105 protein-coding genes (2 of these 105 running past the window's edge) are annotated in these 113486 nt (G+C 65.8%); 49 read left to right on the top strand and 56 right to left on the bottom strand.

Annotated elements, in window-relative coordinates:
* The 8 genes from AC1ROK_RS08570 to AC1ROK_RS08535 form a co-directional block, all read left to right on the top strand.
* Positions 1 to 693 carry the 3' portion of an ABC transporter substrate-binding protein gene (locus AC1ROK_RS08570; protein ID WP_492845798.1) on the top strand. It extends 231 nt beyond the left edge of the window, so 693 of the gene's 924 nt are visible here — the last part of the coding sequence; the start codon falls outside the window, past its left edge; the stop codon is at positions 691 to 693.
* Between the two features lie 2 nt (positions 694 to 695).
* Complete coding sequence (locus AC1ROK_RS08565) at positions 696 to 1682, top strand: FecCD family ABC transporter permease (protein WP_492845796.1); 987 nt, start codon at positions 696 to 698, stop codon at positions 1680 to 1682.
* On the top strand, positions 1679 to 2710 hold the full coding sequence (locus AC1ROK_RS08560) for a FecCD family ABC transporter permease (RefSeq protein ID WP_492845794.1): 1032 nt from the start codon (positions 1679 to 1681) through the stop codon (positions 2708 to 2710). Before AC1ROK_RS08565 ends, AC1ROK_RS08560 begins: the two co-directional genes overlap by 4 nt.
* Positions 2707 to 3477, top strand: a complete 771-nt coding sequence (locus tag AC1ROK_RS08555) for an ABC transporter ATP-binding protein (protein ID WP_492845792.1) — start codon at positions 2707 to 2709, stop codon at positions 3475 to 3477. Before AC1ROK_RS08560 ends, AC1ROK_RS08555 begins: the two co-directional genes overlap by 4 nt.
* 231 nt (positions 3478 to 3708) lie before the next feature.
* Complete coding sequence (locus AC1ROK_RS08550) at positions 3709 to 4821, top strand: ABC transporter substrate-binding protein (protein WP_492845790.1); 1113 nt, start codon at positions 3709 to 3711, stop codon at positions 4819 to 4821.
* A gap of 8 nt (positions 4822 to 4829) precedes the next feature.
* Complete coding sequence (locus AC1ROK_RS08545; RefSeq protein WP_492845788.1) at positions 4830 to 5660, top strand: ABC transporter ATP-binding protein; 831 nt, start codon at positions 4830 to 4832, stop codon at positions 5658 to 5660.
* Complete coding sequence (locus AC1ROK_RS08540; protein ID WP_492845786.1) at positions 5653 to 6468, top strand: ABC transporter permease; 816 nt, start codon at positions 5653 to 5655, stop codon at positions 6466 to 6468. Before AC1ROK_RS08545 ends, AC1ROK_RS08540 begins: the two co-directional genes overlap by 8 nt.
* Before the next feature lie 40 nt (positions 6469 to 6508).
* Positions 6509 to 7858 (top strand): NtaA/DmoA family FMN-dependent monooxygenase, encoded by a 1350-nt coding sequence (locus AC1ROK_RS08535; protein ID WP_492845784.1) that lies wholly within the window; start codon positions 6509 to 6511, stop codon positions 7856 to 7858.
* A 23-nt stretch (positions 7859 to 7881) separates the two neighbouring features.
* On the opposite strand, the gene AC1ROK_RS08530 is transcribed toward AC1ROK_RS08535, so the two are convergent.
* Positions 7882 to 8487 carry a PadR family transcriptional regulator gene (locus tag AC1ROK_RS08530; protein ID WP_492845782.1) on the bottom strand — a complete coding sequence of 202 codons (606 nt, stop codon included), beginning with the start codon at positions 8485 to 8487 and terminating at the stop codon, positions 7882 to 7884.
* A 99-nt stretch (positions 8488 to 8586) separates the two neighbouring features.
* On the opposite strand from AC1ROK_RS08530, the gene AC1ROK_RS08525 reads away from it, so the two are divergent.
* The 5 genes from AC1ROK_RS08525 (at position 8587) to AC1ROK_RS08505 (ending at position 12637) form a co-directional block, all read left to right on the top strand.
* On the top strand, positions 8587 to 9075 hold the full coding sequence (locus AC1ROK_RS08525; protein WP_492845780.1) for a flavin reductase family protein: 489 nt from the start codon (positions 8587 to 8589) through the stop codon (positions 9073 to 9075).
* A complete protein-coding gene (locus AC1ROK_RS08520) occupies positions 9053 to 9493 on the top strand; it encodes a riboflavin kinase (RefSeq protein ID WP_492845778.1) in 441 nt (146 codons plus the stop codon). Before AC1ROK_RS08525 ends, AC1ROK_RS08520 begins: the two co-directional genes overlap by 23 nt.
* 159 nt (positions 9494 to 9652) lie before the next feature.
* The gene (locus AC1ROK_RS08515; RefSeq protein ID WP_492845776.1) at positions 9653 to 10735 is read left to right on the top strand and encodes a type III polyketide synthase; all 1083 of its coding nucleotides are present in this window, start codon (positions 9653 to 9655) and stop codon (positions 10733 to 10735) included.
* 1 nt (position 10736) lies between these two features.
* Positions 10737 to 11459: a methyltransferase gene (locus AC1ROK_RS08510; protein ID WP_492845774.1), complete on the top strand. Its 723-nt coding sequence runs from the start codon at positions 10737 to 10739 to the stop codon at positions 11457 to 11459.
* Positions 11456 to 12637 carry an NAD(P)/FAD-dependent oxidoreductase gene (locus tag AC1ROK_RS08505; RefSeq protein ID WP_492845772.1) on the top strand — a complete coding sequence of 394 codons (1182 nt, stop codon included), beginning with the start codon at positions 11456 to 11458 and terminating at the stop codon, positions 12635 to 12637. Before AC1ROK_RS08510 ends, AC1ROK_RS08505 begins: the two co-directional genes overlap by 4 nt.
* 65 nt (positions 12638 to 12702) lie before the next feature.
* Here AC1ROK_RS08505 and AC1ROK_RS08500 read toward each other — a convergent pair whose 3' ends face one another.
* The 6 genes from AC1ROK_RS08500 to AC1ROK_RS08475 form a co-directional block, all read right to left on the bottom strand.
* Complete coding sequence (locus AC1ROK_RS08500; RefSeq protein ID WP_492845770.1) at positions 12703 to 13452, bottom strand: GntR family transcriptional regulator; 750 nt, start codon at positions 13450 to 13452, stop codon at positions 12703 to 12705.
* Between the two features lie 13 nt (positions 13453 to 13465).
* Complete coding sequence (locus tag AC1ROK_RS08495; RefSeq protein ID WP_492845768.1) at positions 13466 to 14353, bottom strand: carbohydrate ABC transporter permease; 888 nt, start codon at positions 14351 to 14353, stop codon at positions 13466 to 13468.
* A gap of 7 nt (positions 14354 to 14360) precedes the next feature.
* Positions 14361 to 15305, bottom strand: a complete 945-nt coding sequence (locus AC1ROK_RS08490) for a carbohydrate ABC transporter permease (RefSeq protein ID WP_492845766.1) — start codon at positions 15303 to 15305, stop codon at positions 14361 to 14363.
* A gap of 68 nt (positions 15306 to 15373) precedes the next feature.
* Positions 15374 to 16612, bottom strand: a complete 1239-nt coding sequence (locus AC1ROK_RS08485) for an ABC transporter substrate-binding protein (RefSeq protein WP_492845764.1) — start codon at positions 16610 to 16612, stop codon at positions 15374 to 15376.
* A gap of 32 nt (positions 16613 to 16644) precedes the next feature.
* Complete coding sequence (locus AC1ROK_RS08480) at positions 16645 to 17733, bottom strand: ABC transporter ATP-binding protein (RefSeq protein WP_492845762.1); 1089 nt, start codon at positions 17731 to 17733, stop codon at positions 16645 to 16647.
* 8 nt (positions 17734 to 17741) lie between these two features.
* Positions 17742 to 18965, bottom strand: coding sequence for an enolase C-terminal domain-like protein (locus AC1ROK_RS08475; RefSeq protein ID WP_492845760.1), 1224 nt, complete (start codon positions 18963 to 18965; stop codon positions 17742 to 17744).
* 223 nt (positions 18966 to 19188) lie between these two features.
* On the opposite strand from AC1ROK_RS08475, the gene AC1ROK_RS08470 reads away from it, so the two are divergent.
* From AC1ROK_RS08470 to AC1ROK_RS08460, 3 genes are read left to right on the top strand one after another with little or no spacing between them, the layout of a single operon-like run.
* Positions 19189 to 20286, top strand: a complete 1098-nt coding sequence (locus AC1ROK_RS08470; protein ID WP_492845758.1) for a lactonase family protein — start codon at positions 19189 to 19191, stop codon at positions 20284 to 20286.
* Between the two features lie 36 nt (positions 20287 to 20322).
* On the top strand, positions 20323 to 22938 hold the full coding sequence (locus AC1ROK_RS08465) for a glycoside hydrolase family 38 N-terminal domain-containing protein (RefSeq protein WP_492845756.1): 2616 nt from the start codon (positions 20323 to 20325) through the stop codon (positions 22936 to 22938).
* A 25-nt stretch (positions 22939 to 22963) separates the two neighbouring features.
* The gene (locus AC1ROK_RS08460) at positions 22964 to 25600 is read left to right on the top strand and encodes a glycoside hydrolase family 38 N-terminal domain-containing protein (RefSeq protein ID WP_492845754.1); all 2637 of its coding nucleotides are present in this window, start codon (positions 22964 to 22966) and stop codon (positions 25598 to 25600) included.
* Between the two features lie 234 nt (positions 25601 to 25834).
* Here AC1ROK_RS08460 and AC1ROK_RS08455 read toward each other — a convergent pair whose 3' ends face one another.
* The 8 genes from AC1ROK_RS08455 to AC1ROK_RS08420 form a co-directional block, all read right to left on the bottom strand.
* On the bottom strand, positions 25835 to 26854 hold the full coding sequence (locus AC1ROK_RS08455; protein WP_492845752.1) for a hypothetical protein: 1020 nt from the start codon (positions 26852 to 26854) through the stop codon (positions 25835 to 25837).
* A gap of 268 nt (positions 26855 to 27122) precedes the next feature.
* A complete protein-coding gene (locus tag AC1ROK_RS08450) occupies positions 27123 to 27890 on the bottom strand; it encodes a glucose 1-dehydrogenase (protein ID WP_492845750.1) in 768 nt (255 codons plus the stop codon).
* Entirely contained in the window at positions 27890 to 29131 is a 1242-nt protein-coding gene (locus tag AC1ROK_RS08445) for a CaiB/BaiF CoA transferase family protein (RefSeq protein ID WP_492845748.1), read from the bottom strand. Before AC1ROK_RS08445 ends, AC1ROK_RS08450 begins: the two co-directional genes overlap by 1 nt.
* Positions 29132 to 29143: 12 nt before the next feature.
* Positions 29144 to 29932 carry an enoyl-CoA hydratase/isomerase family protein gene (locus tag AC1ROK_RS08440; RefSeq protein ID WP_492845746.1) on the bottom strand — a complete coding sequence of 263 codons (789 nt, stop codon included), beginning with the start codon at positions 29930 to 29932 and terminating at the stop codon, positions 29144 to 29146.
* A gap of 15 nt (positions 29933 to 29947) precedes the next feature.
* On the bottom strand, positions 29948 to 30829 hold the full coding sequence (locus tag AC1ROK_RS08435; protein ID WP_492845744.1) for a hypothetical protein: 882 nt from the start codon (positions 30827 to 30829) through the stop codon (positions 29948 to 29950).
* Between the two features lie 2 nt (positions 30830 to 30831).
* Complete coding sequence (locus AC1ROK_RS08430; protein ID WP_492845742.1) at positions 30832 to 31890, bottom strand: ABC transporter permease; 1059 nt, start codon at positions 31888 to 31890, stop codon at positions 30832 to 30834.
* A 75-nt stretch (positions 31891 to 31965) separates the two neighbouring features.
* Positions 31966 to 33465 (bottom strand): sugar ABC transporter ATP-binding protein, encoded by a 1500-nt coding sequence (locus AC1ROK_RS08425; RefSeq protein ID WP_492845740.1) that lies wholly within the window; start codon positions 33463 to 33465, stop codon positions 31966 to 31968.
* A gap of 64 nt (positions 33466 to 33529) precedes the next feature.
* Positions 33530 to 34510, bottom strand: coding sequence for a substrate-binding domain-containing protein (locus tag AC1ROK_RS08420; protein WP_492845738.1), 981 nt, complete (start codon positions 34508 to 34510; stop codon positions 33530 to 33532).
* Between the two features lie 152 nt (positions 34511 to 34662).
* On the opposite strand from AC1ROK_RS08420, the gene AC1ROK_RS08415 reads away from it, so the two are divergent.
* A complete protein-coding gene (locus tag AC1ROK_RS08415; RefSeq protein WP_492845736.1) occupies positions 34663 to 35436 on the top strand; it encodes an SDR family oxidoreductase in 774 nt (257 codons plus the stop codon).
* A 12-nt stretch (positions 35437 to 35448) separates the two neighbouring features.
* Positions 35449 to 36348 carry an SMP-30/gluconolactonase/LRE family protein gene (locus tag AC1ROK_RS08410; RefSeq protein WP_492845734.1) on the top strand — a complete coding sequence of 300 codons (900 nt, stop codon included), beginning with the start codon at positions 35449 to 35451 and terminating at the stop codon, positions 36346 to 36348.
* A 151-nt stretch (positions 36349 to 36499) separates the two neighbouring features.
* On the opposite strand, the gene AC1ROK_RS08405 is transcribed toward AC1ROK_RS08410, so the two are convergent.
* The 3 genes from AC1ROK_RS08405 to AC1ROK_RS08395 form a co-directional block, all read right to left on the bottom strand.
* Positions 36500 to 37588, bottom strand: a complete 1089-nt coding sequence (locus tag AC1ROK_RS08405) for a glycoside hydrolase family 88 protein (RefSeq protein ID WP_492845732.1) — start codon at positions 37586 to 37588, stop codon at positions 36500 to 36502.
* A 21-nt stretch (positions 37589 to 37609) separates the two neighbouring features.
* Entirely contained in the window at positions 37610 to 38407 is a 798-nt protein-coding gene (locus AC1ROK_RS08400; protein ID WP_492845730.1) for a FadR/GntR family transcriptional regulator, read from the bottom strand.
* A gap of 278 nt (positions 38408 to 38685) precedes the next feature.
* Positions 38686 to 39393 (bottom strand): GntR family transcriptional regulator, encoded by a 708-nt coding sequence (locus AC1ROK_RS08395; RefSeq protein ID WP_492845728.1) that lies wholly within the window; start codon positions 39391 to 39393, stop codon positions 38686 to 38688.
* Positions 39394 to 39646: 253 nt separating this feature from the next.
* Here AC1ROK_RS08395 and AC1ROK_RS08390 point away from each other — a divergent pair, with 253 nt between their 5' ends.
* From AC1ROK_RS08390 to AC1ROK_RS08370, 5 genes are all read left to right on the top strand, one after another.
* Positions 39647 to 40891, top strand: a complete 1245-nt coding sequence (locus tag AC1ROK_RS08390; RefSeq protein ID WP_492845726.1) for an ABC transporter substrate-binding protein — start codon at positions 39647 to 39649, stop codon at positions 40889 to 40891.
* Between the two features lie 69 nt (positions 40892 to 40960).
* Complete coding sequence (locus AC1ROK_RS08385) at positions 40961 to 41902, top strand: carbohydrate ABC transporter permease (RefSeq protein WP_492845724.1); 942 nt, start codon at positions 40961 to 40963, stop codon at positions 41900 to 41902.
* A 10-nt stretch (positions 41903 to 41912) separates the two neighbouring features.
* Positions 41913 to 42755: a carbohydrate ABC transporter permease gene (locus AC1ROK_RS08380; RefSeq protein WP_492845722.1), complete on the top strand. Its 843-nt coding sequence runs from the start codon at positions 41913 to 41915 to the stop codon at positions 42753 to 42755.
* A 21-nt stretch (positions 42756 to 42776) separates the two neighbouring features.
* Entirely contained in the window at positions 42777 to 43700 is a 924-nt protein-coding gene (locus AC1ROK_RS08375; protein WP_492845720.1) for a dihydrodipicolinate synthase family protein, read from the top strand.
* 50 nt (positions 43701 to 43750) lie between these two features.
* On the top strand, positions 43751 to 45070 hold the full coding sequence (locus tag AC1ROK_RS08370) for a mandelate racemase/muconate lactonizing enzyme family protein (protein ID WP_492845718.1): 1320 nt from the start codon (positions 43751 to 43753) through the stop codon (positions 45068 to 45070).
* 135 nt (positions 45071 to 45205) lie between these two features.
* On the opposite strand, the gene AC1ROK_RS08365 is transcribed toward AC1ROK_RS08370, so the two are convergent.
* The 5 genes from AC1ROK_RS08365 to AC1ROK_RS08345 form a co-directional block, all read right to left on the bottom strand.
* The gene (locus tag AC1ROK_RS08365; protein WP_492845717.1) at positions 45206 to 46291 is read right to left on the bottom strand and encodes a LacI family DNA-binding transcriptional regulator; all 1086 of its coding nucleotides are present in this window, start codon (positions 46289 to 46291) and stop codon (positions 45206 to 45208) included.
* Positions 46292 to 46305: 14 nt separating this feature from the next.
* Positions 46306 to 48054, bottom strand: a complete 1749-nt coding sequence (locus tag AC1ROK_RS08360; RefSeq protein WP_492845715.1) for a glycoside hydrolase family 36 protein — start codon at positions 48052 to 48054, stop codon at positions 46306 to 46308.
* A gap of 31 nt (positions 48055 to 48085) precedes the next feature.
* Positions 48086 to 48925 carry a carbohydrate ABC transporter permease gene (locus AC1ROK_RS08355; RefSeq protein WP_492845713.1) on the bottom strand — a complete coding sequence of 280 codons (840 nt, stop codon included), beginning with the start codon at positions 48923 to 48925 and terminating at the stop codon, positions 48086 to 48088.
* Positions 48922 to 49824, bottom strand: coding sequence for a carbohydrate ABC transporter permease (locus AC1ROK_RS08350; protein ID WP_492845711.1), 903 nt, complete (start codon positions 49822 to 49824; stop codon positions 48922 to 48924). The genes AC1ROK_RS08355 and AC1ROK_RS08350 overlap by 4 nt, the downstream gene beginning before the upstream one ends.
* 83 nt (positions 49825 to 49907) lie before the next feature.
* On the bottom strand, positions 49908 to 51215 hold the full coding sequence (locus AC1ROK_RS08345) for an ABC transporter substrate-binding protein (protein ID WP_492845710.1): 1308 nt from the start codon (positions 51213 to 51215) through the stop codon (positions 49908 to 49910).
* A 250-nt stretch (positions 51216 to 51465) separates the two neighbouring features.
* Here AC1ROK_RS08345 and AC1ROK_RS08340 point away from each other — a divergent pair, with 250 nt between their 5' ends.
* Entirely contained in the window at positions 51466 to 53094 is a 1629-nt protein-coding gene (locus AC1ROK_RS08340) for a GMC family oxidoreductase (RefSeq protein WP_492845708.1), read from the top strand.
* 246 nt (positions 53095 to 53340) lie between these two features.
* Here the strand turns inward: AC1ROK_RS08340 and AC1ROK_RS08335 are convergent, their stop codons facing one another.
* The 4 genes from AC1ROK_RS08335 to AC1ROK_RS08320 form a co-directional block, all read right to left on the bottom strand.
* Positions 53341 to 56523: an alpha-mannosidase gene (locus AC1ROK_RS08335; protein ID WP_492845706.1), complete on the bottom strand. Its 3183-nt coding sequence runs from the start codon at positions 56521 to 56523 to the stop codon at positions 53341 to 53343.
* A gap of 5 nt (positions 56524 to 56528) precedes the next feature.
* Positions 56529 to 57341 (bottom strand): carbohydrate ABC transporter permease, encoded by an 813-nt coding sequence (locus tag AC1ROK_RS08330; protein WP_492845704.1) that lies wholly within the window; start codon positions 57339 to 57341, stop codon positions 56529 to 56531.
* A complete protein-coding gene (locus tag AC1ROK_RS08325) occupies positions 57341 to 58231 on the bottom strand; it encodes a carbohydrate ABC transporter permease (RefSeq protein WP_492845702.1) in 891 nt (296 codons plus the stop codon). Before AC1ROK_RS08325 ends, AC1ROK_RS08330 begins: the two co-directional genes overlap by 1 nt.
* Positions 58232 to 58341: 110 nt before the next feature.
* The gene (locus AC1ROK_RS08320; protein ID WP_492845700.1) at positions 58342 to 59655 is read right to left on the bottom strand and encodes an extracellular solute-binding protein; all 1314 of its coding nucleotides are present in this window, start codon (positions 59653 to 59655) and stop codon (positions 58342 to 58344) included.
* A gap of 282 nt (positions 59656 to 59937) precedes the next feature.
* Between AC1ROK_RS08320 and AC1ROK_RS08315 the strand changes: the two genes are divergently transcribed.
* Complete coding sequence (locus tag AC1ROK_RS08315) at positions 59938 to 60981, top strand: LacI family transcriptional regulator (protein WP_492845698.1); 1044 nt, start codon at positions 59938 to 59940, stop codon at positions 60979 to 60981.
* Positions 60982 to 61201: 220 nt separating this feature from the next.
* On the opposite strand, the gene AC1ROK_RS08310 is transcribed toward AC1ROK_RS08315, so the two are convergent.
* The 3 genes from AC1ROK_RS08310 to AC1ROK_RS08300 form a co-directional block, all read right to left on the bottom strand.
* A complete protein-coding gene (locus AC1ROK_RS08310) occupies positions 61202 to 62005 on the bottom strand; it encodes an alpha/beta fold hydrolase (RefSeq protein WP_492845696.1) in 804 nt (267 codons plus the stop codon).
* A gap of 125 nt (positions 62006 to 62130) precedes the next feature.
* On the bottom strand, positions 62131 to 63273 hold the full coding sequence (locus AC1ROK_RS08305; protein ID WP_492845694.1) for an alpha-D-ribose 1-methylphosphonate 5-triphosphate diphosphatase: 1143 nt from the start codon (positions 63271 to 63273) through the stop codon (positions 62131 to 62133).
* Positions 63274 to 63418: 145 nt separating this feature from the next.
* Positions 63419 to 63745 (bottom strand): NIPSNAP family protein, encoded by a 327-nt coding sequence (locus AC1ROK_RS08300; RefSeq protein WP_492845692.1) that lies wholly within the window; start codon positions 63743 to 63745, stop codon positions 63419 to 63421.
* Positions 63746 to 64085: 340 nt separating this feature from the next.
* Here AC1ROK_RS08300 and AC1ROK_RS08295 point away from each other — a divergent pair, with 340 nt between their 5' ends.
* From AC1ROK_RS08295 to AC1ROK_RS08285, 3 genes are all read left to right on the top strand, one after another.
* The gene (locus AC1ROK_RS08295; protein WP_492845690.1) at positions 64086 to 64886 is read left to right on the top strand and encodes a transporter substrate-binding domain-containing protein; all 801 of its coding nucleotides are present in this window, start codon (positions 64086 to 64088) and stop codon (positions 64884 to 64886) included.
* Positions 64887 to 64959: 73 nt separating this feature from the next.
* A complete protein-coding gene (locus AC1ROK_RS08290; protein WP_492845688.1) occupies positions 64960 to 65625 on the top strand; it encodes an amino acid ABC transporter permease in 666 nt (221 codons plus the stop codon).
* A 1-nt stretch (position 65626) separates the two neighbouring features.
* Positions 65627 to 66316, top strand: a complete 690-nt coding sequence (locus AC1ROK_RS08285) for an amino acid ABC transporter permease (RefSeq protein ID WP_492845686.1) — start codon at positions 65627 to 65629, stop codon at positions 66314 to 66316.
* 169 nt (positions 66317 to 66485) lie between these two features.
* On the opposite strand, the gene AC1ROK_RS08280 is transcribed toward AC1ROK_RS08285, so the two are convergent.
* The 8 genes from AC1ROK_RS08280 to AC1ROK_RS08245 all read right to left on the bottom strand — a co-directional run bounded on the left by AC1ROK_RS08280 (position 66486) and on the right by AC1ROK_RS08245 (position 75938).
* Complete coding sequence (locus AC1ROK_RS08280) at positions 66486 to 67364, bottom strand: SMP-30/gluconolactonase/LRE family protein (protein WP_492845684.1); 879 nt, start codon at positions 67362 to 67364, stop codon at positions 66486 to 66488.
* A gap of 3 nt (positions 67365 to 67367) precedes the next feature.
* Positions 67368 to 68225: a carbohydrate ABC transporter permease gene (locus tag AC1ROK_RS08275; RefSeq protein ID WP_492845682.1), complete on the bottom strand. Its 858-nt coding sequence runs from the start codon at positions 68223 to 68225 to the stop codon at positions 67368 to 67370.
* Position 68226: 1 nt separating this feature from the next.
* On the bottom strand, positions 68227 to 69168 hold the full coding sequence (locus tag AC1ROK_RS08270; RefSeq protein WP_492845680.1) for a carbohydrate ABC transporter permease: 942 nt from the start codon (positions 69166 to 69168) through the stop codon (positions 68227 to 68229).
* 107 nt (positions 69169 to 69275) lie between these two features.
* On the bottom strand, positions 69276 to 70598 hold the full coding sequence (locus tag AC1ROK_RS08265) for an ABC transporter substrate-binding protein (protein WP_492845678.1): 1323 nt from the start codon (positions 70596 to 70598) through the stop codon (positions 69276 to 69278).
* A 287-nt stretch (positions 70599 to 70885) separates the two neighbouring features.
* On the bottom strand, positions 70886 to 71668 hold the full coding sequence (locus AC1ROK_RS08260) for a GntR family transcriptional regulator (protein ID WP_492845676.1): 783 nt from the start codon (positions 71666 to 71668) through the stop codon (positions 70886 to 70888).
* Positions 71669 to 71810: 142 nt separating this feature from the next.
* Positions 71811 to 72497 carry an E3 binding domain-containing protein gene (locus AC1ROK_RS08255; RefSeq protein ID WP_492845674.1) on the bottom strand — a complete coding sequence of 229 codons (687 nt, stop codon included), beginning with the start codon at positions 72495 to 72497 and terminating at the stop codon, positions 71811 to 71813.
* A complete protein-coding gene (locus tag AC1ROK_RS08250; protein ID WP_492845672.1) occupies positions 72497 to 73510 on the bottom strand; it encodes a C-terminal binding protein in 1014 nt (337 codons plus the stop codon). The genes AC1ROK_RS08255 and AC1ROK_RS08250 overlap by 1 nt, the downstream gene beginning before the upstream one ends.
* Before the next feature lie 31 nt (positions 73511 to 73541).
* The gene (locus AC1ROK_RS08245) at positions 73542 to 75938 is read right to left on the bottom strand and encodes a thiamine pyrophosphate-dependent enzyme (protein ID WP_492845670.1); all 2397 of its coding nucleotides are present in this window, start codon (positions 75936 to 75938) and stop codon (positions 73542 to 73544) included.
* A gap of 152 nt (positions 75939 to 76090) precedes the next feature.
* Between AC1ROK_RS08245 and AC1ROK_RS08240 the strand changes: the two genes are divergently transcribed.
* On the top strand, positions 76091 to 76849 hold the full coding sequence (locus AC1ROK_RS08240) for an HpcH/HpaI aldolase family protein (protein ID WP_492845668.1): 759 nt from the start codon (positions 76091 to 76093) through the stop codon (positions 76847 to 76849).
* A gap of 168 nt (positions 76850 to 77017) precedes the next feature.
* Here AC1ROK_RS08240 and AC1ROK_RS08235 read toward each other — a convergent pair whose 3' ends face one another.
* Positions 77018 to 78241 (bottom strand): mandelate racemase/muconate lactonizing enzyme family protein, encoded by a 1224-nt coding sequence (locus AC1ROK_RS08235; protein ID WP_492845666.1) that lies wholly within the window; start codon positions 78239 to 78241, stop codon positions 77018 to 77020.
* An 82-nt stretch (positions 78242 to 78323) separates the two neighbouring features.
* Here AC1ROK_RS08235 and AC1ROK_RS08230 point away from each other — a divergent pair, with 82 nt between their 5' ends.
* The 4 genes from AC1ROK_RS08230 (at position 78324) to AC1ROK_RS08215 (ending at position 82282) form a co-directional block, all read left to right on the top strand.
* The gene (locus tag AC1ROK_RS08230) at positions 78324 to 79121 is read left to right on the top strand and encodes an SDR family NAD(P)-dependent oxidoreductase (RefSeq protein ID WP_492845664.1); all 798 of its coding nucleotides are present in this window, start codon (positions 78324 to 78326) and stop codon (positions 79119 to 79121) included.
* Positions 79122 to 79125: 4 nt separating this feature from the next.
* The gene (locus tag AC1ROK_RS08225; protein ID WP_492845662.1) at positions 79126 to 79974 is read left to right on the top strand and encodes a transketolase; all 849 of its coding nucleotides are present in this window, start codon (positions 79126 to 79128) and stop codon (positions 79972 to 79974) included.
* Positions 79971 to 80957, top strand: coding sequence for a transketolase family protein (locus AC1ROK_RS08220; protein ID WP_492845660.1), 987 nt, complete (start codon positions 79971 to 79973; stop codon positions 80955 to 80957). Before AC1ROK_RS08225 ends, AC1ROK_RS08220 begins: the two co-directional genes overlap by 4 nt.
* A 140-nt stretch (positions 80958 to 81097) precedes the next feature.
* Entirely contained in the window at positions 81098 to 82282 is a 1185-nt protein-coding gene (locus tag AC1ROK_RS08215; RefSeq protein WP_492845658.1) for a mandelate racemase/muconate lactonizing enzyme family protein, read from the top strand.
* Positions 82283 to 82476: 194 nt separating this feature from the next.
* On the opposite strand, the gene AC1ROK_RS08210 is transcribed toward AC1ROK_RS08215, so the two are convergent.
* On the bottom strand, positions 82477 to 83511 hold the full coding sequence (locus tag AC1ROK_RS08210) for a LacI family DNA-binding transcriptional regulator (RefSeq protein ID WP_492845656.1): 1035 nt from the start codon (positions 83509 to 83511) through the stop codon (positions 82477 to 82479).
* 252 nt (positions 83512 to 83763) lie between these two features.
* Between AC1ROK_RS08210 and AC1ROK_RS08205 the strand changes: the two genes are divergently transcribed.
* The 3 genes from AC1ROK_RS08205 (at position 83764) to AC1ROK_RS08195 (ending at position 87478) form a co-directional block, all read left to right on the top strand.
* The gene (locus tag AC1ROK_RS08205; protein ID WP_492845654.1) at positions 83764 to 84825 is read left to right on the top strand and encodes an ABC transporter permease; all 1062 of its coding nucleotides are present in this window, start codon (positions 83764 to 83766) and stop codon (positions 84823 to 84825) included.
* Between the two features lie 63 nt (positions 84826 to 84888).
* On the top strand, positions 84889 to 85860 hold the full coding sequence (locus AC1ROK_RS08200; protein ID WP_492845652.1) for a sugar ABC transporter substrate-binding protein: 972 nt from the start codon (positions 84889 to 84891) through the stop codon (positions 85858 to 85860).
* 82 nt (positions 85861 to 85942) lie between these two features.
* Complete coding sequence (locus AC1ROK_RS08195) at positions 85943 to 87478, top strand: sugar ABC transporter ATP-binding protein (RefSeq protein WP_492845650.1); 1536 nt, start codon at positions 85943 to 85945, stop codon at positions 87476 to 87478.
* 198 nt (positions 87479 to 87676) lie between these two features.
* On the opposite strand, the gene AC1ROK_RS08190 is transcribed toward AC1ROK_RS08195, so the two are convergent.
* The 15 genes from AC1ROK_RS08190 to AC1ROK_RS08120 form a co-directional block, all read right to left on the bottom strand.
* Positions 87677 to 88570 carry an aldose 1-epimerase gene (locus tag AC1ROK_RS08190; RefSeq protein ID WP_492845648.1) on the bottom strand — a complete coding sequence of 298 codons (894 nt, stop codon included), beginning with the start codon at positions 88568 to 88570 and terminating at the stop codon, positions 87677 to 87679.
* Positions 88554 to 89126, bottom strand: a complete 573-nt coding sequence (locus AC1ROK_RS08185) for an SDR family NAD(P)-dependent oxidoreductase (protein WP_492845646.1) — start codon at positions 89124 to 89126, stop codon at positions 88554 to 88556. Before AC1ROK_RS08185 ends, AC1ROK_RS08190 begins: the two co-directional genes overlap by 17 nt.
* Before the next feature lie 8 nt (positions 89127 to 89134).
* A complete protein-coding gene (locus AC1ROK_RS08180) occupies positions 89135 to 89914 on the bottom strand; it encodes an SDR family NAD(P)-dependent oxidoreductase (RefSeq protein WP_492845644.1) in 780 nt (259 codons plus the stop codon).
* A gap of 241 nt (positions 89915 to 90155) precedes the next feature.
* Positions 90156 to 90872 (bottom strand): ChuX/HutX family heme-like substrate-binding protein, encoded by a 717-nt coding sequence (locus AC1ROK_RS08175; protein WP_492845642.1) that lies wholly within the window; start codon positions 90870 to 90872, stop codon positions 90156 to 90158.
* An 11-nt stretch (positions 90873 to 90883) separates the two neighbouring features.
* The gene (locus AC1ROK_RS08170) at positions 90884 to 92587 is read right to left on the bottom strand and encodes an ABC transporter ATP-binding protein/permease (RefSeq protein WP_492845640.1); all 1704 of its coding nucleotides are present in this window, start codon (positions 92585 to 92587) and stop codon (positions 90884 to 90886) included.
* A gap of 68 nt (positions 92588 to 92655) precedes the next feature.
* The gene (locus AC1ROK_RS08165) at positions 92656 to 94977 is read right to left on the bottom strand and encodes a TonB-dependent hemoglobin/transferrin/lactoferrin family receptor (RefSeq protein WP_492845638.1); all 2322 of its coding nucleotides are present in this window, start codon (positions 94975 to 94977) and stop codon (positions 92656 to 92658) included.
* Positions 94978 to 95113: 136 nt separating this feature from the next.
* A complete protein-coding gene (locus AC1ROK_RS08160; protein ID WP_492845636.1) occupies positions 95114 to 95629 on the bottom strand; it encodes an invasion associated locus B family protein in 516 nt (171 codons plus the stop codon).
* Complete coding sequence (locus AC1ROK_RS08155) at positions 95626 to 96420, bottom strand: HugZ family pyridoxamine 5'-phosphate oxidase (protein ID WP_492845634.1); 795 nt, start codon at positions 96418 to 96420, stop codon at positions 95626 to 95628. Before AC1ROK_RS08155 ends, AC1ROK_RS08160 begins: the two co-directional genes overlap by 4 nt.
* Before the next feature lie 9 nt (positions 96421 to 96429).
* Positions 96430 to 97563: an energy transducer TonB family protein gene (locus AC1ROK_RS08150; RefSeq protein ID WP_492845632.1), complete on the bottom strand. Its 1134-nt coding sequence runs from the start codon at positions 97561 to 97563 to the stop codon at positions 96430 to 96432.
* A gap of 1 nt (position 97564) precedes the next feature.
* Positions 97565 to 97999 carry an ExbD/TolR family protein gene (locus AC1ROK_RS08145; protein ID WP_492845630.1) on the bottom strand — a complete coding sequence of 145 codons (435 nt, stop codon included), beginning with the start codon at positions 97997 to 97999 and terminating at the stop codon, positions 97565 to 97567.
* Positions 97999 to 98703: a protein TolQ gene (gene tolQ / locus AC1ROK_RS08140; RefSeq protein ID WP_492846379.1), complete on the bottom strand. Its 705-nt coding sequence runs from the start codon at positions 98701 to 98703 to the stop codon at positions 97999 to 98001. Before tolQ ends, AC1ROK_RS08145 begins: the two co-directional genes overlap by 1 nt.
* An 11-nt stretch (positions 98704 to 98714) precedes the next feature.
* A complete protein-coding gene (locus AC1ROK_RS08135; protein WP_492845628.1) occupies positions 98715 to 99140 on the bottom strand; it encodes a hypothetical protein in 426 nt (141 codons plus the stop codon).
* An 8-nt stretch (positions 99141 to 99148) separates the two neighbouring features.
* Positions 99149 to 99316: a hemin uptake protein HemP gene (gene hemP / locus AC1ROK_RS08130; RefSeq protein ID WP_492845627.1), complete on the bottom strand. Its 168-nt coding sequence runs from the start codon at positions 99314 to 99316 to the stop codon at positions 99149 to 99151.
* A 196-nt stretch (positions 99317 to 99512) separates the two neighbouring features.
* Positions 99513 to 101399 (bottom strand): bifunctional sugar phosphate isomerase/epimerase/4-hydroxyphenylpyruvate dioxygenase family protein, encoded by a 1887-nt coding sequence (locus AC1ROK_RS08125; RefSeq protein WP_492845625.1) that lies wholly within the window; start codon positions 101397 to 101399, stop codon positions 99513 to 99515.
* 80 nt (positions 101400 to 101479) lie between these two features.
* The gene (locus tag AC1ROK_RS08120; RefSeq protein ID WP_492845623.1) at positions 101480 to 102157 is read right to left on the bottom strand and encodes a TetR/AcrR family transcriptional regulator; all 678 of its coding nucleotides are present in this window, start codon (positions 102155 to 102157) and stop codon (positions 101480 to 101482) included.
* A 210-nt stretch (positions 102158 to 102367) separates the two neighbouring features.
* Between AC1ROK_RS08120 and AC1ROK_RS08115 the strand changes: the two genes are divergently transcribed.
* The gene (locus AC1ROK_RS08115; RefSeq protein WP_492846377.1) at positions 102368 to 103243 is read left to right on the top strand and encodes a shikimate dehydrogenase; all 876 of its coding nucleotides are present in this window, start codon (positions 102368 to 102370) and stop codon (positions 103241 to 103243) included.
* A 13-nt stretch (positions 103244 to 103256) separates the two neighbouring features.
* Here the strand turns inward: AC1ROK_RS08115 and AC1ROK_RS08110 are convergent, their stop codons facing one another.
* Positions 103257 to 103928 carry a GntR family transcriptional regulator gene (locus tag AC1ROK_RS08110; protein ID WP_492845621.1) on the bottom strand — a complete coding sequence of 224 codons (672 nt, stop codon included), beginning with the start codon at positions 103926 to 103928 and terminating at the stop codon, positions 103257 to 103259.
* 272 nt (positions 103929 to 104200) lie between these two features.
* Between AC1ROK_RS08110 and dctP the strand changes: the two genes are divergently transcribed.
* The 12 genes in view from dctP to AC1ROK_RS08050 are tightly spaced (at most 56 nt apart) and all read left to right on the top strand, a layout consistent with a single transcriptional unit that may run on beyond the window.
* Positions 104201 to 105190 carry a TRAP transporter substrate-binding protein DctP gene (gene dctP, locus AC1ROK_RS08105; RefSeq protein ID WP_492845619.1) on the top strand — a complete coding sequence of 330 codons (990 nt, stop codon included), beginning with the start codon at positions 104201 to 104203 and terminating at the stop codon, positions 105188 to 105190.
* Positions 105191 to 105246: 56 nt separating this feature from the next.
* Complete coding sequence (locus AC1ROK_RS08100; RefSeq protein WP_492845617.1) at positions 105247 to 105762, top strand: TRAP transporter small permease; 516 nt, start codon at positions 105247 to 105249, stop codon at positions 105760 to 105762.
* Positions 105762 to 107072, top strand: coding sequence for a TRAP transporter large permease (locus tag AC1ROK_RS08095; RefSeq protein WP_492845615.1), 1311 nt, complete (start codon positions 105762 to 105764; stop codon positions 107070 to 107072). The genes AC1ROK_RS08100 and AC1ROK_RS08095 overlap by 1 nt, the downstream gene beginning before the upstream one ends.
* A complete protein-coding gene (locus tag AC1ROK_RS08090) occupies positions 107069 to 107500 on the top strand; it encodes a type II 3-dehydroquinate dehydratase (protein WP_492845613.1) in 432 nt (143 codons plus the stop codon). The genes AC1ROK_RS08095 and AC1ROK_RS08090 overlap by 4 nt, the downstream gene beginning before the upstream one ends.
* Position 107501: 1 nt before the next feature.
* Entirely contained in the window at positions 107502 to 108296 is a 795-nt protein-coding gene (pcaD, locus tag AC1ROK_RS08085; protein ID WP_492845611.1) for a 3-oxoadipate enol-lactonase, read from the top strand.
* The gene (gene pcaC / locus AC1ROK_RS08080; RefSeq protein WP_492845609.1) at positions 108289 to 108660 is read left to right on the top strand and encodes a 4-carboxymuconolactone decarboxylase; all 372 of its coding nucleotides are present in this window, start codon (positions 108289 to 108291) and stop codon (positions 108658 to 108660) included. The genes pcaD and pcaC overlap by 8 nt, the downstream gene beginning before the upstream one ends.
* On the top strand, positions 108657 to 109403 hold the full coding sequence (pcaH, locus tag AC1ROK_RS08075) for a protocatechuate 3,4-dioxygenase subunit beta (protein WP_492845607.1): 747 nt from the start codon (positions 108657 to 108659) through the stop codon (positions 109401 to 109403). Before pcaC ends, pcaH begins: the two co-directional genes overlap by 4 nt.
* The gene (pcaG, locus tag AC1ROK_RS08070; protein ID WP_492845605.1) at positions 109403 to 109984 is read left to right on the top strand and encodes a protocatechuate 3,4-dioxygenase subunit alpha; all 582 of its coding nucleotides are present in this window, start codon (positions 109403 to 109405) and stop codon (positions 109982 to 109984) included. The genes pcaH and pcaG overlap by 1 nt, the downstream gene beginning before the upstream one ends.
* Before the next feature lie 10 nt (positions 109985 to 109994).
* The gene (locus AC1ROK_RS08065) at positions 109995 to 110717 is read left to right on the top strand and encodes a 3-oxoacid CoA-transferase subunit A (protein WP_492845603.1); all 723 of its coding nucleotides are present in this window, start codon (positions 109995 to 109997) and stop codon (positions 110715 to 110717) included.
* On the top strand, positions 110714 to 111382 hold the full coding sequence (locus AC1ROK_RS08060) for a 3-oxoacid CoA-transferase subunit B (RefSeq protein ID WP_492845601.1): 669 nt from the start codon (positions 110714 to 110716) through the stop codon (positions 111380 to 111382). Before AC1ROK_RS08065 ends, AC1ROK_RS08060 begins: the two co-directional genes overlap by 4 nt.
* A gap of 1 nt (position 111383) precedes the next feature.
* Entirely contained in the window at positions 111384 to 112589 is a 1206-nt protein-coding gene (gene pcaF / locus AC1ROK_RS08055; protein ID WP_492845599.1) for a 3-oxoadipyl-CoA thiolase, read from the top strand.
* Positions 112589 to 113486, top strand: partial view of a 3-carboxy-cis,cis-muconate cycloisomerase gene (locus tag AC1ROK_RS08050; protein ID WP_492845597.1) — the 5' portion only. Its footprint extends 149 nt past the window's final position; the window shows 898 of its 1047 coding nt (coding positions 1-898); the start codon lies at positions 112589 to 112591; its stop codon lies beyond the right edge, outside the window. Before pcaF ends, AC1ROK_RS08050 begins: the two co-directional genes overlap by 1 nt.

Below are 113486 nucleotides of genomic sequence, written 5' to 3'. Positions count from 1 at the left end.
ACCGCGATCATCGGCGACGACTGGAAATCCGTCGGCACCCGCAAGTCGCCGAGCCTCGAGGTCATCGCCTCGCTGCAGCCCGACCTGATCATCGCCGATACCAGCCGGCACGAAGCGATCTATGGCGCCCTCAGCGAGATCGCCCCGACCATCGCCTTCGACAGCCTCACCGGCACCTACCAGGTGGCGCTCGAGGCGGCGAAGACCATCGCCCATGCAGTCGGCAAGGATGCCGAGATGGAGGCGCGCCTCGCCGAGCACACCACGAAGATGGAGGGCTTCAAGGCCGCCATCGGCGACGTCTCGGCCTGGTCGGCACAGTTCATCGTCGACAATGGCGAAGGCATCTTCCTCCACTCGCCGGTGAGCTATAACGGCTCGCTGCTCAGCTGGTTCGGCTTCAAGAACAATATGCCGACGCCCGACGGGCACACCTACGAGGAAGCCATCGTCAAGACCTCGCTGGAGCAACTGTCCGAGATCAACCCGCAGGTGATCATCCGCGGCAAGTATGCCGATCCCGGCCTCACCGACAGCTGGGTCGGCCAGCCGCTCTACGACAATGTCGAAGCGACGAAGACCGGCAACCTGTTCGATGTGAACGCCCACGAGTGGTCGCGCCTGCGCGGCGTCATCGCTTCGGAAGCCAGCGGCGCCAACCTCGTCGAGATCGTCAAGAACCTCAAGAAGTAAGCTTGCCAGTCGCCTTCCGCTTCGCGCTCCTTGCGGCAGCGGTGCTCATCGCGGCACTGCTGTCGTTGACCATTGGGCAGCGCAGCGATGTCGGCATTTCCAACGTGCTGCAGCTGCTGTTCGTCGATGACGGCAGCCTCGCCCGCTCGGCGGTCGTCGACCTCAGGCTGCCGCGCACCCTGATCGCCGGGCTGATCGGCATCAATCTGGGGCTGGCCGGGCTGGCGCTGCAGGCGGTGACGCGCAACCCGCTAGCCTCGGAATCGGTGCTCGGCATCAACCAGGGTGCGGCGCTCGGGGTGGCGCTGGCGCTGGTGTTCCCGGCGCTGCTGATCGGCAACCTCGACACCATGGCGATCATCGGTGCAGTGGTCGCCGGCGCCGTCACCTTCGGCATCGCCGGGGGCTTAGGTGGCCGGCTCGACTCGATGCGGCTGATCCTCGCCGGCGTCACCGTGGGCGCCTTCAGCTTCGCCTTCGTGCGCTTCACCTTCACCCTCGAGGACAACCTCTCCCGGCTCGTCCTCAGCTGGACCTCGGCCGATATCTCCGCCGCTCGTTTCGACCAGGCGCTGCCGCTGCTGTTCTGGGCCGCCGGCGGGCTCACCATCAGCACCTTCATGGCGCATAGCTTCAACATCCTGGCGCTCGGCGACGGCGCCTCGCACGGGCTGGGCGTCGATCCGCGCCGCATGCGCTTCATCGGCGCCATGCTCGCCGCCGTGTTGACTGGCGCGAGCGTCGCCGCAGCCGGGCCGGTGATGTTCGTCGGGCTGGTGATCCCGCATCTCTGCCGTCTCTGGTTCGGCTCCAACCATCGGCTGCTGGTCCCGGCGGTGGCGCTGGGCGGGGCAGGGCTGGTGTTGTTCGCCGACGTGGTGTCGAAGCTGGTGCGCTTTCCCTACGAAACCCCGCTCGGCGTCATCTGCGCGCTGATCGGCGCGCCGTATTTCCTCTATGCCACGCTGCGAGCGAGGCACATGGCATGAGCGCAGTGGTGCACGTCGCGGCAAGACCTCGCAGCACGCTTCGCGGCCTCGTCCTGATCGCCGCGCTCGCCGTGCTGGTCATTGCCGCAGCGCTCTGGAGCCTCAGCGTCGGCGCGGTACCGATCCCCACCCAGACCATCATCAACACGCTGTTCAACCTCGATGGCGAGCAGCAGACCTACATTATCATGAAGTCGCGCCTGCCGCGCATGGTGCTGGCGCTGCTGGCGGGTGGTGCGCTGGCGCTGTCCGGCGCCATCATCCAGGCGGTGATCCGCAACCCGCTGGCCAGCCCCAACATCATCGGCATCAATTCCGGCGCCGCGCTGTTCGCCCTGGCGCTGGTGCTGGTCTTCCCCGAGATCCCCCAGGTCTGGATGCCGCTCGCCGCCTGCATCGGCGGGCTCGTGGCCGCCGCCTTTGTCATGGTGGTGGCGCATTATCGCAGCCTCTCGGCCATCCATCTGGCGCTGATCGGCGTTGCCGTCGGTTTCGTTTTCGAGGCCGGGGTCGACTATCTGCTGATCGTCTCCAATGACAGCGAAAGCTCGGCCCCGATGATCTGGCTCACCGGCTCGCTCTGGGGCCGTACCTGGGCCCATGTGGCAGTCAGCTGGCTGCCGCTCGTCGCCCTGAGCGCCGTGGCGCTGCTGCTCTCCTACCGGCTCGACCTGATTGCACTCGGCGACGCGACGGCCACCGGCCTCGGCCTCAACGTGCCGCGCCAACGCCTGCTGCTGCTGCTCGTCGCGACGCTCCTTGCCAGCGTTTCCGTCGCGGTGGTCGGGGTCATGGGCTTTATCGGGTTGATGGCGCCGCATATTGCCCGGCGGCTGGTCGGCGGCTCGCACCGGCTGATGCTGCCGGTGGCGGCGCTGGTCGGCATGCTGCTGGTGGTGTTGGCTGATGGCATCGGCCGCGCCATCGCCCCGCCGATCGAGGTTTCCGCCGGCATCCTCGCCGCGCTGATCGGCGCGCCGTTCTTCATCTACATCATGCTGACCACGACTTCGGAGCAGGACTCATGAGCATCCTGGTCAAGGGCGTCACCGCAGGCTATGGCCGCGACCGCGCCATCGTCGAGAACATCGACCTGACCATCGCCACCGGCGAGGTGACCATCCTGATCGGCCCCAATGGGTGCGGCAAATCCACCTTGCTCAAGACCATCGGCCGGCTGCTGAAGCCGCGCACCGGCACCATCCACGCCGATGAACTCGATGTGCTGCGCAACCACCCCAAGCGTGTGGCGCGCACCATCGCCTATCTGCCGCAGAGCCCGGTGGTGCCGAGCGCGATCACCGTCGAGCAGCTGGTGGGCTATGGCCGCGCCCCGCATCAGTCGCTGCTCGGCCTCCGCTCGCCCCGGGATATCGAGCTGGTCGACCAGGCCATCGCCGCCACCGGGCTCGCCGAGCTGCGCTTCAAGCCGGTGGCCGAGCTTTCCGGCGGGCAACGGCAACGCGCCTTCATCGCCATGGCGCTTGCGCAGGATACGCCTTACGTCATGCTCGACGAGCCAACGACCTTCCTCGACATCAAGCACCAGGTGGAAACCCTCGACCTGGTGCGCCAGCTGCATGGGGCAGGGCGCACCAGCATCGTCGTCCTCCACGACATCGCCCAGGCCGCCCGCTACGGTGACCGGCTGGTGGTGATGCACGAGGGGCGGATCGTCGCCGAAGGCAAGCCCGCCGACGTCGTCACCCCCGAGCTGATCCGCGACGTCTACGGGCTCGACTGCGAGGTCTACGCGGATCCGGTCTCGGGCACGCCGGTGGTCACGCCGCGGTAGGGCGATCGCTGACCTCGAGAGGTGGCCTTCTCCCCTTGTGGGAGAAGGTGGCCGAAGGCCGGATGAGGGGTATCTCTCCGCGTACTGGATCGCTCCTCGCATTTCCCATCCGGCCGACCATCGACTGTCCTAGCTTATCCCCACCCAAATCAAAAAGTTTGCATAGTCAATTTTGATTAGTTACGAATGTGCGTCCGTTGGAGGTAACGGACGTGACTATGGGAGGACTCCTTGTCTTACGAAACCAATCGGGCAGGGCGCTTGAGCGCTCGCCTGCTGCTGAGCTGTGCAACCCTGGCGCTGACCATTGGCGGTCTTGCCGTCACCACCGCTCAGGCGGCCGGCGAGCTGCCGGCCAATGTGCTGATCAGCGCCGACGAGTGCGAGCGCAACAAGGCTGCCGGCACCATCACCTACATCTCGGGCTACGGCTATTCGGCCAGCGCCGGCCAGGTCGACGTGTTCCTCGCCAAGGAGCTAGGCTATTTCGATGCGCTCTGCCTTTCCGTCGACATCAATGCGGCAGGCGGCAACGGCCAGTTGCTGGTGTCCTCGGGCCAGGCGCAGTTCACTGCGCTCGGCTCGGCGTCTGACGTGATGCTGGCGGCCGCCAACAGCCGCAACCTCACCGCCGTCGCCACCTATGGCAGCACCTCGCCGTTCTCCATCTTCACCAATGAAGCGGTGAAAAGCCTGAAGGATCTCGAGGGAAAGCGCCTCGGCTACTTCATCAACATCACCCCGATCGCTGCGGCGATGCTCGATGCTGCCGGCGTCGACATGTCGAAGGTCGAGCTGATCAAGATGACCAACTACGACCCCACGGTGGTCACTCGCGGCCAGGTCGATGCCATCGTCGGCTATGCCTCGAACCAGCCGCAGACGCTGAAGGCCATGGGCCTGCCGTTCAACCAGTTCCTGCCCGCCGACTTCGGCCTCCAGGGCACCTATAACGTCATGGAAGTGAACTCGAAGTTCCTCTCCGAGCATCGCGAGGTGGTGGCCGACTTCATGCGCGCGAGCCTCAAGGCGCTCGAGTTCTGCCTCACCGAGGAGGACAAGTGCGTCGACATGATCAGTCAGCTCGCCGCTGACAACAACCAGGGCTCAGCCTTCCCAAGGGATCAGCAGGCCCGCACCTGGGGCGTTGAGTCCGAGTGGGTGCGCACCAGCCAGTATGGCGCGCCGGGCGTCCAGACCATCGCCGAGTGGGAGAGCGAGTACCAGATGGTGCAAAGCTTCGGTGGCCTGAAGAACCCGCCGCCGCTCGCCGACATGATGGATGCGGACCTCGTCGCCTCGCTCTACGCCGACGGCAAGCTGATCTGGCCGGAAAAGAAGTGATCGCGACGATGCCTGCAGTCTCTCATCTCCAGAGCACGCCGGCCGCCTACCCCGATGACATCGGGGTAGAGGTCTCCAACGTGACCAAGAGCTTCGGCGGCGACGAGTCCCGGGTGACGGTGCTCAACGGCGTGTCGCTGTCGATCAGGAAGGGCGAGTTCGTCTCGCTGATCGGGCCGAGCGGCTGCGGCAAGTCCACCCTGCTCAAGCTGGTCGCCGGGCTCTCCGAAGCCAATGGCGGCAGCGTCTCGATCAACGGCAAATCGGTGCGGGAAGCCGCCAGGGACAAGGCTATCGGCCTCGTCCCGCAGTCTCCCGCATTGCTGCCCTGGCGCACCATTCTCGACAATGTCAGCCTGCCGATCAGCATCAACCCCGGCGCCAATGCCGGGCGGAAACTGCGCGATCCCAAGGAGATCCTGCAGAGCTTCGGGCTCGGCCATGCCCTCGACCGCTACCCGGCTCAGCTTTCAGGCGGCATGCAGCAGCGCGCCGCCATCGCTCGGGCCTTCGTCTTCGATCCCGAGATCCTGCTGATGGACGAGCCGTTCTCGGCGCTCGACGAAATGAACCGCGACCAGCAGCGCATGGGCCTGCTGGATTTCTGGCAGTCCAACCGCAAGTCGGTACTGTTCGTCACCCATTCGGTCCCCGAGGCGATCATCCTGTCCGATCGCATCGTGTTGATGGCCTCGCATCCCGGCCGCATCGCCGAGATCATCGATGTCGACCTGCCGCGACCACGTAACGAGGCGCTCTACGCCACCGACGCCTTCCGCGACCTCGAAGGCTATGTCCGCTCTGCCCTGCGCAAGGTGATGGAGGCTGCCCGTGTCTGACACTGTCGCAACCGCGCCGCGGCGCAACTCATCCGGTTTCACCGTGGCCCGCATCGTTTTCGACTGGGGCCCTCCGGCGCTGACTTTCGTCATCGTTGCCGTGCTCTGGCAGCTGGTGGCGATCAACAATCCCTACGTGCTGCCGACGCTTGACGCCATCGGCAACAGCCTCGCCAGCGACCCCCAGATGTACTGGGCCAACCTCCTCGTCACCTGCCAGGAGGTGGTCATCGGCGCCGGCGCCGGTATCATCTGCGGCTTCCTCCTCGCCGTGGCAATGAGCGAGTTGCCGATCGTCGAGAAGGCGGTGATGCCGCTGATTGTGGTGATCATGGTGACGCCGGTCGTCGCCATCGCTCCGGCGCTGGTCGTCGCCTTCGGCTTCGGCATGCTGCCCAAATACATCGTCACCGGTCTGGTGGTGTTCTTCCCCATGCTGGTCAACTCGCTGGCCGGCCTCAGGGATGTCGACCAGAAGGCGCTCGACGTGTTCAAGACTTTGCATGCCAGCCGCTGGGAGATCTTCCGCGATCTCCGGCTCCCCGGCTGCATGCCCTTCGTCTTCGCCGGCCTGCGGATCGCCATGCCACTGGCGGTGGTCGGCGCAGCGGTGGCCGAATTCGTGGCCGCCGGCCAGCAGGCAGGGCTGGGTTCGCTGGTGACCATTGCCGCCGCCCAGGCCAACCTGCCCGTGACCTGGGCGAGTATCGCCCTGCTCTGCCTGCTCGGCGTGCTGCTGGTTTCGCTACTGGCCCTGCTTCGCAAACGCCTCCTGTGGTGGAGCGACGAGGACGTCATCGGGCGCTGAGGCGCCCGATCCGGACCCAACTCTGACGAAAGACATTGCTATGAAGAAGCTACGCTTTGGGCTGTTTGAAAACGCCCAGACCAACGACTCCGGCACGTCCACCTGGCGGCATCCCGACAGCGAGCGGCACAATTTCGACCGGCTCGATTACTGGGTGAAGATTGCCCGCATCTGCGAAGACGCGAAGCTCGATTTCCTGTTCCTCGCCGATGCCTGGGGCTGGGCCGACGTCAAGGGCACGCGCCCCGACATCAGCACCACCGAGGGCCTCGACCTGCCGCGGCTCGACCCCGCCATTGTCGGCGCGGCGCTGATCGGCGCCACCGAGAAGCTGGGGATCGTCATGACCGGCTCGACTTTGCTCGAGCAGCCCTATGCCTTTGCCCGCCGCATGCAGACCCTCGACCACCTGTCGAACGGTCGCATCGGCTGGAACGTCGTCACCACCGGCACCGCCGAGACCGCAGTCGCCGCCTTCGGCGTGCCGATGGTGGCGCATGACGAGCGCTACAACATGGCCGACGATTTCATGAGCCTCGTCTACAAGCTGTTCGAAGGCGCCTGGGAGCGCGATGCGCTCGAGCGCAACAAGCAGGGGCGTTACGCCGACCCGGCCAAGGTGCACCGTATCGCCCATGACGGCCCGTATTTCCGCTCGCATGGCTTCGGCAACACCGCCTACTCGCCGCAGGGCACCCCTGTGCTGTTCCAGGCCGGCTCGTCCGATCGCGGCAAGCAGTTCGGCGGCAAGCATGGCGAGTGCATCTTCCTCGGTGGCGGTTCGATCGAAAAGCTGGCCGGGCAGGTGAAAGCCATCCGCGACGAGGCCGCCGCCAATGGCCGCGACCCCAACTCGATCAAGCTGATGAGCGCCTTCTCCTGCGTCGTCGCGCCGACCGAAGCCGAGGCGCGCGCAAAGCACCAGGCCATCCTCGACGCTCAGACCCCGGATGTCGCCGTCGCCTCCTATGCCTGGTTCACCGGGCTCGACCTGTCGTCTTACGATCCCGCGACCAAGATGAGCGCGCTTCACACCGAGCTGTCGCAGACCCAGGTCGCCCGCTTCGGCGACAAGACCGTCGGCGATGTGCTGAAGGATTGGCATGCCCATGGCGTACGCACCAACCCGTTCGTCGGGACGCCCGAGCAGATCGCCGACATCATGTGCGAGATGGCCGAAGGCGCCGACCTCGACGGCTTCCTCTTCACCCCGCTGATCCAGCCGACGTCCACTCTCGATTTCGTTGAACAGGTGATGCCGGTGCTGCGCGCCCGGGGCGTGGCGGCGTCGGACTACGAAGGGGAGAGCCTGCGCGAACGGCTGGTGGGCACCGAAAGCCCGATCCTGCGCACCGACCACCCCGGCGCCAGCCACCGCCAGCTGCAGTGATGGCGGCTGCGGCGGGTCGTGACTTAGCTGTCCCGGCCTGCCGACGGCTGCGTGCCGGCGGGGATCTCGTCGGCAAATGTATAGGCACCGCCGAGGATGCGGTCGTAGAGGCCGCGCGCCCATTCCTGCTCCGCCCTCAGCCGAAGCGAGGAGAGTTCGAAGATCTCGCGCACATAGGCCGGCGTCGTGCTCGACTTGGCCACATCGCTGATATCGAAGCCGTTGCTCGCCACCTTGGCGTCGATCTCGGCGATCCTGACCTTCAGCGCCGCCACCACTTCGGCGCGGCTGAGCAGGAACATGAACGAGGTCAGCGCCATCACCGGCTTGGTATCGAAGGTCTCGACCGTCCACAGCGTCTGGCGCAACAGCCGCATCAGCTCGACCACGCCGTTGGGGGTGGTCTGGTAGATCGTCCGCTCCGGACGCTTGCCGGCAGCTTCGGTGCCGTTCTCCTGGATGTAGCCGTCCTGCTTCAGCGATTTGAGCGCGTTGTAGATCGAGCCGGGCTGGATATTGGCCCACTCGTCGACATGCCAGGTCATCAGTTCGCGGCGCAGGAAATAGCCATGCACCGGCTCGAACTGGCGCACGGCGCCCAGCACCACCAGGCGGGTAATGTTCGACATGCTGGCTCCTGAAACCGGGGGAAGGCGCTTGTCTCCCTCTAACAAATTGACTAGCTTCAGTCCAATTATTCAAACTTGACTATACGGGAGGAAATCACGGTGCAGGCAGGTGAGGCGACGCTGGCCCTGAGGAGGGCCTTCTCGATGTTCCCGACCGGTGTCGTCGCCATGTGCGGCATGGATGGCGCGGCGCCCGTCGGCATGGCGGTGAACTCGTTCAGTTCGGTGTCACTCGATCCGCCCTTGGTCTCGGTCTGCGTGGCGCGCCAGTCCGCCACCTGGCCGCGGCTCAACCGCCTGCCGCGCATCGGACTCAGTGTGTTGGGATCCAGCCAGGAGCAGCTCTCCCGTCAACTGTCGTCGCGCAACGGCGATCGTTTCCGGGGTGTCGAGTTCGAAGCCACGCCCGATGGCGCGCTGTTCGTCAGGGGCGCAGCGCTCTGGCTCGGTTGCGCCATCAGCGATCGGCTCGAAGGCGGCGACCACGAGATCATCCTGCTCGAAGTGCGCGAGACTAGCCTCTTCCCGCACATCCCGCCGCTGGTCTTCCACCAGAGCCAGTATCTTGCCCTCTCCAACGCCTCCTGAACTGGTGATCAGCGGCAGCGTCGTTCACGGCGAGAAGCGCGGTCGCGCCCTCGGCTTTCCCACCGCCAACATCGCACTGGCACCGGGCAATCCGTTCCCACCCGAAGGGGTCTATTGCTGCCTGGTGCGGTTCTCGCATCGCGACACGCTCTATGGCGCCACCGTCAGCGTCGGTACCAATCCGACATTTCCCGATATCGCCTCGATCCGCGTCGAAGCCCATATCCACGATCTCGACGAGCTGCTCTACGGCCTCGGCGCCGAGCTTCGCCTGCTGCGCCGCCTGCGCGACATGCGCCGTTTTGCCAGTGTCGAAGCGCTGATCGCCCAGATGGAAAGCGATGTGCAGCAGTCGCGGCAACTGCTGGTGGACCTCGGGTGCCTGCCCGGCTCCCGCCAGGGCAGGGATAGGGGTTGAAGACATCCAGCGGCACTCGCGCCGCAACGGGGCCCAAGGGATGGCCGCTGCCCCGCGATGGTGTCGGTTCGATGGAATAAACCACCACGGCAAGTGTTGACCCTGAGTGCCCAGGGAACAGTGCTCTCCGCTCCCTTGGGTCTCAACCGAGGAGCCATCATGTCTGCCAAGGCCTATGTGAACAAGATCGCCGTCGCGGTGCCGGATTACGATGTGCACCGTTTCTCCATCGGCTTCGCCGCCTCCCAGCTTGCCGACGACCCCAGGCGCCAGGCGCTGTTCACCCGGATGGCCGAAAGAAGCGGCATCGAGCACCGCTACTGCTGCTTCCCCTCCGCCGACGACCCCAACGGTCCGGCGGTCGACGGCGCCGGCCGGTTCACCCGCGGCAACTTTCCCTCGACTGCCACGCGGATGGACCTCTTCGCCCAGGCCGCCCCGGTACTGGCGCAGAAAGCGGTGGACCGGCTGGAGCTCGGGGCCGACGCCGCCCGGATCACCCATCTCATTGTCACCACCTGCACTGGCCTCGCCTCGCCCGGGATCGACCTCGAGATCATCGAGCGCTGTGGCCTGTCGTCCTCGGTGGAGCGAACCATCGTCGGATTCATGGGGTGCTATGCGGCGGTCAATGCCCTGAAGCTCGCCCATCACATCGTCCGTTCGGATCCGGAGGCGCGGGTGCTGGCCGTCAATGTCGAGCTCTGCACCCTGCATCTGAAGGAAACCACCGATATCGAACGGCTACTGACCTTCATCCTCTGGGGCGACGGGGCCGCTGCGGCGCTGGTCACGGCCGAGCCCACCGGCATCGCGCTCGACAGTTTCCGCGCCGTCGTTGCCCCCGACAGCCGCGAGCTGATGACCTGGACGGTGCGCAATGACGGCTTCGATATGGTCCTGTCCGGCCAGGTGCCCGCCGCCATCCATGAGACGCTGAGCACCCGCATCACGGACATTCTGGGCAATCGGGGGCTCAACAATGTCGACCTCTGGGCCGTCCACCCGGGCGGCAAGTCCGTGCTGGATGCCGTCGAGCGATCGCTGGGTCTCGACGGCGAAGCCCTGCGCCCATCGCGTGAGGTGCTGCGATTGAACGGCAATATGTCCTCGGCGACGGTGATGTTCGTGCTTGCCGATATGCTGGCCCATCGACAGGCCGACCAGGTCGGCTGCGGCATGGCCTTCGGCCCCGGGCTCACCGCGGAGACCTTCATGTTCCACACCGCCGACGCCGCCTGAAATGGCCGGGGGTCTGGCGTTGCGCCAGCTGTCGTCGGAACTGCTCGATCACCTGCCGGCGAGCGATCCGCAGGCGATCGGGTCACGCCGCGACCTGGCCCGGATCAACGCCATCATGTTCCAGGCTGCCATCATGTGCCGGCGACTGAGGCGCGTCGTACAGCCGCCGCCGCGGCGCATCCTCGAGATCGGCTGCGGCGACGGCAGCTTCATGCTTGCCGTGCTGAGGCGTATGCGGCGGCACTGGCCGGGCGGCGAGATCGTGCTGCTCGACCAGCAGGACCTGGTGTCGTCGCGTCGACTGGGCGCGTTCGCCAAGCTCGGCTGGCAGGCCGAAACGGCAACCGCCGATGCGCTCGTGTGGATGGAACAGTCCCCGAGCGCCGGGTTCGATCTCGTCACCGCCAACCTGTTCCTGCATCACTTTGCCGAGGCCGGACTGATCCGCTTGCTGGCGGCAGCATCGCGTCTCGCGCCGGTGTTCGTTGCAACCGAGCCAAGCCGGAACGCTGCCGCACTCGCCGCGACCGGGCTGCTGCGCGCCATCGGCGCCAACGCCGTGACGCTGCACGATGCGGCCGCGAGCGTCCGGGCCGGTTTTGCCGGGCAGGAGCTTTCTGGACTGTGGCCCGGCGGTCAGGCGATGGCTATGCGGGAGGGGACCGTCGGGCTGTTCACTCATGTCTTCTCCGCGCGCTCCACAGCCTCCGGTGCTGCACGATGAGATATGATGCGGTCATCATCGGAGGCGGTCCGTCCGGGGCCTCGGCCGCTATCGCCCTGGCATCCCAGGGGCGCGCCGTCGCCATTGTCGAAAAGAGTGCATTTCCGCGCAGCAAGGTGTGCGGCGAGTTCATCTCCCCGGTGAACCTGGCGCTGCTCGACCGGCTGGGCGTCGGGGACCGGGTCCGCGACCTCGCCGGTCCGGAAGTTCGCCGCCTGGCCCTGTTCGCCGCCGGACCCGGCATCGAAGCGCCGATGCCTCGTGGTCGCGGCGACGCCTTCGGCCGTGCGCTGGGCCGCGACGTGCTCGACACGCTGCTGCTCGACGCGGCCGCGTCGGCCGGAGCCACCGTGCTGCAGCCCTGGCAGGCCACTGCGACCGTTCGCGACGGCGACGACATGGCCATCAGCATCGAGCGTTCCGGTGAGCGGCGCACGCTGCTGGCGCCGGTGCTCATCGCTGCTCACGGGTCGTGGGAGCCTGGCGGGCTCCGCAGCCAGCCGAGGCGGCAGCACCTCCCCTCGGATTTCCTCGGCTTCAAGGCGCACTTTCGCGGCTCCGCGCTGCCGCCCGACCTGATGCCGCTGCTGGTCTTTCCCGGCGGCTATGGCGGCATGGTCTGGGCCGACCAGGGGCGGATGTCGCTCTCGTGCTGCATTCGCCGCGACCGGCTCGATGCCATCCGGGCGGCACAGCGTGGCTTGCCGGCAGGCGAAGCGGTGTTCCGCCACATCGCTGCGGTCTGCCCGAGTGTCGCCGACGTCCTGCGGCACGCCACGCTCGATGGGGGATGGCTGGCTGCCGGTCCGATCCGGCCCGGCATTCGCGACTGCTACGCGCACGACATCTTCAGCGTCGGCAACGTCGCCGGTGAATCCCATCCGATCATTGCCGAAGGCATCTCCATGGCGCTGCAATCGGGCTGGCTGCTGGCGTCGGAATTGGCGCGCATCGCCGAGTGGAACCGGGACGGACGCGAACTCGCCGGCCAGCGCTACGCGGCCGCCTGGCACAAGCAGTTCCCGCTGCGCATCCTCACCGCGTCGGTGCTGGCCGGCCTTGCCACCCGCCCGCTCACCGCCGGTCTGATGCACCGGTTCGTCAGCGCCTTCCCGGCGAGCCTGTTCGTCGGCGCGCGGCTCAGCGGCAAGGTTTCACCGGTCCCCGGCATCGGCTGACCCAGCAACCGGTGCAGCCCGGCGGAAGTCGCTCGACCAGCGGCATGACTCGCCAGCAGAGGGTCCTACTGCTCCACCCCAGCCGCTTCGCGCACGAAATACTCCGGATGCGCCGAGCGGATCGCGTCGAGTTCGCGCATCACCGAGACCAGATGCACCGCCATGCTTTCGTCGGCGCCCTTGGCGTCGTGCGCCTGCAGCCGCGCCAGGATTTCCTCGTGCTCGCCGACGATGAAATACATGTGCTCCTGGCTGAGCAGCGACAGCCGGCGGATGCGGTCCATGTGGAACTTGGCTTCGCGCACATCGTCCCAGATGCTCTCGAAGCCGGCTGCCTTGGCGATCAGTGCGTGGAAACGGTCGTCCGACTGCAGGAAATCCTGGTCGTCGCCAAGCCCGGCAAAGGTCTGCTGCAGGACGATTTCGCGCTTCAGGAGCGCCGCAATTTCGGGCGTCAGTCGCTCGGCGGCGAGCCGGGCGAGGGGGCGCTCGAGCGCCTCGCGGATGAAACGGGATTTGGCGATCAGGTTTTCGCTCAGCGGCGAAACGATGGTGCCGCGCTGCGGCAGGATTTCCACCAGCCCACGTCGCGCCAGCCGGGCGAAGGCTTCGCGCACCGGAGTGCGACTGACCCCGAACTCCGCGGCGAGCCGCGCTTCGGAGAGTTCCTGGAACGGCGGCAGCTGCATATCGAGGATCTGCTGCATCAGCCGGTCATAGACCTGGCTCGCCATCGAGCCGCCATCCTGGCGCGTGCCGTAGCTGGCCTCGCTCCCGAACTCCGCCGCCGCCGCTCTCCCCTTGGGGGCTTTCATTGTCGTTCCGCCGTCATTTGGTCCCCAGCTGCAATCCTGCCATGAAGTACTTCCGCAAGGCGATGAACAGCAAGACCGTGGGGATACTCGAAATCAGCGTCGCGGTAATCACCACATTGGGTCCCAGCGTCGAATAGGTGCCCTGCAGCGATTGCAGCGCCACCATGATCGAGCGCACCTCGATGCCATTGGCGAGGATCGAGGAGAACAGCAGGTCGTTCCAGATGAAGGTGAACTGCAACAGGAACAGCGCGATCAGCGGGCCCATCGCGTTGGGCACGATCATCGAGGTGAACACCCGCCACTCGCTCGCCCCTTCGATCCGCGCCGCCTCGTCGACCTCGCGAGTGATCGCCGAGAACGAGTTGCGCAGCACCAGCAGCGGGAACGGAATGCAGATCGCCACATAGACCAGCAGCATGCCGAACCAGGTGTTGACCAGCCCGACCCGCTGATAGCCGAACAGCAGCGGCACCAGGTACATCTGGAACGGGAACAGCGTGCCGGTGAAAATCAGCATGAACCAGCCGTTCGAGCCGAGCAGGTGCAGCCGCGTCATGCCATAGGCCGCCGCGGCGGCGAAGGCTACGGCCAGCGCAGCGCCGATCAGCGCATAGCTGAACGAGTTCATCGCTGCCTGGCCGAGGTTGGCGATGGTCCAGGCCTGCACCACGTTGTCGACGATCGGCGCCAGCCCGGCCGGCAGCTCCAGCACGCCCTTGGTGGCATACTCCTCGGTGGTCTTGAACACCGTGACGAACAGGTAATAGAGCGGCGTCAGGTAAGCGATGGTGAGCGCCAGGATCGGGATCACCAGCCAGCGGCCACCCTGCCTTTGCGCCCGCTTCTCCTTCTCGATCAGGCCCGAGATGAACGCCTTGTCGGTGATGTCGACTGCCATGATCTGCCTATCGGATGTTCTTGCTGACGCGCGCCTGCACCACGGCGAGCAGTGCGCTGACGGTGATCACCATGGCGCCCAGCACCACGGCCACGGCCGAACCATAGGCCCAGGCGCCGTTCGAGAAGCTCTCGTAATACATGTAGACCGCCAGTGAGAGCGTGCGCTTGCCGGGGAACGAACTCGCCATCACCCAGAGCAGGTCGAAGGTGGTGAAACCGGCTGCGACGTTGAGGATGGTGACCACCAGTACGGTCGGCAACAGCAGCGGCCAGACGATGTGGCGGAAAATCTGGAAGTTCGAAGCGCCGTCGACGCGCGCTGCCTCGACCGGATCCTTGGGAATGGCGGCCAGCCCGAGCAGCAGCAGCACCATGGTGATGCCGACGGTCTGCCAGACGAAGGTAACGATCACCGAGCCGGTGATGGTCGCAGGGTCGAACAGCCAGCCGAAATCGAACGGCGTGCCGGTGAGGCCTGAGACGGCCGAGTTGAGCACGCCGGTCGGCGCGTAGACATAGTACCAGATGGCGCCCACGGCGGTCGGCGCCAGCACGCGCGGCAGGAAGAACAGGCTCTTGAAGGTTTCCTGGAACGGGATGTTGCGCAACAGCAGCGCCAGCCCGAGGCCGACCGCGAGCGGGAAGATGACGGCGCCCACCACCCAGATCGCGGTATTGCCCAGCGCCTCCGAGAAATAGGGTACGCGGAACAGCCGCGCGTAGTTGTTGAAGCCGGCGAACTGGTCGAGCCCGGTGAACTTCTGCCACTTGGTGAAGCTGAGGATGACGTTGAAGATCACCGGCAGGAGCAGGAACAGCGCCACCATGATCACCGCCGGGGCGATGAACAGCCAGGCGGTGCGCGTCTGCTGCCAGGCAACCCGGCGCTCGCGCCGGCGCGCTTCCTTCAACACTTCCGGGGTGAGCAGGGCTGAGGCGGTGACGTGCATCGTCTGGCTCCGGGGCAAAACAAGGGTGCCGGCCGCGCCGAAGCGCGGCCGGCGGGAGGAAGCCCGCGTTACTTGCTGGCCCAGTAGTCGGCGTTGATCGTCTGCATGGTCTTCATCGACTCGGTTGCCTGCTCGGGCGTCGGGTTGAACATGAAGGCGCCCATGGCGGCGACCAGGTCACCCTGGATCTGCGACGGGACGGCTTCCCACCAGCGCACCAGGGCGCGCGGCTTGGCGGCAGCGACGAGCTCCTTGTTGGCCTCGATGGTGGCGTTGGGCGCCTTGGCCTTGAGGTTGCCGTTGTAGACCTGAACGGTCGAGCCGAGTGCATTGGCGGCATCTGCCCCCATCAGCGACTGCACGGCCTTGCCCAGGTTCGGATCAGCATCGAGCGCCGCCTTCGAGACGACGATCGGCGACGCCTCGACGATCACCGACTGCTGCACATCCGGCGACAGCGACGGCATCAGGAAGGTCTTGAAGTCCTTGCCCGGCTCCATCCCGGCCTCGGCGAACGAGCCCGAGTGCCAGTCACCGACGAGGAACATCGCTGCGGACTTGTCGACGAAGAACTTCTGGTCGTCCTGCTCACGCGGGTCGGTGAAGTAGCCCTTGGCATACATCTCGCCCCACACCTTGAAGGCGTTCTGCACGTCCGGGCTGTCGTACGCGACCGTACCGTCAGTGAGGCCGACGAACGAGTCGGGGTTGGTGCCCAGCACGAGCTGGCTGAACCAGATGAACGGCATCCAGCCGCCGGAGGCCGGCCCGTTGATCGGGGTGAAGCCTGCCGCCTTCAGCTTGTCGCAAGCATCAATGAATTCCGCCCAGGTGGTCGGCGGAGCGGCGATGCCAGCCTTTTCGAAGGCAGCGGTGTTGTAGAACATCACCCAGTTGGCGACGTTGAGCAGCACGCCGTAGGGCTTGCCATCCACCGACACCAGTTCCTTCTGGTCGGCCGAGAAATCGCCGTCGGCGATCGCCTGATCCCAATAGGGGGTGAGGTCGGCGGCGATGCCGGTGGCAACCAGATCGCTCAGCTGCTGGCCGTTCCACCAGGTGAAGAAGGCTGGGGCGTTGTTGCCGGCGATCGAGGTCTGCATGAACGCTTGGTACTTATCGGTCGGCGTGATTTCCTGCAGCTTGATCGTCGCGCCCGAGGCGGCGCTGGCGCCTTCCGCCAGCTTGGTCATGCCGGCGTTCCACGGGGTCTTGTCCGAATAGAGGGCGAGATCGGCGGCGAACGCCGTGCCCGTCGAAAGCGCCGCAGCCAAGCTCACGGCGGTGATAGTCTTCATAAACGACATGTCTCTCTCCCTTGTCGTTGTTGCCGCTGCCCTTAGCGGAGCAGCGAATTCTGGCTCTCGTTGTCGAAGACGTGGACGCGCGCGCCGTCGATGCGGAACCGGACCTCCTGGTTCGGCTCGAGCGCGCGCGGGTGCTGCATGCGTGCGACGATCTCGGTATCGCCGAGGTCGGCAAACAGCAGGCTTTCGTTGCCGAGCATCTCGGCGAAACTCACTGTGGCGCTGAAATCGGCGCCGAGCTGCGGTCGCGTGCCGTGCCCTTCCGGCACGATATCCTCCGGTCGGATGCCCAGCGTTACCGTGGTGCCCTGCGCCGGCAGGGTGAAGCGATCGGCCGGCACCGGGATGTCGATCCCCGCGGCGCGGATCGTGTTGCCTGGCCCGACCTCGGCCGCGAGCATGTTCATTGACGGGGCGCCCATGAAGCCGGCGACGAACATGTTGGCCGGGCGTTCGAACACCTCGAGCGGCGTGCCGATCTGCGCCACGCGGCCGTCATTGAGCACCACGATCTTGTCGGCCAGCGTCATCGCTTCGACCTGGTCGTGCGTGACGAACACCACGGTGGCGCCGAGCTGGCGCTGCAGCCGCTTGATCTCGATACGGGTCTGGTTGCGGAGCTTGGCGTCGAGGTTGGAGAGCGGCTCGTCGAACAGGAATACCTTGGGCTCGCGCACCATGGCGCGGCCGATGGCAACGCGCTGCCGTTGCCCGCCGGAGAGCTGGCTCGGCCGGCGGTCCATATAGGGGTCGAGCCCCAGCATCTTGGCCGCCTCGCCACGGCGCCGGGCGATCTCGTCCTTGGGCACGCCGCTGATGCGAAGCCCGAAGCCGAGATTGTCGGAAACGCTCATATGCGGATAGAGCGCGTAGGACTGGAACACCATCGAGATGCCGCGATCGCGCGACGGCAGGTCGTTGACCAGCTTGCCGTCGATCTTCAGCTCACCGTGCGAAATCGTCTCGAGCCCGGCGATCATCCGCAAGATCGTCGACTTGCCGCAGCCGGAGGGGCCGACCAGCACCACGAAAGTGCCGTCCTCGATGTCGAGGTCGACGCTCTTGATGGCGACGTACTCGCCGTAGATCTTGATGATGTCGCGGAGGGTAACGGTTGCCATGGCGCCTCTTATCGTCCGGCTGGGTCGGCGTAGCGCATCTCGGGCTGGATCGAGTACCAGTCCGGACGCTGCGGATCGCGGTCATAGGTGTAGCCGCCGACCTCGCGGTAATAGGCGGCGTATTGGGTGAGCTTGTCGCGGTCGACTTCGACGCCGAGCCCCGGCCCCTTGGGCAGCGCGATCTCGCCGTCGACATATTTGAGCTTACCGCCGACGATGATGTCGTCGAGCAGGTGATGGTAATGCGCGTCGGCGGCAAAGCTCATGTTGGGCAGCGCCGCGCCCAGATGCAGCATCGAGGCAAGCTGGATGCCGAGCTCGCCCGAGGAATGGACACTCGCGCCGAACTGGAAGGTTTCGAGCACCTGGCCGGCTTTGTAGGCCTGCCGCAAGCCGCCCCAGAACGTGGTGTCGAGCAGGATCACATCCACCGCGTCATGCTTGATGCAGCTTGCCAGCTGCTCGAAATTCACCACCACGGTGTTGGTGGCGGTGGGAATGGAAATGCGGTCGCGCAACCGCCGCATCCCCTCGAGCCCGAAACACGGGTCCTCGAAATAGTCGTTGCGGATGTGCTCGATTTCCTTCGCCACCCAGATCGACTCTTCCACCGACCACACCGAATTGGGGTCGAGCCGGAAGCGGTCGCCGGGCAGCGCCTCGGCAATCGCCGAGAACACTTCGACGTCATGCTCGGGGGCGAACACGCCGCCCTTCAGCTTGTGCGACTTGAAGCCATGCAGCTGTTTCTGCCGCTTGGCTTCGGCCACCAGCGCGTCGGCCGAGAACTCGTCGCCAAAGCCCTGCTCTTCGTTGCCGTAACGATAGAACAGATAGCTCGCGAACGGGATCGACTCGCGCAGCGCCCCGCCGATCAGGTCGCAGGCGCGGATGCCAAGCGCCTTGCCGGCCACGTCCATGCAGGCCATTTCCAGCGCCGCATGCACCTGCATGCGTGAATTGTAGAGGCTCGCCACTGGGTTCATGATCTTCCAGCGCAGCTGTTCGAGCTGCAGCGGGTCATGCCCCTTCAGGTAAGGCAGCAACCCTTTGACCGCGGCTTCGGCGCTCTCGCCACCACCGCCCAGCTCGCCCCAGCCGGAAATCCCTTCGTCCGTCACCACCTCGACGATGGTGCGCACGAACCGCCCCCAATGGGCGCCCGACGCATGCCGCAGCGGCGCCTCGAGCGGCACGGCGACGGTGGTGGCCTTGATATCGACGATCTTCATTCGGGCGGAACTCTCGGCGTTTGAACAGGCAGGGGGCGCTCAGTTGCCGATCCGGGTGCTGCTTTTGTCGCATCCCGCATCGGTGTCGTCCTCACTTGCCAAGACGTTGTAGGTCTACCATACTAGTTGTGTCAACCGCCCTCGATCCTGTTCCAAACGAACGGGCTTGGCAAGCGCCGGCAGGGCGCAACGGGCAATGACGGGGAAAAGCGGGAGGGACGTCGTGCCGATTTACGCATTCGCCGGGAGCCTGACGCGCGCGATGCCGCAATACGGCGCAGCCAATGGTCAGGGCATCACACGCCTGAGTTTCGACGACGAAACCGGCCGCCTGGGTGCGGTGGATCTGGTCGGCGGCGTTGACGACACCGCCTGGCTGGTGACCGACGCGGCGCGTGGCCGGCTCTATTCGACTTGCGAGGTCACCGGCACCCGGGAGAGCGCCATCGCCGCCTATGCGGTGGAGCCGGGCGGGCTGCGGCTGATCAACCGCCAGCCGACGCTGGGCAACGAAGCCTGTCACGCCAGCCTTTCGACCGACGGAAAATTCCTGCTCGTCGCCAACTACAATGGCGCCAACCCCGAGGGCTGGCCCGACGCGGCGCTCAGCGTCTTCCCCATTGCCGGCGACGGCTCGCTCGGCGCCGCGGTGGCGAGCGTCCGCCACACCGGCAGCGGCCCCAATGCGGCCCGCCAGACCACGGCGCATGCTCATTGCGTCGTTTCGGCTCCGGCAGGGGACATCGTCTATGTCGCCGATCTCGGCATCGACAAGCTCGTCGCCTATCGCCTCGGCGCCGATGGCAGCCTGACCCACGAGTCTGCCCGCGATTTCAGCCTGCCACCCGGCCTTGGCCCGCGTCACCTGGTGTTCTCTAGTGATGGCCGCGCCATCTTCATGGTCAGCGAACTGATCCCCACCGTGGTCAGCCTCGCCGTCGATCCCATAACCGGCGCGCTCTCCCAGCGCGACGCCTTTGCGATCCCTTCGCTCGATGGCGGCGTCGTCCAGCCATCGGGCATCCTGCTCAGCGGCGACGGCCGGCACCTGTTCGTCGGCTTGCGCGTCTGCAACGACATCCTGGCGCTCCGCGTCGACAGCGCCACCGGCAAGCTCACCCCGACTGAGCGCTGGCCGAGTGGCGGCACGACCCCGCGTGACCTGGCCTTCTCACCCTCCGGCCGGCACCTCGTGGTCGCCAACCAGGATTCCGATCGGCTGACGGTCTTCGCCGTCGATCACGCCACCGGCACCCTGTCCGAACCCCTGCAGCATTTCGATGTCGGCACGCCGATGTCGGTCAAACTCGCCGCCTTCTAGGCGGCTCCCCCTTCACCCCGTTCATCAGAGCCACCCATGATCAACGAAATCCTCTTCGTCCATCACAGCCATACCGACATCGGCTACACCCATCCGCAGCCGGTAGTGATGGAGCTGCACCGCCGTTTCATCGACGAGGCGCTCGATATCGCCGAGCGCACGGCCGATTACCCCGATGACGCAAAATTCCGCTGGACCTGCGAGGTCACCGGCGGAACCATGGATTGGTGGGTGCATGCCGGGAATGCCGACCGCGACCGTTTCCTCGCAGCGGTGAAGCGCGGGCAGATCGAAGTCGCCGGCATGGGCTGGCACATGACCCCGCTGATGGATCATTCCATGGTCCTCGATGTGCTGAAGCCGCTGAAATTCTTCCGCGATCTCGGCATCCCGGTGCGCTCGGCGATGAACACCGACGTCAACGGTCTGCCCTGGGGCGTCGTCGATGCGCTGCTCGACAATGGCATCACCGGCATCTCGATGGCCATCAACGAGCACTATGGGCACGCGCTGAAACCCTGGCCGCGCGCCTTCAACTGGCAGGCTCCCGGCGGCCGCACCATCACCGCCTATAACGGCTTCATCTACGGCGTCACTTCGGACCGCAGCCTGCAGATCCCGACCAACATGGAAGAGGCCCGGGCCCGGGTGCCACGTTGGGCCAGAAAGTGGGAGGCGACCGGCTACCCGCATCCCTTCCTGATGATGCAGATAACCAACGTCCGCTACCACGACAACGGTTCGCCGCAGGCGGCGCTGCCCGATTTCATCCGCAACTTCAACGAAGGCAACGCCTCGACCGGCGGCATCAAGCTCAGGCTTGGGATGATCAGCGAGTTCTTCGACCGCGTTCGCCAGCAGCCTGCCGACACCATGCAGACGCTGCGTGGCGACTGGACCGACTGGTGGAATTTCGGCGCCGGCTCCACGGCGCACGAGACCGCGCAGGCGATGCGCGGCCAGCGCGACCTCGATGCCGCGACCGGCCTCGATGCCTGGCACCCAACCGAGGCGCCGCGTCGCCGCGCCATGCTGCACGATGTCGCCCGCAAGGGTCTGGCGCTCTATGCCGAGCACACCTGGGGCGCCGACCGCTCGATCACCCAGCCATACTCGCCTGAAACCCGCACCCAGCAGCTCTTGAAGCTGGCGACCGTCGCCGAGGGCGCCAGCGTCGCCCGCATGCTGCGCCGCGACGGGCTCGAACGCCTCGGCATCGAGGCCGGCGGCGACGAGCCGACGCTGCTGGTCTACAACCCGCACGGCTTCGCGGTGAAGCAGTCGGTGCGGCTGCCCTACCTGCCGCCGATGACGGATGCCCCCGATCCCAAGCGCGGCTTCGGCCTCGAGGACCTGGTCCCCACCGGCCCCTCGTCGCACCGCATACAGCGCCAGGACGTGGTGACCTCCGACCTGCCCGAGCACGGCGCCTACTACACCGCCCCGATCGAGATCCCCCCGCTGAGCTATGTCACCATCCCGGCCGCCAAGGCCGCCGTGATGCCCAATGGCAAGCTTTCGGCCAAGGATGGCGTGCTGTCGAACGCTCGTCTCACCGTCAGCCTCGACGCCAAAGGCGGGCTCACCTCGCTCAGGCTCGATGGTACCGAATACGCCGGCGCCGCCAGCGAGCACCTGAAGTTCGGCGTACCGGTGCTGGAACGGGTTGCCTCCGGCATCCGTACCGACATGTTCGGCCAAGTCGATCTCGAGTCGCCGGACTGGCACCTTGCCTGGCATCGCGACTGGCAGGCCGAGCGCTTCGACGGCAAACTGGTCACGACCAGCGAGGCGGTGGAACGCGGCAATGCCCGCATCGTCCAGAGCTTCGAGCTGCCCAATGGCGACAAAGTCGACGTGCTCTACCGCCTCGTCGGTGATGAGCCGGTGCTGCATGTCGAGGCCACGGTCACCAAACAACCGATCGTCGAGCCGCACGCCATCTACCTGCCCATGCCGACGGCACTCGGCGGGGGCTGGGACGCGCATTACGAGACTGGCGGCGCCGTCGCCAAACTCGACGACGAGCAACTGCCCTATGCCAGCCGTCACTACATCACGGCGCAACGCTTCATCCGCATCGGCGACGCCAAGTCCGAAATGACGGTCGCCTGCCCGGATGCGCCGCTCTGGCAGGTGGGCGGCTACACTTTCGGCCGCTTCGGCGATCCGGATGGCCGCGTCACCCGCGAACGCCCGACGCTGGTTGCCTGGCTCACCAACAACTACTGGAGCACCAATTTCCAGGCCGACCAGGGCGGCCAGACCAAGTACCGCTTCACCTTGGTCCCGGCGCCGCGGCGCGAGCTTGGCGCCTCGGCCCAGGCGGCACTGAGCTATGCCCAGCCGCTGGCGACCCATGTCTACGCCGAACGTGGGCCGGTCCGCAGCACGGCGGCGAGTCTGTTGGCGCTCGACCTCGGCACCGCGCTGCTCACCCGGCTCGAGGCCGATGGCAATGGCGTGGCGCTCACCGTGCTCAACCCCGGCGATGTCGAGGTGAAAGCCAAGGTCGGCGCAGGCAGTTTCAAACCCGGCAAGGCCAGTCGCACGCCGCTCTCTGGCGGTGCAGGCGAAGCCCTGCCGGTGGTCGGCGGTAGCGTCGGCTTCACCATCGCGCCGCGCGCCTGGATCCGCATTGCACTGAGCTAAATCTACTCTCTGGAGGAGGAACCCCGTGAGCAAGATCGAGACGATCTACATCTGCAACCACGCCCATACCGATATCGGCTTCACCGATTATCAGGAGCTGGCATTGCGTCAGCACGGCGAGTTCGTCGGCCAGGCACTCGATCTGATCGAAGCCACCGATCGCTATCCGGCCGAGGCGCAGTACCGCTGGACCGTCGAGACCACCGGGCCGTTCCTCCGCTACCTCCGGCAGGCGAGCCGCTCCGAGGTGGCTCGCTTCCGCCATTGGCATGAGCAGGGTCGCATCGACATTGCCGGCATGCAGTATAACATGACGCCGCTGCTCAATGTCGAGCAGATGCATCGCTCGCTCTACCCGCTGCGGGCGCTGCGCGACGAGTTCGGCTTCCATGTCGAGGCCGCCATGCAGGACGACGTCAACGGCGTCAGTTGGCTCTATGCCGACCTGCTCGCCGAGCTCGGCATCGAGTTCTACACCGCCGCCATCAATCCGATCCGCGGTGCGCGGCCCAAACCGTTCCCCGGCGCCTTCCGCTGGGAAGGCCCGAGCGGCAAAAAGGTGCTGGCCTGGAACGGCTACCACTACCTGTTCGGTCGCAGCCAGGCCGGGCTCGGCAATTGGGATCTGGTCGATCGGCTGCTGCCGCGCTGGATCGACGAACTCGAGAACGACGCGAGCTACCCGTTCGATTTCCTCTATTGCGAATCCACCCACCCGGTGCGCGTCGATAACGGCCCGCCCGATGCCCGCATGCCGGATTTCGTCCGCCGCTGGAACGACGAGCGGCAGAACGTCCGCATGGAGTTCATCACCGTCACCGATTTCGGCCGGTTGCTCGAAGACAAATATGCCAAGGTCATCGGCACGCAGCGTGGCGACTGGACCGATCACTGGGCCGACGGCGTCGGCTCCTCGGCCTTCGAGGTCGGCGTCAACCGCGCCGCCCACGAGATCGTCGGCATCGGCGAGGCGCTCGAAGCCTGGCGCCGCAGCAAGGGGCAGGGCGACTGGAATGCCGATCGGGCGGCCAGCATCTACGAGTCGATGACGCTGTTCGACGAGCACACCTGGGGCGCCTACTCGTCCGTGGAAGCGCCGCATTCGCTGTTCAGCCAGGCGCAGTGGAACCGCAAGGCCGGCTTCGCCTATACCGCGGCGATGGAAGGCCACGGCACCGTCGCCAAAGCCGCCAATGCGCTGGCGGCGCCGCTCGGTGCGAAGGGGCCCGAAGGCATCTTCAACCTCGGCAACCTCGATCCCAAGGAGGCCTTCAAGGCCTCTGGCATCGATGAAGTGCTGGTGTTCAACACGCTGCCCTGGGAACGCCGGGTCATTGTCGAGGAGCCCGAACCGCGCGGCGGCGCCGCACCGGTCGGCATGCTCGATACCTTCTTCAACCGCCGCAGCACCTGGGGCGGCCCGCGTCCCTATCCCGAGATCCGCCGTGTCGCTGGCACCATCCCGCCGATGGGTTATGCCTTCCTCGACCTCAAGAAGGGCGTGCCGGCGGGCGACCTGAAGGCCAATGGCGATACCATCGAGAACCGGCACTACCGCATCCGCATCGACGGCCAGACAGGCGCCATCGCCGAGCTGTTCGACAAGGCGCAGGGCCACGATTTCGCCGGCAAGTACCAGGGCTGGGGCCCGGGCGAATATGTCTACGAGACGGTGGACTCTCCCGACGATCGGCTGGCCATCGCCGATATCAGTTTCGACAAGCCGGAATTCTTCACCGGCCACAAGGACACGCCCTGGAAGCGCGAGACGGCGACCAAGGTGACACTCGACGCAGCGCAGATATTCGAGGGCCGCGCCTCGATCACTATCCACATCGAAGCACCGGGCGTCTCTGCTGCAACGGTCGTCTATGCGCTCGATGCCGATACCAAATGCGTCGTCGTCGACTGGAGCATCGACAAGCTCGAGCACGCCGATGCCGAAGCGGTGTTCGTCGCCTTCCCGTTTAACCTCGGCAAGCCGGAATTCCTCGTCGATCTCAACGGCATCCCATCGGTGCCCAACACTGATCAACTCGATGGCGCCGCCAAGGACTGGTACCCGGTCGGCCGTTGGCTCGATGTCAGCGACAAGCAGCGCGGCGTCACCGTGGTGCCGCTCGACGCACCGCTGGTGCATCTGGGTGGCATCACCACCGGCAAGTGGAACCGCACGCTCGAGCCCGAAGGCCCGACCATCATGAGCTGGGCGCTCAACAACCACTGGCTGGTGAACTTCAAGTCGGCCCAGTCCGGCCGCATCCCGCTGCGCTATCGCCTCACCACCCATGAAGGTCCGGCCGATGCGACCGCTGCGGCAAAGTTCGCCGCCGAAGTCGCGACCCCGCCGGTGGCAATGCGCGACATCAAGCCGACGGGCAAGCTGAGCGACAGCTTCTTCGGCACCGACGAGACATCGCCTGTCCTCGTCACCGCCAAACCCGGCGAGGATGGCGGCTGGGTGGCGCTGCGCCTGCAGAACCTCTCGGCCAAGCCGGCCAGGCAGACGGTGACGTTCACCGGCAATCCGGCAGCCGCCCGCAGCGCCGACCCGATCGAGCATCCGGGCGCGGCGCTGGAGCTCACGGGCAAGGCGCTGACCGTTGAGGTGCAGGCCCGGGCGATCAGGACGGTGCTGGTGCGGTTTACGCCGGAGGGGTGAGGGTCGCGCGTTTGAGCCGTATCGTGCCCCACGCGCCGAACGGCACCTCCCCCCTTGTGGGGGAGGTTGGGAGGGGGGTGCCACAAGCACCGGCATCGCGGTTGTTGTTCACACCCAGATCGCTCGTGCGGCACCACCCCCTCCGAGCTTCGCTAAGTCGCTGAAGCGACAAGCTCCGCTTGCCTCCCCCATCAAGGGGGAGGTGGGGGCCGGTGGGCGAGGGGCGATCCAGCCCTACGCCAGTTCCGCCGCCTCCACCGCAATCCGATAACGTGTTATGAATCGCTCACCCGCACTGAACCAGCGAGCCGTCCTCGTGCCTCGCCTTGAGATCGGATTGTCCGTCCCGGAGATCTGGGGGCCAAGATCGAAGGCCGAGCAGATCGGTTCGAACCCCAGCGCCAGGTGTCGGCCGTTCCACGGCGCCATCTGTCGGCCGCGGTTCGACATCCAGAGCAGGGCACTTGGATAGTGCTCCTTGTTCCAGCTGAGCCGCACCCGATAGCCCTCGGCGCTGTTCCACAGCGACGCCGTCCCTGGCATGTCGAGCAGTTGCAGGATTTCCTCGGTCGCCCGTGCCAGCGGCACTCGGGCGACATCGAGCCGCGACCCGTCCTTCAGCGCCACGTCGCGCCATGGCGTCTGAAACCGGCCCTGTTCGAAGATCGAGGTGTCGTCGACCGGTCCCGGGAAAGTGGCGCCGGTGATCTCGTCCCCCACTTCGATATGCATGGCGCCGACCTTGGCCGGCAGCCGGAACGAGGGATGGAGGCCCAGCGGCAAAGTGCAGTCGGCCCGCACCTCGATGCTGAGTTCGAAGTCGAGCGCTGTCGTCTGCGGATCCGGGGTGACGCGCCGGTGCAGCGCCTTGATCGGGTGACCCTCAGGGTAGGCAATGCTCAGCCCGATGCTGCCATCGGCCCCGGTCTCGAACTGCCAGTCATGGTTGGAGCTGAAGCCATGCGGGTCGGTATCGACCGTCGGGCGGGCCGTCGACCCCGGCCAGTCGCCCTGCGCCGGACGATCCCCGTCGACCCCGAACGGCACGCACGGCCACTCGCCGCGCAGCCGCTTCAAAATGCCGGGCAACGCCTCGCCGCCGGGCTCGTTCGCCCAAGGCGCCACCTGGAACGGCGCTACCTGCCGACCGTCGGGCAGGATAAACAGTGTCGGCCCGATCATCCCGCCCAGGCTCTCGACGCTGACCACGCCATGCGCCCAAACCAGCGATCGCGCTTCACCCAGTTTGGTCATCGTCACTCCTCGTTCTGTTGCGCTGACAGTGGCCTATCGGGCGGCGAGCGACAACCTGGGAGGCGAGGTTTTCGAGTTGGTTAGGGCCTTCCCGCGGCCACGGTGGCTTTCCCCTCATCCGGCGCTACGCGCCACCTTCTCCCGGACGGGGAGAAGAATACGGGGAGTGCAGCGGTCCCCCTTGTTCCTCTCCCCGTCGGGGAGAGGGTGGATCGGCCGTTAGGCCGAGACGGGTGAGGGGTTGGTGGGCAGCGAGCGACCAGGTGAACTACCCCGCGAACCGCGCCCCCATGCCGCCATCGACACGCCAGTTGGCGCCGGTGACGAAGCTCGCCTCATCAGACAGCAGGAACACCGCGCAGTTGGCGATTTCCATCGGCGTCGCGATGCGGCCCATCGGGTGCACGTCGAGCACCCGCTGCCGCATGGCGGCAGGCTGCGTCGTGAAATACTCGGCCACCAGCCGGGTCTCGGTCCAGCCTGGCGACAGCGCGTTGACCCGGATCTGCTGCGGGCCGACTTCCAGCGCCAGCGAGCGGGTCAGCCCGACCAGCCCGGACTTCGCCGCGGCATAGGGAAAATAGCCGGGGAAGGTATGGTCGGCATGCACCGAGGCGATGTTGACGATCGAGCCGCGCTGCGCCGCGAGCATTGCCGGCAGCACTTCGCGGGCGCACAGCCACGCCGATTTCAGGTCGACCGAGAACACATCGTCCCACTGCGCCTCTGTCATCGTCACCGGGTCGGCGTTGGAGTTGCGTCCGGCATTGTTGACGAGCCCGGTCACCGGCCCGAGCTTGGCCACCGCCGCCGTGTGGAACGCCTTGATCTCGTCGGCGACCCGGATATCGCCGCGGCCGAAATACACCCGATCGTCGGCGTCGAGCGAGGCGGCGAAGGCTCGTCCCGCCTGCTCTTCGATATCGATGATCGATAACCGCGCGCCCTCGACCAGCGCCTTCTCCACGATGGCCGCGCCGATCCCCCGGCTGCCGCCGGTGACCACCACATGTTCGCCGTCGAGCCGCCCGGCCATCACGCCTTCCCCACCTCGGTCACCGCGACGCGGTCGGCAATCAGCTTATCCACCTCGGCCACCGACAGGCCAGCGCTGAGCAGCACCTCGCGGCTGTGCTCGCCATAGCGCGGCGAACCGCGCAGCTCGGGGGCCGGCTGTTCCGAGAAACGGATCGCCGGCGCCACGGTGCGATACTCGCCGCCTCTGGAGTGCGTCATGGTGGTGAGGTAACGCTGCGTCTGCGGGTGGTTCAGGAACCGCTCGTAGTTGTTGACGACGCCGCACCAGAGCCCGTGTTCGGTGAGCAGCTCGTCCCAGTGCGCCACCCTGTCGGTCGCAAGTTTTGCGGCCACCGCATTGTAGATGTCGTCGCGCCACTGCATCAGTGCCGCGCTGTCGGTCTGCTTCGGGCGCGACGTCTTGAGCGTTTTCAGGACGGGCACGCCGATCACCTCGGCGAGCACGTTGAGGTCGACCTGCGCCAGCGCCAGGTGGCCATCGCTGCAGGCATAGATGCCATAGGGCGGCTCCATCCAGATCGATACCTGCGGGCTCTCCGAACGGGTCGGCGGCGCTTCGGTCGACATGTAGGAGGTCAGCTCCTGGATCTGCATCTCCATGATCGCCGAGACCATCGAGACCTTGATCTCCTGCCCGCGCCCGGTGATGCCGCGCGCCACCAGTGCCGCCAGTACCCCCTCGGTGAGGAGGTGCGAGGCCGAGACATCGACCATGTAGAGCGGCGAGGGATGCGGCAGCCCCGAGGCCCGGCCGGCATTCATAGTGAGGCCGGTAAAGCTCTGCACCAGCAGGTCCTGGCCCGGCCGATCCTTCATCGGCCCGTCCTCGCCATAGCCGCTGATCGAGCCATAGACGAGCCGCGGGTTGATGGCGCTGAGCGTTGCGAAGTCGATACCGAGCTTGCTGGCGACGCGCGGCCGGAAGTTCTGCACCAGCACGTCGGCATCCTTCACCATGCGATACAGCACCTCGCGCCCAGCATCCGACTTGAGGTCGAGGATCAGCGAGCGCTTGTTGCGGTTGAGCGTGATGAAGGTGGTGGCGTCGCCGAACTTGGTGACCCCCGCCATGGTCGAGTAGCGCGAGAAATCGCCGCCACCCGGGGCTTCCACCTTGATGATGTCAGCGCCCATTTCGCCCATGCGCTGCGTGCACATCGGGCCGGCCAGCGCGATGGTGAGATCGAGCACCTTGAGGCCGGTGAGCGGGCCGCGATTGAGGGGAGCGTGTTCGTTCATGTCAGTGGTCTCTCAGCGCCCGCGGAACACGGGGTCGCGCTTTTCGGCAAAGGCCTTGATGCCCTCGGCCGCGTCTTCGGTGCCCATGCACAGCGTGTAGCCGTCATTCTCCCAGGCCAGCCCCTGCATGATCGAGGTGCCCTGGCTCTGCTTGATGATGTTCTTGGCTGATTGCACGGCGATCGGCGGGTTCTTCGCCAGCCGGTCGGCAATGGAGTGCACCCGTGGCCACAGTTCCTCGACGCTGACGAGGTCCTGCACGAAGCCGACGCGGTGCGCTTCGGCGGCGGGGAAGATGTCGCCGGTGAGGATCCAGCGCGCCGCGTTGCCGTAGCCGATCAGTCGCGGCAGGATCGAGGTATTGCCTGAACCCGCATGCCAGCCGCGCCGCACTTCCGGCGCCCCGAAGCTCGAGCGCTCGGTGGCGACGCGGATATCGCAGCTCATCGCCACCTCCAGCCCGCCGCCGAGGCAATAGCCGTCGATCGCCGCAATCGCCGGCTTCCGCAGTTTCAGGAGCGGCGCGATATAGTCGCGGTCATACTCGGCGCGGTTGCGCTGCTCCCACGGCTCGCCCAGGTCGTCGAGCGCCCCGACATCGCTGCCGGCCGAGAACGAGCGCTCGCCGGCGCCGGAAATCACCAGCACCTTGATGTCGTCACGATAGTCGACCTCACGACAGATGCGCACGAACTCGCCGCCCATCGCCGCCGTGATGGCGTTGAGCTTTTTCGGCCGGTTCATCTGCATATGCGCGACGCCGTTTTCGACGCTGTAGAGGATGTGCGGTTCTTCGGTCATCTCGGGGTCCGGTGTTCAGGATGTGAGGGAAAGGGTGACGCGCCAGTCGCGCCGCTCGCCCGGGGCAAGCGGCGGTGCGCCGGCGTCGATGGCTTCGCCGAGCGTATCGGCGGCGGCATTGGTGGGCTCGAGCGCGATCTCGTGGTGGCCGCCGGGTCCCGGCCAGCCGCCATAGGTCAGCCAAATGCCGAGCTGGTCGATGCCCTGGTCCCAGACGAGTTCGAGCCATTGCCCTGGCCGACCGACCCGGGCGGTGCGACCCGGCACGCCGGCGTAGAACTTGCCGGCAAACACCGACGACGCCGGCTGTACCTTGTCGAGCGTGAACGGCAGCACGCCGTTCGGCTTCGACCAGGCGAGCCGCGGCACGCTCAGGAACGTGTCGCCGAGCGACAGATAGGTAGCCGATACCGTCTCGACCTCAGGCAGTTCGATGCTGTCGGCGTCGGTGACGGCGAGCAGGCCATGCAGGGCCCAGAGATAGGGCAGCGATTGATCAGTGCGGTTCTCCACCCGGTAGCGGGCGATCAGCGAGACGCCATCGAGCCGCAGTTCGCGGGTGAAGCGGAACTGCGGGTCGGTGTAGTTGAGGCGCAGCGCCGTCGGCGTCTGCTCTTCCACGGCGAACGGTCGGCCCCACAGGTCGCCATGGTCGCGCAGCTTCCGCCCCCAGGAAGTGTGGCTGGCGTCCCACGGCGCGACGGTGGGGAAGCACTCGTCCCAGCCGACCGCTTCGTCACCGGCATACTCGGCGTCTTCACCGGTCTTCGGACTCGTCTGCCCCTGCGCGATCCACTCGCGCCCACTCTGCCTGTCGAGGAGGCTGGTGACGCGGGCGCCGTAACCCGGCTCCACCCTCACGCGCATCCGGTCGTTTTCGAGGAGGACTGTGCTCATCCTCAGCTCCCCGTCGCGGCGGCAGCGCGCGCCTGCGCCTTCTCGGCCCGCGCCATGCGCCACTGCCCGATCGCCACTGCCACCACCAGGAGGAAGCCCTTGGCGACCAACTGGTAGAAGGTCGGGATGCCCAGCAGGTTCATGCCGTTCGAGAGCGTCGCGAGCAGCACCACGGCCAACATGGTGCCGACGATGGTGCCCTTGCCGCCGGCCAGGATCGCGCCGCCGAGGAACACCGCGGTGATCGCTTCGAGCTCCAGCCCCTGCGTGCCCGAGGCCGGCTGGCCCGAGCTGGTGCGCGCTGTCACCAGCACACCGGCGAGACCCGCCAGCGCGCCCGAGATGGTGAAGATGTAGAACTTCATCCGGTTGAGGTTGATGCCGGCAAGCCGCGCCGCAGCCGGGTTGCCGCCCATCGAATAGACCGAGCGGCCGAACACCGTCGAACTCATCACGAAATGGCCAATGGCGGCGATGATGATCAGCAGGATCAGCGATACCGGAATGCCCGGAAAGCCGCCGCCTTCGAGGATACGGCCGGAACCGAGCCAGGCGAAATTCTGGTCCAGCACGCCGATCGGCCGGCCTTCCGGGGCGATCAGGAACGCCAGCCCGCGATAGGCCGAAAGCGTTGCCAGCGTCGCGACGACCGCGTTGACGCGGAGATAGGTGATGATCGCCGCATTGACGACGCCGAGCATGGCGCCGGCCAGCACGCCCACGGCCACCCCGCCCAGCACGGTGCCGGCATAGGTCACCAGCATGGCCGAGATCACCGAGGCGACGCCGGCGATCGAGCCGACCGAGATATCGAGCGCGCCCGACACGATGACGATGGTCATGCCGACCCCGAGCAGCCCGACGACGCTCAGGTTCATGCCGATATTCATCAGGTTGCGCGGCGCAAAGAAGAACGGCGTCTGCGAGGCGATCAGCGCCACCAGCAGCACCAGCGCGATGATCAGCGACAGGTTCTCGGCGCCGACGAAGCGGGTGATCGCCTTCAGCGGGTTGCTGCTGCTGCTGGTCGGCTGGACGGAGGAATTGGACATGTTGGTCATTACGCCCTCGGGCTGGAGCGCTTTCAGAAAAAGTTGCAGACTTTTTCGGTTCGAAAGCGCGACAAATGGAAAACTTTAGGCAGCGCGCTGGCCGAGCGCGTGGTTGAGGATCGCCTCTTCGGAAGCGGCGTGCTTCTCGATCGGCGCGGAAATTCTGCCGCCGTGCATGACGACGATACGGTCGGCGAGCGCCAGCAGTTCCGGCATTTCCGACGAGATCAGCATGATGGCGATGCCGGAGTTCGCGAGGCTGTCGATCAGCCGGTAGATCTCGGCCTTGGCGCCGACATCGACGGCGCGCGTCGGCTCATCGAGGATCAGCACCTTCGGCTTGGCGGCGAGCCAGCGGGCCAGCACCACCTTCTGCTGGTTGCCGCCCGAGAGCTTGCCGACCTCCTGCTCGAGCGACGGGGTCTTGATCTCGAGGCTCTTGATCAGCGGCTCGACCGTCTCGACCATCATCCGGTTGCGCAACACACCCCAGCGGGCGAGCGACGAGAACACCGCCATCGAGGCGTTCTCCATCACCGAGCGGACGAGGATCAGCCCCTCGCCCTTACGGTCCTCCGGCGCAAAGCCGATCGAGGCGCGGATGGCGTCGGACGGCGTGCGGATATGGGCCGGTTTGCCGGCAATGCGGATCTCGCCGGCGCTGCGGTGGTACTCGCCGAAGATCACCTTGGCGAGTTCGGTCCGCCCGGCGCCAACCAGCCCGGCAAAGCCGAGGATCTCGCCGGCGCGGATCTGAAAACTGATGTCGCGGTGCCAGCGGCTCGAGAGGCCGCGCACATCCAGCACCACCTCGTCGCGCGTCGTCTCGGCGCGCGAGAAGCCGTAGGAGAGGTCGCGCCCGACCATCATCCGCACCACTTCGTCGGGTGTCGTCGCCGTCGTCTCCTTGACCCCGATCAATCGCCCGTCGCGCAGGATCACGATACGATCCGAGATCGCCATCACCTCGTGCAGCCGGTGGGTGACATAGATCACCGCGAGGCCGCGAGCCCTGAGCTTGCGGATCAGCGCGAACAGCCGCTCGGTCTCGTCGGCGGTGAGCGAGGAAGTCGGCTCGTCGAAGGCGATCACCTTGACGCCGGGCTTCAGCGCCCGGGCGATTTCGACGATATGGCGCTGCGCCGGGGAAAAGCTGTCGCCCTGGGCGTCGAGGTCGAGCAGGCCGTCAAAGCCGCATTCGACCAGCAGCGCCTTGGCCTCGGCGCGCAGCTGCCTGAAGTCGACGACCCCGCCGCGCTGCGGCAGTTCGCCGACGAAGATGTTTTCCGCCGCGCTGACATGCGGCACGATCTCGGGCTCCTGTCGCACCAGGCGGAAGCCGGCGCGCCGCGCCGCCAACGGGCTCGCATGGCTGACCTCCTGCCCGTCGAGCCGCACGCTGCCTTCGTCGAGCCGGTAATCGCCGGAGAGGATCTTCAGCAGGGTGGATTTGCCGGCGCCATTCTCGCCGACAAACGCCATCACCTCGCCGCGCCGGACGTCAAAGCTGAGATTGCTGAGGGCGCGGACATTGGGAAACGCCTTGCCGACGCCGCGGATGTCGAGAACAGGTGTATCGGTCATCACGAGAGCTACCAGTGGGGAAGGGGGCGGACCAATGTGGCCCGCCCGTGCATTCAGCGCTGCATCAGGTGCAGGGCATCGCGTCCTTGTAGTTGGTCGGGTCGACGATCGAAGTGGCGGCAACCGTGTTCGGCGGCAGCGGCTCGCCCTTTTCGATGGCGTTGATCAGCGCATTGGCCGCGGCCTCGCCCACATCGACGCCGCTGATATAGAGCGCCGCCTTGAAGCCCGACGGCTGGCCCGCTGCCCAGGGGCGGCAGGCTTCGTAGGCGCCCAGCCCCACAGCGATGATGTTGTCGGGAGAGAAGCCGGCATTGGCCAGCGCGTTGACGGCGCCCAGCGCGCCTTCGTCGTTGCAGGCAAACACCACCCACTGCTCGACATCCGGGTGCGCGGTGATCACCGGGCCGGCCGCTTCGAGCGACGAGTTGGTGGTGCCGTCATAGGCCACCGGGAAGATTTTCGCCGCATCGGCGCCGGCCTTGGTCACTTCATCGCGTGAGGCGTTGGTGCGATCGTTGCACACCGACAGCGTCTGCACTTCGACCGACAGGATGCCGTAATGGCCGGCCTCAAGCCAGCCGGAGCCCTTGAGCAGGTCGCCGGCGGCGACGCCGACCTTGGTGCCCATGTCCTTGCCGTCGAACCCGACATAGGGAACCGCGTTGCCGGCGCCGTCCTTCAGCGAGTCGTCGGTGGCGACCAGCAGCACGCCGGCATCGGCCGCGGCCTTGGTCACCGCCGGCCCGATTGCCTGGTCCGGTGCGGTGATGCCGATGCCCTTGGCACCCGAGGCGATCGCGTCGGTGATGGCGTTGATCGCGAGGTTGGCGTCGAGCTCCACGTTGATGATCTTGGCGCTGTAGCCAGCCGCCTCCGCCGCTTTGGTGAAGCCCGCGGCCTCATCGATGAAGTACTGCTGCGTGCCCGACTTGTAGATGCCGACGATCAGCTTCTCCTGTGCCAGCGCGGCGCCGCTCAAAGCCATGCCGAACATGCCGGCAGCCAGCAGCGCATGCCCAAGCATGCGAGACGTTTTGGTCATTTGGTCCTCCCTGACCGATGTGAAATCCTCGGAACGGGCCAGCCCTTTCGCTGGGATGGTCTCCGTTGACGTCCGGGATGCTTATCTGTTTATCTGACAAAGTCAACGCACCCCACCAATGATGGGTGCGGGACGAACTTGGGAGGATCGTTTTGGAGCGTTTGCGCGACAGGGTCGCCATTGTCACCGGTGCCGGCCAGGGTATCGGCGAGGCCATTGCCCGCCGTTTCGCCGCCGAAGGCGCGCATGTGGCGGTCGCGGAAATCAGCCCGGCGCTGGGCGAGGCGACCGCCGCAGCGCTGCGGGCCGAGACCGGGACCAAGGCGCAGTTCATTCGCTGCGATGTCGCCGATGCCGGGAGCGTCGAGGCCATGGTGGCGGAGACCACCGCGACCCTCGGCGCCCCCGATATCCTGGTGAACAATGCCGGCATCGCGGTGTTCGGCGATCCGCTCGAAATCACCGATGCCGATTGGGCGCGCTGCATGTCGGTCGATCTCGACGGCGCCTGGTTCTGCTGCCGCGCCGTGCTGCCGGCGATGCTGGCGCGAGGGCAGGGGGCGATCATCAACATCGCCTCGAACCACGCCTTCCAGATCATCCGCAACACCTTCCCCTATCCGATCGCCAAGCACGGCCTCCTGGGGCTGACCCGGTCGCTGGCGCTCGAATATGCCGACCGCGGCATCACCGTGAACGCCATCTCGCCGGGCTATATCGACACGCCGCTGAACCAGCGGATGTTCGCCGAGAACCCTGACCCCGAGGCCCGCCGCAAGGTCGAGGCGAAGCAGCCGGTCGGCCGGCTCGGGCGCCCCGACGAGGTGGCGGCGGTCGCCGCCATGCTCGCCTCCGACGAGGCCCGTTTCATTGTCGGCGCCAACATCGTGATCGATGGCGGCGTCACCATCCGCATGTACGAATAGAGGGGAACGCTCGTGTCCATTTCGGTTTCAACTGCAGTCGCGAGTCATGACCTTCTCGGCGAAGGCGCCTTCTGGGACGCCCGGCGTCAGAAACTTTGGTGGGTGGACGTGCCGCAACCGGCGAAGCTCCATTGCTACGATCCGGCAAGCGGGGTGACCGACACCTACGCCATGCCGCAGATGGTGATGAGCGTCCGCGCCAGGCGTGACGGCAGCGGGCTGATCGTCGCCACCCATAGCGGCGTCTCGAACTTCGATTACGCGACCAGGCAACTGACCCACCTGCTCGATCCCGACCCGGCAAAACCCTACAACCGCTCCAACGATGGCGGCACCGATGCGAAGGGCCGTTTCTGGTTTGGCACCATGCAGAACAACCTGCAGCCCAATGGCGGCGGGATGGACCTGCTGGAAGCGGCGGGGACCCTCTACCGGCTCGATCCGGACCTGACGCTCACCGCCCACGACACCGGCATCTGGATCTCCAACACCGTGTGCTGGAGCCCGGATAACCGCACCATGTACTTCTGCGACACCGCCTCAGGGGTGATCTCGGCCTACGACTTCGACCTCGACGACGGGATGATCAGCAACAAGCGCCCCTTTGCGAGGTTCGACCGCGGCGTGCCGGACGGCTCCACCGTCGATGCCGACGGGTGCCTGTGGAACGCCCGCTGGGACGGCAGCTGCGTGGTGCGCTTCACCCCGCGCGGCGACGTCGACCTGGTGCTGGAAGTGCCGGTGGCCAAACCCACCAGTTGCGCCTTTGGTGGGCCGGACCTCGGGGATTTGTACATCACCACGGCGAGCTATGGCGCGACGGAGGCCGAGCTCGCTGCGGCGCCCGAGTCAGGGAATTTGCTGGTCTGCCGGCCGGGAGTGAAGGGGCTGGCGGCGCCGGAGTTTGGGTGAGACAGGACGACTGATAGAGACGGCCCCCTCCCGGCCTCCCCCATGAAGGGGGAGGTGAAGAGCCGAGGCTTTGTCTTCGATAGTGCCCAGTGAACCGGCAGGGCACCTCCCCCTTCATGGGGGAGGATGGGAGGGGGCCGTCTGTCGACGTCTACCGCTCGTCCACCCTCATCCGCGCCAACGCCGCGGTCAGTACCGGCCCCTGGCCCCACGGCACGATGTAGCCGCGCGGCACGTGCCAGTAGTGCTCCTGCACCAGCGCGGCATAGACTGCCGCCGAGACACCCTGGAGGTTGCCGTCGGCGTCGAGGTTCTTGAGCATCGCGTCATAGGCCTTGTCCGCCGCGGCGCGGAACTCGTCTGCCGGCAAAATGCCCAGCCGGATGCCGCGATAGAAGGCGCACGACATGAAGGCGGCCGTGGACGACTCCGGGCCTGAGGCCGGCTCGTGCACCATCGCCCACCAGTTGCCGTCATCGAGCTGCCAGTCGCGCATGGCCAGCGCCAGGTTCTGTGTGCGGCGCACCACTTCGTCGTAATTCTTCGAGCTCTCACTGGCATGCTCGACCACATCGAGCAGCCCGAGCAGGGCCCAGCCCTGGCCGCGACCCCAGCCGCGGATATAGGAGCGCTCGGTCCTTTCCAGCCAGTAGTGGTTGTAGGTGCCGAGTTCGGGGTCGAACAGCAGTTCGCAATAGCCGAGGATCTCGTCCACCGCCCGCTGCGACCACTCGGCGCCGCCGCCGATCGCTGCCAGGTGGGCGTAGAACGGCGGGTCGAAATGCATGCAGTCGAGCCAGATGCCGGCGCCGGGATCGCGCATGAACTGCTGGTCCTCGGCGGTAAGCGGCACCCCGCCATAGGGCTGGCGCAGGGCGCGCAGCGTATCCTCGAAGGTGATGCTGACACCGCGCACCCGGCGGCGGGCATAGAGGTGTTCGGCGAGTTTCTTTACCGCCGCGAACAGCACCTGGTCGTCGGTGCGCTTGACGATCTCGCACATGGCGTGGCCGGGCGCGGTGTTGTCGTCGAGCTGGAACGGCTCCATGCGGGTGGCCCAGGCGCGGAAGAAGCCCTGCGAGAAATCCTGCCAGGTGCTGAGCCCCAGCATGTCGCCGGCGGCGATCAGGCCTTCAAAGCCCACCGAGTCGCCGTAGAACCAGCCCTTGAAATCGTGTTGTTGCAGCCGCTCCGCCACCCGCTTGAACAGCTGGCGTTGCTCCCCTGTCGGCTCTGTCATGTCGTCCCTTTGCGGGGCCCGTCACTCGCTGAGCGCGAAGCCCTCGTTGGCGTCGATAATGGCGCGCTGGATCAGGTAGCGCATCGCCCGTTCGGCCTTGTCGGCATCCCCGGCGGCGAAAGCGTCATAGACGTCCTGATGCAGTTGGTTGGTCTCCTCCATCCCCACCAGCGTCGTCGTCGAACCCCTCGCCTGCATCTGCCCGTCGATCATCAGCGATAGGGCCGCTTCGATCACCGAAAAGAGCTGCTCGAGGATCTCCGAACCGACCGCCGCCAGGAACGCGCGATGAAATTCAAGATCGTGAGTGATGAAGTGGTCGCGCTGTTCTTGCGGTGACGACGACTCGGTGAGGACATCGGTCTTGGCTTTCCAGGCGGCATGGATGCGCGCCTTGGCTTCGTCCGATCCGGTGGCGGTGGCGATCCAGACGACGCCGGGCTCAAGCGCCAGGCGCACCTGCAACAGGTCCTTCAGCAGCGTCTTCTTGTCGGCCGCTTCGATGCGCCACTGGATCAGGTCGGGGTCGAGCAGCCGCCAGTTGGCGCGCGGCATCACCGTCGTGCCTTCCATCTGCCGGCTGCGCACCAGGCCCTTGGCATTGAGGATGCGCATCGCCTCGCGGACCACCGACCGGCCTACATCGAGCTCGGCCATCAGCTCCGCCTCGGTGGGCAGGGTCTCGCCGGATTTCCATTCTCCCGCCACCACCCGCCGCCCGAGATCGGCGACGATGCCTCCCAGGATGCCGCGCACCTGCATGAGGCCGCCGAGGCTGTTGCCCCGTGTGCCGCCTGGCTGACGCGTAACTACCGACATGAACTGCTCCGTCCTTTGGCCGCCCCGGACCACGAGTCCGTGCTCCCGCTTGTACCTCCCTTTTGCTGAATCACGAGGGGCTTGTCAGAATGTCTGTTTATCATACAAAGTCCCGAAGAGAAGGCAAGGGTGGATGAGGGGTAGGGGATAAGGTGAGCATTGCAGCCAGACGGCCCCCTCCCGGCCTCCCCATGAAGGGGGAGGTGAAGAATCGAAGCTGCGGCTTGATCATGCCCAGTGCACTTGCGTGGCACCGTCTGCTTACAGTCAGGCGACGGTCAGCGCTTTGCCGCCTCGTAGGCCGCCAGCACATCGCCGAGCGTGCCGCGCACATGCGCCGCGTTGATCTTCGCCGCCGCGTCCGGGTCGCGCCGGCGGAAGGCGTCGAGCAGCGCGTGGTGTTCCGATTGCACACGCTGCGCAAACGTTGCGGTGCGGCCGCGCTTGTTCATCAGGCTTTCGCTCAGTCCGTAGTAGCGGGCGATCAGGTCGGCCGCTTCGAGATTGCCGCCATGGGTGTTGATGAAGCGGTGAAAGGCGTGGTTGGCGGCGTCGATCCGGGCCCAATCCATCGCCTCGATAGCTGCGTCATGCTCGAGCTGCAGCGCTTCGAGTTTTCTGAGCGACGACAGCGACGCTTCCTCGGCGAATTGCCGCGCCAGAAACGACTCGAGCGCCTCGCCGATCTCGTGCGAATAAACCAGCCGGTTGCGGTCGATCTCGCGCACCCGCGCCCCATGGTTGGGGATCATCTCCACCAGCCCTTCGCCTTCGAGCTGCTGCAGCGCTTCGCGCACCGGCTGCACGCTGACCCCGAACCGCTCGGCGATGGCGGTCATGCGCAGCCAGCCGCCAAGGGGAATGTCACCGGCGATGATCTCCGTGCGCAGCAGGTTGGTGACCCGCTGGTACGTCGTCTCGGTCTTGACCTCGGAGGCGCTGTTCCGCCTGCGGGGCTTGGCTACCGGTGGCGCATCCTGGTCCATGGCATCCTCAGCACAATGTCGCATCGTATACGATGTTGACAGATTTGATACGATCTTGCATCTTCGTATACGTGACCTGCCGTCGGGCGGTCCAGCGGAAATCCAACAACAACGCCGCTGGGCGCCACGTCTCGTCAGGTGATTAGCAACGCGATGGGCGATTGCAACGGCATTTCCGGCCGCGGCGGAGCTTTGCGCTTGTTTTGAAGGGCGGACGGAAAGTCCGCCGAAATGGCTTACTGGGAGGATCATTGTGATCAAGAAGCTATTGTTGGCCGCCACCATTGGGTTGGGGGCCAGTCTTGCCGCGCTGCCCGCACAGGCGCAGACCATGCTCGACTTTTCATCGTGGCAACTCGAAGAGCCCGGCAATTCCGATTGGTGGAAGGCCGTGATCAACGCCTTCGAGAAGGAAAACCCTGACATCAAGATCGGCCGCGTCTATGTGCCGTTCGCCGACTACCTGACGCAGATGACCATCCGCTTCGCCTCGAACCGCGCGCCGGCCGTGCTGCAGATCTCCGAGCAGAATTTCGGCGCCTATGCCGCGCAGGGCTGGCTCGCCGGCCTCGACGATCATATCAAGGGCACCGACATCGAGACCGGCTGGGCCGGGGCGCAGGCCGGGCTCACCTGGGATGGCGAGACCCGCGGCGTCATCGTCTCGAACAGCGCCAACATGTTGTTCTACAACGAAAAGCTCCTGGCTGACGCCGGCGTGGCCGTACCCACCAGCTTCGCAGAATACCAGGCGGCCGTGGCGGCGATGAGCAAGCCTGCCGATGGCGTGTTCGGCCTCTCCGCGGTCACCACCGAACACCCCACGGTGATGGAAGACCTGCACCGCTACATCAAATATGCCGGCACCGACGTGATCGTGGACGGCAAGTACAACCTGACCTCCCCCGAAGTGATCGCGGCCGTCGAGACCTACCGCAACACGGTCGGAAAGAACGCCCCGCTCGGCAACAACTCCGCCGTGGCGCGCCAGCTCTTCGTCGATGGCAAGACCGCCTTCCTCGTCGATGGTCCGTGGGTCTGGTCGTGGCTGGAAAAGGCCACGCCCGAGATGCGTCCCAACCTCAAGATGGTCCGCGTGCCGTTCGATCCGCAGCAGGCGCCGGGTGGCATCACCATCCACATCGCCGAGGGCCTCGACGAAGCCACCGAAGCCGCTGCCTGGAAGTTCATCCAGTTCGCGACCAAGCCCGAGTGGCAGCGCGAGTACCTGATCATCACCGGCCAGCCTTCGGGCCGCGCCGCCTCGGTGCTGACGCCGGAAGATGAAGCCCAGTATCCGCATCTCGCGGTGATCAGCGACGCGGCCAAGGATGGCCTGCCGATCTTCTCGTCCGAGCAGTCGGTGCGCGCCAACTTTGCCGAGTACTCGGCGATCCTGCGCACTGCGGCGCTCAAGGTGCTGACCACCGAGGAGCCGGTCGACAAGATCCTTGCGGATGCCCAGGCCGAGCTCGAGCGCGCTGTTCCCTTGAACTGACGCTCACCAGGCGCGATCCACCTCCCTGGGTCGCGCCTCCCATTCTTCCGATAGACCAGGATGCGGTCGATGACGAATACGTCCTCGCTCGACAGCGGCGCGCTGAAGCCGCGGCTGTTCGAAATCAACTACCACCGCCGGCAGACGCTGCTGAGCTTCGCGCTGCTGCTGCCCGCTGCGGCGGCCGTGCTGATCCTGATCGTCTACCCGCTGTACCAGGTGCTCGACATCTCGTTCCGCGACGGCAAGGTGATGAACTTCGCCAAGATCGGCGAACTGCCGTTGGGCTTTGGAAACTACACCCGCGTGCTGACGGACCCGTTGTTCTGGCGCTCGACGCTGAACTCGGCGCTCTATGTCGGCGGCAGCGTCGGCGGCGCCTTCCTCGTCGGACTTGCCACCGCGCTGCTGCTCAACAAGCAGCTGCCGGGCAACCGGATCCTGCGCACCATCGTGCTGATCCCCTGGGCGGTGCCGGGGGTGATCGTCGCCATCATGTTCCTCTGGGTGCTCGACGGCTCGTTCGGCGTGTTCAACGCCATGCTGCGCAGCATCGGCCTGCTCTCGGGCGAAATGCCGTGGTTCGTCGATAGCCGCACCTCGCTGCTGGCGGTGATCCTGCCGACCATCTGGAAGACCTATCCGCTGATCACGCTCACCATTCTCGCGGCGCTGCAGTCGATCCCGAGGGAGCTCTACGAGGCGGCCAATGTCGACGGCGCCACCAACCCCCAGCAGTTCGGCTACATCACCTGGCCCGGCATCCAGACCGCATCGTTCCTCGTCATCATGATCTCGGCGCTCGGCGTGTTCCGCGATGTCGACATCATCTTTGCCACCACCGGCGGTGGGCCGGCGCATGCCACCGAGACGCTGGCGCTCTACGTCTACAAGGAAGCCTTCCATTACTTCCGCATGGGCACCGCCACTGCGGTAGGCACGCTGATGATCGCGGCGGCCTTCCTGATCGCCGTCACCATGGCCGCGCTGGCGCGCCGCTCGAAGTTCTGAGGACACGCCGATGAAACCCGCCCTCACGCCGATGCGCATCCTCGGCTTTCTGGTCCTCGCCGCCTTCGCCCTCATCACGCTGTTCCCGTTCTACTGGATGGTGATGACGGCGATCATGCCGACCGACGCGATCCTGTCGCGCAGCCCCTCGCTGCTGCCCGATCTCAGCCGAGTGCGGTTCGATGCGTTCGTGAAGGTGTTCGAGAACCGGCCGTTCTTCACCTGGATCATGAACAGCCTGATCGTCGCCACCGCTTCGACGCTGCTCAGCCTGTTCGTCTCGACCCTTGCCGGCTACTCGCTGTCGCGCTTTTCGAGTCCGCCGCAGCAGGCGCTCGGCGCGACGCTGCTGGTCAGCAAGCTGATCCCGGCGAGCCTGATCCTGATCCCGCTGTTCATCATCTACACCAACACCGGTCTGTTCAATTCGCTGCTCGGGATCGTGCTCGCCAACATGACCATCGGCGTGCCGCTCGCCACCTGGCTGATGAAGGGCTTTTTCGACCGCATCCCGCGCGAACTCGAGCAGGCGGCGATGATCGATGGCGCGAGCCAGCTGCAGGCGCTGCGTCTCGTCATCCTGCCCCTGGCCAAGCCCGGGCTGGCGGCCTCGACCGTTTACCTGGTGCTGACCAGCTGGTCCGAGTTCATCTTTGCCCGCACCCTGGTCGATAAGCCCGACGTGCAGGTGCTGACCGTCGGCATGCAGTCGTTCGTCGGTGAGCAGATGGTCGACTGGTCAATGCTGATGGCGGCTGGCACCATCTCGGTTCTGCCCGCTATCGTCCTGTTCATCTTCCTCGAGCCGTTCCTGGTCTCCGGCATGACCAAGGGCGCCCTCGCCGGTACCTGATCCCAAAGAAGGCAAACCAAAATGGATCGCAACGACTACCGCGGCATCTTCGTGATCGTCACGACGCCGTTCACCGACGACTTCAGGCTGGATGAGGCAGCCCTGGAGAAGACCCTCGACTTCTGTCTCGCCGCCGGCGTCCATGGCGTCGTCGCCAACGCGCTGGCCAGCGAAGGTGGCTATCTCAGCGAAGCCGAGCGCCGGCGCGCCGCCGAGATCGTCGTCAAGAAGGCGAAGGGCAAGGTGCCGGTGATCGTCGCCGTCTCGGCGCCGCACTATCACCTCGCCGTCGAATTCGCCCGCCACGCCGCGCAGATCGGCGCCGACGCGGTGATGTCGCTGCCGCCGACGCTGCATCCCTCGAGCCCGGCCGACATCAAGGCGCACTACAAGGCGATCGGCGCCGCCACGTCGCTGCCCCTGGTGATCCAGAACGTCTCGGGGCAGGGCGCCTCGCCGCTCAGCGCCGGGCTGATTGCCGAGCTGGTGAAGGAAGTCCCCACGGCCCGCTTCGTCAAGGAAGAGTCCGGTTATCCGGCCCAGACCGTCGGCGAGATCATCCGGCTCTGCGGCGACAAGCTCGAGGGCGTCATGGGCGGCAAGGCGGGCAAGACCCTGATGGAGGAAGTCCGCCACGGCGTCTCCGGCACCATGCCGGCCTGCGAGATCGCCGATGTGCACGTGGCGCTGTGGAACGCCATCGAAGCCGGGGACGACAAGCGCGCCCGGAACATCTTCCAGCGCGTGCTGCCGTTGCTCGACATGGAGAGCAACTACGGCATGCCGCTGATGAAGGAGGTGCTGAAACTGCGCGGCGTCATCCCCAGCGATGCGGTCCGCCAGTCCGGCTTCCGCGCGCTCGACGACGCCGCCCGCGCCGAGGCCGCCGCCATCATGGACGATCTCGCCGACCTGATGCTCCCCGCCTACACGCACCGCCGCTGAGCGGTAACCCCTTTGCCGGCGCCGCCGGCTGTGACCAACTGAGAAAGCCAATGACCGACAAGCAGCTGGGGCGGATCGAAAACGCCATAACCACCCACTCCAACCCGTCCGAGCTCCGCATTACCGACATGCGGCTCGCCGTGGTGGCCGCCAATTACGACTACCCGATCCTCAGGATCGATACCAACCAGGGCGTCTACGGCCTCGGCGAGGTGCGCGACGCCGGCCACGCCGTGAACGCCCTGCAGTTCAAGTCGATGCTCATCGGGCAGAACCCCTGCAATGTCGACATGATCTTTCGCGCCATCAAGCGCTTCGGCAACTGGGGCCGCGAAGGCGGCGGCGTCTCGGGCATCGAGATCGCGCTGATGGACCTGATCGGCAAGGTCTACGGCGTGCCGTGCTACCAGTTGCTCGGCGGCAAGTACCGCGACAAGGTCCGGCTCTATGGCGATACCCCGACCCCCGACGATCCGACGCCAGAGGATTTCGTCGAGGCGGTGAAGGGCCGTCGCGACCGTGGCCTCACCTGGATCAAGTTCGATCTCCGGCCCTCGCTGTTCGAGACCGGCGACAGCCCGCTGATCGGCCACGATGCGCGGCATGAGACCGATTTCGAGATGGGCAAGTGGTTCAAGGCGCCGATGGCCGGCCGTGGCGTCAAGCTGACCGAGGAAACCATCGAACGTGCCGCGCACGTAGTGTCCGAGGTGCGCAAGGCCGTCGGCAACGGCATCCAGCTCTGCGTCGATCATTTCGGCGAGAACTATCTTACTGCCGACGAGGTGATCCGGCTGGGCAAGGCGCTCGAGCCTTACAACCTCGCCTGGATGGAAGACCCGGTATCGCGCTTCGACATCCCCGGCCACAAGGTGGTGGCCGATGCGCTGCTGACCCCGATCGCCGCCGGCGAGGATCTCTACCTGCGCGACGGCTTCCGCGAAGCCATCCAGACCCGCGCCTTCGACATCGTCCATCCGGACCTGCTCACTTCGGGCGGCCTGATGGAAACCAAGCGCATCTCCGACGATGCCGAGGAGCAGGGCATCCCGACGGCGCTCCACTGCGCCGGCTCGCCGATCGGCTTCATGGCCAACATCCACACCGCCGCGTCGATTTCGAGCTTCCTTGCTTGCGAGCATCACGGCCTCGACCTGCCGTTCTGGGAGGGTCTCGTTACCGGGCTGCCGGAGAATTATATGGCCGACGGCTACGTCACCGTGCCGGACAAACCGGGCCTCGGCATCGACCTCAACCTCGAGGCGATCGAGGAGAACCTCCGCACTCCGGGCACCATGTTCCTCCCCACCGACGAGTGGAACACCCCCAAGCTCGGCTTCTGGCGCCCGGACGATCGCTGGCCTGAGTAACCCAGCCATGCGACATCGACGCTGGACTTCGGCCGAAGCTGTCGCTATGTGAACGACGTCATCGGGCTTCGCCGCCCGCTGGCTGAGGCCCAACTGGAGATTCCACCTCCTGGTTGGGCCTCTCTATTTTCCGAGCTACTTCGTCGTCACCGGCGCGGTCGAACCGCGCAGCCGGAATTCTGGATCGATCAGCACTTCGGCGAGCGGTAGCGAACGGTTCGCCGTCAGCGCCACGATGGCACGGGTGGTGTTCTCGGCGATGCGCTCGACCGGTTGGCGCACCGCGGTCAGCGGTGGGTCGGTGAAATCCAGCATGTAGGAATCGTTGTAGCCGATCACCGAGATGTCGGCGGGAATCCTGAGCCCAGCGCGCTGGATGGCGCGCATCGCGCCCAGCGCCATATCGTCGCTCGACGCAACGATTGCTGTCACGCCCATCTGCAGCAGTTCCTCGGCGGCGTGCCGGCCACCCTCGACATTGTAGTACTGTCGCACCACGAAATCCTCGGAATTGGGCAGCTCGCGCCGATCCATCGCCTGGACGAACCCCTCGACGCGCCGGTCGGCCGGCGTATTGCCCACCGGGCCGGCGCACATACCGATGCGACGGTGCCCAAGGTCGTAGAGGTGCGCCACTGCCATCTCGGCGGCGCGCCAGTCGTCGGTCGAAAACACCGGTGACGGGGTGTCCGGGAAGCCGCCATTGACGCAGAGGAACGGGATGCCGCGCGCCTGCAGCAGTTGTCGCGCCACCGGATCGGCATTGCGCACGGTATTGCTGGAGGAGAGGAACACCACGGCGGCGATCCCCGCGTCGATCATCGCCTCGACATAGTCGCGCTCGCGCTGCGTGCCGGGGCAGATCACCGCGCGTAAGCCATAGGGCGCAATCTCGTTCTCGATCGCCTCGCACATGTCGGCAAAGATCTGCTCGGCCACCCCCGGCACCAGCAGCAGCACCAGTTCACCCTTCAGCTGCCGCTCGTAGCCGGCCTTGCGCATGGCCGCTTCGACCGCCTCGCGTGTCGCGGCCGAGACGCCATATTTGCGGTTGAGCACGCGGCTGACCGTCGCTTCGCTGACCCCGGCGAGTTCGGCCACCGTGGCTAGTCCGATATTGGCGGCCGGCGAACGGGGGCGGGGCCGATGCGCCGCGCCCTCTGTCCCACCGGTGCGGCCGCGCTGTTGGCGCGGCCCTGTGCTGTCGTCGGACCTGTCCACGTTTCCTCTTGTCGTTACTCGCTCAAGACCTTGAGCGTCGCGATACCAGACACCGGAATGCTGAGTTCGGTAAGCCCCTCAGTTTCGACTTCGAGCGGCAGACCGACATCGCCGCGGGCGGAATGGGCGATCCCGCTCAGCCGTCGCGGCTTACCGGTCCATCGCACAACGATCCGTTCGCGGGAAGTCGCATTGAGCAGCCGCACTTCGTCGACGCCGTCGAGGTCGATCTCGACCACCAGCGGCTGGTAGACGCCGACCACCAGCCGCTGCTCGTGCCGCGCCTGCACCACCGGATATCCCTCGGATGGCAGTCCGGCACTCAAGCGGCCGAACAGCACGGCCTCGCGATCTTCCATCCAATTCTCGAGGACCGTCTGCACCGCGTCGCGCTGCACCGGCGGCAGGCTGGTAAGGTCCATCGAGACCTGCGGCACGCTGAAATAGGCGTTGAGCAACTGCCGCGCCGCCGGTTCGGCGCCGGCGCGGTGGTCCCACACGGTCGGGTCGGAGTGGATCACCTGGCCAGCCGCGATCATCCGCATGTTCACGGTGGCGCGGCGGTTCTGGTTGGCATCGACCGGACAGTCGCCCACCCGCAGCAGGTTGCCATAGGGCGCCGTGGCCGGCCCGATATAGGCCTGCCGGAACTCGATCAGCACCTCGTCGAGGCCGGCCGCCTGCAACTCCGCCTTGAGCTGCTTGAGCGTCGCATGTAGCGCCTGCCCGACATCCGGGATGTCGCCGCCGGTCGGCGTCCCCTGATAGGCGACGACGCCGTCGAGAAAGTCGATCTTCAGCCCGTCCACGCCGTAGTCGCGCACCAGCCGGATGCAGGTCGAAACGAAATGGTCGCGCACTTCACGGTAACGCGGGTCGAGCGCCGAAGCCCGCCAGCCGTCGGCATTGTGGTAGGGCGCGAATGGCTTCAGCCGTGCGTAGACCTCACTGTTCTCGCCGAGCAGCAGCGGCGCCACCCAGAGGATCACTGACAGCCCGAGCTCGTGCAGTTTCGACACGTGCCCGCGCATGTCGGGGAATTTCTGCGGGTCGGCCACCCAGTCCCCGCACCCGGCATACCAGCGGCCGGTGCCGAGTTTCTGCCAGCCATCATCGATGATCACCGCCTTGCAGCCGAGCTCGGCGGCCAGCGCCGCGTCGCGCTCGATCTTTTGGGCGTCGATATTCTGCGAGTAGGCGTACCAGGTGCAGTAGACCGGCACGGTGCCGGCGAAGGGCACCGGCAAGGGCTCACCGATATCGTCGCGTAGCCAGTCGCGCAGCCGCCCAACCGCATCCGCATGGTCGAGCCCCGCCCGCGCCGTGGCGAGCCGGATGGTGCGCGGACCCTTGGGGTCGTGCTCGTAGTAGATGACGAAGCTCTTGTGCTCCTCGGAGACGCCGAAGCGGAGCTGGCTCTCCTCGATCTGCTGGTCGAAGCAGAAGGCGAGAATGGCCTTGCCGTGCCGGTCGTAGACGCAGCCGAGCGGGCTCGACGAGATGATGCTGGTCTTGTCCCGCCCGCTCCAGTCCGCCGGCAGGGCGCGCATGCTGCCATTGGGGTACCAGTAGCCCTCGACGTCCCCCAGCGGCACCTCGAGTGAGACCCGGATCAGCGCGCCGTCCGTCTCGATCGTCGTGATCTCGAGTTCGCCGACGGCTTGTTTCCCCACTACCCGGCAGCCGCTGCCGATCGTTACCTCGACGCCGGCAATGCCGGTGGCGGCGGGGGCCATGACGGATGCGTAGTCTTCCAGCAGCACGGTGCCAGTCTCCCAAGGGTTTGCAGAGTTGCTATTGCTTGACCGCGCCGGCGAGGATGCCGGCGACGAAATGACGTTGCAGGAACAGGAACAGCCCGAGCACCGGCAGTACCGACACCATCGTGCCGGCGAGCAACTGGCCGTAATCGGTGTCGCTGAGCCCCTGCAGCGAGGCGAGGGCGACGGGCACGGTGTAGGCGTCCGAAGTCCTCAAGACGATCAGCGGGTAGACGAAGTCATTCCACTGCGCGAGGAACAGGAAGATGCCGAGCGCCGCCAGCGCCGGCCGCATCGTCGGCAGGACGATCTGCGCGAAGATGCGGAACTCGCCGGCGCCGTCGACCCGCGCCGCCTGGATCAGTTCGTCCGGCACCGATTGCATGGTCTGGCGCATCAGGAAGATGCCGAAGGGCAGCGCCAGGTTGGGCAGGATCAGCGCCTGGTAGGTGTTGAGCCAGTTGAGCTGCACCATGATCTGGAACAGCGGCACCAGCGTCACCTGCGACGGCAGCGCCAGGATCACCAGCACGATGCCGAACAGCACGCCCTGGCCGGGGAAGCGGAACTTGGCGAAGGCATAGCCGGCCGCCGTGCAGACGAGGCCGCCGAGCAGGGCATAGATGGTCGCGACCAGGGTGGAGTTCAGCACCGCCTGGCCGAAGCCCTCGCCGACGAACAGGTTCGTGAGGTTGACCCACAGCTGGTCGCCGGGCACGAGGTTCGGCGGGTTGGAGAAGATGTCGCTGGTGCGGTGTGTGCTGGCGATGATCAGCCAGTAGAACGGCGCCAGCATCAGCACGCCGCCGATGGCGATGACGGTGCTGACCGCGAGGCTCGCGGCGCGCGCCTGAGGGCTGCGATCGGTCCTCATGCCTCTCTCTCCCTCAGGAACCGGAACTGGATGAGCGCGATCACTCCGATGATGCCGGTCAGCACGTAGCCGATGGCCGAGGCGTAGCCGAAATCGAAGTACTTGAAGCCGTTCTGGTAGAGGTACATGCCGATGGTCAGCGTGGCGTTATTGGGCCCGCCATTGGTCAGCACATAGGGCTCGTCGAAGAGCTGCAGCGTCCCGATAGTCGAGAGCACGACGGTGAGGGTGATCGCAGGCCGGAGCCCGGGCAGGGTGATGTGCCAGAAGCGCTGCCAGGCGGTAGCGCCATCGATCTCGGCGGCTTCATAAAGTTCGCCGGGGATCGACTGCAGCTGCGCCAGGTAAATCACCGCACTGTTGCCGGTATAGTGCCACGTCAGCGCGATGATGATCGACACCTTGGCCCACACCGGATCGGCCAGCCACGGCACCCGCGGCAACCCCACGGACTCGAGCAGGAAATTCACCAGCCCGTGGTGGCTGTTGAGCAGCGTCGAGAACAGGATGCCGTAGGCGACCAACCCCATGACGATCGGCACGAAATAGGCTGTGCGCCAGAAGGCGCGGAACTTCAGCAGCGCCGAGTTGAAGGCCACGGCGAGCAGCAGCGCCAGCCCCAGCATCAGCGGCACCTGGGTGACGAGGATGATGAGCGTGTTGGTGAGCGCCTTGTAGAAGATCGGATCGGTCGCGAGCCGTCCGTAATTGCCCAGCCCGACAAAGGTCGTCTGACCCTTGATGATCTTGGTGAGGCTCAGCCATGCCGCGTAGAGGTACGGGTAGACCTTGAAACCGGCGAACAGCACCAGCACCGGCAACAGGAACAGGTAGGGCGTGAGGCGCGGCGCGGAGCCTCGCCAGCGCCGGCGGGTGGCCGGCTGCAGCTTGGACGTCATCTGAACCACCGAAAGGGAAGGGGTGGCGGCAGGACCGGGAGGAAACCCATAGTCCTGCCGCCGTAACGCTCAGGCGGAGCGTATCAGTTGGCGATGGCGCGACCGGTCTGGCCCGCGACCAGCGCGGCGGCCTCGTCGAGCACCGTCTTGGGGTCGGCGCCGCTCAGCAGCACCTGCGTCTGGGCGTCGGTATAGGCCTTGAGCGCCCGGGCATAGTCGGTGGTGTAGTTCACCACGGGGGTCTTCTGGCCAAGTTCGTCGATGAAGAATTTGTTCACCTCGGCGTCGAAGTAAGCGCTCTTCTTGACGAAGCCGTCGCTCTCCAGCATCGGCTTGAAGCCGGGGAACATGCCGCCGCCCGCATAGGTCGCCTGCTGCCCCTCGAGCGTGCCCATGGCGTATTTGACGAACTCCCAGGCCGCCTCTTTGTTCGGGCTGGTGCCCGCTACCGAGAGGTAAGTGCCGCCCGAGATCGCCGCGGTCAGCCCGCCGGGCTCCACTGCCGGCGGCAGCCTCAGGCCCCACTTGCCAGCCATGTCGGGCGCTTCGTTCTCGAACACGCCGGCCGCCCACGATGCCGCCGGGATCACCGCGACATTGGTCTGTCCCTTGATCTGCAGTATGAAATTGTCCCAGCCGCCCGGGATATCGGCGACGACGCCGGCGTCATTGGCCTTCTTGATCCACTCGAGCGAGCGGAGGCCGGCCGGCCCGTTCATGGTGATCTCGCCGGCGGCGTTGAAGTAGAAGCTGCCCTGGAGGTTGGTGAGCAACTGCCATAGCCCGGCGGAGTCGGCGACAGTCGCCGCCTTGTCCATCGAGATCAGCGGCGCCCCGGTCACCTCCTTGATCTTCTTGCCGGCCTCCAGCAGGTCATCCCAGGTGGCGATCGAATTGATGTCGACGCCCGCCTGCTCGAACAGATCCTTGCGATAGAAGAAGCCCGACGTGTTGACCTCGTAGGGGATGCCGTAGACTCCGCCGTCGGCCGACGAGCCGCTGGCCCACATGCCCGAGGGGAACTGCGCCGCAAGGTCGTTGGCGCCGACTTCGCTCAGGTTGACGAGGCCGGTGGGGAAGGTCTCGATGTAGTTGCCGATATAGTCGATGCCGATATTGAGCACGTCGGCGAGCCCGGCGCCGCCGGCCGCCATGCCAGCGGTGATCTTGTCCCAGATCGCCGGGTTGCCGACGTCTTCCACCTTCACCGTCACGCCGGGGTGCAGCTTGTTGAAGCCGGCGACCGCCGCTTCGAGCCCGTCGGCGGGCGCCGTCCAGCTCCACACCGTGATAGTGCCGGTCAGCTCCTCTGCGGGGGCGGCCGTGACCAGCGTCGCGATCGCAGTGGTGGCAAGGGCCAGCCGTGTCAGGCGCCCGGTTGCCGCAAACAAACGTCCTACCGTGTTGTCCAGTTTTTCCTCCTCAGGATTCCTCGGTCCCCGATCGTCCCGTGCGGCTGGCCACCAGACTTCGCTGGTTGGTTTTCACCGTGCCGCCGGGATCGGATCGTGCCGGACGCTAGCAGCGGAAATTCCGTCTTGCAATAGTTCGTTGCAAATTTGCAGAAATCTGGACAACGCAGTGATGCGATTGACGAGGGGCCAGAACGCGTGGTCACTGCCGCGGGGAGCAAAGGGGGCCGTGCTGAATACCGACGTCGTCGACACTGGGGCACCGCGCTTCGACTACATCGTGGTCGGGGCGGGCAGTGCGGGCTGCACGCTGGCCAATCGGTTGACGGCCTCGGGCCGGCATTCGGTGCTGCTGCTCGAAGCCGGCGGCAAGGATGACTGGATCTGGTTCCACATCCCGGTCGGTTACCTCTACGCCATGGGTAACCCGCGGGCCGACTGGTGCTATCGCACCGAGCCGGTGCCTGGACTGAACGGACGCTCGCTCGGCTATCCGCGCGGCAAGGTGATCGGCGGCTCGTCGGCCATCAACGGCATGATCTACATGCGCGGCCAGGCCGCCGACTACGATCACTGGCGCCAGCTCGGCAATCCCGGCTGGGGCTGGGACGACGTGCTGCCGCACTTCCTGCGCAGCGAACGGCGCGAGGGCGAGCCGAGCCCGCATCACGGCCAGGATGGCGAGTTGCGCGTTGAAAGAATGCGGCTCAGCTGGAAGGTGCTCGACCTGTTCCGTGCCGCTGCGATCGAGCAAGGCATCCCCGGGACCTCCGATTTCAACGGCGGCGACAACGAGGGCGTCGGCTATTTCGAGGTCAATCAGAACAAGGGCCTGCGCTGGTCCGCGGCTTCGGCCTTCCTCAAGCCGGCTCTGGGCCGCCCGAACCTGACGCTATGGACCGGTGCGCAGGCCTTGCGGCTGGTGACCGAGGGGCGCCGGGTTACCGGCATCGAGATCCGGCACCAGGGCCAGACCAAGCTGCTCAGAGCCGGTCGCGAGGTGGTGCTCTCGGCCGGAGCGGTGAACTCGCCGCAGTTGCTGCAGCTCTCCGGCATCGGCAACCCCGAGCGGTTGGCCGAGCACGGCATCGCCACGGTGCACGAGCTGCCGCAGGTGGGCGAGAACCTGCAGGATCACCTGCAGCTGCGCATGATCTTCAAGGTCAGCGGCCTGCCGACGCTCAACGTCTCGGCCAACAGCCTTGCCGGCAAGGCCGGCATGGCGATGCAATACGCACTGGCACGACGTGGGCCGATGACCATGGCGCCCTCGCAGATGGGCGGCTTTACCCGCTCGTCACCGGAGCGTGCCACCCCCGACCTGCAGTTTCATGTGCAACCGCTGAGCCTCGACAAGTTCGGCGAACCACTGCACCGCTTCCCGGCCTTCACCGCGACGGTTTGCAACCTCCGTCCGCACAGCCGCGGCCACATCCGCCTCGCCAGCGCCGACCCCTCCGCCGCGCCGCTGATCCAGCCGAACTATCTGTCCGAAGCTGCCGATCGCGACGTGGCGGTGGAGGCGATACGGCTGGTGCGGCGCATCGTGCTGGAGAGCCCGGCCCTCGCACCGTACCGACCCGAGGAGTATCGGCCGGGGTCAAGCTTCAGCAGCGACGCCGAGTTGGAGCAGGCGGCCGGCGATATCGGCACCACCATCTTCCATCCGGTCGGTACCTGCCGCATGGGCAGCGACCCCGCCGCGGTGGTCGATCCGCGCCTGCGGCTCAACGGTCTCGCCGGCCTCCGCATCGCCGACGCCTCGGTGATGCCGACGATCACGTCAGGCAACACCAATGCCCCCACCATCATGATCGCCGAGAAAGCCGCAGCAATGATGCTTGAGGATGCTGGTTAAGCAGTCACGAGGGCTCTGTTTCCCAGCGACTTGCTGCTGATATCAGACGGCTCGTCCCTCTCCCCTGAGGGGAGAGGGTAGTGTAGCTAGGACCGAAGGACCGTAGCGAAACTAGGGTGAGGGGTTCAGCTTCTCAGCGAGCGCGTGTTGCGCCGCTTCACCCTCAGCCGGCGCTTCGCGCCACCTTCTCCCCTGAGGGGAGAAGGGAAGAACATCACAGCCGGTACTTCAGCCGCGTCGCTCGGTTCACCCCGCCTCCACTTCCAGCAGCAGCGTTGCGATCTCGAATGGCCTGAGCTGTAGCGTCACGCTGTTGCCGTTGAGCGCAACCGGCTCGCCACCCTCTTCCATCAGGTTCACCAGCTTCGCCGATTTCACCGGCACGCCGAAGCTGATCGTGGCGTTGGCGCGGGCGTTGGCGTGTTCGAACACCCGCAGCACCAGGCCATCGCTCTTTTCCGCCTTCTTCACCGTTTCCAGCGTGACGTTCGGCTTGTCGACCGAGGCGAAGGAGAAGCTGGTGCTGTCCGTCGGGACGGAGGCCTGCGCCGAGGCATCGCCGATCACCGCCACCGGGTTGTTGAACCGCTCGGCCGCCACCGGCACGTCTGAGAGGTCGCTGACCCCGTTATGCACGAGGAGCGCATATTTGATGCGGTGTTCGCCGCGGTCTGACGCCGGGTCGGGGAAGGTGGCGCCGCGCAGCAGCGTGATACGCACCAACTGCTCCACCGCGTCATAGCCATACTTGCTGTCGTTAAGCAGCGCGGCGCCGAAATCCGGCTCGCTGATATCCACCCAGCGATGCATGCTGGCCTCGAACCGCGCCCGATCCCAGCTGGTATTGCGGTGCGTGGCGCGCTTCACATGGCCGAACTGGATCTCCGAGCGGATCTCGGAAATGTTGAGATCGAACGGGAACTCCGCCTTCAGCACCGTCTGGCGCTCCTGCCAGTCGACGAAGGTGTCGAATTCCACCTGCCGGGCGTCCGCTTCCAGCGACACCACCTGCACCACTTTGGAGCTGAGATACTGCCGCTCGATGCGGAGCGCCGCGCGATAGGGGCCGGTCTCCACCACCTCGATCTTCGCCTTGTTGGCCGAGAGCAGCCAGAACTGCTCCTCGAAATAGCGGTCGATGTCCCAGGCGTCCCAGTTGAGCGGCTTGTCCTCGTAGGCGACAAGCCGGTTCGCCGTCTCGCCCCTGGCGATCAGCTCGCGGCCATGCTGCTTGTCGAACACCGAGGTGATCTCGCCGTTGCCGTCGAAGCTGACGCGGACGTATTCGTTCTCGAGTCGCGAGGTCGAGGCCGCAAGGCTCGATTTGGGCGCGGTACCGTCGGCCACGAGTGTCGCCGAAGCCCAGCCCAGCGCCGGCAGGTCGGCCGGCGCCGCGAGCGTCGAGCTGCCATCGGCGCCGACCAGCGCCTGCAACGGCAGTGCCTCGCCGCCCTGGCTGAGCGCCGAACCCGCGACCGCGCCATCGATGCGCACCAGCGCCTTGTTGCGCGCATGGCCGGTGAAGTTGAACAGCTGCAAGCCGCCTTTGCCGGTCGGCGCGATCGCTTTCGCGGCGCTGTGCCAGGGGCCGTTCCCCGACCCCAGCGTCGAGAACAGCCCGGCATATTCGGCATCGCTGTCGACATAGACCTCGGCGATCGAGGTGCCTGGCAGGATGTCGTGGAACTGGTTGATCAGCACCAGCTCCCAGAACTCGTTGAGCTTTTCGCTGGGGTAGGGCGCCCCGGTGCGCATCGCCATGGCGCTGAGGAATTCGAGTTCGCGCAGCACCCGCTCGGCCCGCCGGTTATTGGCCTTGTTCTTGGCCACATTGGTCAGCGTGCCGCGGTGATATTGCAGGTAGAGCTCGCCGTTCCAGACGGGGAAGCGCCCGGCGTTCTCGTCCATCTTCTTGCTGAGCCGCTTGAGGAACGGTCCGATGCCCTCGAGTTTCACCTTCGGTGCGCCCGGAATGCCTCGCTCCAGCCGGGTGCCGCGCTCGATCATGGCGCGGGTCGGCCCGCCACCGCCATCGCCATAGCCGTAGCAGACCAGCACCTCGTCGTTCACCGACTTGGGCTCATAGCGCTTCCAGGCACCCATCACCTCGGAGACCGAAAGGTCCGAGTTGTAGGTGGTGAAAATCCGCTCGCTGTCGAACTTCTGCGCCGTGATCAGCTGCGCCTTGGTTTTGGTGCCGTCGATGCCGCGCCAGAAAAACGTGTCGTAGGGGTGCCGGTCGGTATCGTTCCAGCTGAGCTTCGACGTAATGAAATACTCGAGCCCCGAGCGCTCGAGGATCTGCGGCATGTTCGCCGAATAGCCGAACGTGTCGGGCAGCCATACGGTCTTGGGCACCACGCCAAAATGCTCGAGGTGGAAGCGTCGGCCGCGCATGATCTGGCGCACCATGGATTCGCCCGAGACGATGTTGGCGTCGGGCTCCACCCACATGGCGCCTTCGATCTCGAACTGCCCCGATTTCACCCGCTCGACCACGCCGGCCCAGATCTCCGGGTAGTCCTTCTTCAGGAAGTCGAACAGCACCGACTGGTTGTACATGAAGACGAATTGCGGGTACTCGGCCATCAGCGCCAGCACCGTCGCAAAGCTGCGGCCGGTCTTGTCCCGGGTATGCATCACCCGCCACAGCCAGCCGACATCGAGATGGGTATGTCCCACCGCCGAAACCGTCGGCTGCACCTCGGTATCGACCAGCTCGTAAATCTGGCCGGCGATCTTCTCGGCCGCATCGAGCGAAGCTTCGAACTCCGGCGTCACCCCGCCGCGCCGATCGAGTGTTCGCAGCGACTGCTCGACGAGGTTCATGATGGCATGGCGGCGGCCATCGATCTGCGTCAGCCGGGTTGCGACTTCCAGCGGCGTCAGCAGGTCGAAATAGAGCTGCTCGGCCCGCGCATGGCGCACCAGCAGTTCGACCTTGAAGCCGACCAGCGGCCGGTCGAAGAAGGTGAAGGCGTTGACCAGCAGCGTCCGCTTGGTGCCCGGAACCGCGTCTTGCGCAATCACCAGTTCGGTGTGGTTGCCGTCGATCGCCTGCGCCACGTGGCCGTCGAGATAGGCCAAGCACTGCGGATCGGTGGTGCCGGGGCGGTCCTGCCACTGCGAGGAAAAGCGCAGCACGAAGGTCTTGCCGCGCGCCGCCTCGGGCACCGTCACGTCGGCGGCGAACCAGGTGTGGCCCTGCTTCTTGGCCCATACGGTCTTGTTGGTGAAATCCTGCCAGCTGCCGGTATCTGCCTTGAGCGCCTCGTTGGCGCTGAGTTCGGCTTCGGTGTAGCGCCAGGCAAAATCGCCGGAGATCGGCGTCAGGATCTTGCTGCGCAGGTCCTCGCACAGCCGAAAGAGCTTCTCCTCCTGTTTGATGTCATCGTCGAGGAGGCCGAGCTTGCTCGCCAGTACGTTCATTTAGTCTATCCCTTTACCCCGACACCGGCGAAACCGGTGTTCATGTTCCGCCGCAGCAGGAAGTACACGCCGACCGCCGGCGCTGCATAAATGATGGAGAATGCGGCGAGGAACCCGTAGTCGATGGCTCCCATCCGCCCGAACGCGCCATAGAGGCCCACCGACATCGGGAAGGCCGCCTCGACGCGCGAGAAGATCAGCGGCAGCAGGAACTCGTTCCAGGCGCCGGTGAAGCTGAAGAACCAGACCACTGCCAACCCTGCCCGCGACATCGGCAGGACGATGCCGGTGACGATCTGCCAGAGCGAAGCGCCGTCGACATAAGCCGCCTCTTCGAGCTCTATCGGCACCGTGTCGAAGAAGTTCTTCAAGAGCAGCAGGGTGAAGGGGAGGTTGAGGCAGCTCAGCGCCAGCATGACGCCGAACTGATTCAGCAGCCCCGACCGCTGGGCCGCGAAATAGAGCGGCACCAGCACGCCCACCGAAGGCAGCATGCGCAGCAGCACGAGCGTCCACAGCAGGGCGTTCTTGCCCGGCATTCTGAGGCGCGACAACGGGTAGGCGGCGGCGGCGCCGACAACCACGCTGATGGTTGCCGTTCCCGCCGCGATCAGCAGCGAATTGAGGAACATTCGCCCGGCATCGCCACCGATGGCGCCGGTGAAGTTGTCTATGCCGAAGCTTTGTGGCCAGGCCAGCCGACCGGTGGCGGCAGTGTCGAAGGCGTTGCTGAACAGCCAGGCGAAGGGGCTGACCCAGATCAGCGCCATGAAGGCGAGCGCGATCGCCATCGGTCGCGAGAGCGTCGTGCGTTCCATTACTTGGGCTCCCGCAGCATGCGTAGATAGACGGTGGAAAGGGCGCCGACGATCAGCAGCATGGCCACCGAGATGGCGCTGCCGAAGCCGAGATTGCCGCGGGCAAAACTCTGATTATAGAGGAACACCGCCAGCGTTTCCGTCTGCCGGCCCGGCCCGCCGCCCGTCATCGCGAAGATCAGCGGGAAGTAGGTGAAGGTCCAGATGGTGATAAACAAGAGGTTCGTGGCGATGTGCGGCCGAATGATCGGTAGCACCACCAGCCAGGCGCGCTGCCAGCGGGTCGCGCCGTCGATCTTGGCGGCCTCGATGATCTCCCTGGGCACCGAGTCGAGCGCCGCGACGAACAGCAGGTAACTCCAGGCCGTGCCTTTCCAGATATTGGCGATCGTCACGACCGGCAGGGCGAGATCGTTGATGAAGTTGATCGGCTCGAGGCCGAACGGAACGACGAACAGCGAATTGATCAGGCCGGTCTGCGATGTGGTGGCGGACCACAGGAAGGCCGCGACGATGTCGGGCAGCAGCCAGCCGAGCATGATGCAGATTTCGACGACACTGCGGGTGGTGGAGAACGTGCCGCGCAGGGTCGCCGCAAGCAGGAACCCGAGGACCGACTGGCCGACGATCGCCGAGAAAAAGACGAAGACCACAGTGGTCCAGAGCGACTCGAGGAAGCCTTTGCGAGTGAACAGCCGCTCGTAGTTTTCGAGGCCCACCCAGGACCATTCGACCGCCTTGCGGCCGGTCAGGCCCAGGTCGGTGAAACTGAAGGTGAAGGCCCAGCCGGTGAAGTAGAGCAGCGCGCCGACCAGAGCGATCGCGGGCAGCATGGCGGCACTGAGCAACCAGAGGTTGCTGGTGATCCAGGGGTTGGCCTGGTGTCTCATGGACGGCTCGTTCGAATAGAGGACGAAACTGGACCCGCGCCGGCAGGGCCGACATCAACCGTCACGGCGGCGCCCGCTCGTCTGGGCGCCGCCGCACCGGGAGGATCCGCTTATTCGTACGTGATCACCTTGTCCTCGCCGAACTCGTCGACGAGTGCGTCGTGGTAGTTCTTCACTGTGTCTTCGACGCTGGCGCCGTCGAGGATTTCAGTGGTCATCTGCTGCACCAGGGCCGAAACGGTCTGGTAGCCGGGGATGGTGTCGCGACCGGTGGTGTCGGCTGCCAGCGCGGTCGCCTTGGCGAGGTACGCATCGGCCATGTATTCGGGTGACTCGGAGATGTCGGTGCGGACGCCCATCCGATGGTTCTTGATGGTCCAGTCCTTGAAGTTCCCGACGTCGAAGATGGTGGTGAGCAGCTGGAACGCCTTGGCCTTGTCGGCGGCCTTGGAGTTCACCGCGATGGTCCAGCCACCCGAGATGTTGGTGGTCGCTTTGGTGCCCGGATCGCCCGAGCCCGGCCATGGCGTCCAGCCGACCATGGCGTCGCGCTCTTCGCGGCTGGGCAAGTTCACCCCGTTGCAGTCCCACAGGCAGGCATCTTCCCACGAGCCGGAGGCGAGAATGCCGAGCTGGTCGTTGGCCAGCGCCTCGCGCACCGCGGCGCCAGTGTCGGCGGCGTAGTTGAGGTCGGCCGGCTGGCCGATGTCGTGATAGACCTTGCGATAGAGCTCGAGCGTCTTGCGGATCGCCGGGCTGTCGCCGATCCACTGGCCGGTTTCGCGGTTGAGCAGGCGGTTGCGATCGCCTTCAGGCACGTCGGCGCCGAGCAGCGCCATATAGAAGCCCTGCATGGTGGCGCCTTCGCCCTGCTTGATGCCGGCCGGCAGCTGGAACGGATACTTCACACCCGCGTCCTTGAGCTTCTGTGCAGCGTCGAGCACATCGGCCCAGCTCTTGGGCTCCCATGGCAGCGCGATGCCGGCCTTCTCGAAGTTGGATTTGTCGTACCACAGCATGCGCACGTCGGTGTCGGTCGGCAGTGCATAGACCGCGCCATCGTAGGATGCGACGTCCAAGAGGCCGGGCATGTAATACTGGTACTGGTCCCAGCCCTTGGCCGATTCAGTCAGAGGCTCGAGGTAGCCGGACGAGGCGAACTCGGAGACCATGAACGAGTCGAGCTGGATCACATCGGCTGCGGTACCCGCAGCGAGGTCGAGCGAGGTGCGCTGGTCGTAAGCGGCACCCGGCAGCTTGATCGCCTCGACCTTCTCGCCGGTGGCGGCTTCGTAGTTGGCGATACCGGGCTCGACCAGAGAGGCCAGCCACTCGGCGTACATGATGCTCACCGCCTGTGCGGGGGCAGTGGCTGCCAGCAGCGCCAGCGCCGCCGCAGACGCCAAGAGAGTCCGTTTAAGCATGAATTCCTCCTCCAAGGGTTTGGCGTCGCAACCCTCATGCGTGGGCTGCGCGGCACCTCCTGAGTGCGCGCAGAGCTAAGCGCATTTATTGCAACGTTGCAATGATTGGTGCAGAATTCTTCGAGTGACGTGCGTCATGAAGAATTTGATGTTGAAATTCAATATGATAGACGTGGATTGGATTGCTGATCCGCCATCTGCACCGTTTGCATCGATGCAATTTTCTGCAGTTCCCGCCACTCAGTGGCAGGTGTATGAGGAGGCGGGGTTCAAGAAGCGACGATGACGAAGTTCAGGCCAGAAGCCAGCAGGGGCATCCGCAAGCCTTCGGGCAAGCGGGCAACGCTGAAGACCATCTCGGAACTGACCGGGCTGAGCCTGTCGACGGTGTCGCTGTCGCTGCGCGGCGGCGCTTCGCTGAAGGAGGAGACCCGCCAGAAGGTGGCCGAGGCGGCAGCGCAGGTCGGCTACGTGCCGGATCGCGCCGGGGTGCGCCTCAGGACTGGCAAGACCAACGTCATCGCCCTGGTGCTCGACGGCTCCGACGAAGCCATCGACTTCTCACGTCACATGATCCGCGGCATCGGCGACGCCATCGGCGGCACCCGCTACCACCTGACCGTGATGCCCGAGTTCGACCGCAACCGTTCGGTCGAGACTGTCCGCTACATTCTCGAGAACCGCACCGCCGACGGCGTCATCATCACTCATACCGGCGCCCGCGACCGTCGCGTGCAACTGATGATGGACCATGATTTCCCGTTCGTCAGCCACGGCCGCACCGAGTTCTTCACCCCGCACGCCTTCCACGATTTCCATTCCGAGGCGTTTGCCGAACTGGCGGTGGAGCGGCTGGCCGATACCGGCGCGCACGACATCCTGCTGTCGGTCGGCGACGGCACCACCAACAACTACCACAACATCGTCCGCACCTTCGAACGCACCGTGGCCCGCCGCGGTATTACCGGTCGCGTCGTGGTGCAGGACGGCATCCGCCCCGCCTCCGCCGAAATGCGCCAGTTCGGCCGCGATCTCGCCGACAAACCGGACCGGCCTGACGGCATTATCTGCGACAGCGAAACCCGCGCCATCTCGATGCTGTGCGGCCTCGAGGATGGCGGCGTGCTGCTCGGCCGCGACATCCGCTTCATCTGCAAGCAGACCTCGGACATCCTTTCGACCGTCTTCCCCAACGTCGATACCATCGAGGAAGACGTCTATGCCGCTGGGCTGGAACTCACCCGCCTGCTGTTACGGCGCATCGACGGCGAGCCGGCGGAGTCGCTGCAGACGCTGAGCGAACCGGTCGCGCACTGGCGGAGCTAGAACTGACGGTGCAGTCGGCGACTCCTCGCCCCTGAGGGGAGAGGGTAGTGCAGCTAGGACCTTTAGGTCCGTAGCGGAACTTGGGTGAGGGGTTCAGCTTCTCAACGAGCACTCGTTGCACCGCTTCACCCCTCAACCGGCCTTCGGCCACCTCTCGGCGAGGGCTACGCCCTCGTCCGGTTCCCCTAGGGGAGAAGGGACCCAGCCGCTGGTGTCGGTGCTAGGCGCCAACGCGGCCGAGAAACCTCAGCACTTCCCGGTTGAACACCTCCGGCCGCTGCAGCGGTGCGAAATGGCTCACGCCAGGCAACTGCACCAGTTCCGCTCCCGGGATGGTCCGCGCCAGATACGCCGCGTGCTCGGGCCGGATGAATTCGTCGTGCTCGCTTTGAGCGACCGTCACCGGCACGCGGATCGCCTCGAGGTCCTCGGCCGTGTAGTTCGGCTGCGTCCGCTGCATCAGTCCCACCGCATCGGCGAATTGACTGAATGCATCGGGTGTCGCCGAGAGCCGCGCATAGTCCTTCACGTGCCGCCCGAAGCAGCGGTCGATCACCGGCGTTGGCGTGAACGGGTAGGTGCCGCTGGGGTCGACGTTACAGGCGAAGTAGAACAGCCCGCGCACCCGCTCCGGCGCCCTGTCGGCCATGATCAGGCCGATCACCGCGCCATCGCTCCAGCCGACGATCGCAGCGCGCTTGAGCCCCAGCGCGTCCATCACCGCGAAGACGTCGGTCGCCATCAGCTCGTAGCTGTAGGGGCGCTCGTCGCGCGAACTGTGGCCATGGCCGCGGCTATCGACCACCACTACCTGGTGGCCAGCATCGACCAGTGGCTGCACCTGGTGCTGCCAGTTGCCGGCATGCCCCATCCCACCATGCAGCAGGATCACCGCCGAGCCGGAGCCAAAACTGGCATGCCATATCTGCGCTCCGTCATTGTCGACGTAAGCCGAGATGCCACCCGGCGGCAGCTCCGCGCCCACATCCTCGAAATGCTTCAGTTCGTCATCGCTGAACGTCATGGTCCCTGCTTGCTCGTTTCCGGTTGGCAACGCAACTGGTCGAGCGGGCTAGGGGCTATTCGACATTCCAGTGTGGTCGCGCTCTTCGAACCGGAAAAGTCTGCAACTTTTCCTGAAGGCGCTCGTCAGGCCAACTGTCTTCCGCCGACCCAGATGCCGCGGATCACCGGCTGATCGCCCACCAGCCGCACCCGCAGCAGATCGGCCCTGAGGCCCGGCGCCAGCCGACCGCGATCGGCCATGCCGATGGCATCGGCAGCGTTGGCCGTAACCTTGGCGATCGCCTCGTGGAGCGGCATGCCGCGCCCGGCGAGGATGAACGGCGCATGCAACAGGCTCGCCGGCACATAGTCCGAGGTGAGGAGGTCGAGCAGCCCGGCATCGGCAAGGCTGGCGGCGCTAGCATTGCCCGAATGCGAGCGGCCGAGCACCACATTGGGCGCCCCCATGACGATCTGCATCCTGAGTTCGCGCGCCCGCTGCGCCGCCACCAGCGTGGTCGGAAACTCGCTGATCGCGATGCCGTCGGCATAGGATTCCTCGACATCGGCGATGCTGGTGTCGTCATGGCTGGCGATGCGGAGATTGCGCGCCCGACCCAGCGCGCCGATCGCGGCGCGGCCGGGCACCACATAGGTGGTCTGGTCGGCCCGGCGTCCGGCGAGGTATTCGTCGAACTCCTCGTCGGTCCATACCTGCGAGTTCTTCTTGCGCCGGAATTCGCGATAGAGCTGGGTGTTGTGCCACTGCCGCTGTCCCGGCGTGTGATCCATCACGCTGAGCAGGCGCAGCGCCGGATTGTCGATATGGCGCTCGACGATTCCCAGCAGCGCCGGATCCGACAGCTCGCAGCGGAAATGCAGGTAGTGGTTGGCCTTCACCAGCCCGGCGTCGCGCGCCTCGGTCAGCCCGGTGATCGCTGCGTCGAGCATCGCCGTGCGCGCCCCGCCGCTGTCATAGTCACCGAGCGACAGCGCATCGAGCACCGTGGTGACGCCGCCGCCCAGCATCTGCCAGTCATGCGCCAGCACCGCCGACAGCGTCGATGGCCAGCGCACGCCCGGCCGCGGCTGGAAGTGGTGCTCCATATTGTCGGTATGCAGGTCGATCAGCCCCGGCAGCAGCAGGTCGCCCTCGAAGTCGATATCAAGGCCACCGCTCGCCTCGCCCACGGCCGCGATCTGGCCATCGGCGATGCCGAGCTCTCCCTCGATCACGGTATCGGGCAAGACGAGGCGGGCATTCCTGAAGGTGGTGTTCACGAGCATATCTTCCGGGTCTGGCAGGCAGCGCGGCACAGACTCACCGCGCGGGGAGGGCGAGAAGCGCTGCCTGATATGACATGTCCATGACGAATTGACGTCAAAGAGGCCCGGCGGTTCGATCAGCCGCGCCCGGCGAACCCCGCACCCCTCACTTCACGCTCGAGAAACTCGTCGGCGTCAGGAACTGGCTCGACACATTGGCGAGCAACGGCCCATTCACCTCCGACGCCTTGCGCGCCGCCTGCCATTCCGGGTCAGCCATGAACGCCGCCCATTTAGTCTCGCGTTCCGCCATGGAGTTCCAGCGGATCATATAGGTGAGGTCGTTGATCGAGTTGCCGATCGTCGTGGTCCAGAACCCGGCCTGCTCGATGCCGTGCCGCTTCCAGATACCGAGCGTGTGGTCCTCGAACCGGCGTTGCAGGTCGGCCATCCGGCCCGGCAGGCAGGTATAGATGCGCAACTCGTAGATCATGCTAGCTCCTTCGGCGCCCGTTTCTCGCGCCCGCCGCAGTTAGCCCACTACCGGCGGGATTGACAAACTCTCCCCCACCGCCATTAGCAGCATAGACGCCCCATAAAGATTATAATAGCATACCATTATAAGAAACGGACCAAGTCCGTCGGAGGATGCTTCGCTGAGGGGCGGAGCAGAGGGCTCGATATCGATCGTCGGGACACGTGACTCGAGCGAGATCGGGAAGAGTTGCAGACTTTTCCGGTTCGATCTCGCGCCAAAACTACGCCGTCGGCGGCCCTGCGCCACCGGACGACGGGGATGACTTGGCGCATTTTGGGCATCTGGGAGGGAACACATGCCAAATCGATTGAAACAGGTTGTGGCCGGGCTCGTACTGGGGCTCTGGGCCATACTGCCGGCCGCCGCTTCGGCGCAGACCGTCGATGAGATCATTTCGCGCGGCAAACTGATCATTGCCGTCGACACCACCACGCCGCCCTACGGCTTTCTCGATGCCGAGCTGAAGCCGACCGGCTTCGACATCGAGGTCGCCAACAGGATGGGCGAGGCGCTGGGCGTGCCGGTCGAGTTCGTCACCGTCACCTCGCCGGGCCGTATCCCGGCGCTGCTCACCAAGCAGGTCGATGCCGTGGTCTCGATCTTCTCGATCACCCCGGCTCGCGCCATCCAGATCGACTACTCGATCCCCTATGCCGGCCAGTCGGCAGTGGTGATCGCGCCCAAGAGCACGGCGATTTCGAGCCATGCCGATCTGGTCGGCAAGAAGGTCGGCCTCACCCGTGGCACCGCCGAGGACGGGATCCTGACCGCCGCGGCCGAGGCCAATCCCGGTATCGAGATCCTGCGCTTCGACGACTATGCGTCGCTGCTGCAGGCCATGGTCTCAGGCCAGATCGACGCCATGGGCGGCGGCGATTACGGCGAGATCTACCTCAAGAAGGCGCAGAACGGCGACGACTTCGAGCAGAAATACAAGCTCAAGACCTTCTACTTCGGCATCGGCGTCGCCAAGGGCAACGACAACCTGCGCCAGTGGCTCAACACCTGGCTGTTCACGCTCAAGTCCGACGGCGTGCTGGCCGACCTGTCGATGAAGTATCGCAACCAGCCGTTGCCGGATCTGCCGGTCTTCTGATCGCCGGTTTCGCACTCGCGGGCGGGGTCAGTTCAGCGGCCCCGCCAATTTCCCCGTATTCGACAGGACGCGCATGCAAACCGCCCTGCAATTCGGACCGGTCCTCATCCATCTCGACCGGTTGCTCGTCGGCGTCGGGCAAACCATCCAGCTCGCCGTGCTGTCGATCCTGCTGGGCAGCGTTATCGGCACGCTCGGCGCCATCGGCCGCAGCTTCGGGCCGCGCTGGGTGTCCTGGCCGATCGCTGCCTATGTCGAGCTGATCCGCAACACGCCGCTCCTGATCCAGCTCTACTTCGTGTTCTTCACCCTGCCATTGATCGGGCTGAAGTTCTCGAGCGGCACCGCGGCGATCCTGGCGCTGTCCATCCACCTCGGCGCCTACGCCACCGAAATCCTGCGTGCCGGCGTGCAGTCGGTGCCGGTCGGCCAGATCGAAGCGGCCAAATCGCTGGGGCTCAGCAGCTACCGCATCATCCGACATGTCGTGCTGGTGCCGGCAGTGCGCGCCGTCTATCCGGCGCTTTCGGCACAGTTCATCCTGCAATTGATGGGCACTTCGATCGTCGGCGCCATCGCCGCCGAGGAGCTCACCGCCATCGCCAACAACCTGGTGATGCAAACGTTCCGTAGCTTCGAGGTCTATATCGTCATCGCGGTGATCTACTTCGTGCTGGTGCAGGCCGCGAGCCTGATCTTCGCCGGTCTCGGCCGGCTCTTGTTCCGCTGGAAGAGCTGACATGAGCCTCCGCGATTTCGGCCCCAACGAACTGATGTTCCTGATCATGGCGACGCGCTGGACCATCCTGCTTGCGCTGATCGCCTTTGCCGGCGGCGGGGTGATCGGCCTGATCGTTGCCGCGCTCCGCGTTGCACCCATCCCGCCGCTGCGCTGGCTGGCGGCCGGCTACATCCAGTTCTTCATGGGCACGCCGATCCTGATCCAGCTGTTCATGGCCTATTACGGCTCGTCGCTGCTCGGCTTCCGGCCCGACCCATGGGCTGCCGCCGCCGTCACCTTTTCGCTCAATGGCGGCGCCTTCTTCGGCGAGATTTTCCGCGGCTCGATCGATGCGGTACCCAAGGGCCAATGGGAGGCCGCGACCGCGCTCGGCTTCCGCTTCCTGCCGACGCTCCGGCTGGTGATCCTGCCGCAGGCGGTGCGGCTGATGCTGCCACCCACTGTCGGCTTCATGGTGCAGATCGTGAAGACCACATCGGTTGCCTCGCTGATCGGCCTCACCGAACTGGCCCGCGCCGCGACACAGGTGAACACCGTCACCTTCCAGCCAGTGCTGGTGTTCGGCACGGTGTCGCTGATCTATTTCATGCTGTGCTGGCCGCTGTCGCTCTATGCCGGCTACCTCGAGCGCAAGGTCGGGCAGGGGCTGCAGGTGAAGACGAAAAAGCCGCTGCTGCTGGCGAGTTGATCGTCACCCATTGCCCAACCCACCGGCGTCATTCCCGCGCAGGCGGGAACCTAGTGGGATGCCGCAGCATCCGTTGGCGCTGAGGGATCGCACTGGGTCCCCGCCTACGCGGGGATGACGCCGGTGTTTGGGGCGGTAGGGCCGTGGGTGGGGAGAAAACAGTGCCCCCTCACCCCCCAAACGCCGGCAGGACCAACCCCTTGGTCCCCACATCGATGGCAAACAATCCACCCGGGTTGCTCTGGCCGACGAAATGCTCGGCCGGCCGCTTCAGCACTGCGGTGGTGACATAGAGGATGTCGAGGTTGTCGCCGCCGAACTCGCAGCAGGTGGGGAGGTCCGTCGGCAAGACGATCGACTGCATCAGCTTGCCCTGTGGGTCGTACTGGTTCACTCGGCTCGTCACCGGGATGGTCACCCAGTAGCAGCCATCCGCATCGACCGTCGCGCCGTCGGCGATGCCGCCGCTGCCGTCGAGATCGATGAAGGTGCGCTGGTTCTCGATGTCGCCGGTGACCGGGTCGAAATCATAGGCGCGGACGATCGTCGTGTGGCTGTCGGAGAAATACATGGTCTTGCTGTCCGGGCTCCAGGCCAGCCCGTTGCAGCAGCCGACGCCCTCGATCATCCGGTGCACCGAGAGATCTTTGTCCATGCGGTAGAGCGAGCCGATGAACTGCACTTTCTTGCCCGGCGCTTCGAACATCGAGCCGGACCAGAAGCGGCCCTGCCGATCGGGTTTGCCGTCGTTGAAGCGGGTATCGGCGAGGTGCGCCTCGGGATCGACGATCGCCTCGAATGCTCCGGTCGTCGGATCGAAGAAATAGAACCCCGACACCATGGTGACGATGAGCCCGCCCTTCTCGCGCAACCCGATGCAGCCAAGGAATTCCGGCGCTGCCCAGGTGTCGTCCCTGCCGGTCTTCGGGTTGTAGCGGTGGATCAGCTTGCTCCAGATGTCGATCCACCACAGCACCCCCGCCTTGGGGTCCCAGATGGTGCCCTCGCCGAGCTCGGCTTTGGCGTCGACGACGCAGGTGATGTCCATGAGTTACCCTTTGACTGCCCCGGCGCTGAGCCCGGCGACGATGTAGCGCTGGATCAGCAGGTAGAAGATGACCGGGAAGATGGAAAAGAACAGCGCTGCCGCCAGCACGCGGTCGATCGGCGTGTCGAGCATCACCTTGAGTGAGGCGAGGCCCACCGCCACCGGCCGGATATCGGGCGAGGTGACGAGGGTGACCGCGAACAGGTACTCGTTCCAGGCGTAGAAGAACGACACCACGCTGATCGCCACCAGCCCAGGCGCGGACAAGGGCAGGAGCGTCCGGACTAGCGCCCCGAGCGGCGAGCAGCCGTCGATTAGTGCGGCCTCATAGATTTCCTCGGCGATCGAATCGAAGGAGTTCTTCAGGATCCAGATGCAGATCGGCAGGATGAACGCCGCGTCCACCAGCGACAGGGCCGGCAGGCTGTCCGAGAGACCCAGGTTGCGGTACATCGCGTAAACCGGAATGACCACCAGCGCCTCGGGCAGCATCTGGGTCATCAGCAGCAGCAAGCCGAACGCCGCTTTGCCGCGCCACCTGAGGAACGTCATGGCAAACGAGCCTAACACCGCCAGCGCCAGGACGATCAGCGTCGTCATCCCCGCCAGGAGCAGCGAGTTCGCCAGCCAGCGCGCCACCGGGAAGTTCTCGAACAGCGTGGTGAACGGCAGGAAGCTGATCTCCTTGGGGATCAGCGGCGGCGGAAACTGCATGCCGTGGCTCAGCGGCTGGATCGAGTTGACGATCATCCAATAGACCGGGAACAGCACTGCGGCGCAGAAGCCGAGGATGAGGGCGTAGAACGCCACCCCCGCGCCGAAGCGGCGGAGCTTGTGGACCGCAATCGAGGATGCCGTCATCTCAGCGCCTCCTCGCGCGGTCTTGCCGCTGTTGGGCGTAGACGAACAGCAGGGTGAGCCCGAGAACGATGACGAAGCCCGAGACCCCCAGGGTCGCGCCATAGGCCAGGTCGAAGAACCGGAAGGCCGTCTGGTAGATGCGCAGCACCAGCGTCTCGGTGATGCCGCCGTAAGGGCCGCCGCCGGTGGTCAGCCAGATCAGTGTGAACTGCTTGAACGAGAAGATCGACATCAGCACTGCCATCAGCAGCAGGGTCGGGGTGATCTCGGGGATGGTGATGTGGCGAAGCACCTGCAACGGGTTGGCGCCGTCGACCTCCGCCGCTTCGTAGGTCTCGCGCGGGATAGCCTGCAGCGCCGCGAGGATGACGAGGAAGGTGAACGGAAACGCCTTCCAGATCGACAGCGCAATAACCAGCGGCATTGCCAGCTTGGGGTCGGACAGCCAGTTGAGGTTCGTGTCGATGCCGGGAATGAGCCGGGCGAAGACGTTCATCACGCCGAAGGTCGGATTGCACATCCAGAGAAAGACGAGGACGGCGGAGATTTCTGGGAAGGCCCAGGGGACGGCGATGGCGCTCCGCGCCAGGTTGCGGCCGCGGAACTTGCGGTTCAGCAAGAGCGCGGCGAGCAGCCCCAGCGACACCGCTCCAACGACCACGAACGCCATGTAGGTGAAGGTGACCTGGACGGCGAACCAGAAATCGTCATCCTCGAACAGACGTTCGTAGTTGCGCAGGCCCACCCAGGTGACCTTGTCGACGCCCACCACATTGTTGGAAAAACTGGTCAGGAACTGCTGGGCGATCGGGAACAGAATGAACACGCCCAGATAGGCGACGATCAGGAAGACCAGCGTATAGGGCAGGGAGTGGTGTCGGCTCCATCCACGCGGTCGCCTCGAGCGTTCTTCCACCGCCTCTGCAGTCGCTGATTGAAACATTGGCCCGATATTCCCGGAGGTCGACATGAGGGGCGAATGCAGCCTCTCGTTCCAGACACCATCGGGGGCGTTCCGTGGAACGCCCCCGACAAGCACAGTTCGGCTCGTTACAGGGTAAAACCTTCGAACAGTCGCTCGGACGCCTTCTCCAGCTCCTGCTGGGCGTCGGCCATGGCGTCCTCGACCGGCCGGTCGGCGACCAGCACTTCGGAGAACTTGTCCATGACGACGTTGCCGAACTCCTGGTTGAAGAAGATATAGTCGCCCATGATCTCGAGCGGCGTGATCGCCTTGCCCTTGAGGTACCCTTCGGCCCAGAATTGCTTGTCGAGGTATTCCTGGCGGATCGCCTCCGGATAGGGCGGCACCACGTCGAGGCACCGTTCCATCAGTTCCTGATAGTTCTCGGGCTTGTACAGCCACTCGACAAAGGCCTTGGCAGCGGCCTTCTCGTCGTCCGAGGCGTGGGCGTTGACGCAGATTGGATGGATGCGGGTGATGGCCTTGCCGCTGGGGCCGGGCGGCACCACGCTGCGCAGCGACGGATAGATGTCCGGGCCGGAACTCGACCAGATGTTGACCGCGGCGGAGACGATCAACTGCTGGCCGATGCGGCCATTGGCGTACATCTGGTTGGCCGTCGCCGTGTCGGTGCCCTTCGGCATCGCCTTGTCGTACATGGTCTTGAACAGCTTCAGCCCTTCGATCACCGGAGCGGTGTTGACCAGTGGCTTGCGCCCATCTGCCCAGACGCCGTCGAACATCACCGCCCATTGCTGCAGGATGAACCAGAAGTCGCCTGGCTCGCTCATCAGGTGGGGTGAGTAGATGCCGAACTGGTCCGGCGACTTGGTCAGAGCAGTCGAGGTCTCCACCCATTCCTCGACCGAGGCTGGCGCCCCAAGGCCGGCCTTGTCGAACATGGCCGAGTTGTAGAGCAGGCCGAATTTCACCGTGACGATGTCCAGCCCGTGTACCTTGCCGTCGACACGCAGGTGGTCATGCGCGGCGCTCAGCTTGTCACCGATGCCGAGCTTGTCGACGACATCCTGCAGGGGCTCCAGATGTCCGCCGCGCAGCAAGCGCACCACCAGGTCAGGGGTGGTGTGGAACAGGGCGCCGTTGATCTTCCCGGACTGGGACTGGATCAGCATGTTGTTGGTGAATTCGTTGAACGGCGCGCCGGCTTCCTCGATGAAGACATCGCTCTGTTCGGCGTGGAATTTCTTGAGGATCGCCCGCCAGGCGTCGCCACGGCCCGGCTCGTTCCACATCCACGACACCAGCGGGATCTTGATCTTCGCATTCTGGGCGAGCGCCGGCGTCGCCAGGGCCGCGGCGAACCCTGCCGCTGCGGTCCGCTTCAGGAAGTCACGGCGTCCCATGCTCATCGAGCGCGGGAGCAACAGGCCGTTGCCTGGCTTGTTCATGTTTGTTCCTCCTCATGGAGCCCGGCGCGACGGTCATTCGCCATCTCTGCGCCAGGTCCGACCACATTGATACCGGTACCAAACGTCACTACCTGCTTGCCGGCAGCGAATGGCCGCCAGCGACAGAAACGATGTGTTCAGGCTTCCCCTCGTGACGCGGCAGCTCCTCAACTGTCGCGCTCCGGCCGGACGAGCGGAAACAATCCATCCAGCAGCTATGATGCTATTATAACTCTATAATGCTGTCCATGCCGATGCTGTCGTGGCATCGGACTTTCGATGCGCGATCAGGCCAGATCGTTCGGTGCGTCGTAAGTGATCGAGAATATGTCGGCCGGGTGCCGGGCGATGGAGAATTCGACGTTCTGCTGGTCGGAGGACTGATACAGCATCTCGACGGCGAGAATGGCCGATCCCTTGGCGACGGCCAGATCCGCGGCGACATCGTCATCGGCGATTTCGGCGCGCACCGTACAATGCGCCACCGCCATGCGGATGTTGAGCCGGCGTTGCACGGCGCGGAAGATCAGCACGTCGTTGAAATCTTCCTTCTTCAGCTGCCCGCCGAGGTCAGGTGGGAAGTATGTGGTGACCTGCGCTTTGCGCTGCTTGCCGACCGAAAGGATGGAGCGCAGGCAAAAGCCCTGCTCATCCTTGCTGAGCCCGAAATGCCGCTGCAGCAACGGCGAGCTTTCCTTCTTGTATGATTTGATCTTCAGCGATGCGTCCTTGGTGAAGGCGGCCATGTCGGCGAAGTTCTTGAAAGTCCAGCTGAGCGTCACCGGCGGCGCCGCCGAGGTGACGACGGCGGGTTTCGCCGACCGCTTCTTGATCAGTCCGTCGGCCTCGAGATCGCGCAGCGCCTGGCGCACGGTGATGAGGCTGACCCCGAACCGCTCGGCGAGCATCGCCTCCTTGGGCAGTTCGCCGCCGACCGGAAAGGCGCCCGAGACGATCGGCTCGCGCAGGATATCCGCGAGCTGCCGGTAAAGCGGCCCCTGGGCCCGCGCCAGCGCGCGCTTGGGCAGGAGATCGATCGTTGCGTTCAGGTCGTCCATGTACTCAGCCATGCCTCATAGGTGTGGCTATGATAATAGCACGAACTATGACTCGCGAACGGACGTGTTCAGCTCGTCCCCGAGTAAGTGGAGCGGTCTTGCCTTCGCTCCATCGGCACCCGGTGGTGGTCCGAACGGATCGGCACAATCACTCCTACGCCAGCAACCGCAGCGGCAGCTCCAGATACGCCTTGAACCGCGTCAGGAACGCCGTTGCCGTATCCTCGCTCACCTCCGCCGCGTCGAACGACAACAGGCACTCTCCCGTCGCCGGACCCGCCGCCAGCACCAGCCGCATACTGCTGCCGGGTTTCAGCGGCATCATCACCGGCCGGATATCGGAGGCCGCCAGGAGCTTCAGCGACAAAGCCGCCGGCTCTGCCGATTGATCGCCACCCGCCTCGATGGCTTTGAGCCGCCGCGCCCGCAACGGTGCGAGCGAGCCCTTACGGATATCGGCGAACACCAACTGCCCCGCCTGCTGTTCCAGCGCCACCGGCGCTCCCGCGAGGCTGGTGCTCTCCGGCACGTCGTCCAGCGCACATCCGGCCGCCCGCAGCACCACGTCCTCGAGCGTGAACGGCGTATCGGCATCGGCGAAGCCGGCGAGCAGTTGCAGCAGCGTCGCCAGTTGGATCGTCGTGCCGAGCGCCGAAGCCTGCGGTCCGCTGGCTGCCAGCGGGGCAGGGGAGCGGGCCGTGTAAGCCGCGATGTCGGCCGCGACGATCCGGCCGTTCGGCCCGCTGCCGGTGAGCACTTCCAGCTTGAGGCCGCGCTCGCGCGCCAGCCGGCGGGCATAGGGTGAGGCGGCGCGGCGGGGCTGGAGTGCGGTGGCGGCCATCAGCGCTTCAGGTATTCGCGGTTGACGCAGTTGGTGAGCCGGCCCTCGGTCAGGTAGGCGTGGATCACCTCGATCGACTTGAGGCGCAGGTCGATCATCGAGGCCGGGCTGTAGAACGCCGCATGCGGGGTTACGATCAGCCGGTCCTTGATCCAGGGCTCATTGGCGCGCCACGCCTTGATCAGCGGATGGTCGAGATCGCCCGGCTCATTCGGCAGCACGTCGAGCCCGGCGCCCGCCACAGTCCCCTTGCGCATCGCAGCTTCCAGCGCCGTGACGTCGATGATCGGCCCGCGTGCCGTATTGACCACGATCAGCCCGGGCTTCGCCGCGGCAAACGCCTCGGTCCCGAGCAGCCCGCGCGTCTCGCTGCTGAGCGGGGCATGCACCGACACCACGTCGGCCCGCGCCATCAGTTCGTTGAGCGAATGCACCCGCTCGTAGCCGGTCGAGAGGTCGACGCCCGACAACAGATGCGGATCGTAGAACACCACCTTCATGTCGAAGGCTGCGGCCCGGCGTGCCGCGGCGAGCCCGATGCGGCCGAGCCCGATGACGCCGAAGGTGGCGTTCTTGTGCCGCCGGATCAGCGGCGCCTTCGAGAAATGCCAGCCCTCGAGCCCGTCGACGGCGATCTCGGCCGGATAGGTATAGGTGCCGCGTGTCAGCGCCAGCATCAGCGCGATGGCGTGGTCGGCGACTTCGGTGGTGCCATAGTCCGGCACGTTGCAGGCCGGAATGTTGCGGGCGCCCCAGCCGGCGGTGTCGATATTGTCGAAGCCGACGCCCGAGCGCACCGCGATCTTGGCATTGGGAAACGCCGTCGGCGGCAGCGGCACGTTCAGCGTCGGCGAGTGGTTGATCACCGCATCGACGGTTTTCGCGACTTCCGGGTCGAGCACCGCCGCGACATCCGCGGTCGATCGGGCGAGAATGAACTCGACATCCGGATAGTGCTGGCGTTCCAGCTCGGCATCATCGGCAGCCTGCCAGTTGACGCACAGAATCTTCATCGCTTCCTCCGCTGCCCTCGGCAGTCGCTGATTATTTCCGGATGCCGCCGATGCGGCCGCCCATCGGCACCACCGCACCGACCGGCTGGTCGATGGCGCTCAGTGTACCCGAAGCCGGCGCCTCGATCTCCACCACCGCCTTGTCGGTTTCGATCTCGGCGACCACGTCGCCTTCCTTCACCGCGTCGCCGACCGCCTTCAGCCACTTGACCAGCGTGCCCTCGGACACCGTGAGGTCGCCGAACGGCATGTTGATCGGCTCGTCGTCGGAGCTGGCCGCGGGAGCCGCGGCGGCCGCTGGCGCTGCCACCGGGGTCGGGGTTGGAGCGGCGGCAGCGGCCTCGGCGACGATGCCGGTAGTGTGCCAATGGTCCGGCACCGGCGCCTTGCCGGCAATGATGCTGCGCACCCCGTCCATGATTTTGGCGGCGTCGACCAGCATGGCGCGCTCGAGCACCGGTGCGAACGGATGCGAGACCGGCGCGGTATGCAGCCGCCCGACCGGACCGTCGAGCTCGTCATAGGCCAGCTCGTTGATCGTCTGGGCGATCTCGCCGCCCATGCCGCACATCGCCCAGGCCTCGTCCACCACCAGCAGGCGGTGGGTCTTCTTGACGCTCTCGACAATGGTGTTCACATCGAGCGGCATGATGGTGCGGAGGTCGACCACCTCGACGTCGGTGCCATGCGCAGCCAGGAGGTCGGCCGCTTCCAGCGCTCGCGCCACCATCTGCCCGGCCGCGACGATGGTGATGTCCTTGCCGGAGCGGGCGATGCGGGCCGAGCCGAACGGCACATAATGATCCTCGCCCACCGGCACCGGGCCCTTCGAGGCAAACAGCGCCTTGGGCTCCAGCATGATCACCGGATCGCCGCCGCGCAGCGCCGTCTTCATCAGTCCCTTGGCGTCGGCCGGATTGGACGGCACGCAGACGATGAGCCCCGGCATATGGGCGAACAGCGGATGGTACATGCCCGAGTGATGCGGGCCGGAGCTGCGGAGCGCTCCGGCGCCGGCGCGCACCACCATCGGGGCGCTCATTTCGCCATTGCTCATGTAGCGAAGTTTGGCCGCCTGAAGGAAGATCTGCCCGGTGGTTTCGAAGGCGAAGTCGGCGAACATCAGGTCCGACACGGTGCGCGTGCCGGTCGCCGAAGCGCCGACTGCGGCGGCAGTAAAGCCCTGCTCGGAAATCGGCGTATCGACCAGCCGCTCCGCCCCGAACTCGTGCCAGAGGTTCTTGGTATGGGCAAAGCTGCCGCCACGCTCGCCGGTGCCTTCGCCGAAATAGAGGATGGCCGAGTTGGCCCGCATTTCCTCGGCAATGCCGTCGCGCACCGCTTCGAGCCAGCCCTGCACCCGGGTCTCGCCGGCCGGCCGCACCGTCAGTGCTTCCGGCGGATTGATCGGGTTGGCATAGACATGCCGCCGCACCGTCGCCGGATCGGGCTCCGGCGAGTTGCGCGCGAACTCCAGCGCCTCCTGCACCACCTTGTCGATATGGCTTTCGATATCGGCGAGATCGTCGGCATCGGCGATGCCGTAATCCTCGACCAGGCGCTTCCTGAACATGTCGATCGGATCGCGCTTGATCCAGGCGTCGACCTCTTCCTGCGTGCGGTAGGTGCCGATCACCGGGTCGCCTTCGTGGTGCCCCACGGTGCGATAGGTCTTGGCTTCGATCAGCGTAGGGCCCTTGCCGGAGCGAGCGCGCTCGGTGGCTTCCTTCATCGCCAGCCAGACCGCGAACACATCGTTGCCGTCCACTGCGACGCCCGGCATGCCGTAGCTGTCGGCCTTGGTGGCGATCTCAGGGTTGAGGGTGATGGATTTGAGCGGCGTCGCCGTGGCGTAGAGGTTGTTCTCGCACACGAAGATCGCCGGCGCGTGGTTCACCGCCGCGAAGTTGAGCCCTTCGTGGAACGCCCCATGGTTGGCCGCGCCGTCGCCGAAAAAGGCCACGCCGATATCGTCGCGGCCTTGCGCCCGGGCGCTCATGCCGATGCCGACGGCGTGGCCGATGCCGGCCCCGACAATGCCATTGGTCCCGAACAGGCCGACCGAGCGGTCATAGAGATGCATGGTGCCGCCGCGACCGCCGCAGATGCCGTCGGCCTTGCCGAACAGCTCTGCCATCACTCGCCTGGGGTCGGCACCCTTGGCCAGCGCGTGCCCGTGTCCGCGATGCGTCGAGGTGACCCAGTCGGACCGGCGCAGATGCGCGCAGACGCCGACGCCGGTCGCTTCCTGGCCGATATAGAGATGCAGGAACCCGGGGGTTTCGCCCTTGCGGCACGCCACCTGTGCGACGCTCTCGAACTTGCGCAGCAGCACCATCTGCTCGAACAGGCCCATCAGCACCTGCTTGTCGGGCAGATTGCCCGCGCCAGCCTGCTGTGCGCCCTTGCGCATCGCCGAAATCGCCACCTCTGAGCCTCCCTGCGTCGTCCCGATTCCGGGTACTGTTCGCATCCTCACAATCGAGCATAGATTATAATAGCATAATGTCTAGGCGGAAAGTTCCTGTCGCCTCGATCGGCCGCGCGGGCTAGGAAAGGGGCGAATGAGGGAGGTTTGTCATGCCGTTATCGCCGCTTCGTGCGCGCCTCAAAACGGCGGCGCCGCTGCTGGCGCCGTTCTCGATCATCCCGTCGGTGGAGCTGGTCGAGTTGATCGCGCTCGCCGGCTATGACGGCATCATCCTCGATCTCGAACACGGCGCGCATGGCAGCGAAGCGCTCGGTCCGCTGATCCTCGCCGCCATGGCGCGCGGCATCTATCCGCTGGTGCGGGTGCGCAGCAGCGAGCCGACCGAGATCGGCGCCGCGCTCGATGCCGGCGCTGCCGGGGTGATCGTGCCGCAGATCGGCTCGCTCGCCGAAGCCGAGCGCGCCGTGCGGGCTGCCCGCTTCGCCCCCGATGGCAATCGTGGCGCCAACTCCTTCGTCCGTGGCGCCGACTATTCCGGCCGCGCCGAATGGTTCACTGAGGCCAACCGCGATGTCGCCGTGCTGCTGATGGTGGAAGGTGCCGGCGGCGTCGCCGCATTGCCGGAGATCCTGAAGCTCCCCACCCTCGACGGCATCTTCCTCGGTCCCCTCGACCTGTCGCATGCCCTCGGCGTGCCGGGCGAGATGGGCCATCCCAAGGTTGTCGCGACGATCGAGCAGGTGATCGATGCCTGCAAAGCCGCCGGCGTTACCACCGGTATCTTCGCCGGCACCAGCGAAGCCGCCCGCCGCTGGATCGCTCGCGGCGTGACGCTGGTGGGGGCAGGGGTGGATACGGCGCTGGTGCTTAGGGGGTTGAAGGCGGCGGTCGGGGAGCTGCGGGGCTAGGTCTAGCCAACCCACCGGCCCACACCTCCCCCTTGATGGGGGAGGCCGGGAGGGGGTGGGGCAGCAGGCTCGAAGGTGGTGTCTAGCGCTGCGCAGGTGCGCGTGGCCACCCCCCTCCCAACCTCCCCCACAAGGGGGGAGGTGCCGCTCCGTGTGTGCGGCGAGTCCTCAGACCGCCCCCGTCCGCCGCACTGTAGCATCCGGCCGCGTGAACAGCTCCTCCCGCAGTCGCATCCCAAGCCCGGCGCCATCGAGCGGCGCCACCCGGCCCTCGGTGACGGGCGGCAGGTCGGCGACGATTTCGGTGTACCAGCCGGTGAAATAGGCTCGCACCGCCTCCTGGTAGATGGCGTTCGGCAGCGTCGCCGATAGCGCGCAGCTGGCGGCATAGACGATCGGCCCGGTGCAGTCGTGCAGCGTCACTGGCAGCTCGCTCGCTTCTGCCATATTGGCGATCTTGCGTGCTTCCGACAGCCCGCCGCACCAGGCGAGGTCGATCATGATCACCGAGGCGGCGCGCTTGTCGATCAGCTGCTTGAACATCTGCCGCGAGGCCAGCCGCTCGCTCGCCGCGATCGGCGTTGAAGTGTGCCGCGCCAGCTCGGCCATCGCATCGAGTTCGTTGTAGCGGATCGGCTCCTCCAGCCACGCCACGTCATAGGGCTTCAGCGCCTCGGCGATACGCAGCGCCGGCGGCAGAGTCCAGAGCCCATGCAGCTCGACCATGATTTCCATGTCGCGCCCGACCGCGTCGCGGATCCGCTTGAACGGCTCCAGCGCCGTGTCGAGTTCGCTGAGCGAGATGCGGGTGCCGTTCGAGGCCTCAGCGGCGATGTCGAACGGCCAGATCTTCATCGCGCCGATGCCTTCGGAGAGGAGGCTCTTCGCCAGTTTCCCGGCGTCGAACCGCCAAGCCAGCAGGTCTTCATACGGCCCATCGTTCGAGTCGCCCGCCTGCAGCGACCAGTCCTCGGTGCGCTCGAACAGCGAGTTCTTCTTGCTGGCGCGGACATGCCTGTAGCCGGCGCAGGTATTGTAGATCGGCACCGACTGGTGCGTCCGCCCACCCAATAGCCGCCACAGCGGCTCGCCCAGCGCCTGACCGTAGATATCCCACAGCGCAATGTTCACCGCCGAGTTGCCGCGCACCTCGGCGCCGGAATCGCGCGCCCCGACATAGACGCTCCCCAGCGTCCGATCGTGCAGCTCGATATCGCGCGGGTCCTTGCCGATCAGGTAGGGCGCCACATTGTCATGGATGTAGCTCGCCACCGGTCCCGGCGCCCAGAAGGTCTCGCCGGTGCCGACGATCCCCTGATCGGTATGCACCCTGAGCCAGAACAGGAACGGGAACTCGGCGATCGTCAGTGTCTCCAGTGCGGTGACTTTCATTTGAACCCTCCCAAGCCCGTTGACAGTCATTTATGGTACCGGTATCAGTCGCGTCAAGACGTCCCGGGGGAGGCTGCAGATTTTGGCTCAGAGTACGAACAAGGCGATCCTGAAGCGCGCTTTGGTGACCGGGGCCGCCGGCGGCTTGGGGCGAGAGGTTGCCATCCAGCTGGCGGCTCGCGGTTGCGCCGTCGGCATTGCCGACATCAACGCCGCCGGCGCCAGCGAAACGGCGCGACTGGTCGAAGCCGTCGGCGGGCAGGCGCTGGAGATCGTCGGTGATTTCACCCTCGAGGGGGCGCCCGAAGCGGCTGTCGACAAGGTGGTGGCGCGCTGGGGCGGCATCGACGTCCTCGTCAACAATGCCGGCTACGGCGTCATCGAGCCCTTCCTCGAGTCGAGCTACACATCCTGGACCCGCACCCTGGCGCTCAACGTCACGGCGCTTGCCATGGCATCGAAGGCTGCCGGCCGGGTGATGCGCGAGCAGCGCGCCGGCCGCATCGTCAACATCACTTCGCCGGGCTCGCGCATGGCGCTGCCCGATTACACCGCCTACACCGCCAGCAAGGCCGGAGTGGATTCGATCACCCGGGCGCTCGCCGTGGCGCTGGCCCCCTATGGCGTGCTGGTAAACTCGCTGGCGCCCGGCATGATGGACACCGAGATGCAGCGCTCGACCGAGGTTGAGCTGGCCCGCGTCAATGGCCGCAGCAACGACCTCCAGGCCTTCCTCGACGAGCGCACCCGCCGCGTGCCGCTGGGCCGTCGCGCCGAGATCGCCGAGGTGGCGGGGTCGGTGGTGTGGCTATGCCTCGATTCACCGCCCTACATGACCGCCGAGCGGCTCAACATGTCCGGCGGCCTCGACAAGGATTGACCTGATGACCCGCAACTCGCCTCCGGCCGAGGCCGATGTCGCCGCGCTCAAGGCACGCGCCACCGCGCTGCGCCGCCACATGCTGACCATGGCCCGCGGCCAGGGCGCCGGCTATATCGGCCAGGGCCTCGGCATCGCCGATGCGCTCACCGCGCTCTACTTTCACGAGCTGCGCTACGACCCCGAGAACCTCGGCTGGGCCGACCGCGATCGCTTCCTGTTATCGACCGGACATTACTCGATCGCGCTCTGGGCCGCCCTCGCCGAAGCCGGCATCATTCCGGTGGCCGAACTCGTCACCTATGGCGCCGACAACAGCCGGCTCGAGATGTCGACGCTCGATACGACACCCGGCGTCGAGGTTATCGGCGGCTCGCTCGGCCATGGCCTGGGGCAGGGGGTCGGGCAGGCACTCGGGCTGCGGCTCGATCGTTCGGAGGCCCGCGTCTTTGTCGAGCTCTCCGATGGCGAAATGCAGGAAGGCTCGACCTGGGAGGCGGCAATGTCCGCCAGCCATTTCCGGCTCGATGGGCTGGTGGCGCTGGTCGACTGCAACGGCATCCAGGCTGATGGCCCGGTGGTGCTCGACATGGAGCCGGTGGCCGACAAATGGCGGAGTTTCGGCTGGGAGACTTTTGAGATCGACGGCAACGACATGGATGCCGTGGTCGCAACGCTCGCCAGGGCCCGTCAGCGCAACGGCAAGCCAAAGGCCATCGTGCTCCGCACGTTGCCGGGCAAAGGCGTCCGGCGCATCGAGCAGAGCGAGAAGTCGCATTTCTTCCGCGTCGATATCGGCCAGTGGGACTCGATCATCGACGAGTTCGAGCACAGCGTGGGAGCCGGGCAATGAGCCGCGCCATGGAAGCCGGCCGTACCCTGGCGATGGGTGAGAACGAAGCCGCCGGTGGCGGCCGGCAATCGGTCGATGCGCCATTCGGCAGGGCGTTGGCCCGCCTCGGGCAACAGCGGCAGAACATTGTCGGGCTCACCGCAGATCTCGGCAAATACACCGACATTCACCCGTTCCGCGACGCGCATCCGGACCGTTTCTTCAATGTCGGCATGGCCGAGCAGAACCTCGTCGCGGTGGCGGCCGGCCTCGCCCGCACCGGCAAGCAACCCTTCGCCACCACCTATGGCGTGTTCGCCAGCCGTCGCGCTTTCGATTTTGTCGCCATTGCGTTGGCCCACTCCAATCTCGACGTGAAGATCATCGCCGGCCTGCCCGGGCTAACCACCGGCTATGGCGGCACGCACCAGGCGATCGAAGATCTGGCGCTGATGCGGATGATCCCCGGCCTCACCATCATCGATCCGATGGACGCCACCGAGATCGACGCCGCCACGGTAGCGATGTCGGACCATCGGGGGCCGGTTTACATGCGCCTGTTGCGCGGCGCCGTGCCGGTGGTGCTCGAGCCCGGCTACAAGTTCGAGATCGGCAAGGCGCGGCAGCTGCGTGACGGCGAGGATGTCGGCATCATCTCGACCGGCCTGATGAGCGAGCGCGCCATCGACGCCGCGGCCCTGCTCGAAAAGCGCGGCATCTCCGTCGCCGTCCTGCACGTCCCAACCATCAAGCCGTTCGACGCCGAAACCGTCGCCGAATTTGCTGCGTCGGTTGGCAAGGTGGTGACCGCCGAGAACCATGTGATGGTCGGCGGGCTTGCCAGCCTGGTGGTCGAGACCTTGTTCGATGCCGGGATAGCGAAGAAGGTCACCCGCATCGGGCTGCCCGACCGTTACATCGAATGCGGCGCCGTCCCGACCCTGCAGCAAAAGTATGGGCTGACGGTCGAGGCGGTGGTTGAGAGGATAGCGGGGCTAAGTTGAAGCACACACCGGGTCATTCCCGCGAAAGCGGGAAACTCCGTTTGCGGTGTCCGCTGCGCACGCAGAAAACAGAGGTTCCCGCTTTCGCGGGAATGACCCGGTGAAAGGACGGCAAGTCCACGGGTTGTGAGGAGTCGAGCATGAAAATCACCGAGATCGAAACCTTCACCGTCGGCGCCGGCTGGAAGAACTGGCTGTTCGTCAAAGTGCATACCGATGCCGGTATCTACGGCATCGGCGAGGGCACGCTGAACGGCTTCATCGCCACTACCGAGGCCGGGGTGCATGAGCTGAAGCACCTCGCCATCGGCCAGGACCCGCGTCGCATCAGTGCGCTGTGGAAGCGCATGCTCGACAGCGTGTCGCTCGATGGCGGACATATCCATCGCACCGTGATGGCGGCGGTCGAAGTCGCCTGCTGGGATATCCTCGGCAAGAGCCTCGGCGTGCCGATCCACCAGTTGCTCGGCGGCCAGGTGCGCGACAGCGTGCTCGGTTACGCCAATGGCTGGTACCGCACCGAGCGGACTCCCGAGCACTTCCTCGAGGCGGCGAAAGCCGTGCTCGCCAAGGGCTTCAAGGCGTTCAAGCTCGATCCCTTCGGTACCGCGCAGGGCTTCATCTCCCGCGAGGAGCTGGAGCTCAGCTACGATATCTGCCGCAAGCTGCGCGACGAGCTGCCCGCCGACACCCGCATCCTGATCGACGTGCATGCCCGCTTCACCGAAATCGCGGCGATCAGGGCGGCCGAGCGCTTCGACGACCTCGATATTTACTGGTGGGAGGAGCCGACTTCGCGGGATCGACAGGAGACCGTGCATGAGGTGGCGCATCGCTCGCCCATCCCGGTGGCGACCGGCGAAATGTTCGACACGGTCGGCCAGTTTTACGCGCTCGCCGCCGGCGGTGGCGTCAACATCTTCCAGCCCGAACCGATGTCGCTGGGCGGCATCGGCCCGTCCATGCAGGTGGCCAACCTGGCGCTGGCGCATGGCAGCCACATCGCCCCGCACCAGAGCGGTGGACCGGTGGCGACGGCGGTCTGCCTGCAACTCGCCGCGGCAGTGCCGAACTTCCTGATCCAGGAACATTTCGACGCCTTCAACGACGCCTGGACCTTCGACCTCGTCACCTGGCGGCCAACCATCGATCCCAGGAACGGTCACCTGTCGCTCCCCGACGCGCCGGGCCTCGGCATCGACCTCAACATCGACGCCATCAAGCAGCACCCGTACGACCCGCAAGCCTATCTCAATGTGCACGCCGAGGGCTGGGAACAGCGGCTGGGGACGGACGCGCAGAACAAGGCGAAGGGTAAGCGCTAGCCTGCCGGTGCCTATGGCCCACCCCCCTCCCAACCTCCCCCACAAGGGGGGAGGTGCCGTTCGGTGTGTGGGGTACATTCCCGCCAGTTCGGCCGGCCCCCACCTCCCCCTTGATGGGGGAGGCAAGCGAAGCTTGTCGCGTCAGCGACTTAGCGAAGCTAGGAGGGGGTGGGGCCACACACGCTATGCAGCGCCTAAGCACTCTCCCGATCAACAATCTCGAACCCCAGGCTGGTGATCGTCGCGAGCTTCTGCTTGCCGCCCAACCGGTCGAGCAGTTGCCGCACGGCGCGCCGGCCCATCTCGTAGCGGTTCACCTTCACCGTGGTCAGCGGCGGGTAGAGCTGCGCCGCGAGGTCCATGTCGCCATAGCCGGCAATGCCGATCCGGCCGGGGATCGCCCAGCCGCGGCGGTGGCATTCCTGCACCGCGCCGATCGCCAGGGTGTCGGAGGAAAAAAAGATCGCGTCGATATCGGCGTGCCGTTCGGTCAGCGTCACCAGTGCCTCGGCGCCGCCGGCGGCGGTGATCGGCACTTCCACTTCCAGCGACGCGTGGTTCTCGATGCCGAGCTCGGTGAGCGCCGCATGGTAGCCGGTGCGCCGCTGTTGCAGCCGGTCATTGCCGTGGATCGGGGTCGAGACGAACCCGATGCGCTTATAGCCCTTGGCAGCCAGGTGCATGGTCATGGCGTAGGCCGTCTCGAAGTTCGAGACGCCCACCACCATGTCGATCGGCTGCCGCCCCTTGATCTCGGAAATCTCCACCACCGGCGCGCCGCTCGACACCAATAGCTGACGCGCCACCTCGCTCTGCACGAAGCTCTGCAGGATCATGCCCGCCGGCCGCCAGCCGAGCAGGGTGCGGATCGAGGCTTCCTCGGCTTCGGTGGTGAACTCGCCCTGCACCAGCAGCATCGAGTAGCCGCCCTGCTGGCACTCGTCCGACATGCCCTGCACCTGTTCGGCGATGCCCGAGTTGATCAGCGGCGGCACCACCGTGCCGATGATCCGGCCATTGCCCTTCATGCTCGAGGCCAGGCGGTTGGGCACGAACCCTGCCGCCTCGATCGCTTCGAGCACCTTGGCGCGGGTCGCCGGGGCGACCATGTCTGGGTTCGAGAGCACGCGCGACACGGTCATCGGCGCGACACCGACCCGTTTGGCGATCTCGCGCACCCCCAACCGCTCCAGCGGCTTCTTGTCGCCGCCGTCTTCCGACCTGGCCATGCGCTACTCCCGAAAACGCGCGGAATCATAGTCGTCACAATCGCTTCGCGCCAGCACTGGTTCCGGTACCATTTCCTTTGACGTTAGCGGATGGTTCCGGTACCATAACCGCAGATCGTGGCTCACAGGGCAACTGGTCAGACCAGTGCACGAGAGGTCTTGACACTTATAATAGTATAATAGCTGATTAGGGCACGGCGAAGCGCTGACCGGATCACTCCGCAACAGCGCCGCCGCTCAGGGAGGAAAAGCATGAACAGCGCGGCGCCCGCCACGACCGAGCAACCGACCACGCCTTCGTTGCGCAACCGGCTGATCTCCTTCATCGCCATCGGCGAGGTGGGGGTGATCGCGGCGCTGCTGCTGCTGGTGGCGTTCTTCTATGTCCTGCAGCCGGCCTTCCTGTCCGAGCGCAACATCCGCGCCATCCTCAACGTCGTGTCGTTCGTCGGCATCATCGCCATCGGCCAGACCATTCTGCTGGTGGCCGGCGAGTTCGACCTGTCGGTCGGCTCCGTCGCCGGCGTCTCGGCGGTGATCGCCGCGCAACTGATGACGGCGCTCGCCTGGCCGGTGCCATTGGCCATTCTCGGCGGCATGGGCGTCGGCGCCCTGATCGGGCTGATCAACGGCATCATCGTCGTCAAATTCAGGATCCCGGCCTTCATCCAGACCCTGGGCATGCTGTTTATCGGCCAGGGGCTGATCCAGCTCGTCACCGGCGGCTACCCGGTCTACCCGTTGCCCAAGGAAGTCTCCGATTTCGGCATGAGCACCTTTGCCTTTGGGCTGGGCTGGAGCTTCGCCTTCTTCATCGTCGCCGCCATCGTCGCCGATTTCGTGCTGCGCCGCACCGTGCTCGGCCGCAACCTCTATGCCACCGGCGGCAACCCCGAAGTGGCGCGCCTCGTCGGCATCAACACCACCATCTACAAGATCGGCGCCTTCATCACCGTCGGCGCGCTCTCGGCCGTGGCCGGCATGTTCGTCATGGCGGACCTGCAATCCGGCACCACCTCGATCGGCTCGGGCTGGGAGCTCATCGTCATCGCCGGCGTGGTGGTTGGCGGCGTCAGCCTGTTTGGCGGCGCCGGCACGATTGCCGGCGGCGTGGTCGGCATCCTGATGCTCAAGGTGGTGCAGTCCGGCCTCGTGGTCATCGGCGTCAACTCCAACTGGCAGCAGATCGCGGTGGGCGTGATCATGGTGCTGGCGGTCGGTCTCGACATCCTGCGCCGCCGCTACTTCACCGTCGGCGCCGGCGCCAAGACCGCAGCAGCTAAGAAATCCGACAGCAAGACATCCGGCGCCTGAGGGGGCGCCCGCACAACCGTTCACGCCACGCGGCAACCCGCGGGCCAATGGAGGAGAGGAACCATGAACATCTCGAAGAGGACACTGGTGAAAGGCCTGCTCGGCGCAGCGGCGCTGCTTGCGAGCTTCGGCACCGCCGGCGCCAGCTATGCCCAGGACGTCAACCTGCTCTGGGTGCAGGCGATGAAGGATCACCCGGTGCATCGGCTGATGCAGGCGGGCTTCCTCGATAAGTGCAAGGAGCTCGGCTACACCTGCGAAGTGGTGGGCGACCCCTCTGCCACCAACTGGGATATCCCGGCCACCCTGCCGCTCGCCGAGGCGGCCCTGTCGCGCACCAAGTTCAACGCGGTCGGCGTCTACGGTCCCGATCCGGCGATCTACTCCTACATCACCAAGCTCGCCAAGGAGGGCCTGCCGGTCGTCACCTGGCACGTGCTGCCGCCTGAGGGCACTGTCGATGGCCTGAAGGCCGCCGCCGCGCAGGATATCGCGGCCGCCGGCACCAATGCCGCCATCGCCATCGGCGACAAGCTGGGCGGCAAGGGCACCGTCGCCCTCACCCAGGGCGCCTCGAACGACACCGAAAACGCCATGTCGGACGCCTTCCGCAAGACCATTGCGGAAAAGTACCCGGACATCAAAGTGCTCGAGACCCAGATGGAAGGGTTCGAACCTTCCGCTGCCGAGGGCAAGGCCATCGCCATCCTCCAGGGCAATCCTGACGTCACCGCCGCCTTCGGCACTACCGGCAACTCGATCCAGACCTGGTCGGGCGCGGCCCGCAAGGCCGGCCGCGACGTGGTGATCATCGGCATGGACTACATCCGGCAGAACCTTGACCTGGTGAAGTCCGGCGCCGCCTACGGCATCGTGGCGCAGCCACTCTACGAGGAAAGCGCCAAGGTCGCCGAACTGCTCGGCGCTTTGGCCAAGGGCGAGACTGTCGAGTACATGAACGTGCTGCCCTCCAAGGTCATCACCGCGGCCGATCTCGACCCCTACTACGCCATGCTTGAAAGCGCCGGCCAGTAAACCGGCTCTCCCGCCGCGCCGGCCTTCCCTGACCCGGAGGCCGGCGCGGTCTCCTACCGAATAGGTCAACCAAGGCAGCCCCATGGACCCGATCTTTTCTGCCCGCGGCATCGTCAAGGCCTTCGCCGGCGTGCAGGCGCTGCGCGGCGTCGATTTCAACGTGCTGCCCGGAGAAATCCATGCGTTGCTGGGCCAGAACGGCGCCGGCAAGTCGACGCTGGTGAAGATCCTCAACGGTGTCCATCCGGCCGGCTCCTACACCGGCGAGATCACCCTCGCTGGTCAGCCGGTGAGCTTTGCTTCGCCGGCCGCGGCGCGCGCCGCCGGCGTCGGCTACGTGCCGCAGGAGATCGAGGTGCTGGAGCAGCTCTCGGTGGCTGAGAACGTCTTTGCCGGCCATACCGGGCTGGGCGAAGGCGTGCTGATCTACCGACACAAGCTCGAGGAGCGCACCCGCGCCATCCTCGATGATCTCGGTCTTGCGATCGATCCCAAGGCCATCGTCGCCTCGCTGACCTCGGCCCAACGCCACCTGGTGATGATCGCCCGCGCCCTGGCACTGAAACCGCGCGTGCTGATGCTTGATGAACCGACCGCGTCGCTCTCCGGCACCGAGGTCGAAGCGCTGCTCGAGGTGCTGCGCCGCTTGAAGCGGCAGGGCGTCACCATGATCTACATCACCCACCGGCTGCCCGAAGTGCTCGCCGTCTGCGACCGCGCCACCGTGCTGCGCGATGGGCGCGTTGCCGCCGAGCTTGGGCGCGAGGAATTCGAGGAAGACCGCTTCATCTTCGCCATGTCGGGCCAGCGGCTGCAAAAGCTGTTCCCGCCGCACGAGGCGCCGGTCGGCGCACGCCCCATGCTGAGCGTCGAGCACTTGAGCGTCGCCGGCAAGCCCGGGGCCATCTACGGTGCGCGCGATGTCAGCTTCTCGGTGGCAGCGGGCGAGATCGTTGGCCTCGCGGGCCTCCTCGGTTCGGGCCGCAGCGAGATTTTGCACGGCATTTTCGGCCGCGTCCCCGCCGAGGGCACGGTGAAGGTCGATGGCCAACCCATCACCATCCGTTCGCCGCGTGATGCACGCGACGCCGGCATCGCGCTCCTCACCGAGGATCGGAAGCGCGACGGCCTGCTGTTCAATCTGCCGGTCGGCGCCAACATCACCATCGGCAATCTCGACCCGCTCTCTGCCCGCGGCATGGTTCGCGGCGAGCGCGAGCGCAGCGCCATTCTCGAAGCGATGCGCCAGCTCAACGTCAAGGCGTCGTCGCCGCAGGCCTCGGTCGCCCACCTCTCGGGTGGCAACCAGCAGAAGCTGCTGTTCGCCCGGGTGCTGATGCGCGCCCCAAAAGTGCTGCTGCTCGACGAGCCGACCAAGGGCGTCGATGCGGCGACCCGGCAGGAGATCTACCGTCTCGTCGTCGAGCTCGCCAACAAGGGCGTGGCGCTGGTCGTCGTCTCGTCGGAGCTCGAAGAAGTGCTCGGCCTCTGCGACCGCTGCCTCACCATCGCCGATGGCCGCATCGTCGACGCTTTCAGGCGCGGCGAAGGTGGTGAAGATCGCGTGCTGCGTGCGGTGGCTGCGGCGCAGGCGGAAACGGTGCGGGCGGCATCTTAGGTCCACCGCAGTTGGTGGTGTCGCCTTCTCCCCTTGTGGGAGAAGGTGCCCGAAGGGCGGATGAGGGGTATCTCTCCGCGCACTCCGCCGCTCGTCGCTTCGCTCCGATCGCGCAGCCTTTGGCTGCGGCCCCCTCATCCGGCCTGTCGGCCACCTTCTCCCACAAGGGGAGAAGGCGATCGCCGCACCATCAGGCGCCTAGATCCGAAACGGCTCGAACCGCAAAGTCCCCTCAGCACTCTCGCCCGGTGCCAGCACCATCACCCCATCCTCCGGATCGCCGAACCCATCCGGCCGGTTGAACGCACCCGATGCGTTGGTCTGCGGCTCGACGCAGAACACGTTCAGCGCCGGATCGGCGTAGAACATCACGTGCTTGTAGGGCGCATCGCCCTGCATGGTGATCCCGGCGCCACGGCTTGGGAAGCGCAGCGTCGCGCTGCCGTCCCAGCCGCCATAGTCGCTGCAGCGCCAGTAGATCGGCAGCGGCGCGGCCGTGTTGAAGGATACCTCGGGCGGCAGCGACACCCGCTGCCCGATCATCCCTTCCGGCTCGTTCAGGTGAAAGCTCGTGGCGCCGAACTGCAGCGTCGTATCCGCATCCCGGTCGAACCAGGGGTGATGCCCGAAGCCGAACGGCATCCGGCGTTCGCCTGAATTGGTCACCCGCGTCACCAGTTCGAGCCCCGTATCGGTCAGCGTGAACCGCTGCTCGGCGCGATAGGAATAGGATGAGGGGTCGGCCACCTCCAGCGTCAGGACCGCGTGTCCGGGGGCCGACTGCTCCGCCGCCCATGGCCGGTGCCAGGCAGTGCCGTGCACGTGGTAGATTTCCGGCGGGTTGTTCGCGGCAAAGTCATAGCGCCGGCCTTCGAACGTGAAGGCATTGCCGCCGATCCGGTTGGCGAACGGGATCATCGGAAAGGACGCGACGCCCAGCACGTTGCCGGCCTGGCGGTTGGCGTCCGAGAGCGGCCGCATCACATCGATGCCGTCGATCCGGAAGCGCGCAATGCTGCCGCCGATCGCCGGTGCGAGATCGATTGCCAGCGTCCCGGCCCTGAGTTCGAGATGCTCAGAAATTGCGGCCATAGCCGGCACTCCATCCCCCGTCGACCGACAGCATCTGACCCGTGGTGTAGCTGTTGAGCGGGTCGCAGAAGAACAACGCCGTGTCTGCAACCTCGGCCACCGATCCCGGCCGCTTCACCGAGGCATGCCCGATCATTGCCGCATCGCCAGCCACCAGCGGTTCGCCGATGGCGCCGACGCCCAGCGCGTTGACCAGTACATTCGGCCCGAGTTGCATCGCCATGGTGCGCACCGTCGCCAGCACCCCGGCCATTGCCACCGAAAACTCGGCATGCCGCCGCATCGGCATCCCGGCTGCGGCTGAAACGAGAAACAGCACGCGCCCGCTGCCGCGCGCGAACATCGCCTCGCCCGTCGCCCTGGCCGACAGCAGCTGCGCCGCCGGATCGTAACCGGCAACCGGCAGCAGCGGCAGTGACACGATCAGGATGTCCGGCACCGGCGCCACCGCGCCAACCGTCGCGCCATTGCTCCTCAGCGCGTCGAGCACTGCAATGGCGACCGCGTTCTGCTCGCCGCGCAACTCGACAAATGTGTTCTGGAGTTCGATCCGCATCTGCCGCCTCACATCATGTAGCCGGCGGTCCAGCCGCCATCGACGGCCAGCACCTGGCCGTTGATGTAGCTGGCGCCGGGCGAGCTCAGAAACAGCACCGCCTCGGCGATTTCCTCGGGCGTGCCGGGGCGTCCGAGCGGCAAATGCTGCATGAACTCGGCGGTGCGTCCGGCGAACTTGCCGTCCGCGCCATAGAACAGCGAGCGCGTCCCCTCGGTCATGATCGAACCCGGCGCGATGGCATTGGTGAGGATGCCCTGCGGCCCTAGTTCCAGCGCCATCGAGCGGGTCATGTGGATGATGCCGGCCTTGGCCGCGACGAACGGGCTTTGCAGCCGCATCGCCGCCAGCCCTACGACCGAGGCAATGTTGATGATCCGTCCGCCTTCGCCCTGTTTGACCATCGGCTGCAGCGCCGCGTGGCTCATCAGGTAGAGGCCATCGAGGTCGATACGGGTAATGCGCTCCCACTCCTCGAGCGGAAACGTGTCGATGTTGACCCGGTGCACGAAGCTGTTGACCCCGGCATTGTTGACCAGGATGTCGATCCGGCCGTAACGGGCGATCGTCTCCGCCACGCCGGCCTCGGCGGAGTCACGGCTCGAGATATCGATCACTGCCGCCATCGCGCCGGGGAGCGTCGCGGCGTAGGCTTCGGCCCCCTCACGATTGATGTCGGCGACCACGACGCTGGCGCCATTGTCGCTCAGCCGCCGCGCGATGGCACGGCCGATCGCGCCCGCCGCGCCGGTGACCAGGGCCACCCGCCCGTTCAACTCCACCTGCATTGGCACGACTCCTCCAGCCCCGCGCCAATGCTATTATAATATCTGGTGCGAAGCGGCAATTGCGCTTTGGGCTAAGGGGGGAAGTACGAGTCCCGCGCCCAGGGTTCCGAAGCCGGTCGAGGGCACCAAAGTCACCCCACCCATGACGTCACCCCGGCCTTTGCCGGGCGCCACCGTGCGCGGGGAAATTTCGGTGCCAATGGAGCGGCAGCGGGAGCAAGACGTAGAATTCGCGGACCGCTCAATTCGCCCGTAGCAGCGTCAGGCCCAGCGGTTCGCCGTCGGCATTGAACGCCTCACGCTCGCCGGTCACCGAGTCGCGATGCCATTCGGCCACTGCGCCCGCCTTGAGGTGCAGGTGAAAATCCGACCGCATCACGTTGATGAAGCCCATTGCCGGCTTTACCGTCTCGATGGTGCCGCGCCAGAACTGCTGGAAGCCGGGCCGCCTGAAACCGATCACCACTTGCGCCTGCGCCGCCTGTGCGTCTTCGAGCGGCAGCCGGCCGGGGTCGGTTTCGCTCGCCTCGATGCGCTCGCCCGGTGGCGTGTCGGGCTTGGCGTCAATCGCCGTGCCGGCGCCGAGCGGCGCCACGGCCGCATCGAACGGCTCGATCCCGTCGAACCCGACAATGCCGCAGATATAGCTGCCATCGGCACGGTTCAGGTCGATGCGCGGATAGGCCTTGTCCTTCATCACGCTGGTGCGGTCGACGATGATCTCGGCAACGCTCGCGAGCTCGATCCGGCTCTCGTGCTCGGCGCCGCCGATCACCGCCCAGCCGTCCTCGAAGCTGACGCTCTCGACGGCGCCGATCCGTTCGTGCGTGGCGCCGAGGTGTCGCGCCGTCACCATCAGCCTGCCGATCGCGGGCAGGGTGGCGAGCACGTCGCGAGCGCTGGCATCGAGGCGGGCCCGGGGCAGGGAACGAGGCAAAGGGGCTAACGTGTCGAGCATTGCAGAGGTCCTTAGGCAGGTACGGGTTCGAGAGGTGTGGCGGGAGCCGTCGGAGCGACGCCCAGTTCCACGGTGGTGAGCGCGCCGAGGCCCTGGGGCTTGCGATGGGCGACGACGATGAAGGCAGTCTCCGGCAGTTCGCGCCGCAGCAGTGTCAGGAGCTCGGTCTCGGCGGCGACATCGAGCGCGCTGGTCGCTTCATCGAGGAAGGCGAAATCCGGCCGATGCAGCAGCAGTCGCGCCAGTGCCAGCCGCTGCAACTCGCCACCCGACAGCCCACCCGTGCCGGCCTCGCCGGTGCCGAGGGCCACGTCGAACCGATTGCCGAGGCCCACGGCCTCGAGCGCTGCCTCGCGCGCTTCCGGCGAGAAGGCCTCGGCCCTCGCCGGATAGGACACCGCATCCATGATGTTGCCGATCGGCACATAGGCGCGTTGCGGCAGGAACAGCATGCTGCCCCGAGGCGTCTCGATCCGGCCATTGGCGTGCGGCCAGAGCCCCGCGATCGCCTTGACCAGCGTGGTCTTTCCCAGCCCCGAGGCGCCGGCCAGCCACGCGGCTTCACCCGGCGCGATGGTGAGCTCCTTCACCCCGAGCAGCGCCCGGCCATCCGGCAGCCTCAGCTCGAGCCCCGAGATCCGCAGCGGGCCGTTACCCCCTTTGACCACCGATGCTGTCCCGTCATCCGTCGAGCGGAGGAAGCCGTCGAGACGGGAGGACGCAGCGACCAGATCGGCAAGGTCACGATACGAGAAGATGAACCACGAGAGGGTGGTGACGACGCTCGAGAACGCCGTACTCACTTCCATCAGCCCGCCGAAATTGACGCTACCGGCGAGGAAGGCGGGCAGGGCTACGAATAGCGGGATGCGCAGCACGGTGTGCTGGTAGGGGTAGGTGAAGCAGCTGAGGATCAGCTCGCGATTGATCAGCCGGCGCCAGTTTCCCATGATCCCGCCGAAGCGGTTGTCGAGCGTGCGGCGCTCGGCGTCTTCGCCGTTGAGTAGCGCGATCTCGTCGACGTTCGAGCGCATGCGGGCCAGAGCAAAGCGGAAGTCTGCTTCGCGGCGTTGCTGCTCGACATAGAGCTTCTTCAGCGGGCTGCCGAGTACATGCGTCAAGAGCGAGCAGAGCCCGACATAGACGAACGCCGCAACCAGCATGTAGCGCGGGATCTCGAAGTCGATACCGATGAAAGCAAGCGACAGCGGGAACGACGACAGCTGCCAGAGCAGCGCCACATAGGAGAAGATGGCGACGATATTGGTGATGAGGTCGAGCGCCTCGCTCAGCATGCCGCTGACGAACAGCCGGCAATCGTCGGCGATGCGCTGGTCGGGGTTGTCCACCCCGCTGCCATCGGCCATCCGCCAATAGGCCTTGCCACGCAGCCAGCGGTCGCGCACCGCTTCGGTCAGCGATTTGCGCCAGCGGATCAGCACCAGCTTGTTGAGGTATTGCGAGCTGAGCTCACGGATCGAGTTCAGCAGCACTATGACGCCGAAAATGCCGATCTGCGTCAGCGCCGCCTTGGCATCGACCGCCTCGAGCGCCGAGTAGAAATCCTTGGTCCAGGAGATGATCCTCAGCGTCGCATAGACGCCGGCCAGCTTCAGCGCCACCACGGCAGCGAACAGCACCAGCCCGAGCTTGCCGCCCCGCCCGCTGATGCAGAGCCCCAGAAGGCGCCAGAACTGGCCAAGCACGCGGATCATGACGAGGATCTCCGGACAAAAAAGAGCGGGAGAGTCATGGACGAGGCCCTCCCGCGGAGTAGGTGTGACTAGAAGGTGACCTTGGCCCCGACCTTGAACGTGCGGCCCGGCGCGACCTGCTGTTCCAACGGGTTCACATTGCCCACTGCCGGGCTGTCCGGTGTGTTGGCGTATCCGGTCAGGGTGTTCGGGAAGTAGCGGGTATCGAAGATGTTCTGGATGCCAGCGGTCAGCTCGATGTTCTCCGCCGGCTCCCACTTGGCGTGGGCGTCGAACACCGCGTAGCCTGCCGGCTTGAAGGCGTTGGGGTCGCTGCGCTCGGTGACACCGCTCGCGAAGGTACCGATGACCTCGAACTCGAGCCCGTTGTCAGGCAGCTCGTAGCGCAGCCCGGCCACCAGCGTCAGCGGCACCGCGCCGTCGAAGGGGGTCTCGGTCGACGAGCTGTTGGCCTGCTGCACGCCCTTGCTGTAGGTCAGGGTGCCCGAGGCGAAGAGGTTCTCGTAGACCTCGAACTCGGCACTCGCCTCGATACCCCACAGCTTCACCGTGTCGAGGTTGTCGTAGGTCACCACGTTCGACGGTTGGCCGGCGACCGGCGCGAAGCTGCGGATGAAGTCGGTGTACTCGCTGTAGAAGCCGCCGACCGACAGCCAGCCCTTTTCGAACTCTCCGCGGAAGCCCGCCTCGTAGCTCGCCACCGATTCCGGCCTGAGATTCGGGTTTGGGATCACCTTGTTGCCGCTGAAGATGTCGTTGACCGAAACGAACAGCTGCTGGCTGGTGGGCATTTTGAACCCCTCGCCATAGCCGGCATAGACCGACCAGCTGTCATCGAGCTCGTAGATCGCGCCGATCCGCTTTATCAGCCGGGTACTTTCCTGCACCTGGGGCACGAAGCCGGGTAGCGGCACGTAGTCGTCGTCGCCGGTTGGGTCGATCGAGTAGGTGGCGATGCGCACGCCGGGTGTTAGCGTCAGGCGCTCATCGAGGAGTTTGATCTCGTCCTGCAGGTAGAGGTCGGCGCGAACGGTACCCACCTCCGGGAAGTTGAAGCCCTGGTTGGGCGTCACGGTCACGGTGCCGGTGGTCACGTTGCGTGTGGTGTTGACGCCGTCGTAGCTCGACTGAGTGAAGTCGCCGTCGAACCCATAGGTGAGGTTGTGCGACATGCCGAGCAGCTCGAACGACGAGTTGAGCTGCACGTCTGCCTCGAGGAAGGTCTCGCCGTAGTCGCGCAGCTGGTTGCGCTCCTCGGTGCGAAGCGCGTACTTGCGCACCTGGTTGCTGTCGGTGATGCGCCGTTGCGGCGAGTAGGAAATGTTCCACTTCACCGAGTCGAGCCAGTCCGCGCCGACCTCCCACTCATGCCCCAGCGCCAGCCGGTAGCGTGTCATGTCCAGGTCGCGGATGTAGCTCACGCTGTCATAGGTGCCACCCGCTGTGTTGGTGCCACCGGTCGGTACGCCAGTCGTCTCAGTCGAGTCCCAGACCTGGTTGACCTCGGTGTTGCGGTCAAAGAACTCGCCGGTAAGGGTGAACTGATGCGCGTCATCAGGCGTCCACACGGCCTTGAGCAGGCCGTTATAGATGCTCGTATCGGCGGGGAAGAGTTTGTCGCAGCGGAAGGAGGCTGGGCGCGTGCAGCCCCAGATGCCACCGTTGGGGTCGGCCTTGGTGAGCTTGGGCTCTTCCGCGCTCATGTGTCCGAGGCTGCCCAGCACCTGCAGGCCGTTGCCGAAGTCGTACGCCCCCGTCACCTGCTTGCGGAAGCTGTTGTCGTAGCTGTCCCAGGCGGTCTTGACCTCGACTGCCCATGGCTTGTCCTGCCCTTCGAGCAGGTCGGCGGGGTCGCGCGTCCGGAACGACACCGTTCCGCCTAGCGCATCTGAACCGGTCAGCACCGAATTCGGCCCCCGCACCAGCTCGACCGCCTTCATGTTCCACGGGTCGACGAAGTCGCGACTGCCGTCGGTGGTGATCTCCTGCACCCTGCTGCCGTCGACCAGCATCTGCACGCGATTGCCGCCGACACCACGGATGGTGAACGAGGTGAGTTGGCCCCAGGGGTTGGTAATTGAGGTCTGCCGCGTCACGGCGATGCCCGGCTCGTAGCGTACCAGGTCCTGGATATCGCGCACCTGGCGCTTCTCCAGCGTTGCCTGGTCGATCACCGTGATGGTTTGCGGTACATCCAGTACGTTCTTGCTGCCGCGCGAAGCGACGACCACGATCCGCTTGAGGATCGTCGTCTGCGCCGCGGTGAGTTGCTGCGACGCAACCGGCTGCGGAACTGCGCAGAGCAGCGCCACGACGCTGATGCCGATGAGATGCCAAGGTGAGATATTCGCGCGTGCCGATGCACGCGCGACATGCGGCCGATAAAGCATGCCTGCCCCCGAAAGAAACCAAAGTTGTTGGCTGGCTGTCGGCGCGCCGCACGCCGCTTGGCTTGCTGTTCCACGACCCGCTACGGGCCGGTGTTCACGCTCTATTAAAGTTGAGTATATGAGTCAACATAAAACGCTACTGGGCGAGTTCCGCCGTGCGGTTATAGGCGGCGGTGAAGCCGGCGAGCGACAGGGTCACAGTGACCGGCTGACCGTCGTCGACCTTCACGCCGGTAACCTCGAGGGTTGTCCCGACCTTCATGGCGCTGAGCGCCACCTCGTCGAAATCGAGCGGCACCAGGCATCCGGTCTCGACGCAGGTGAGGAACGGCCGGGCCTGCCCCAGTTGCTGGCCGTCGATGCCGAGCTGCACGCCGGCATCGAGGCTCAGCCCGAATGCGGTCAGCAACATCCCCTCGGCCTTGTTGCCGGTGGGCGCCGCCAGCTCGACCGCGACCAGCGCGCTGCCGGTCTGCGGGTTGCCTGCGGTCTGTGAAAACGCACAATCCTTGCCGGCTTCGACCAGCACGCAGTTCACCGTCCAACTGCCATGCGCCTCGTTGAGCGCCGAGGCGCCGCCCGGCAGGCTTGCCTGCTGCGCCAGTGCCGGTGATGCCGCGAGCAGCAGGGCGGCGGAGACCAGGGCCTTCATGACGCGGCCTTCGCGTCCTTCAGCGGCCGGTTGAGCGCCCGCCGCGCTTCGCCGGCCATCTTCACCAGCGTCATATGCAGGTCCTTGGACGAGGTGAGCTCACTCTCGAACCAGATGCGAAGGATGTCGTCGCCGTCGGCGAGGTCCATGCCTTCGGCATCGACCCCGATCAGCCGCCACTTGCCCGGCGCCGCCTTGGCGAAGTGCTCGGCATAGAGTCCGACGGCCTCGCCGTGGTCGTCGTTCATGTGCTCGATGGCGTCGGGCTCACTCGCCGCCAGCTCCGGATTGGCCGGGTTGGCATTGACGAGGTTGTCGCGGGTCAGTGCATAGGCGCGGCCGAACCCGGCATTGAATGAGGCGCTCTTCGGCTCCAGCCGGAAGTAGCGGAAATCGCCGAGGCCCGAATAGAGCTTGGCCTTCTGCTGGTGGATCAGGTAGCGCGTGTCGAGCCGCTGGTGCTCGGCGCTGTCACGCTCTACTTCGCGGGCTTCGCAGGCGATGGTGACGCGGGCATGCGCCAGCGGATCGCCTTTGCCGGGATAACCGATCAGCAGCGAGCAGCGCGGATCGGCGAGCAGGGCGCCGGTATGGGCGGCCAGCCTCGAGATCAGGATGATCGGCGCGCCGTCATAGTCGGTCGAGACCCCGACGCGGGTGGCGATCGGCCAGCCGGTCCCCGGTTCGATCGTCGCGATCGAACCCGAGCGTGCCGAGCGGATCAGCGTCTTGGCCTCGCGCACCGCATCGGCGGTGGTCTCGAGCAGCACGTCCTTCGTCTTTTCATCCATCTGCAAAACTCACTTCTTGAAATAGACCGGCACGGTGAACGACCAGCTCGATCGTCCCGCTGCCTCGGGAATCGGGGGAAAGGGCGCGGCGCGGTCGACCGCCGCCAGCGCGGCATGGTCGAGCGCATCGTTTCCCGAACTGCGGGCCAGCGCGACTTTCGTCACTGTACCACTGGCGCCGACGGTAAAGCTCACCAAAGCTTCGCCGGCATCGCCGCGCGCCTTCGAGGGGTACTTGGCGGCGCGGGTGACCTTGGCCTGCACCAGGCCGGGGTACTTGCTCGCCGCGGCGCTGCCGCCGTCGTTCTTCTTGCCGGCGCCGCCGCCCGATTTCTTGCTCGCCGCGCTGTCGGCTTCGGCGTTGCCGCCATTGCCAAGGCTCGCCTGCTTCGATGGCGGCTTCTTCTGCGGCTGTTTTTTCGCCTGCTTCGGCTTGTCGGTCGGCTGGTCCTTGGGCGGCTCTTTCACCGGCTCGGCCTTGGCTTCGGGCGGCTTCCGCACGATGCGCGGCTTGGGAATCGGCGCCACCTGCAGCTCGTCTTCGATCACCGGCGCGAGGCTTGCCGTTTCCAGCGGCTGCACCACGTCAACTGGCTTAGCCAGCGTCGGCGGGATCTGCTGGATCGCCGGCTCCGGCGTCAGCTGAGCTATCGTCGCGGTGCGTACCTCTTGGAGCGGATCGGACTGTGACGGCGCCACGCTGTCAGCAACCACCGTCGCTGCAGCATCCACCGTCTGCGGCATCGCCGCTTCGACCGGCGCGATCGGATCCGCCGCCGCGGTCAGCACCTCGGCCGAGGCAATCTCTTCACTCTCGGTTGGCGCGATCTCGGCCACCTCGACCGGCGCCGCCACGGCTTCGACTGCCTTGGCCGGCTCGGCCTCCGCCACCTCGAGCACCTCGGCCTCGGCAGTCTCCGGCACCGCTTCCGCCTCGACCTCGGCGCCAGCCGAGACCAGCGTCTCCGTCGCCTCGCTGATCTCCTCGGTCGGGTTGCTCGTCGCCGTGTCGACCGAGATGATCTCGACCGCCACCGATTCCGCCGCCGTCTCGTCGATCGATGGCTCGAGGTTCAGGAATACGAACGCCCCGGCGATCAGGCCGAGATGGATGCTGGCGGAGGCGAGGGCGGCCTTCTTCATCTTACTGTTCGCGCTGCTGGGTGATCAGCCCGATGCGGGCATAGCCGGCGCGGCTCAGATCGCCCATCACCTGCATGATCAGGCCGTAATCGGCGGTCGCATCGCCCCGGATGTAGAGCCGCTGCTGCGTGCCGGCGTCGCCCGCCGCTGCCGCCACCGAGCTCAGCAGCGTTTCGAGCGAGATCTCGTCCTCGCCGAGATAGACTTGGCCCTCAGGCTTCACCGAAATGGTGAGCGGCTTGGTTCCCTCGACCTTCATCTCCGGCGCGTTGGTCTGCGGCAGGTCGATCGGCACACCCGAGGTGAGCAGCGGCGCCGTCACCATGAAGACGATCAACAGCACCAGCATGACGTCAACCAGCGGCGTCATGTTGATCTCGCTGATCGCCCCACGTCGGCCGCGCCTCCCACGGGCACTCTGCAGCGACATGCTCATCAGGCATTCCCCCGCGCATCGAGCTGCCGCGACAGCAGCACCGAGACCCGGTCGGCGAACGCCTCGAGCCGGCCGATCAGCCGCCCGGCATCACCCGAAAGCTTGTTATAGGCGATCACCGCCGGAATGGCGGCCAAGAGCCCGAGCGCCGTGGCAAACAGCGCTTCGGCAATGCCCGGCGCCACCACCGCGAGGCTGGTGGATTTGGCCGCGGCGATCGAGGTGAAGGCGTTCATGATGCCCCACACCGTGCCGAACAGCCCGACGAAGGGCGCGGCGCTTCCCACCGTGGCCAAGAGCGACAGACTGCGATCGAGCTTCTCGCTCTCGGCCGCCACGGTCGTGTCGAGCACGATGCGCAGCCGCGCCTGCAAGCCGCCCGAATTGGCGGCATTGTCGGCATGGCTGCCGTTCCACTCTTCCATTGCCGCGGCAAACAGCGCCCCGAGCCCGGTCCGCGGGCCGTCCTTCAATCGTGCGTAGATCTGGGTCAGCGGCTCGCCCGAGGCGAAGATCTTGTCGAACGCCTTCATCTCGCGTCTGGCGCGGGCATAGTCGGCGGCCTTGGCGAAGATCACCGCCCAGCAGGCGATCGAGGCGAACAGCAGCCCCAGCATCACCGACTTCACCACCCAATCCGCCTGCATGAACAGCGCGAACATCGACATGTCGTGTGCCGCCGCGACCGGCTCCACCGCTTCGATCACCGTTTCCATCAGATGCCGAACTCCACGCCGTCGAGGCGCGACGCGGTGCTGAGGCCAGCGAGGCAGACCTTGGGATCGAGCCCCGTGCCCTCGCAGGCCACCACGTCATTGATCAGCACCCGGCTCACCTTGTCGCAGCCGAGCTCGCCGATATCGAACTGCAGCACCCGGGTCTTGCCCTCCGGCATCGCCTTGAAATCCAGAGACACCAGCCGCTCGATACCGCCGCCGGCGCCGAACAGCGCAATTTCGAAGGCCGAGCGGGTGAGCTCGGTGCCGAGCGTGTTGGTCGCGAGGAAGGTGACGCGGCAGCCGGTTTCGCTCGGGGTCAGCGCGTTCAGTTCGAGCGCCAGGCGAGGGGCTGGTGGAGCGTCCTGGGCCAGGGCCGGCGTGGCGCACAGCGTCGCCATCAGCAATGCATGGGTGAGGCGCATGGGCGCTCCTATTTGTTGAGGACGAGTTTGCCCTGCCGCGTGATCCGCAGCCGGTAGGTGAGGCCCTGGTGCGCAATGCCGATTTCGGTGGCGCCGCCGAACAGTTCCTCGGTGGTGAAGCTCGGCACGCCGACCTGAGCATCGGCCTTGGCCGCCGTCTCCGGCAGCGCCGTCATGTCCTCTGGATCCTCAAGTCGCACCCTGGTCACCCCGACCGCCTGCCGTCCGTTTAAAACATGAGTGTAGTTATCAGATTTAAATCGACACGCAAGCGCCACAATGTCGCCGGTTGCGGGGGAGGGGCCGGTGAGAACGCTTGGGAGCTCCGGTGCTGAGGGCAACGGACTGGCGCGGCGCGATGACCCGGCCGCCTTAGCTGGCAAGCCGCCGGATAGCCGTCTTCAGCGCCGCGATCCGGAAAATGGCGTTGGCGGCGCCGTAGCCGCGGTAGCCACGGCGCTCCACCACTTCGAAGAAAAATCCCTGCCCGAAGGTGGTGCTGTAGAGTTGCAGGTACTCGCCCCACTCGTCACGGTCGTAGAGGATGTTGTGTTTTCGTAGTCGGTCGGTGAACTCGGGCTCGAGGCCGAACCGGGCTTCCACGTCGTCGTAGTAGTTCGGCGAGATCTGCAGCGAGCGGAAGCCGTTGCTGTCGAGGGCGGCGGCGCTGGCGAAGATGTCGCTCGTTGCGAAGGCGATGTGCTGCACGGCCGACCCGAGCTTGTCGGCGAGGAAGTGGCCCGCGAGGGTCGCACTGTTCTCGGCGCCGTTCATGGTGATGCGGAGCGCCCCGGAGCTGTTCTCGATCACCTGGCTGCGGACCACCCCCGAGGGGTCGACGATATCCACCATCGGGGTTTTGTCGGCCAGAAAGATCGAGGTGTAGAACAGCAGCCAGGTCGGCATCTGGTCATAGGGAACGGTTTGCGCCAGGTGGTCGATGCTGTTGAGGCCGGCCACGCGCGGCAGTTCCTCGAAATCGAGACCGGCTGGTTCGAAATCGATCTGCTGAAACCGGCCGAGCTTACTGGTGCCATCGACGAGATAGAGCAGGCTTCCGCCGATGCCGCGGATGGCCGGGATCTCGAGTTCATCTGGCGCCACGGCTTGCTGGAATTGCTCGGCGCCCAGGGCAAGCGCCCGCGCCATAGCCGCGCCGGCGTCGTCGACGATGAGGGCCAGTGCATAGGCCGACGTTCCCTGCAACGTGAAGGCGGTATGCGCATAGCCGGAACCCTCGGTATTTATGATGATCCGGATCTCGCCCTGCTGGTAGAGGGTCACCTGCTTGGAGCGGTGCTCGGCGATCCTGGTGAAGCCCAGCGTGGTCAGCAGGGCGCCAAGGTTGAGGGCATCGGCCGCATCGGCTGAAAACTCGACAAAAGCGATTCCGTTGACCTCGATGCGGTCGGGAATCGGCGCGAGCTGCAACGTCTCCGACCCGGTCGAGCGGCGGACGCGATCGCCGAGATAGATGAGCGAGCGGTGACCGTCGGCGGCGATCGATCGCGCAGAACCGCCGCGAAACTGATCGTTGAAGATCTCCAGCGAGAAGTAGCCGTCATAGCCGGTATCGACCACCGCCGCGGTGAATTCGGCCACCGGCAGGTCGCCTTCGCCGGGCATGTTGCGGAAGTGGCGGCTCCAGTACAGCAGATCCATGTCGATCAGCGGCGCATCGGCCAGCTGCACGATGAACAGCTTTTCCTTGGGGATCGAGCGGATCGAGTTGATCTCGATGCGGCGGGCGAGGCTGTGGAAGCTGTCGAGCACGAGGCCGATATTGGGATGGTTGGCTCGCCGCACGATTTCCCAGGCATCGCGGTGGTCGTTGATGTGCTTGCCCCACGCCAGCGCCTCATAACCGACACGCAGCCCGCGCCTGCTGGCACGTTCCCCCAGCTCATGAAAGTCGTCGGCCGCCCGGTCGATGCCGCCCAGCGCCAGGGTCGAGACGTTGGAACAGACGAGCAGCAGGTCGGTGCCCAGTTGCTGCATGATGTCGAACTTGCGCTCGGCGCGATCGAAGGTGCGCTGCCGGTGCGATGTCGGCATACCCTCGAAGTCGCGGAACGGCTGGAACAGGCTGATCTCGAGGCCGTGGTCGCGCACCATCCGGCCGACATCGGCCGGGCTGCCATCGAAGGCGAGGAAGTCGTTCTCGAAGATCTCGACCCCGTCAAAGCCGGCAGCCGCGATGGCGGCCAGCTTGTCGGGGAGTTCGCCACTGATCGAGACCGTGGCAATCGAGGTCCGCATCGTCTCCTCCAATAAACGAACTAGTTCGTACATAATCGGTAGAGACTGATCGGGTTGCGGTCAAGTTGCCGCTGGCCGCCCTATTCGGTGGGCAGTTTCTCCGGCCGAACGATGTAGCGCAGCACCATGTCGACCGAGTTGCGCTTCAATGCGGCCTGGGCCTTGGGTGCGCTCAGGTCGCGGCCGAACAGCTTCGAAAAGGTGGCCCGGTTGGACACGTTGAAAAAGCACAGGGCGCTGATCTGCCAGTGCAGTTCCATCGGGTCGAGCCCGGGCCGGAACAGTCCTTCCGCCACGCCACGCTCGTAGAGCGTCTCGATGGTGCCGATGGCGGTGACGTTGAGCTGCCGGATGACCTTGGATTTCTCCAGGTACTCGGCATGGTGGATGTTCTCGATCATCACCATGCGGATGAAATCCTCATGCTTGTGGTGATGCTCGAAGGTGAATTCCACCAGCCGGCGCAGCGCATCGAGGGGCGACAGCCCGCCAATGTCGAGCTTTGCCTCGCCCTCGCGAACCTTGCGGTAGGCGTTCTCCAGCACGGCCAGATAGAGGCCTTCCTTGTCGCCGAAGTAATAGTAGATCATCCGCTTGGACGAACGGGTGCGCGCCGCGATCTCGTCGATTCGGGCGCCCGACAGGCCATTGAGGGCGAACTCCTCCGAGGCGACTTCGATGATGTTGTGCCGCGTCCCCTCGGGGTCCTGGGTGCGAACCCCGCTCTGAGCCTCGGGTTTTGCGGCCTTGGGCGCCATGTAAGCCGTTCCTCCGTCCCTCCCGACGGAGAGATTGACTAAACTAACCAGTTCGTACATCACTGCGCGTACGTAGCCAGACCATTATCGGTGGGGCAGGCCGAATGACAAGGGTGTGACGTCCGATCCGGGCGGCGGCGCCCCGGGCGGCTGGTGGAGACGAAGTTGATTTCAGCCGTTGTCGACGAGGCCCGGAGGCAACTGGGCGACCTGGTCGCGACGCGCCGCAAGGCACAATCGGCGGGTGGTCGCCAATTCGTCGTCGGGCTGCTGGGGCGCGGCATCCAGGCCTCGAAGACGCCCCGTATGCACGAGCTCGAAGGCCGGCGCATCGGGCTCGGCTACACCTATGTGCTGATCGACTTCGACACGCTGGGGCTGGCCGATCATGATCTCGGGGCGATGATCGATGTGGCCGAGGCGTTGGGCTTTGCCGGCCTCAACGTCACCCACCCGTTCAAGCAGGCCGTGCTGCCGCTGCTCGACGACCTTGCCCCGGAGGCCGCGGCGATCGGCGCGGTGAACACCGTGGTGCTTGAGGCCGGCCGCCGCACCGGCCACAACACCGACAGCTGGGGCTTTGCCGAGAGTTTTCGCGAGGGGCTCGCTGGCGCGTCGATGGAGGCCATAGTGCAGTTCGGGGCGGGGGGCGCCGGCGCGGCGGTCGGGCACGCGTTGCTGTCGCTGGGCGGGCGCAAATTGACGCTGTGCGAGACAGAGCTCGGTCGCGCCAGGGGCCTCGCCGAACGGCTGGGCGAGCGCTTCGGCGCTGAGGTCGACGCAACGGACGATCCGGCGCTGGCGCTTGCGGGCGCCAGCGGAGTGGTCAACACCACGCCGGTGGGAATGGCCAAGTACCCGGGGCTGGCGTTTCCAGGCGAACTGCTGCGCGCCTCGCACTGGGTCGCCGAGATCATCTACTTCCCGGCCGATACGGCGCTGCTGCAGGCGGCGCGCCGGCTGGGTTGCCGCACCCTTGAAGGCACCGGCATGGCGGTCTACCAGGCGGTGAAAGCCTTCGAGTTGTTCACGGGGGTGGCGCCCGACCGCGCAGCGATGATGGCGCATTTCCGCGCCCCGGCCTGATCGTCGAGGTGACCTACCGGCCGATCGCGCCGCTCCTCACCACATGCTCGATGCCTTTGTTGACATGCGCGTCGAGCAGCCGCTGCGCGGTCTTGCCGTCGCGGGCAAGGGCGGCTTCGAGCAAAGCGAGGTGATCGTCGGCAACCGGCTTGCCGCGGAAGCTGCCGGCCAGCATGTGGTAACGCACGAAGCGATCGAACACCGAGGTGTGCATCGCCATCAGCGAGCGGGAGCCGCAGGCCGAGATCAGCTGTTCGTGGAAGCTGCGATCGTAGCGGATCCATTCGGGGGTGCGGTTGCTCTCGCCGGCGAGCAGCCGCTTTTCAATCGCCGCCAGCTTGTGGTGCGCCGCAACGACACGCCCCTCCCATTCGAGATCGCCAGTGGCGAGTGAGAGCGCCAGGGCGTGGTCCTCGAGCAGCAGGCGCAGGGCACCCAGTTCACGCAGGTCGGCTTCCGAGGCCGGTGCGACGGCAAAGCCTTTCTGGCCCTCGGCGACGACGAAAGCTTCGCTGGCCAGCCGCGTCAGCACTTCGCGCAGCGTGCCGACGCTGACTTCGTAGTGCTGTCTCAGCCGGTCGAGCGTCAGCTTGTCGCCCGGGCGCAGCACGCCGTGGATGATGTCGCTCCGGATGGTCCGGAAGGTCACCTCGCCAATGCTGTCCACCGCAACCGCGTCGTCCATACCCACCTCTCGATATCGGATGATATCACGATCATCCGATAAAATGGATATTGACGAATGGCAAGGCGCAGGTTCAGTGTCCGCTCGGAAGGCGGCAGGACCGACAGACCATGCCGTCGATTGACATGTACGAACCATTTCGTACAAAGTGACTTAAGCTGGATGGGCAGGAAGATCCGGAAGGCGAGGGAGTGCCCGTTCAAGCGGGCTGATCGAGGGATTGCCCGCGACGCGGGCAGCGGGGCCGACAGGTTCCCAAGTGGAGGATGGACATGACTTTCCGTATTCAACGGCGAGCGACCCTGTTCGGCGCTGTCGCGCTGCTGGCAGCCACGGTGATGACGCCGGTGCTGGCACAGGACAAGCCGGTGCTGCGCTTTTCGGCAGTGTTCTCGGAGCAGGATATCCGCGCCGAAATGATGAAGCAGTTCGGCGAGGGCGTGGCCGGCTTCTCGACGCTCGAGCCCTATTATGGCGGCAACCTGTTCAAGCAGGGCACCGAGCTGGTAGCGCTGCAGCGTGGCAACCTCGAAATGGGCAATATTGCGCCGCAGGACGTCTCCAACCAGATCCCGGCCTGGTCGCTGCTCACCTCGGGCTACCTGTTTCGCGACGCCGAGCACCTGCGCAAGTTCTTCGACAGCGAAGTGGGTGCCGAGTTCAAGAAGATGGCGGAAGACCAGCTCGGTATCCGCATCCTCGGGCCGACCTATTTCGGCATCCGGCAGGTGGGCCTGCGCATCGACAAGGAAATCAAGACCCCGGCAGACATGGCCGGCGTGAAGCTGCGCATGCCGGGTGGCGATGCCTGGCAGTTCCTCGGCACGGCGCTCGGCGCCAATCCGACGCCGATGGCCTATGCCGAGGTCTATACGGGCCTGCAGACCGGGGCGATCGACGGGCAGGACAATCCACTGCCCAATGTCGAGAACATGAAGTTCTACGAAGTGATGAAGCAGATCGTGCTCACCTCCCACCTCGTCGGCTACGACCTGCTGGTCATCTCGAAGGCGGCCTGGGACAAGCTCGCGCCGGCCGACCAGGAAGCGTTGCAGGCGGCAGCCACCGCGGCGATCGATTTCAGCCAGGCCAAGCACGTCGAGCGCGAGGCCGAGCTCTTGAAGAAGTTCGAGACCGACGGACTCAAGATCTATGCGCCCGATGTCGACGCCTTCCGCGCCAACACACAGAAGCTCTACCTTGAGTCCGAGCTCGCCAAGAGCTGGCCCGAGGGGGCGCTCGACAAGATCAACGCGCTCTAGTGCTTTACATGGGTGGCGCCTCTTGGCGCTGCCCATTCTTTTGTCCGGAGCGGCAGATGGCTTCACTCACGCGGATCGGCGCCTGGCTGCATGCACGCGCGGAGAACCTGCTCGCAGCAATGCTGGCCACGATGTTCGCGGTCTTCATCGTGCAGATCATCTTCCGCTACCTGCTGAACTTCCCCATCGGCTGGACCCACGAGATCAGCGTCATCATGTGGGTATGGCTGGTGCTGTTCGGCACCGCCTTCGTGGTGCGCGACCATGAGGAGATCCGCTTCGATCTGCTCTATTCGACGGTCAGCGAGCGTACCCGTCGCGCCATGGTGGTGATCTGCGCTGTGACGGTGGTGTTCTTCTTTGCCATCTCGCTGCCGGCAGTCCTCGACTACATCGGCTTCATGAAGGTGGAGAAAACCGCCTACCTCAAGATCCGTTTCGACTGGCTCTATTCGATCTACGGCCTGTTCGCGATCGCCATGATCGTGCGCCAGCTCTGGCTGGGCTACCAGGCGATCTGGGGCAAGCCGGGCGCCGAAATCGACGTCACCAAAATCAAGTCGGGGATCTGATGTCGCTTGCCTTCGCCCTGTCGCTCGGGCTCATCACGGCGCTCGCGTTCATGGGCCTGCCGATGGGCGCCTCGATGATCACCGGCTCGATCCTCTACCTGCTGATGCGCGGGCAGGACATGGGCATCGCCGCCGAGCAGCTGCTCAACGGCATGTACACCAACTACATCATGCTGGCGGTGCCGCTGTTCATTCTCGCCGCCGAGATCATGAACTCGGGCTCGCTCAGCGAGCGGCTGCTCAACTGGTGCAATGCCGTGGTCGGACGGTTCCGCGGTGGCCTCGCGCAGGTGAACATCCTGCAGTCGATCGTCTTTGCCGGGATGAGCGGTTCGGCCATCGCCGACGCTGCCGGTTCGGGCAAGATGATGCAGTACATGATGACCAAGGACGGCAAGTATACGCCGAGCTATGCCGCGGCGCTCACCGCGGCTACGGCGGTCATCGGGCCGATTATCCCACCCTCCATTCCCATGGTGCTCTACGCGCTCGTTGCAGACACCTCGATCGGTTACCTGTTCCTCGGCGGCGTGGTGCCTGGCCTGCTGATGGCCGGCGTCATGATGCTGCAGGTCGCCGTCACGGCGCGGCTCAGGAATTTCCCGGTCGAGCAGCCGGTGCCGCTGCGCCAGCTGCCGCGCATCACCTGGTACGCCTTGCCGGTACTGCTGATGCCGGCGGTGCTGATGTTCGGCATCTATGGCGGCGTCACCACGCCGACCGAGGCAGCGGCAGTTGCGGCGTTCTATGCGCTGATCGTCTCGGTAGTGGTCTACCGCGCGGTCAAACTCCCCGATCTCTATCGGTCGGTGCTGAGCAGCGCCAAGACCACAGCCTCGATCGGCATGCTGATCGCCGGGGCGCTGGTGTTCAACTACGTGGTCACGGTCGAGAACATCCCCCGCACCATCAGCGCCATGCTCCTCGCCTGGGATCTCGATCCGGTGATGTTCCTCATCGCCGTCAATACCCTGTTGCTCTTGCTCGGCTGCGTGCTCGAAGGCACGACGATCCTCCTCGTCATCGTACCGGTATTGATCCCCACGGCCCAGGCGCTCGGCATCGACATGGTGCATTTCGGTGTCGTCGTGGTGGTCAACATCATGCTCGGGCTGATCACACCACCCTATGGGCTGCTGCTGTTCATCATGACGCGTATCGCCAATACGCCGATGCGGGCGCTGGTCGCTGATGTGGCGCCGTTCCTCGTAGGCCTGATCATCGCGCTGTTCGTTTTCACCTTCGTACCCGACACGGTGCTGTGGCTGCCCAAGCTGTTCGGTTACGTCAGTCCCAGTGTGTCGCCATGAAGCCGATCTATGTCCTCAACGGTCCCAACCTCAACCGGCTGGGAAAACGCGAGCCGGAAATCTACGGCACGACCACGCTGGCGGAGGTGGAGGCGATGTGCCGCGAGGCGGCAGGCGAACGGTCGATCCGCTTCTTCCAGACGAATAGCGAGGAAAAGCTGATCGAGCTGGTGCACGAGGCGATCGACGAGGGGGCGGCGATCCTGATCAACCCGGCGGCCTTCACCTTCACCTCGCTGGCGCTGCTCGATGCGCTGAAGATGTTTCCCGGCCCGATCGTCGAACTCCACATCTCCAACATCCACCGGCGCGAGCCGATCTATCACCGCTCTTATGTGTCGATGGTCGCGACGTCGGTGATGGCCGGGTTCGGGGCAGCCGGGTACCCCATTGCGGTCAAGGCCCTGTTGGCGCGGCTGGCGGCCTGAGATGGCCTTCGCCGCCGCCAGCTTCGGCACCGTCCACTTTCAGCTCAGCGGCCAGCCACGCGGCCTGCCGATCGTCTTCTGCAACTCTCTCGGTACCGACATCCGCATCTGGGACGCGGTGGTCGACGAGCTGGCGCCGGATTACCGGCTGGTTACCTACGACAAGCGGGGGCACGGCCTGTCGAGCGTACCTCCCGGTCCCTACAGCATCGCCGAACTCGCCGCCGATCTGCGCGAGCTGGTCGACACACTCGAGATCGACCGCTTCGCGCTGGTCGGCATTTCCGTCGGTGGGCTGATCGCCCAGCGTTTCGCCCTTGATCATCCCCGGCGGATCGCCGGCCTTGTCCTTTGCGATACGGCCACCAAGATCGGCGACGCGGCCCTGTGGTCGGATCGGATGGCGGTGGTCGAGGCCGACGGGCTCGATGCCATCGCCGATGCCGTGATGCAGCGCTGGTTCCCCGAGGCGCTGCGCGCCGGCCGCGCGGCCGAGCTCGAAGGCTGGCGCAACCTGCTGCTCCGCTCGCCCAAAACGGGTTATCTCGGCACCTGTGCCGCGCTGCGCGATGCCGACCTCACCGCCGAGATCCGCCATCTCAGGCAGCCGACACTGGTGCTCGCCGGCGCAGCCGACCAGTCGACCCCGGTCGAATTGGTGCGCGCCATGGCGGAGCGTCTGCGCGCCGTGCACTTTGAGGCGATTGAAGATGCCGGCCACCTGCCGTGTATCGACCAGCCGCAGCGCGTGGCCGGTCTCATTCGAGATTATCTCCTGGAGGTCGGCCATGCCTGACCCATTCGACATTGGTATGCAGACCCGCCGCGCCGTGCTCGGCGATGCCCACGTCGACCGTGCCGAAGCGGCGAAGACGCCGTTCGACGCAGATTTCCAGGCCTTCATCACCGAAGGCGCCTGGGGCTCGGTGTGGTCGCGCCCGGGGCTGACAAAGCGCGAGCGCTCACTGATTACCATCGCGCTGCTCGCCGCGCTCGGCCACGACGAGGAGGTGGCGATGCACGTGCGGGCCACCGCCAATACCGGCGCGACGCCCGACGACATCAAGGAGGCGCTCCTCCACGTGGCGGTTTATGCCGGGGTGCCGGCTGCCAACCGGGCGTTTCGCATCGCCAAGCGAGAAGTGGAGGCGCGGCTATGAGCACCGTCCCACCCTATGGCGACGAAGGCCAGCTCTACCAGCGCGACCGCACCTGGCATCCTCCGGCCGACTCCCCGGGTTACAAGAGCACGACGCTGCGGGCGCCCAGACAGGCGCTGCTGGCGCTGGGGCAAACGAAATCTGAACTCACCGGCCCGACCTTCGGGCACGGCATCATCCAGCCGCTCGACAACGACCTGATCCGCAATTTCAGCCAGGACGGCGGCGAGGCGATCGGGCAGCGGATGATCGTTTATGGCCAGGTGCTCGACGAGAACGCCCGCCCGGTGCGCGGAACGCTCGTGGAGTTCTGGCAGGCCAATGCCGGCGGCCGCTACCGGCACAAGCGCGAGGGCTATCTCGCCGCGCTCGACCCCAATTTCGGTGGCTGCGGTCGCGCCATCACCGACGACAACGGCTACTACCACTTCCGCACCATCAAGCCGGGCGCCTACCCCTGGCCGAATGGCGGCAATGACTGGCGGCCGGCGCATATCCATTTCTCGGTGTTCGGCCACGCTTTCGCGCAGCGGCTGATCACCCAGATGTATTTCGAGGGCGACCCGATGATCTGGCAGGATCCGATTGCGCTGGCGATCCCGGATCGCGCTGCGGTGGAGCAGTTGATCGCCAGGTTGGACCGGCACAACACCACGCCGATGGACGCCCTGGCTTATCGCTTCGACATCGTGCTGCGAGGGCGCCGCTCGACCCTGTTCGAGAACCGGATGGAGGGCAACTGATGCTCAACCAGCTGCCGCCGCTCAAGGAGAGCCCGTCGCAGACGGCCGGCCCCTATGTCCACATCGGAATGACGCCCAGCCTCGAGGGGATAGGCGGCCCGAACCGGCCCGACCTCGGCTCGGGACCGATCGCCGCCGGCGATGGTCCACGCATCATCATTGCCGCGACCATTCATGACGGGTCCGGTGCGCCGCTCGGTGATGCGGTCGTCGAACTCTGGCAGGCCGACAGCGACGGGGTGCATCGGCACGGCTGGGGGCGCGCGGCCTGCGACGGAGCAGGGGCGTTCGCGTTTGATACGGTGAAACCCGGTCGGATCATCGGTGCCGACGGCCAGCCAATGGCGCCGCATGTCTCGTTGTGGATCGTCGCGCGCGGCATCAATATGGGGCTGCAGACGCGGCTCTATTTCGACGATGAGCCAGCCGCCAATGCGGGTGACCCGGTGCTCAGCCGCATCATGGACCCGCGCCGGCGCCAGACGCTGATCGCAAGGCGATCGGAGGTCGACGGCCGACCCCGCTATGATCTTGCCATTCGCCTGCAAGGCGAGGGCGAGACGGTGTTCTTCGACTTCTAGGACCTTTGCCATGGACAAGACGGTTCCCGATCTCGCCGCGGCCATTGCCGGCATTGACGAAGGCATGACGCTGATGATCGGCGGCTTCGGCGGGGCCGGGGCGCCGATCGAGCTGATCCACGCCCTGATCGACCGCTTCAAGGCGACCGGCAGGCCCGGCAACCTCACGCTCATCAACAACAATGCCGGCAATGGCCGCATCGGCATCGCCGCAATGATCGATGCCGGGATGGTCAGCAAGATGGTCTGCTCGTTTCCGCGCTCGTCCGACCCGCGCGCCTTCACCGAGAAGTATCTGGCCGGCGAGATCGCGCTGGAGCTGGTGCCGCAGGGCACGCTGGCCGAGCGCATCCGGGCCGGTGGCGCCGGCATCCCGGCGTTCTACACGCCCACGAGTTTCGGCACCGACCTCGCGACAGGCAAACCGACCAAAGAGTTCGAGGGTCGCATGTATGTCGAGGAGCGCTGGCTGAAGGCCGATGCGGCGCTGCTCAAGGCCGAGCTTGCCGACACCATGGGTAACCTCACCTACCGCAAGGCGGCGCGGAACTTCTCGCCCCTGATGGCGGCAGCGGCGAGGCTCACCATCGTCCAGGCAAGCCAGGTGGTGGCGCCCGGCCAGATCCACCCCGAACAGGTGATCACCCCCGGCATTTTCGTGACGCGGGTGGTCGCCGTTCCCTTCCCGCAACAGGAAGAGGCGCTGATCCGCGTCGGAGCAGCCTACCAATGAGCAAGCTTTCCAACGCCCAGATCGCCTGGCGGGCAGCGCAGGACATCGAGGACGGCGCCTATGTCAATCTCGGCATCGGCTTTCCCGAAATGGTGGCGAAGTTCCAGCCGCCGGGCCGGCAGGCGATCTTCCACACCGAGAACGGCATCCTCAATTTCGGCGAAAGCCCGGCCGAGGGCGAGGAGGACTGGGACCTGATCAATGCCGGCAAGAAGGCTGTGACGCTGCGGCCGGGCGCCGCGTTTTTCCACCACGCCGACAGCTTTGCCATGGTGCGGGGCGGCCATCTCGACGTGGCGATCCTCGGCACCTACGAGGTGGCCGAGAACGGCGATCTCGCCAACTGGTCGACCGGCCCGATGGGGGTGCCGGCGGTCGGTGGCGCGATGGACCTGGTGCATGGAGCCAAGCGCGTGGCGGTGATCACTGACCATGTCACCAAGGATGGCCGGCCCAAGCTGGTCAAGCGCTGCAGCCTGCCGCTGACCGGCGTCGGCTGCGTCACGCGGGTCTATAGCAGCCTTGCCGTCATCGATATCGAAGCTGGGCGTTTCGTGTTGCGCGAGAAGCTGGCCGGGATGAGCATCGACGAGTTACAGGCGGTGACCGGCGCCGAGTTGCTTGTTACCGCCAATGTCGGCGACCTCGTCGTTCCGGAGCTATGAGATGGCCGAAGCCTTCATCTGCGCCTACCGCCGCACCCCGATCGGCCGCTTTGGCGGCGCCCTCGCCTCCGTCCGCCCCGACGACCTGGGTGCCGTGCCGCTCAAGGCACTGATAGCGGAGCATGCCGGCGTCGACTGGGACGCCTTAGACGACGTGATCCTCGGCTGCGCCAACCAGGCCGGCGAGGACAATCGCAATGTCGCCCGCATGGCGCTGCTGCTGGCCGGCCTGCCGGTCGGGGTTTCCGGCACCACCATCAACCGGCTCTGCGGTTCGGGCATGGACGCGGTCATCGCCGCCGCTCGCGCCATCAAGGCCGACGAGGCCGAACTCATCATCGCCGGTGGTGTTGAGTCGATGAGCCGCGCGCCGTTCGTCTTGCCCAAGGCCGAGAGCGCGTTTTCGCGCCATGCCGAGATTTACGACACCACGCTGGGCTGGCGCTTCATCAACCCGGTGCTCGAGGCGCAGTACGGCGTCGATTCGATGCCCGAAACCGCCGAGAACGTCGCCGAAGCTTTCGGCGTCAGCCGCGCCGACCAGGATGGCTTCGCCCTGCGTAGCCAGCAGCGAGCGGTGGCGGCCCAGGCCAGTGGCCGGCTGGCGCGGGAAATCGTGCCGGTCAGCATTGCGAGGCGCAAAGGCGAGCCGATTGTCGTCGACACCGACGAGCACCCACGCGCCGATACCACGCTCGAGGCACTGGCCCGACTGCCGACGCCGTTCCGCGACGGCGGCACCGTCACCGCCGGCAACGCGTCGGGGCTGAATGATGGCGCCGCTGCCCTGATCCTCGCGTCCGAGGCGGCCGCGAACCGGTATGGCCTCACCCCTGTCGCAAGGGTGCTCGGAGGTTCCACCGCCGGCGTACCGCCGCGCATCATGGGCATCGGTCCGGCACCGGCGACCAGGCGACTTTGCGCTCGGCTCGGCCTCACGCCGCAGGATTTCGACGTCATCGAACTCAACGAGGCGTTTGCCAGTCAGGGCATCGCCGTGCTGCGCGAACTGGGGATTGCCGAGGAGGCCGCGCACGTCAACCCGAACGGCGGCGCCATTGCGCTGGGACACCCCTTGGGGATGTCGGGCGCCCGCATCACCGGCACCGCGGCGCTGGAGCTGTCGCTCACCGGGGGCAAGCTGGCCCTCGCGACCATGTGCATCGGCGTCGGGCAGGGTATTGCCGTCGCCCTCGAGGCGGTCTGATGTCGAAGTTACGCGGGGCATTGGCGGGCGATCCGGAGATCGAGGCGCTGCTGTCGGACGAAGCGCAGCTCGAAGCCATCCTGCGCTTCGAGGTTGCATTGGCGCAGTCCGAAGCGGAGGCCGGCCTGATCGATGCGGTTGCGGCCCAGGAGATTGCGCGCGCCGTGGAACAGTTCACCCCGGACTGGCCCGGGCTGCTGACGGGAATGGCACGGGACGGTGTGGTGGTGCCGGCGCTGCTGTCACAGCTTCGCGCCGCCCTCCCGGCGACAAGCCAAGCAGCTTTGCATTGGGGCGCCACCAGCCAGGACGCGATCGACACCGCCCTCGTCCTGCAACTCGTCGCCATCCTGCCGGTCCTGCAAGGCCGGATCGACGCGATCAGGACGCAACTCGCGAGCCTCGCAGAGCAGCACGGGGCCACCACCCTGATGGCGCACACGCGGATGCAGGCTGCGTTGCCGTTCACCGTAGCCGACAAGCTCGGCAAGTGGGACGAGGCGCTGGCGCGGCATCGGGCGGCAATTGCCGCACTGTCGCCGGACCTGCTCGTCGTCCAGCTCGGCGGTCCGATCGGCAATCGGTCCAGCTTTTTCGGGCACGGCGACCACGTTGCCGAAGTGCTGGCGAGCCGCCTCGGCCTCGGCGCCGCGCCGTGCTGGCACACGGTACGAGATCGGCTGGTCGGCCTCGGCGCACGGGTGACGATGCTCGCCGGATCGCTGGGAAAGATCGGCGCCGATATAGCCCTGATGGCGCAGAGTGAGGTCGGCGCGGTGACCCTCGCTGCCGGCGGGACGTCGTCGTCAATGTCGCACAAGAACAATCCGGTAAAGGCCGAATTGCTGGTGGCGCTGGCGCACTACACCGCTGGTCTCTCCGGGACGCTTAACCACG

Source organism: Devosia sp. GW821-FHT12F11 (assembly GCF_058806655.1).
This window is presented reverse-complemented; position numbering and strand designations above follow the sequence as displayed.

Excerpts from the sequence above, each read along its gene's own strand:
- AC1ROK_RS08560 (WP_492845794.1), top strand. The coding sequence starts at position 1,679 with ATGAGCGCAGTGGTGCACGTCGCGGCAAGACCTCGCAGCACGCTTCGC.
- AC1ROK_RS08555 (WP_492845792.1), top strand. The coding sequence starts at position 2,707 with ATGAGCATCCTGGTCAAGGGCGTCACCGCAGGCTATGGCCGCGACCGC.
- AC1ROK_RS08545 (WP_492845788.1), top strand. The coding sequence starts at position 4,830 with ATGCCTGCAGTCTCTCATCTCCAGAGCACGCCGGCCGCCTACCCCGAT.
- AC1ROK_RS08535 (WP_492845784.1), top strand. The coding sequence starts at position 6,509 with ATGAAGAAGCTACGCTTTGGGCTGTTTGAAAACGCCCAGACCAACGAC.
- AC1ROK_RS08530 (WP_492845782.1), bottom strand. The coding sequence starts at position 8,487 with ATGTCGAACATTACCCGCCTGGTGGTGCTGGGCGCCGTGCGCCAGTTC.
- AC1ROK_RS08515 (WP_492845776.1), top strand. The coding sequence starts at position 9,653 with ATGTCTGCCAAGGCCTATGTGAACAAGATCGCCGTCGCGGTGCCGGAT.
- AC1ROK_RS08510 (WP_492845774.1), top strand. The coding sequence starts at position 10,737 with ATGGCCGGGGGTCTGGCGTTGCGCCAGCTGTCGTCGGAACTGCTCGAT.
- AC1ROK_RS08505 (WP_492845772.1), top strand. The coding sequence starts at position 11,456 with ATGAGATATGATGCGGTCATCATCGGAGGCGGTCCGTCCGGGGCCTCG.
- AC1ROK_RS08500 (WP_492845770.1), bottom strand. The coding sequence starts at position 13,452 with ATGAAAGCCCCCAAGGGGAGAGCGGCGGCGGCGGAGTTCGGGAGCGAG.
- AC1ROK_RS08495 (WP_492845768.1), bottom strand. The coding sequence starts at position 14,353 with ATGGCAGTCGACATCACCGACAAGGCGTTCATCTCGGGCCTGATCGAG.
- AC1ROK_RS08490 (WP_492845766.1), bottom strand. The coding sequence starts at position 15,305 with ATGCACGTCACCGCCTCAGCCCTGCTCACCCCGGAAGTGTTGAAGGAA.
- AC1ROK_RS08485 (WP_492845764.1), bottom strand. The coding sequence starts at position 16,612 with ATGTCGTTTATGAAGACTATCACCGCCGTGAGCTTGGCTGCGGCGCTT.
- AC1ROK_RS08480 (WP_492845762.1), bottom strand. The coding sequence starts at position 17,733 with ATGGCAACCGTTACCCTCCGCGACATCATCAAGATCTACGGCGAGTAC.
- AC1ROK_RS08475 (WP_492845760.1), bottom strand. The coding sequence starts at position 18,965 with ATGAAGATCGTCGATATCAAGGCCACCACCGTCGCCGTGCCGCTCGAG.
- AC1ROK_RS08465 (WP_492845756.1), top strand. The coding sequence starts at position 20,323 with ATGATCAACGAAATCCTCTTCGTCCATCACAGCCATACCGACATCGGC.
- AC1ROK_RS08455 (WP_492845752.1), bottom strand. The coding sequence starts at position 26,854 with ATGACCAAACTGGGTGAAGCGCGATCGCTGGTTTGGGCGCATGGCGTG.
- AC1ROK_RS08450 (WP_492845750.1), bottom strand. The coding sequence starts at position 27,890 with ATGGCCGGGCGGCTCGACGGCGAACATGTGGTGGTCACCGGCGGCAGC.
- AC1ROK_RS08445 (WP_492845748.1), bottom strand. The coding sequence starts at position 29,131 with ATGAACGAACACGCTCCCCTCAATCGCGGCCCGCTCACCGGCCTCAAG.
- AC1ROK_RS08440 (WP_492845746.1), bottom strand. The coding sequence starts at position 29,932 with ATGACCGAAGAACCGCACATCCTCTACAGCGTCGAAAACGGCGTCGCG.
- AC1ROK_RS08435 (WP_492845744.1), bottom strand. The coding sequence starts at position 30,829 with ATGAGCACAGTCCTCCTCGAAAACGACCGGATGCGCGTGAGGGTGGAG.
- AC1ROK_RS08430 (WP_492845742.1), bottom strand. The coding sequence starts at position 31,890 with ATGACCAACATGTCCAATTCCTCCGTCCAGCCGACCAGCAGCAGCAGC.
- AC1ROK_RS08425 (WP_492845740.1), bottom strand. The coding sequence starts at position 33,465 with ATGACCGATACACCTGTTCTCGACATCCGCGGCGTCGGCAAGGCGTTT.
- AC1ROK_RS08420 (WP_492845738.1), bottom strand. The coding sequence starts at position 34,510 with ATGACCAAAACGTCTCGCATGCTTGGGCATGCGCTGCTGGCTGCCGGC.
- AC1ROK_RS08405 (WP_492845732.1), bottom strand. The coding sequence starts at position 37,588 with ATGACAGAGCCGACAGGGGAGCAACGCCAGCTGTTCAAGCGGGTGGCG.
- AC1ROK_RS08400 (WP_492845730.1), bottom strand. The coding sequence starts at position 38,407 with ATGTCGGTAGTTACGCGTCAGCCAGGCGGCACACGGGGCAACAGCCTC.
- AC1ROK_RS08395 (WP_492845728.1), bottom strand. The coding sequence starts at position 39,393 with ATGGACCAGGATGCGCCACCGGTAGCCAAGCCCCGCAGGCGGAACAGC.
- AC1ROK_RS08385 (WP_492845724.1), top strand. The coding sequence starts at position 40,961 with ATGACGAATACGTCCTCGCTCGACAGCGGCGCGCTGAAGCCGCGGCTG.
- AC1ROK_RS08380 (WP_492845722.1), top strand. The coding sequence starts at position 41,913 with ATGAAACCCGCCCTCACGCCGATGCGCATCCTCGGCTTTCTGGTCCTC.
- AC1ROK_RS08375 (WP_492845720.1), top strand. The coding sequence starts at position 42,777 with ATGGATCGCAACGACTACCGCGGCATCTTCGTGATCGTCACGACGCCG.
- AC1ROK_RS08370 (WP_492845718.1), top strand. The coding sequence starts at position 43,751 with ATGACCGACAAGCAGCTGGGGCGGATCGAAAACGCCATAACCACCCAC.
- AC1ROK_RS08355 (WP_492845713.1), bottom strand. The coding sequence starts at position 48,925 with ATGAGGACCGATCGCAGCCCTCAGGCGCGCGCCGCGAGCCTCGCGGTC.
- AC1ROK_RS08350 (WP_492845711.1), bottom strand. The coding sequence starts at position 49,824 with ATGACGTCCAAGCTGCAGCCGGCCACCCGCCGGCGCTGGCGAGGCTCC.
- AC1ROK_RS08335 (WP_492845706.1), bottom strand. The coding sequence starts at position 56,523 with ATGAACGTACTGGCGAGCAAGCTCGGCCTCCTCGACGATGACATCAAA.
- AC1ROK_RS08330 (WP_492845704.1), bottom strand. The coding sequence starts at position 57,341 with ATGGAACGCACGACGCTCTCGCGACCGATGGCGATCGCGCTCGCCTTC.
- AC1ROK_RS08325 (WP_492845702.1), bottom strand. The coding sequence starts at position 58,231 with ATGAGACACCAGGCCAACCCCTGGATCACCAGCAACCTCTGGTTGCTC.
- AC1ROK_RS08320 (WP_492845700.1), bottom strand. The coding sequence starts at position 59,655 with ATGCTTAAACGGACTCTCTTGGCGTCTGCGGCGGCGCTGGCGCTGCTG.
- AC1ROK_RS08315 (WP_492845698.1), top strand. The coding sequence starts at position 59,938 with ATGACGAAGTTCAGGCCAGAAGCCAGCAGGGGCATCCGCAAGCCTTCG.
- AC1ROK_RS08310 (WP_492845696.1), bottom strand. The coding sequence starts at position 62,005 with ATGACGTTCAGCGATGACGAACTGAAGCATTTCGAGGATGTGGGCGCG.
- AC1ROK_RS08305 (WP_492845694.1), bottom strand. The coding sequence starts at position 63,273 with ATGCTCGTGAACACCACCTTCAGGAATGCCCGCCTCGTCTTGCCCGAT.
- AC1ROK_RS08300 (WP_492845692.1), bottom strand. The coding sequence starts at position 63,745 with ATGATCTACGAGTTGCGCATCTATACCTGCCTGCCGGGCCGGATGGCC.
- AC1ROK_RS08295 (WP_492845690.1), top strand. The coding sequence starts at position 64,086 with ATGCCAAATCGATTGAAACAGGTTGTGGCCGGGCTCGTACTGGGGCTC.
- AC1ROK_RS08290 (WP_492845688.1), top strand. The coding sequence starts at position 64,960 with ATGCAAACCGCCCTGCAATTCGGACCGGTCCTCATCCATCTCGACCGG.
- AC1ROK_RS08285 (WP_492845686.1), top strand. The coding sequence starts at position 65,627 with ATGAGCCTCCGCGATTTCGGCCCCAACGAACTGATGTTCCTGATCATG.
- AC1ROK_RS08280 (WP_492845684.1), bottom strand. The coding sequence starts at position 67,364 with ATGGACATCACCTGCGTCGTCGACGCCAAAGCCGAGCTCGGCGAGGGC.
- AC1ROK_RS08275 (WP_492845682.1), bottom strand. The coding sequence starts at position 68,225 with ATGACGGCATCCTCGATTGCGGTCCACAAGCTCCGCCGCTTCGGCGCG.
- AC1ROK_RS08270 (WP_492845680.1), bottom strand. The coding sequence starts at position 69,168 with ATGTTTCAATCAGCGACTGCAGAGGCGGTGGAAGAACGCTCGAGGCGA.
- AC1ROK_RS08265 (WP_492845678.1), bottom strand. The coding sequence starts at position 70,598 with ATGAACAAGCCAGGCAACGGCCTGTTGCTCCCGCGCTCGATGAGCATG.
- AC1ROK_RS08260 (WP_492845676.1), bottom strand. The coding sequence starts at position 71,668 with ATGGCTGAGTACATGGACGACCTGAACGCAACGATCGATCTCCTGCCC.
- AC1ROK_RS08255 (WP_492845674.1), bottom strand. The coding sequence starts at position 72,497 with ATGGCCGCCACCGCACTCCAGCCCCGCCGCGCCGCCTCACCCTATGCC.
- AC1ROK_RS08250 (WP_492845672.1), bottom strand. The coding sequence starts at position 73,510 with ATGAAGATTCTGTGCGTCAACTGGCAGGCTGCCGATGATGCCGAGCTG.
- AC1ROK_RS08240 (WP_492845668.1), top strand. The coding sequence starts at position 76,091 with ATGCCGTTATCGCCGCTTCGTGCGCGCCTCAAAACGGCGGCGCCGCTG.
- AC1ROK_RS08235 (WP_492845666.1), bottom strand. The coding sequence starts at position 78,241 with ATGAAAGTCACCGCACTGGAGACACTGACGATCGCCGAGTTCCCGTTC.
- AC1ROK_RS08225 (WP_492845662.1), top strand. The coding sequence starts at position 79,126 with ATGACCCGCAACTCGCCTCCGGCCGAGGCCGATGTCGCCGCGCTCAAG.
- AC1ROK_RS08220 (WP_492845660.1), top strand. The coding sequence starts at position 79,971 with ATGAGCCGCGCCATGGAAGCCGGCCGTACCCTGGCGATGGGTGAGAAC.
- AC1ROK_RS08215 (WP_492845658.1), top strand. The coding sequence starts at position 81,098 with ATGAAAATCACCGAGATCGAAACCTTCACCGTCGGCGCCGGCTGGAAG.
- AC1ROK_RS08210 (WP_492845656.1), bottom strand. The coding sequence starts at position 83,511 with ATGGCCAGGTCGGAAGACGGCGGCGACAAGAAGCCGCTGGAGCGGTTG.
- AC1ROK_RS08205 (WP_492845654.1), top strand. The coding sequence starts at position 83,764 with ATGAACAGCGCGGCGCCCGCCACGACCGAGCAACCGACCACGCCTTCG.
- AC1ROK_RS08200 (WP_492845652.1), top strand. The coding sequence starts at position 84,889 with ATGAACATCTCGAAGAGGACACTGGTGAAAGGCCTGCTCGGCGCAGCG.
- AC1ROK_RS08195 (WP_492845650.1), top strand. The coding sequence starts at position 85,943 with ATGGACCCGATCTTTTCTGCCCGCGGCATCGTCAAGGCCTTCGCCGGC.
- AC1ROK_RS08190 (WP_492845648.1), bottom strand. The coding sequence starts at position 88,570 with ATGGCCGCAATTTCTGAGCATCTCGAACTCAGGGCCGGGACGCTGGCA.
- AC1ROK_RS08185 (WP_492845646.1), bottom strand. The coding sequence starts at position 89,126 with ATGCGGATCGAACTCCAGAACACATTTGTCGAGTTGCGCGGCGAGCAG.
- AC1ROK_RS08180 (WP_492845644.1), bottom strand. The coding sequence starts at position 89,914 with ATGCAGGTGGAGTTGAACGGGCGGGTGGCCCTGGTCACCGGCGCGGCG.
- AC1ROK_RS08175 (WP_492845642.1), bottom strand. The coding sequence starts at position 90,872 with ATGCTCGACACGTTAGCCCCTTTGCCTCGTTCCCTGCCCCGGGCCCGC.
- AC1ROK_RS08170 (WP_492845640.1), bottom strand. The coding sequence starts at position 92,587 with ATGATCCGCGTGCTTGGCCAGTTCTGGCGCCTTCTGGGGCTCTGCATC.
- AC1ROK_RS08165 (WP_492845638.1), bottom strand. The coding sequence starts at position 94,977 with ATGCTTTATCGGCCGCATGTCGCGCGTGCATCGGCACGCGCGAATATC.
- AC1ROK_RS08160 (WP_492845636.1), bottom strand. The coding sequence starts at position 95,629 with ATGAAGGCCCTGGTCTCCGCCGCCCTGCTGCTCGCGGCATCACCGGCA.
- AC1ROK_RS08155 (WP_492845634.1), bottom strand. The coding sequence starts at position 96,420 with ATGGATGAAAAGACGAAGGACGTGCTGCTCGAGACCACCGCCGATGCG.
- AC1ROK_RS08150 (WP_492845632.1), bottom strand. The coding sequence starts at position 97,563 with ATGAAGAAGGCCGCCCTCGCCTCCGCCAGCATCCATCTCGGCCTGATC.
- AC1ROK_RS08145 (WP_492845630.1), bottom strand. The coding sequence starts at position 97,999 with ATGAGCATGTCGCTGCAGAGTGCCCGTGGGAGGCGCGGCCGACGTGGG.
- AC1ROK_RS08135 (WP_492845628.1), bottom strand. The coding sequence starts at position 99,140 with ATGCGCCTCACCCATGCATTGCTGATGGCGACGCTGTGCGCCACGCCG.
- hemP (WP_492845627.1), bottom strand. The coding sequence starts at position 99,316 with ATGACGGCGCTGCCGGAGACGGCGGCCAAGGCCGATGCTCAGGTCGGC.
- AC1ROK_RS08125 (WP_492845625.1), bottom strand. The coding sequence starts at position 101,399 with ATGCGGACCTCGATTGCCACGGTCTCGATCAGTGGCGAACTCCCCGAC.
- AC1ROK_RS08120 (WP_492845623.1), bottom strand. The coding sequence starts at position 102,157 with ATGGCGCCCAAGGCCGCAAAACCCGAGGCTCAGAGCGGGGTTCGCACC.
- AC1ROK_RS08110 (WP_492845621.1), bottom strand. The coding sequence starts at position 103,928 with ATGGACGACGCGGTTGCGGTGGACAGCATTGGCGAGGTGACCTTCCGG.
- dctP (WP_492845619.1), top strand. The coding sequence starts at position 104,201 with ATGACTTTCCGTATTCAACGGCGAGCGACCCTGTTCGGCGCTGTCGCG.
- AC1ROK_RS08100 (WP_492845617.1), top strand. The coding sequence starts at position 105,247 with ATGGCTTCACTCACGCGGATCGGCGCCTGGCTGCATGCACGCGCGGAG.
- AC1ROK_RS08095 (WP_492845615.1), top strand. The coding sequence starts at position 105,762 with ATGTCGCTTGCCTTCGCCCTGTCGCTCGGGCTCATCACGGCGCTCGCG.
- AC1ROK_RS08090 (WP_492845613.1), top strand. The coding sequence starts at position 107,069 with ATGAAGCCGATCTATGTCCTCAACGGTCCCAACCTCAACCGGCTGGGA.
- pcaD (WP_492845611.1), top strand. The coding sequence starts at position 107,502 with ATGGCCTTCGCCGCCGCCAGCTTCGGCACCGTCCACTTTCAGCTCAGC.
- pcaC (WP_492845609.1), top strand. The coding sequence starts at position 108,289 with ATGCCTGACCCATTCGACATTGGTATGCAGACCCGCCGCGCCGTGCTC.
- pcaH (WP_492845607.1), top strand. The coding sequence starts at position 108,657 with ATGAGCACCGTCCCACCCTATGGCGACGAAGGCCAGCTCTACCAGCGC.
- pcaG (WP_492845605.1), top strand. The coding sequence starts at position 109,403 with ATGCTCAACCAGCTGCCGCCGCTCAAGGAGAGCCCGTCGCAGACGGCC.
- AC1ROK_RS08065 (WP_492845603.1), top strand. The coding sequence starts at position 109,995 with ATGGACAAGACGGTTCCCGATCTCGCCGCGGCCATTGCCGGCATTGAC.
- AC1ROK_RS08060 (WP_492845601.1), top strand. The coding sequence starts at position 110,714 with ATGAGCAAGCTTTCCAACGCCCAGATCGCCTGGCGGGCAGCGCAGGAC.
- pcaF (WP_492845599.1), top strand. The coding sequence starts at position 111,384 with ATGGCCGAAGCCTTCATCTGCGCCTACCGCCGCACCCCGATCGGCCGC.